Annotated in this window: 93 protein-coding genes, 1 tRNA gene and 1 riboswitch (1 of these 95 only partly in view); of the genes, 53 read left to right on the forward strand and 41 right to left on the reverse strand. The window is 35.3% G+C overall.

Going from position 1 to position 99,491, the window contains the following annotated elements:
* Positions 1 to 774 carry the 5' portion of a TonB-dependent receptor plug domain-containing protein gene (locus C1T31_RS11585; RefSeq protein ID WP_103052671.1) on the reverse strand. It extends 1,155 nt beyond the left edge of the window, so the window shows 774 of its 1,929 coding nt (coding positions 1-774); the start codon lies at positions 772 to 774; the stop codon falls past the left edge of the window.
* A gap of 64 nt (positions 775 to 838) precedes the next feature.
* Positions 839 to 1,116, reverse strand: a riboswitch (cobalamin riboswitch).
* Positions 1,117 to 1,184: 68 nt separating this feature from the next.
* Between C1T31_RS11585 and C1T31_RS11590 the strand changes: the two genes are divergently transcribed.
* The 7 genes from C1T31_RS11590 to C1T31_RS11620 all read left to right on the forward strand — a co-directional run bounded on the left by C1T31_RS11590 (position 1,185) and on the right by C1T31_RS11620 (position 8,322).
* Positions 1,185 to 2,321: an ABC transporter substrate-binding protein gene (locus C1T31_RS11590; protein ID WP_103052760.1), complete on the forward strand. Its 1,137-nt coding sequence runs from the start codon at positions 1,185 to 1,187 to the stop codon at positions 2,319 to 2,321.
* Positions 2,322 to 3,350, forward strand: a complete 1,029-nt coding sequence (locus C1T31_RS11595) for a FecCD family ABC transporter permease (RefSeq protein ID WP_103052672.1) — start codon at positions 2,322 to 2,324, stop codon at positions 3,348 to 3,350. It begins immediately after the preceding gene.
* Positions 3,350 to 4,147, forward strand: coding sequence for an ABC transporter ATP-binding protein (locus C1T31_RS11600; RefSeq protein ID WP_103052673.1), 798 nt, complete (start codon positions 3,350 to 3,352; stop codon positions 4,145 to 4,147). Before C1T31_RS11595 ends, C1T31_RS11600 begins: the two co-directional genes overlap by 1 nt.
* A 106-nt stretch (positions 4,148 to 4,253) precedes the next feature.
* Positions 4,254 to 5,981 carry a tetratricopeptide repeat protein gene (locus tag C1T31_RS11605; protein WP_103052674.1) on the forward strand — a complete coding sequence of 576 codons (1,728 nt, stop codon included), beginning with the start codon at positions 4,254 to 4,256 and terminating at the stop codon, positions 5,979 to 5,981.
* A 78-nt stretch (positions 5,982 to 6,059) separates the two neighbouring features.
* The gene (rmuC, locus tag C1T31_RS11610) at positions 6,060 to 7,388 is read left to right on the forward strand and encodes a DNA recombination protein RmuC (protein ID WP_103052675.1); all 1,329 of its coding nucleotides are present in this window, start codon (positions 6,060 to 6,062) and stop codon (positions 7,386 to 7,388) included.
* 12 nt (positions 7,389 to 7,400) lie between these two features.
* A complete protein-coding gene (locus C1T31_RS11615; protein ID WP_103052676.1) occupies positions 7,401 to 7,772 on the forward strand; it encodes a 6-phosphogluconate dehydrogenase in 372 nt (123 codons plus the stop codon).
* A complete protein-coding gene (locus C1T31_RS11620; protein WP_103052677.1) occupies positions 7,765 to 8,322 on the forward strand; it encodes an acyl-CoA thioesterase in 558 nt (185 codons plus the stop codon). Before C1T31_RS11615 ends, C1T31_RS11620 begins: the two co-directional genes overlap by 8 nt.
* A 56-nt stretch (positions 8,323 to 8,378) precedes the next feature.
* On the opposite strand, the gene C1T31_RS11625 is transcribed toward C1T31_RS11620, so the two are convergent.
* The 3 genes from C1T31_RS11625 to rpmH all read right to left on the reverse strand — a co-directional run bounded on the left by C1T31_RS11625 (position 8,379) and on the right by rpmH (position 12,417).
* Positions 8,379 to 9,239, reverse strand: coding sequence for a T9SS type A sorting domain-containing protein (locus C1T31_RS11625; RefSeq protein ID WP_103052678.1), 861 nt, complete (start codon positions 9,237 to 9,239; stop codon positions 8,379 to 8,381).
* 66 nt (positions 9,240 to 9,305) lie between these two features.
* On the reverse strand, positions 9,306 to 12,158 hold the full coding sequence (carB, locus tag C1T31_RS11630) for a carbamoyl-phosphate synthase large subunit (protein ID WP_103052679.1): 2,853 nt from the start codon (positions 12,156 to 12,158) through the stop codon (positions 9,306 to 9,308).
* 97 nt (positions 12,159 to 12,255) lie between these two features.
* Positions 12,256 to 12,417, reverse strand: coding sequence for a 50S ribosomal protein L34 (gene rpmH, locus C1T31_RS11635; protein WP_103052680.1), 162 nt, complete (start codon positions 12,415 to 12,417; stop codon positions 12,256 to 12,258).
* Between the two features lie 229 nt (positions 12,418 to 12,646).
* Between rpmH and C1T31_RS11640 the strand changes: the two genes are divergently transcribed.
* Positions 12,647 to 13,225 (forward strand): hypothetical protein, encoded by a 579-nt coding sequence (locus tag C1T31_RS11640; RefSeq protein ID WP_103052681.1) that lies wholly within the window; start codon positions 12,647 to 12,649, stop codon positions 13,223 to 13,225.
* 1 nt (position 13,226) lies between these two features.
* Here the strand turns inward: C1T31_RS11640 and cls are convergent, their stop codons facing one another.
* Genes cls through C1T31_RS11655 form a run of 3 tightly spaced genes read right to left on the reverse strand, consistent with a single transcriptional unit; the run spans position 13,227 to position 16,326 of the window.
* Positions 13,227 to 14,681, reverse strand: a complete 1,455-nt coding sequence (gene cls, locus C1T31_RS11645; protein ID WP_103052682.1) for a cardiolipin synthase — start codon at positions 14,679 to 14,681, stop codon at positions 13,227 to 13,229.
* Positions 14,681 to 15,610 carry a lytic transglycosylase domain-containing protein gene (locus tag C1T31_RS11650; protein WP_103052683.1) on the reverse strand — a complete coding sequence of 310 codons (930 nt, stop codon included), beginning with the start codon at positions 15,608 to 15,610 and terminating at the stop codon, positions 14,681 to 14,683. The genes cls and C1T31_RS11650 overlap by 1 nt, the downstream gene beginning before the upstream one ends.
* 41 nt (positions 15,611 to 15,651) lie before the next feature.
* The gene (locus tag C1T31_RS11655; protein ID WP_103052684.1) at positions 15,652 to 16,326 is read right to left on the reverse strand and encodes an alpha/beta hydrolase family protein; all 675 of its coding nucleotides are present in this window, start codon (positions 16,324 to 16,326) and stop codon (positions 15,652 to 15,654) included.
* 114 nt (positions 16,327 to 16,440) lie between these two features.
* On the opposite strand from C1T31_RS11655, the gene C1T31_RS11660 reads away from it, so the two are divergent.
* Positions 16,441 to 16,737, forward strand: a complete 297-nt coding sequence (locus C1T31_RS11660; protein WP_103052685.1) for an N-acetyltransferase — start codon at positions 16,441 to 16,443, stop codon at positions 16,735 to 16,737.
* A gap of 62 nt (positions 16,738 to 16,799) precedes the next feature.
* On the opposite strand, the gene C1T31_RS11665 is transcribed toward C1T31_RS11660, so the two are convergent.
* Positions 16,800 to 17,189: a hypothetical protein gene (locus C1T31_RS11665; protein ID WP_123912673.1), complete on the reverse strand. Its 390-nt coding sequence runs from the start codon at positions 17,187 to 17,189 to the stop codon at positions 16,800 to 16,802.
* Between the two features lie 105 nt (positions 17,190 to 17,294).
* Positions 17,295 to 18,632, reverse strand: a complete 1,338-nt coding sequence (gene mtaB, locus C1T31_RS11670; RefSeq protein WP_103052687.1) for a tRNA (N(6)-L-threonylcarbamoyladenosine(37)-C(2))-methylthiotransferase MtaB — start codon at positions 18,630 to 18,632, stop codon at positions 17,295 to 17,297.
* Between the two features lie 44 nt (positions 18,633 to 18,676).
* Between mtaB and C1T31_RS11675 the strand changes: the two genes are divergently transcribed.
* A complete protein-coding gene (locus tag C1T31_RS11675; RefSeq protein ID WP_103052688.1) occupies positions 18,677 to 20,302 on the forward strand; it encodes an ABC transporter substrate-binding protein in 1,626 nt (541 codons plus the stop codon).
* Here the strand turns inward: C1T31_RS11675 and C1T31_RS11680 are convergent.
* Positions 20,299 to 21,474 (reverse strand): GlmU family protein, encoded by a 1,176-nt coding sequence (locus tag C1T31_RS11680; RefSeq protein WP_103052689.1) that lies wholly within the window; start codon positions 21,472 to 21,474, stop codon positions 20,299 to 20,301. The genes C1T31_RS11675 and C1T31_RS11680 overlap by 4 nt on opposite strands.
* A 75-nt stretch (positions 21,475 to 21,549) precedes the next feature.
* Positions 21,550 to 21,801 carry a type B 50S ribosomal protein L31 gene (locus C1T31_RS11685; protein WP_103052690.1) on the reverse strand — a complete coding sequence of 84 codons (252 nt, stop codon included), beginning with the start codon at positions 21,799 to 21,801 and terminating at the stop codon, positions 21,550 to 21,552.
* A 160-nt stretch (positions 21,802 to 21,961) separates the two neighbouring features.
* Between C1T31_RS11685 and C1T31_RS11690 the strand changes: the two genes are divergently transcribed.
* From C1T31_RS11690 to C1T31_RS11705, 4 genes are all read left to right on the forward strand, one after another.
* Positions 21,962 to 22,474, forward strand: coding sequence for a DUF4199 domain-containing protein (locus C1T31_RS11690; protein WP_103052691.1), 513 nt, complete (start codon positions 21,962 to 21,964; stop codon positions 22,472 to 22,474).
* Between the two features lie 56 nt (positions 22,475 to 22,530).
* Positions 22,531 to 23,481: a glycosyltransferase family 2 protein gene (locus C1T31_RS11695; protein ID WP_103052692.1), complete on the forward strand. Its 951-nt coding sequence runs from the start codon at positions 22,531 to 22,533 to the stop codon at positions 23,479 to 23,481.
* A 74-nt stretch (positions 23,482 to 23,555) separates the two neighbouring features.
* Positions 23,556 to 25,283: a phospho-sugar mutase gene (locus C1T31_RS11700; RefSeq protein ID WP_103052693.1), complete on the forward strand. Its 1,728-nt coding sequence runs from the start codon at positions 23,556 to 23,558 to the stop codon at positions 25,281 to 25,283.
* Entirely contained in the window at positions 25,284 to 27,113 is a 1,830-nt protein-coding gene (locus C1T31_RS11705) for an ABC transporter ATP-binding protein (RefSeq protein WP_103052694.1), read from the forward strand. It begins immediately after the preceding gene.
* A 287-nt stretch (positions 27,114 to 27,400) separates the two neighbouring features.
* Here C1T31_RS11705 and C1T31_RS11710 read toward each other — a convergent pair whose 3' ends face one another.
* Positions 27,401 to 27,865 carry a hypothetical protein gene (locus C1T31_RS11710; protein ID WP_103052695.1) on the reverse strand — a complete coding sequence of 155 codons (465 nt, stop codon included), beginning with the start codon at positions 27,863 to 27,865 and terminating at the stop codon, positions 27,401 to 27,403.
* A gap of 250 nt (positions 27,866 to 28,115) precedes the next feature.
* Between C1T31_RS11710 and C1T31_RS11715 the strand changes: the two genes are divergently transcribed.
* The 3 genes from C1T31_RS11715 to C1T31_RS11725 are packed head-to-tail and all read left to right on the forward strand — an operon-like array spanning position 28,116 to position 29,642.
* On the forward strand, positions 28,116 to 28,664 hold the full coding sequence (locus C1T31_RS11715; protein WP_103052696.1) for an RNA polymerase sigma factor: 549 nt from the start codon (positions 28,116 to 28,118) through the stop codon (positions 28,662 to 28,664).
* Between the two features lie 17 nt (positions 28,665 to 28,681).
* Entirely contained in the window at positions 28,682 to 29,182 is a 501-nt protein-coding gene (locus tag C1T31_RS11720) for a hypothetical protein (protein WP_103052697.1), read from the forward strand.
* Positions 29,183 to 29,192: 10 nt separating this feature from the next.
* A complete protein-coding gene (locus tag C1T31_RS11725) occupies positions 29,193 to 29,642 on the forward strand; it encodes a sensor of ECF-type sigma factor (protein WP_103052698.1) in 450 nt (149 codons plus the stop codon).
* 28 nt (positions 29,643 to 29,670) lie between these two features.
* On the opposite strand, the gene C1T31_RS11730 is transcribed toward C1T31_RS11725, so the two are convergent.
* Entirely contained in the window at positions 29,671 to 30,720 is a 1,050-nt protein-coding gene (locus tag C1T31_RS11730) for a WD40/YVTN/BNR-like repeat-containing protein (RefSeq protein WP_103052699.1), read from the reverse strand.
* 146 nt (positions 30,721 to 30,866) lie between these two features.
* Between C1T31_RS11730 and C1T31_RS11735 the strand changes: the two genes are divergently transcribed.
* The 3 genes from C1T31_RS11735 to purL all read left to right on the forward strand — a co-directional run bounded on the left by C1T31_RS11735 (position 30,867) and on the right by purL (position 37,747).
* A complete protein-coding gene (locus C1T31_RS11735; RefSeq protein ID WP_103052700.1) occupies positions 30,867 to 32,081 on the forward strand; it encodes an RsmB/NOP family class I SAM-dependent RNA methyltransferase in 1,215 nt (404 codons plus the stop codon).
* Complete coding sequence (locus C1T31_RS11740; RefSeq protein ID WP_103052701.1) at positions 32,081 to 33,919, forward strand: endonuclease; 1,839 nt, start codon at positions 32,081 to 32,083, stop codon at positions 33,917 to 33,919. The genes C1T31_RS11735 and C1T31_RS11740 overlap by 1 nt, the downstream gene beginning before the upstream one ends.
* A 144-nt stretch (positions 33,920 to 34,063) precedes the next feature.
* Complete coding sequence (gene purL / locus C1T31_RS11745; protein WP_103052761.1) at positions 34,064 to 37,747, forward strand: phosphoribosylformylglycinamidine synthase; 3,684 nt, start codon at positions 34,064 to 34,066, stop codon at positions 37,745 to 37,747.
* A 170-nt stretch (positions 37,748 to 37,917) separates the two neighbouring features.
* Here purL and C1T31_RS11750 read toward each other — a convergent pair.
* Positions 37,918 to 37,992 (reverse strand) — tRNA-Pro (locus tag C1T31_RS11750).
* Between the two features lie 210 nt (positions 37,993 to 38,202).
* Between C1T31_RS11750 and C1T31_RS11755 the strand changes: the two genes are divergently transcribed.
* From C1T31_RS11755 to C1T31_RS11800, 10 genes are all read left to right on the forward strand, one after another.
* Positions 38,203 to 39,969 carry an AMP-dependent synthetase/ligase gene (locus C1T31_RS11755; protein ID WP_103052702.1) on the forward strand — a complete coding sequence of 589 codons (1,767 nt, stop codon included), beginning with the start codon at positions 38,203 to 38,205 and terminating at the stop codon, positions 39,967 to 39,969.
* Between the two features lie 101 nt (positions 39,970 to 40,070).
* On the forward strand, positions 40,071 to 40,463 hold the full coding sequence (locus C1T31_RS11760; RefSeq protein WP_103052703.1) for a hypothetical protein: 393 nt from the start codon (positions 40,071 to 40,073) through the stop codon (positions 40,461 to 40,463).
* Between the two features lie 135 nt (positions 40,464 to 40,598).
* On the forward strand, positions 40,599 to 41,054 hold the full coding sequence (locus tag C1T31_RS11765) for a MarR family winged helix-turn-helix transcriptional regulator (protein ID WP_103052762.1): 456 nt from the start codon (positions 40,599 to 40,601) through the stop codon (positions 41,052 to 41,054).
* 1 nt (position 41,055) lies between these two features.
* Positions 41,056 to 43,464: a 3-hydroxyacyl-CoA dehydrogenase/enoyl-CoA hydratase family protein gene (locus C1T31_RS11770; RefSeq protein WP_103052704.1), complete on the forward strand. Its 2,409-nt coding sequence runs from the start codon at positions 41,056 to 41,058 to the stop codon at positions 43,462 to 43,464.
* Positions 43,465 to 43,467: 3 nt separating this feature from the next.
* A complete protein-coding gene (locus tag C1T31_RS11775; protein WP_103052705.1) occupies positions 43,468 to 44,658 on the forward strand; it encodes an acetyl-CoA C-acyltransferase in 1,191 nt (396 codons plus the stop codon).
* Between the two features lie 96 nt (positions 44,659 to 44,754).
* Positions 44,755 to 46,563: an acyl-CoA dehydrogenase family protein gene (locus C1T31_RS11780; protein WP_103052706.1), complete on the forward strand. Its 1,809-nt coding sequence runs from the start codon at positions 44,755 to 44,757 to the stop codon at positions 46,561 to 46,563.
* Between the two features lie 93 nt (positions 46,564 to 46,656).
* Positions 46,657 to 48,294, forward strand: coding sequence for a M1 family metallopeptidase (locus C1T31_RS11785; RefSeq protein ID WP_103052707.1), 1,638 nt, complete (start codon positions 46,657 to 46,659; stop codon positions 48,292 to 48,294).
* Positions 48,295 to 48,298: 4 nt separating this feature from the next.
* The gene (locus C1T31_RS11790; RefSeq protein ID WP_103052763.1) at positions 48,299 to 48,865 is read left to right on the forward strand and encodes a YdeI/OmpD-associated family protein; all 567 of its coding nucleotides are present in this window, start codon (positions 48,299 to 48,301) and stop codon (positions 48,863 to 48,865) included.
* 44 nt (positions 48,866 to 48,909) lie between these two features.
* Positions 48,910 to 52,152, forward strand: coding sequence for a VPS10 domain-containing protein (locus tag C1T31_RS11795; RefSeq protein WP_103052708.1), 3,243 nt, complete (start codon positions 48,910 to 48,912; stop codon positions 52,150 to 52,152).
* 28 nt (positions 52,153 to 52,180) lie between these two features.
* On the forward strand, positions 52,181 to 54,127 hold the full coding sequence (locus C1T31_RS11800) for a S9 family peptidase (protein ID WP_103052709.1): 1,947 nt from the start codon (positions 52,181 to 52,183) through the stop codon (positions 54,125 to 54,127).
* A gap of 33 nt (positions 54,128 to 54,160) precedes the next feature.
* On the opposite strand, the gene C1T31_RS11805 is transcribed toward C1T31_RS11800, so the two are convergent.
* Positions 54,161 to 54,838: a Crp/Fnr family transcriptional regulator gene (locus C1T31_RS11805; protein ID WP_103052710.1), complete on the reverse strand. Its 678-nt coding sequence runs from the start codon at positions 54,836 to 54,838 to the stop codon at positions 54,161 to 54,163.
* Positions 54,839 to 54,942: 104 nt separating this feature from the next.
* Here C1T31_RS11805 and C1T31_RS11810 point away from each other — a divergent pair, with 104 nt between their 5' ends.
* The 12 genes from C1T31_RS11810 (at position 54,943) to C1T31_RS11865 (ending at position 66,559) form a co-directional block, all read left to right on the forward strand.
* Complete coding sequence (locus tag C1T31_RS11810; RefSeq protein ID WP_103052711.1) at positions 54,943 to 57,312, forward strand: heavy metal translocating P-type ATPase; 2,370 nt, start codon at positions 54,943 to 54,945, stop codon at positions 57,310 to 57,312.
* A gap of 82 nt (positions 57,313 to 57,394) precedes the next feature.
* Positions 57,395 to 57,586, forward strand: a complete 192-nt coding sequence (gene ccoS, locus C1T31_RS11815; protein WP_103052712.1) for a cbb3-type cytochrome oxidase assembly protein CcoS — start codon at positions 57,395 to 57,397, stop codon at positions 57,584 to 57,586.
* Between the two features lie 5 nt (positions 57,587 to 57,591).
* Complete coding sequence (gene ccoN, locus C1T31_RS11820; RefSeq protein WP_103052713.1) at positions 57,592 to 59,778, forward strand: cytochrome-c oxidase, cbb3-type subunit I; 2,187 nt, start codon at positions 57,592 to 57,594, stop codon at positions 59,776 to 59,778.
* A 4-nt stretch (positions 59,779 to 59,782) separates the two neighbouring features.
* Positions 59,783 to 59,974, forward strand: a complete 192-nt coding sequence (locus C1T31_RS14190) for a CcoQ/FixQ family Cbb3-type cytochrome c oxidase assembly chaperone (protein ID WP_103052714.1) — start codon at positions 59,783 to 59,785, stop codon at positions 59,972 to 59,974.
* Positions 59,971 to 60,921: a cbb3-type cytochrome c oxidase N-terminal domain-containing protein gene (locus C1T31_RS11830; RefSeq protein WP_103052715.1), complete on the forward strand. Its 951-nt coding sequence runs from the start codon at positions 59,971 to 59,973 to the stop codon at positions 60,919 to 60,921. The genes C1T31_RS14190 and C1T31_RS11830 overlap by 4 nt, the downstream gene beginning before the upstream one ends.
* Positions 60,922 to 60,944: 23 nt before the next feature.
* On the forward strand, positions 60,945 to 62,369 hold the full coding sequence (ccoG, locus tag C1T31_RS11835; protein WP_103052716.1) for a cytochrome c oxidase accessory protein CcoG: 1,425 nt from the start codon (positions 60,945 to 60,947) through the stop codon (positions 62,367 to 62,369).
* 10 nt (positions 62,370 to 62,379) lie between these two features.
* Positions 62,380 to 62,826, forward strand: coding sequence for a FixH family protein (locus C1T31_RS11840; RefSeq protein WP_103052717.1), 447 nt, complete (start codon positions 62,380 to 62,382; stop codon positions 62,824 to 62,826).
* Positions 62,827 to 63,528: a sulfite exporter TauE/SafE family protein gene (locus C1T31_RS11845; protein ID WP_103052718.1), complete on the forward strand. Its 702-nt coding sequence runs from the start codon at positions 62,827 to 62,829 to the stop codon at positions 63,526 to 63,528. It abuts the gene before it with no gap.
* Positions 63,529 to 63,596: 68 nt separating this feature from the next.
* Positions 63,597 to 64,031 (forward strand): RrF2 family transcriptional regulator, encoded by a 435-nt coding sequence (locus C1T31_RS11850; protein ID WP_103052719.1) that lies wholly within the window; start codon positions 63,597 to 63,599, stop codon positions 64,029 to 64,031.
* Between the two features lie 49 nt (positions 64,032 to 64,080).
* Complete coding sequence (gene ric, locus C1T31_RS11855; RefSeq protein WP_103052720.1) at positions 64,081 to 64,812, forward strand: iron-sulfur cluster repair di-iron protein; 732 nt, start codon at positions 64,081 to 64,083, stop codon at positions 64,810 to 64,812.
* A gap of 99 nt (positions 64,813 to 64,911) precedes the next feature.
* The gene (locus tag C1T31_RS11860) at positions 64,912 to 66,108 is read left to right on the forward strand and encodes a hypothetical protein (RefSeq protein ID WP_103052721.1); all 1,197 of its coding nucleotides are present in this window, start codon (positions 64,912 to 64,914) and stop codon (positions 66,106 to 66,108) included.
* Complete coding sequence (locus tag C1T31_RS11865) at positions 66,092 to 66,559, forward strand: hemerythrin domain-containing protein (protein ID WP_103052722.1); 468 nt, start codon at positions 66,092 to 66,094, stop codon at positions 66,557 to 66,559. The genes C1T31_RS11860 and C1T31_RS11865 overlap by 17 nt, the downstream gene beginning before the upstream one ends.
* 7 nt (positions 66,560 to 66,566) lie before the next feature.
* Here C1T31_RS11865 and C1T31_RS11870 read toward each other — a convergent pair whose 3' ends face one another.
* The 24 genes from C1T31_RS11870 to hemN all read right to left on the reverse strand — a co-directional run bounded on the left by C1T31_RS11870 (position 66,567) and on the right by hemN (position 89,965).
* Positions 66,567 to 66,803 (reverse strand): hypothetical protein, encoded by a 237-nt coding sequence (locus C1T31_RS11870; RefSeq protein ID WP_103052723.1) that lies wholly within the window; start codon positions 66,801 to 66,803, stop codon positions 66,567 to 66,569.
* 1 nt (position 66,804) lies between these two features.
* Entirely contained in the window at positions 66,805 to 67,386 is a 582-nt protein-coding gene (locus C1T31_RS11875) for a cytochrome c oxidase subunit 3 (protein ID WP_103052724.1), read from the reverse strand.
* Between the two features lie 61 nt (positions 67,387 to 67,447).
* Positions 67,448 to 68,713: an alginate export family protein gene (locus tag C1T31_RS11880; RefSeq protein ID WP_103052725.1), complete on the reverse strand. Its 1,266-nt coding sequence runs from the start codon at positions 68,711 to 68,713 to the stop codon at positions 67,448 to 67,450.
* Between the two features lie 30 nt (positions 68,714 to 68,743).
* Positions 68,744 to 70,519, reverse strand: a complete 1,776-nt coding sequence (locus tag C1T31_RS11885) for a nitric oxide reductase activation protein NorD (protein WP_103052726.1) — start codon at positions 70,517 to 70,519, stop codon at positions 68,744 to 68,746.
* Between the two features lie 74 nt (positions 70,520 to 70,593).
* Positions 70,594 to 71,367: a CbbQ/NirQ/NorQ/GpvN family protein gene (locus C1T31_RS11890; protein ID WP_103052727.1), complete on the reverse strand. Its 774-nt coding sequence runs from the start codon at positions 71,365 to 71,367 to the stop codon at positions 70,594 to 70,596.
* A gap of 86 nt (positions 71,368 to 71,453) precedes the next feature.
* Positions 71,454 to 72,791, reverse strand: a complete 1,338-nt coding sequence (locus C1T31_RS11895) for a cbb3-type cytochrome c oxidase subunit I (protein ID WP_103052728.1) — start codon at positions 72,789 to 72,791, stop codon at positions 71,454 to 71,456.
* Between the two features lie 8 nt (positions 72,792 to 72,799).
* Positions 72,800 to 73,243 carry a c-type cytochrome gene (locus C1T31_RS11900; protein WP_103052729.1) on the reverse strand — a complete coding sequence of 148 codons (444 nt, stop codon included), beginning with the start codon at positions 73,241 to 73,243 and terminating at the stop codon, positions 72,800 to 72,802.
* 24 nt (positions 73,244 to 73,267) lie between these two features.
* Entirely contained in the window at positions 73,268 to 73,981 is a 714-nt protein-coding gene (locus C1T31_RS11905) for an SCO family protein (RefSeq protein ID WP_165780106.1), read from the reverse strand.
* 2 nt (positions 73,982 to 73,983) lie between these two features.
* Entirely contained in the window at positions 73,984 to 74,733 is a 750-nt protein-coding gene (locus C1T31_RS11910) for a formylglycine-generating enzyme family protein (RefSeq protein ID WP_243398941.1), read from the reverse strand.
* Between the two features lie 46 nt (positions 74,734 to 74,779).
* Positions 74,780 to 76,228 (reverse strand): copper-containing nitrite reductase, encoded by a 1,449-nt coding sequence (gene nirK, locus C1T31_RS11915; RefSeq protein ID WP_103052731.1) that lies wholly within the window; start codon positions 76,226 to 76,228, stop codon positions 74,780 to 74,782.
* A gap of 238 nt (positions 76,229 to 76,466) precedes the next feature.
* Positions 76,467 to 78,464 carry a TonB-copper family protein gene (locus C1T31_RS11920; RefSeq protein WP_103052765.1) on the reverse strand — a complete coding sequence of 666 codons (1,998 nt, stop codon included), beginning with the start codon at positions 78,462 to 78,464 and terminating at the stop codon, positions 76,467 to 76,469.
* 88 nt (positions 78,465 to 78,552) lie between these two features.
* Entirely contained in the window at positions 78,553 to 79,404 is an 852-nt protein-coding gene (locus tag C1T31_RS11925; RefSeq protein WP_103052732.1) for a hypothetical protein, read from the reverse strand.
* A gap of 167 nt (positions 79,405 to 79,571) precedes the next feature.
* Positions 79,572 to 79,967, reverse strand: coding sequence for a hypothetical protein (locus C1T31_RS11930; RefSeq protein ID WP_103052733.1), 396 nt, complete (start codon positions 79,965 to 79,967; stop codon positions 79,572 to 79,574).
* Between the two features lie 54 nt (positions 79,968 to 80,021).
* Entirely contained in the window at positions 80,022 to 80,468 is a 447-nt protein-coding gene (locus C1T31_RS11935; protein ID WP_103052734.1) for a hypothetical protein, read from the reverse strand.
* 2 nt (positions 80,469 to 80,470) lie between these two features.
* The gene (locus C1T31_RS11940) at positions 80,471 to 81,253 is read right to left on the reverse strand and encodes an ABC transporter permease (protein WP_103052735.1); all 783 of its coding nucleotides are present in this window, start codon (positions 81,251 to 81,253) and stop codon (positions 80,471 to 80,473) included.
* A complete protein-coding gene (locus C1T31_RS11945) occupies positions 81,246 to 81,953 on the reverse strand; it encodes an ABC transporter ATP-binding protein (protein WP_103052736.1) in 708 nt (235 codons plus the stop codon). The genes C1T31_RS11940 and C1T31_RS11945 overlap by 8 nt, the downstream gene beginning before the upstream one ends.
* Positions 81,947 to 83,182: a nitrous oxide reductase family maturation protein NosD gene (locus C1T31_RS11950; protein WP_103052737.1), complete on the reverse strand. Its 1,236-nt coding sequence runs from the start codon at positions 83,180 to 83,182 to the stop codon at positions 81,947 to 81,949. The genes C1T31_RS11945 and C1T31_RS11950 overlap by 7 nt, the downstream gene beginning before the upstream one ends.
* A gap of 2 nt (positions 83,183 to 83,184) precedes the next feature.
* A complete protein-coding gene (locus C1T31_RS11955; RefSeq protein WP_103052738.1) occupies positions 83,185 to 83,622 on the reverse strand; it encodes a nitrous oxide reductase accessory protein NosL in 438 nt (145 codons plus the stop codon).
* A 38-nt stretch (positions 83,623 to 83,660) separates the two neighbouring features.
* Entirely contained in the window at positions 83,661 to 84,260 is a 600-nt protein-coding gene (locus tag C1T31_RS11960; protein ID WP_165780107.1) for a hypothetical protein, read from the reverse strand.
* Positions 84,261 to 84,395: 135 nt separating this feature from the next.
* Entirely contained in the window at positions 84,396 to 86,366 is a 1,971-nt protein-coding gene (nosZ, locus tag C1T31_RS11965; protein ID WP_103052739.1) for a Sec-dependent nitrous-oxide reductase, read from the reverse strand.
* Between the two features lie 35 nt (positions 86,367 to 86,401).
* The gene (locus tag C1T31_RS11970; RefSeq protein WP_103052740.1) at positions 86,402 to 86,980 is read right to left on the reverse strand and encodes a fasciclin domain-containing protein; all 579 of its coding nucleotides are present in this window, start codon (positions 86,978 to 86,980) and stop codon (positions 86,402 to 86,404) included.
* 7 nt (positions 86,981 to 86,987) lie between these two features.
* Entirely contained in the window at positions 86,988 to 87,491 is a 504-nt protein-coding gene (locus C1T31_RS11975; RefSeq protein ID WP_103052741.1) for a c-type cytochrome, read from the reverse strand.
* A gap of 167 nt (positions 87,492 to 87,658) precedes the next feature.
* Positions 87,659 to 88,492, reverse strand: a complete 834-nt coding sequence (locus C1T31_RS11980; protein WP_103052742.1) for a universal stress protein — start codon at positions 88,490 to 88,492, stop codon at positions 87,659 to 87,661.
* Between the two features lie 108 nt (positions 88,493 to 88,600).
* Positions 88,601 to 89,965: an oxygen-independent coproporphyrinogen III oxidase gene (gene hemN, locus C1T31_RS11985; protein ID WP_207764282.1), complete on the reverse strand. Its 1,365-nt coding sequence runs from the start codon at positions 89,963 to 89,965 to the stop codon at positions 88,601 to 88,603.
* Positions 89,966 to 90,097: 132 nt separating this feature from the next.
* Between hemN and C1T31_RS11990 the strand changes: the two genes are divergently transcribed.
* The 10 genes from C1T31_RS11990 (at position 90,098) to C1T31_RS12035 (ending at position 95,995) form a co-directional block, all read left to right on the forward strand.
* Positions 90,098 to 90,697, forward strand: a complete 600-nt coding sequence (locus tag C1T31_RS11990; protein ID WP_103052767.1) for a superoxide dismutase family protein — start codon at positions 90,098 to 90,100, stop codon at positions 90,695 to 90,697.
* A gap of 92 nt (positions 90,698 to 90,789) precedes the next feature.
* Positions 90,790 to 91,323, forward strand: a complete 534-nt coding sequence (locus C1T31_RS11995; RefSeq protein WP_103052744.1) for an RNA polymerase sigma factor — start codon at positions 90,790 to 90,792, stop codon at positions 91,321 to 91,323.
* On the forward strand, positions 91,324 to 92,154 hold the full coding sequence (locus C1T31_RS12000) for an anti-sigma factor (RefSeq protein WP_103052745.1): 831 nt from the start codon (positions 91,324 to 91,326) through the stop codon (positions 92,152 to 92,154).
* Between the two features lie 118 nt (positions 92,155 to 92,272).
* Positions 92,273 to 92,752 (forward strand): hypothetical protein, encoded by a 480-nt coding sequence (locus C1T31_RS12005; protein ID WP_103052746.1) that lies wholly within the window; start codon positions 92,273 to 92,275, stop codon positions 92,750 to 92,752.
* A gap of 47 nt (positions 92,753 to 92,799) precedes the next feature.
* Positions 92,800 to 93,075, forward strand: a complete 276-nt coding sequence (locus tag C1T31_RS12010) for a hypothetical protein (protein WP_103052747.1) — start codon at positions 92,800 to 92,802, stop codon at positions 93,073 to 93,075.
* Between the two features lie 114 nt (positions 93,076 to 93,189).
* Positions 93,190 to 93,612, forward strand: coding sequence for a hypothetical protein (locus C1T31_RS12015; RefSeq protein ID WP_123912674.1), 423 nt, complete (start codon positions 93,190 to 93,192; stop codon positions 93,610 to 93,612).
* A gap of 178 nt (positions 93,613 to 93,790) precedes the next feature.
* On the forward strand, positions 93,791 to 94,375 hold the full coding sequence (locus tag C1T31_RS12020; RefSeq protein ID WP_103052749.1) for a hypothetical protein: 585 nt from the start codon (positions 93,791 to 93,793) through the stop codon (positions 94,373 to 94,375).
* A gap of 134 nt (positions 94,376 to 94,509) precedes the next feature.
* The gene (locus C1T31_RS12025) at positions 94,510 to 94,851 is read left to right on the forward strand and encodes a hypothetical protein (protein WP_103052750.1); all 342 of its coding nucleotides are present in this window, start codon (positions 94,510 to 94,512) and stop codon (positions 94,849 to 94,851) included.
* 112 nt (positions 94,852 to 94,963) lie between these two features.
* Positions 94,964 to 95,455, forward strand: coding sequence for a nuclear transport factor 2 family protein (locus C1T31_RS12030; protein WP_103052751.1), 492 nt, complete (start codon positions 94,964 to 94,966; stop codon positions 95,453 to 95,455).
* Between the two features lie 276 nt (positions 95,456 to 95,731).
* Entirely contained in the window at positions 95,732 to 95,995 is a 264-nt protein-coding gene (locus C1T31_RS12035) for a helix-turn-helix domain-containing protein (RefSeq protein ID WP_165780108.1), read from the forward strand.
* Positions 95,996 to 96,383: 388 nt separating this feature from the next.
* Here C1T31_RS12035 and C1T31_RS12045 read toward each other — a convergent pair whose 3' ends face one another.
* Both C1T31_RS12045 and C1T31_RS12050 read right to left on the reverse strand, forming a co-directional pair.
* Positions 96,384 to 96,677 (reverse strand): GIY-YIG nuclease family protein, encoded by a 294-nt coding sequence (locus C1T31_RS12045; RefSeq protein WP_317047296.1) that lies wholly within the window; start codon positions 96,675 to 96,677, stop codon positions 96,384 to 96,386.
* Between the two features lie 520 nt (positions 96,678 to 97,197).
* Complete coding sequence (locus C1T31_RS12050) at positions 97,198 to 97,953, reverse strand: DUF6266 family protein (protein WP_123912675.1); 756 nt, start codon at positions 97,951 to 97,953, stop codon at positions 97,198 to 97,200.
* A gap of 193 nt (positions 97,954 to 98,146) precedes the next feature.
* On the opposite strand from C1T31_RS12050, the gene xerA reads away from it, so the two are divergent.
* Complete coding sequence (gene xerA / locus C1T31_RS12055; RefSeq protein ID WP_103052756.1) at positions 98,147 to 99,337, forward strand: site-specific tyrosine recombinase/integron integrase; 1,191 nt, start codon at positions 98,147 to 98,149, stop codon at positions 99,335 to 99,337.
* The last annotated feature ends 154 nt before the right edge of the window (positions 99,338 to 99,491 follow it).

A 99,491-nucleotide genomic window follows, 5' to 3' on the forward strand; every position in this document is an offset into this window, starting at 1 on the left:
CCGATCAAAACTGGCATAAGCATGCATTTTAAATTGATTTAAAAATTGGTAACCTAATTTCAGATTACCATTGATAGCATTATAGGCATCAGATTCGATTCCCGCTTCCAAAGCCGATAAACCATCAGTAAACTGATTACCAAAGCTTGCTAAATAATTAAAGTTACCAAGTGTTCCATTTACTGAAATACTATTTCTAAAATCCTCTATAGCATAATCACTGTCATTTTGGGATTGGTTAGTTCCAAATACACTTTTAAAATCAGCCGAAATGGCACTTTTTGAAGCTTCTTTTAACTTAATGTTGATAACTGCTGTTGCTGCTCCAGAACCATACAAAGTACTCGACGCACCTTTTAATATCTCAATACTTTCTACTTGGTCTGGATTCAGTAAACGTAAATCATAATCATTGGCAATTTGTGAAGGATCTGTCAACGCAACACCATCAATTAATATCAAAACTTGTCTATTCCTCCCTCCTCGGATGTAATAATTTAAGTTTTGACCCGCATTACTTTTACTTCCATTAATCTCAATTCCAGCTGTTGTGTTGATAATCTCAGCTATGGTTTTTCCTTGTAAGTGTTGAAGGTCTTCATGTGATATTTTGGTAATTACCTTACCAGAATTTTCACGCTTAAGATTAAATTTTGAGTCGGTAATCACGACTTCATCCAATTGTTCTACTTGCGTAGAATCTGTTAGTTGTTGCGCAAATCCAAAAATTGATGTAGCACAAAACACACCAAAAAACAGTGTTTTTTTGTTCATTTTAAAATTAATTGTTCGAGAAAGTATGGTAATTCATACTCAAACTTTTATCCCGAAAGTTCGACTTGTTTTTTTGAATTTGGCAGGTCTCCTGACTTGCGTCTTTGTGTTGGTCTTCCCATTACGATATAGTGTAACAGTGACATTTGAAGTGTAACACAAAGCTTGGTAGCTTACAGTTGCGGGAACAGTTCCAGAATGAAGAATCTTGATTAACGATTTTAATTTTTGAAGTTTTAATTCCCAAATCTATTTTGTTATTCGTTAATCATCCATCTTTTCACTGGATTCCCTTTTAATCGAGATTGACAACAACCTCAAACCAAAATTCGGTGCGAATGTAAACATTCTAATATATGTTTTAGCAATAAAATGAAATAATATTATTTTTGAATGAAATTCGAGATATTTTGAAAAAACTGTTTAGTTTGTTGATTCTCATACTTCTTTTTAATTGTAAAGAAGACAAGGGCACAACTCGAGAATTACCACCTTTGAGCTATACCTCTGAAAATGCCAGAGGTTTTGACATTCAGACTAATGAGAACTATGCCATTTTAAGTATCAAAAACCCCTGGCCAAAAGCGGATAAGACGTTTAGGTATGCTTTAATTCCAAGAGAAAACCTAGCAACTATAACTCTAAATAAAGATGAGTTTGATGGTATCATTTCAACACCTGTAAAAAAAATAGTTGTGACTTCCACAACACACATCCCTGCATTAGAACTATTGAACGTTGAAAAAACCCTGGTAGGTTTTCCTGGTACCAACTATGTGTCCTCTAAAAAAACGCGTGCTTTAATAGATTCTGGAAACATCAGAGAACTAGGTAAAAACGATGGTATCAACACCGAAGTTCTACTAGAGTTGCAGCCAGAAGTGGTGGTTGGATTCGGTATAGATGGTAATAATAAAACTTTTGAAACCATCAAAAAATCTGGAATACCTATCCTATACAATGGTGATTGGGTGGAAGAAACTCCTTTGGCCAAAGCAGAATGGATTAAATTTTTTGGAGTATTATTCAATAAATCCCAAAAAGCTGACTCTATTTACAATAACATTAAAAAAGATTATTTTGATGCTAAACAATTGGCTTCAAAAGTTAAAAAATCCCCAACAGTTTTAAGTGGCGCTTTACATAAAGACGTTTGGTATTTACCTAGTGGTACTAGTCCAGAGGCGCAACTTCTAAAAGACGCTAATGTCAATTACCTTTGGAAGGATGTGACAGGTGAAGGGAGTTTAGCCTTAAATTTTGAAGCCGTATTTAGTAAAGCAAAACAAGCTGATATTTGGTTAAGTCCTTCATATTACAATTCATTGAAAGCCCTCAAAGATGCTAATGAACATTATATCGAATTCAGTGCTTTTAAGAATAAGCATGTTTATTCATTTGTAAACACGGCAGGACCAACTGGTGGTGTTACCTACTATGAAGAAGGTACTTCAAGACCCGATTTAGTTTTAAAGGACATTATAAAAATATGTCATCCAGAATTATTACCCGAATACAAAACCCACTTTTTTAAACCGCTACAATAATTGCCTAATCATACTACATACAAATTTCCATTTACGATTTTAGTCGTAACACTATTTATATGCTTTTTAGGTAACATTAGCTTAGGTTCAGTATCAATTCCACTGTCATCAGTTTTCAAAAGTTTATTTGCATCAATAGATAATGAATCCTGGCATTACATTATTCACAATTATAGATTACCAAAAGCATTTACTGCGCTTCTGGTAGGTTCCGGTTTAGGAATTTCAGGATTATTGATGCAAACCCTTTTTAGAAATCCATTGGCAGGCCCTTTTGTTTTAGGTATCAGCTCTGGAGCGAGTTTAGGTGTTGCCATTGTCATTCTGGGTGCAGGTATTTTTGGTGGAAGTCTTGCAGCGCTTTTGGTTTCAAAATGGAGTGTGGTCATAGCTGCGAGTTTTGGAAGTTTTTTGGTGTTACTGTCCGTAATGACCGTTTCGTTAAAAGTAAGAGACACTATGGCAATTCTGATCATTGGATTGATGTTTGGTAGTATCACAGCGGCTGTAGTAAGTGTATTATCCTATTTTAGTTCAGCTGAACAATTACAACAATATATTTTTTGGGGTTTTGGAAGTCTTGGAAATCTGTCCTGGAATGAGTTGCTCATTTTCTTTAGTATTTATCTTGTAGGATTAATAATGAGTATTCTCTCAATAAAAGCACTGAATACACTTTTGTTAGGTGAAAATTATGCCAAAAGCCTCGGTTTGAACATAAATCAAAGCCGCATTATTATTATCATTGCAACAAGTTTATTGGCAGGAACCATAACCGCGTTTGCTGGACCCATAGCTTTTATTGGCTTGGCTATCCCTCATATGGTTCGACAAATTTTCACAACCGCTAACCATAAAATTTTGTTGCCTGCCGTTTTTTTATTTGGAGCTATAGTCATGCTTATATGTGATAGTATTGCCCAATTACCAATGAGTGACTACACACTACCCATCAATGCGATAACATCATTGCTTGGTGCTCCAGTTGTTATATGGTTATTAGTCCGTAAACGTAAAATGTTGTTTTAATGAATCATAACAATAGTCAAAATAACATCCTTAAAACCGAAAATCTTGTAATTGGTTATGCTTCAAAAAAGCATCAAATTGTTGTTGCATCCAATATTGATTTGGAATTACATCAAGGTGAGTTGGTTGGATTAGTTGGGGCTAATGGTATTGGTAAATCTACCTTATTAAGAACACTAACAAAAGTACAAGAGCCGCTAAATGGTTCCATATTTATTAATGACAAATCGCTTGCCCAAATTAGTGCTTTAGAACTTTCAAAAATTTTAAGTTTGGTATTGACCGAACCACCAGCTTCTAAAAATCTAACCGTTTTGGAACTGGTTGCTTTGGGAAGGCAACCTTATACCAACTGGATTGGTAGTCTTGCTCCTGAAGATATTTCAATCATTGAAAGTGCCCTTATTCAAACAAATATTCAACAACTAAAAAACAAAAAGTGTTTTGAATTAAGCGATGGGCAATTACAAAAAGCCATGATTTCTAGGGCACTAGCACAAGATACCAGCATCATTGTACTTGATGAGCCTACAACACATTTGGACATGTATCATAAGGCTTACATATTAAAACTCTTAAAGACTTTAGCCAAAGAAACCAATAAAACCATTTTATTTTCTTCTCATGAAATAGAATTAGCCATTCAGTTATGTGATAGAATGATTGTTATGACAGATTCACAGGTGATTTCAGATGATCCCTGTAATTTGATATCACAAGGAATTTTCAATCAACTGTTTCCAGAGGATATGATTGCATTTGATGACAAAACAGGCAGTTTTCGCGTCAACAAATAATTTTTAATCTAAATTTAATTCACTAAATTTAGAGTCTTCGTAATCAAGCCTTTAAACTACATTTTGAATTAAGTATCTACTACTATTAACCATTAATTCAAATGTCATGAAAAATAAATCCGCACTCATTGTTCTTTTGTCCATCGCCATTTGCGGTCTCCTGTTGATTAACTTCAATAAAAAAAATCAAACGTATCCGACTGAAAAAGTAGGCTTAAACTTCATTAAATGTACCCCTGCTAAATTTCTTTTGACTGATGTTGACACCACAAAGCAAATTTCTCCCCTATTTGAAAATTTAGGAAATCATACGTATCAAGTGACTACTGACAATAAACTTGCACAGCGTTTCTTTAACCAAGGATTACGATTAACCTATGCATTTAATCATGCAGAAGCCCATCGATCTTTTATGGAAGCAGCTCGATTAGATTCAAAACTGGCTATGGCATTTTGGGGACAAGCTTATACATTAGGACCTAACATCAATGACCCGCTGCCTGATGATGAACGAAAAAACAAATACAATGAAGCCATTGCCAAAGCTATTCAATTGGCGCCAATGGCCTCTAAAAAAGAACAAGCTTTAATTCATGCTTTGTCTTATAGATATTCGACTGAATTAGATAAGGACGTTTCTGAATTAAACCAAAATTATATGGTAGAAATGGAAAAAGTGATGAAGCAATTTCCAGATGATTCCGACATTTTGACACTGTATGCTGCCTCTGTAATGAATACTGTGCCATGGAATTATTGGGACAACGATGGCAATCCTTCACCAAATATTCCAGAGGCTAAACTAGCTTTAGAGAAAGCTATCGAGATAAATCCCAATAGTCCAGGAGCCCATCATTATTATATCCATATGGTAGAACTACCAAAACCAGATTTGGCCGTTCCCAGTGCTGAAAAATTGAGTACTCTCATGCCTGCAGCGGGTCATTTAGTGCACATGCCCTCACATATTTACATTCGGGTTGGTCGCTATAAAGACGCTGTTTTAGCCAATCAACAAGCTATTCTGGCCGATGAAGACTATATCTCGCAATGCTATTCACAAGGCATGTATCCGTTGGGATACTATCCACATAATATTCATTTTTTATGGTCAGCTTCCAGTTTATTGGGCAATAGTGAAATAGCTATTGATGCGGCAAAAAAAACAGCCGAAAAGGTGCCTGTGGGTGAAATGGAAGAATTACATTTTTTACAAAATTTTGCAGCAACACCTTTATTGGCTTACACCAGATTTGGAAAATGGAACGATATTTTAACCTACCCCAAACCAAATGATAGTATCAAACATTTAAAACTGATATGGCACTATTCACGTGGTATCGCTTTTACTCGAAAGAATAATGCCAAAGAAGCCAAAGAAGAATTGGAAGCCATCAATCAACTCGTCAAAGATCCTAGCATGGAAAATATTGTCGCTACAGGATTTGACAACGGAACCACGATTGCAAAATTGGCTTATGAAGTGGTTGCTGGGGAAATTGCTTCTTTAGAAGGCCATTTAGAATTGGCAATAAAGCATCTAGAAAAAGCTGTTGAAATGGAAGACAACCTGGTCTATAATGAACCATCTGCATGGCATATTCCACCTAGACAAAATTTAGGGGCCATTCTTTTGAAAGCAAAAAAATATGGTGAAGCAGAATCCATTTATTTAGAAGATTTAAAAAAATTAAGACAGAATGGTTGGTCATTAATGGGATTGTATGAGAGTCTGATTGCCCAAAATAAGGAGGACGAAGCTTTAGCCATTATGCAGGAATTCAATAAAGCATGGGCTGATGCGGATATTGATATAAAAACATCAGCACTCTAAAAATTATTTATTTTATGCAACTACATTTCTTTTTATCCTCAAGGTAAAAAATTATCTTTGGGTAAACTTGCATTGTAAATGAACGACAACATTATTCTTATCCTTGCCATTTTAATTTCTGGTGGTATTGGGGCTTTTATTGGCCTAACCATTGCCAAACTTAAAAGCCAAGGAAAAAACAGTACGCTAGAAGAACGTCAAAACCAACTATCCAATACTATTGTTGAGCTAAAAGACAATCTGAATAAAATTGAAATGGAGCGTGAGGACATTCGCAAGCAGAAAGAATTTCTGAATTCTGAACTGATACGAAAGAATACAGAGTTTGAAAATTTACAACAACAAAACCTGAAACGCGACGAAGAATTAGCAAAACAGCAAGAGCAATTACGTAAGGATTTTGAGTTGATGGCCAGTAAGATTCTAGAGGAAAAAAGCGAAAAGTTCACCCTTCAGAATAAAGAAAATATCAAACAAATATTAAATCCTTTACAGGAAAAAATTCAAACCTTTGAAAAGAAAGTTGAGGACTCCCAAAAAGAAAGCATTAGCATGCATTCAGCTTTAAAAGAGCAGTTACTGGGACTTAAAGATCTCAACCAGCAAATGACCAAAGAAGCCAACAACCTCACCAAAGCCCTTAAAGGTGATAGTAAAATGCAAGGTAATTGGGGTGAATTGGTTTTAGAGCGTGTTCTTGAAAAATCAGGATTGGAAAAAGACCGCGAATATTTTGTACAACAAAATTTTAATCGCGAAGATGGTTCTCGTGTCATGCCAGATGTGGTCTTGCATTTACCCGATGGCAAACGTATGATTATTGACAGCAAAGTCTCACTAACAGATTATGAACGTTATGCCAATGCTGAAGACGAGGAAAAAGCACAACACTTGAAAGCCCATGTTAACTCTATTAATAAACACGTTAGTCAGCTATCAGATAAAAAGTATGAGGATTTGTATGATATGGAATCTCCGGATTTTGTGCTCATGTTCATTCCTATCGAACCTGCTTTTGCCATTGCTTTAAATGAAGACAATACACTTTATAACAAAGCCTTTGAAAAAAACATTGTTATTGTAACGCCTTCTACCCTTTTGGCAACATTGCGCACAGTTGACACGATGTGGAGCAACGAAAAACAACAACGAAATGCGCTAGAAATTGCCAAACAAGCTGGCGCACTTTATGATAAATTTGAAGGGTTAGTCAGTGATTTAACAGGTGTCGGCAAAAAAATTGATGCTGCTAAAAGTGATTATTCAGCTGCCATGAACAAATTAGTTGAAGGCAAGGGCAACATTATTAGTCGCGTAGAAAAATTGAAAAAAATGGGAGCCAAAGCTAAAAAGGCGCTGCCAGAACCTATTTTAAAACGGGCAGATATAGATGAGGATGATGAATAATACATTACGATTATGAAAAAATTCTTTTTAAAATTCTTGGGTATATTGTTAGTCCTTTTTGTTGCCTATTTATGCTTCTTATACTTTGCATCATATAGTGAAGGTGTCCGCGCTGGACGATTAGTGAAATTTAGTCATAAAGGCGTAATTTTTAAAACTTGGGAAGGTGAAATAAGTCAAGGTGTTTCAGATGCTCAAGTTTTTATTTTTTCAGTAGAGAGTAGTGAAAAACAAGTTATTGACGATCTAACCCGCTTACAAGGTAAATTTGTTAAACTGCATTATTTTGAACGTTTTGGTAAATTATTTTGGCTTGGAGATACTAAATATTTTGTGACTAAAGTAGAAGAAGACAATTCCATTAACCAGTATCTAAATGATTAACCAATATAAAACAGTTGATGCCTCTCGCATATCCATTTCCGAACTCATGCAACCCTCTCATTCCAATTTTGGTGGGAAAATTCATGGAGGTTACATCCTAAACCTGATGGATCAAATTGCATTTGCCTGTGCATCCAAACATTCTGAAACTTACTGCGTAACAGCATCGGTAGATACCGTAGATTTCCTTCAACCCATTGAAATTGGCGAATTAGTGACGATGAAAGCATCTGTTAACTATGTTGGAAAAACCTCTATGGTCGTTGGTATCCGTGTAGAATCAGAAGATATTAGAACTGGAAAAGTGAAGCATTGCAATTCGTCTTATTTTACAATGGTTGCCAAAGACGATTCAGGAAATCCTATCCCAGTGCCTGGTTTGATTTTAAACGACAAGACTGAAGTGAAGCGCTTTTTAAAAGCCATAAAGCGTAAAGAAACTAAAAAACATCGCCAAGAGGAATTCAACAGCGAAACATTTTCTTTAGAAAATTATATTGAAGACCTTAAACAGTACAATGTTAAAATTGACTTACCTGAAAATTTTTAATGACAAAAAAACCATCTTTCAAAGATGGTTTTTTTATGATTTTATTCTAGATATGTTTACTGCTTTACAAACCGTTTTGTAAGCGTTTTGTTATCAGACAAAACACGAACCAAATAAACACCTTTTTGCCATTGAGATGTATTAACAGTTACGTTAGGATTGGAAATTGCTCTACTGTATATCTTAGATCCTAGTATATTGTATACTTCTATTCGAGAATTAGTTCCAATTGTTTTTATATGTAAATTAAGGTTCGTAGTGCTAGGATTTGGATATATATTAAAGTCATTGATTTGAGTTATATCTACCCTGCTTAGTGTGGTTGAAGCTGTGATGTTGTCAACTCGTAAAGTAGCGGCTATAGCTTGGCCTCTCCAATTATCAATATTTTCATCAGTAACACTAATTATACGCATAGTAAAAACACTAGACAAAACTTCTGAAACAGTATTAGCTCCTTGAACAATGGTAAAATCACTCAATCCTAGAGGAAGCGCGATGCTATTCCAACCTGAACCTGCTGTAACCACAACAGGTACTGTAGAAATCATACGTGTTCCACCAGGACCTTGAAACGCCAGTCTTAAATGTAAATCATTGGTCAGTACTTCCACATCAAATTGCACCTCAACAACCCCTTCAGAAATAAAGTCTCCTGACCATTGATTGTTAGAATTAAAAATGGCCATACGGCTACCAATACCACTGGCTCCATTAGATGTATATTCCAAAAAATTATCATCCACACCATCTGGACCACCAGTACTCACATTGATAGGTGAACTCGAGCCTGTTGCTCCAATTATCCAATTCTGTACAGTACCATCTTCAAAATCATCTACTTGTCCAGAGGATACTTGTGAAAAGCAAACAATTGAAGTAAAAATAAAGGATAAGCAAAGTAATGTTTTCTTCATAACTACTATTTTGAAGCTAAAATAAACAATTTTATAAAATGATGTTTAAAAAATACTCTCACATCATTATTTACTCAAGTACATTTTGCGTCTTGAGTAAAGGTTGTAAAACTCATCATCTTTTAAACTATCAATAAATAGAATACTTTCTCCGGTACTCTTCATTTCAGGACCTAATTTTTTATTCACATTAGGAAACTTATTGAATGAAAACACAGGTTGTTTTATGGCAAAACCTTCCAGTTGCGGATTGAATTCAAAGTCCGATATTTTATTTTCACCCAACATAACTTTAGTTGCATAATTAACGTATGGTTCTCCATAAGCCTTTGCTATAAATGGAACTGTTCTTGAAGCTCTAGGATTCGCTTCAATAATGTAAACTTTATCGTCTTTTATGGCGAATTGGATGTTAATCAACCCAACAGTATTTAGCGCTAAGGCTATTTTTTTTGTATGGTCTTTTATTTGTTGTAACACAAATTCTCCCAAATTAAACGGTGGCAAGGTTGCATTACTATCACCTGAATGAATACCACAAGGCTCAATGTGTTCCATAATACCTATGATGTAAACATTTTCACCATCACAAATGGCATCGGCTTCTGCTTCTATGGCGCCATCTAGATAATGATCCAACAGTAATTTGTTATCTGGCATACCTCGAAGTAGGTCTACAACATGTTCTTCAAGTTCTTTTTTATTGATTACAATCTTCATACCCTGACCTCCCAATACATAGGATGGTCTAACCAAAATAGGGAAATCCAAGCGATCTGCTACAGCCAATGCTTCATCAGCAGAAGTAGCCACATCAAACTCTGGATATGGAATATTATTATCTTTCAATAATTTAGAAAAACTACCTCTGTCTTCGGCTAAGTCTAAAGATTGGAAAGTTGTTCCTAAAATTTTAACACCATAACGATCTAACTTTTCAGCCAGTTTTAAAGCCGTTTGGCCACCTAACTGTACAATGACTCCTTTCGGTTTTTCATGTTGAATAATATCATAGATGTGTTCCCAAAAAACAGGCTCAAAATATAGTTTATCTGCTATATCAAAATCAGTTGAAACAGTTTCTGGATTACAATTTATCATTATGGTTTCATAACCACACTCGGCAGCCGCCAAAACACCGTGGACACAGCAATAGTCGAACTCGATTCCCTGTCCAATTCTATTAGGCCCAGATCCTAAAACAATTATTTTCTTTTTATCTGTCACGACGCTCTCGTTAGCAGATTGCTTGTTTCCATTGGCATCCTCTACTTCATTTTCGAAAGTTGAATAGTAATAAGGTGTTTGTGCTGTAAACTCTGCCGCACAAGTATCTACCAATTTATAAACACGCTTTATTTTAAATTCTTCACGTTTGGTATATACCTGGCTTTCCAAACATTTTAACATATGGGCTATTTGTCTATCACCATATCCTTTTTGCTTGGCTTCCAACAATAATTCCCTGTCGATGTTATCAATGGTGTATTTTGATATCTCTCTTTCAATATGATGTAATTCTTCATACTGCTTCAAGAACCACATATCGATTTTCGTAATTTCATGAATTCTACTTAATGGAATACCCATTTGAATGGCATCGTAAATCACAAAAACCCTGTCCCAGCTGGCGTTGGTAAGTTTTTCAATTATTTGATCATAATTCTTGTAGCCTTTTCCATCTGCTCCCAAACCATTTCGCTTTATTTCCAATGACTGCGTTGCTTTGTGCAAGGCCTCCTGAAATGAGCGCCCAATAGCCATTACCTCTCCTACAGCTTTCATTTGCAGACCTAGCGTTCTGTCAGAACCTTCAAATTTATCGAAGTTCCATCTTGGAATTTTGACAACCACATAATCAATTGTTGGTTCGAATAAAGCCGAAGTAGATCCTGTAATTTGGTTGGTCAATTCATCTAACGTATATCCAATGGCCAATTTGGTTGCTACTTTGGCAATAGGATAACCAGTTGCTTTACTCGCTAGTGCTGAAGACCTCGATACTCTTGGGTTAATTTCAATAGCAATAATCTCTTCTTTTTCATCTGGACTTACTGCAAATTGCACGTTACATCCACCTTCAAAGTCACCAATACTACGCATCATGTGAATAGCCATATCACGCATACGTTGAAACGTTCTATCCGATAATGTCATGGCAGGCGCAATAGTTATGGAATCACCCGTGTGAATACCCATTGGGTCCATATTTTCAATGGTACAAATAATAACAACGTTATCATTTTTATCACGTAACAATTCCAATTCATACTCTTTCCAACCCATCATGGCCTTGTCAATCATGACTTCATGAATAGGAGAAATCTCCAATCCACGAGTCAACAATTCATCAAAGTCCTCTTCCTTATAAACTATGGATGCTCCAGCCCCTCCAAGGGTGTAAGAAGCGCGAATAACTAATGGAAATCCAAATTCTTGAGCAATTTCCTTTCCTTTTAAAAATGACGTTGCTGTTGCTTGAGGTGCCATGGGCACTCCTATTTTGAGCATTAGTTCTCTAAATTGCTCTCTATCTTCCGTAATATTTATGGCATCAATATCAACACCTATTAATTTCACACCAAAGTCTTCCCAAATACCTTTTTCATCGGCCTCAATAGCTAAATTCAAGGCAGTCTGACCTCCCATAGTTGGTAAAACAGCATCTATTTGAGGATGCTCCTGTAATATTTTAACTATCGATTTAGTTGTTAGCGGCAGTAAGTAAACATGATCAGCCATAGAGGGATCTGTCATAATTGTGGCCGGATTGGAATTGATTAGAATAGTCTCAATTCCATCTTCCCTTAAGGAGCGTAATGATTGGCTACCTGAATAATCAAATTCACAAGCTTGACCAATGATAATTGGACCAGAACCTATAATTAAAACCGATTTTATGTCTTTGTTTTTTGGCATGTTGAAAATTTTGTTTTGCAAAAATAGTTATCAATAGGGTATAAAAAAAGGCGCTACTCCTAAGTAACACCTTTTTAATATTAACAATTGTTAATCATTATTTCTTATGTCTTGGTTCAGAAGATACAGACAATTTCTTTCTTCCTTTAGCTCTTCTACGAGCAAGCACTTTTCTTCCATTAGCAGTAGCCATTCTTTCTCTAAAGCCATGCTTATTCTTTCTTTTTCTTTTTGATGGCTGAAATGTTCTTTTACTCATTGCTTATATCTTTAAAATCTTCTTATTTAATTTTTTAATTTTGAATAATTAAAAGGCTTACCCAAAACTGCGTGCAAATATACAAACCCTTTTTTATTTGACAAACCTTATTTTAAAAATATTTTTTCAATAAAATTTTAGTTTCTTTGCAGTCTAAACAGATTGAAATTAGAGCTTGTTAACGTTGTATTAACGGCTAAATTAATAAACCTCATAAAATATTATCAAAATGTATAATAAGATTATCAAATTAATTATTGCTTTCGGTATCATTGCTTTTGCGATTTACCAATTTACGGAAGGAAATATTGGTAATGGTATTATGTATCTACTGCTTTCAGGAATATTCATCTTCTTATATTTCAAAAATGAGTTTATTTTATTGGCATTTTTGAGACTTCGTAAACAAGATTTTGAGGGTGCCAAAAAATGGTTAAACAAAATAAAGAATCCAAGTTCAGCACTAGTAAAAAAGCAGGAAGGCTATTACAACTATTTACATGGCATTATGGTCTCTCAAGACAACATGAACGAGGCTGAAAAATATTTTAAAAAAGCTATTTCTCTTGGTCTATCTATGGATCATGATTTAGCCATGGCTAAATTAAATTTAGCTGGAATAGCTTTTTCCAAGAGAAGAAAGCAAGAAGCCCAGATACTATTGAAAGAAGCGGAAGCACTTGACAAAAGAAATATCTTGGCTGATCAGATAAAAATGTTCAAACAACAAATGAAAAAGGCGGCCATTCCAAAACAGCATTATGGCCAACCAACATCTGCGCGTCAAAATAGACGCAGTAGACGCTAAATTACAGTAACGGAGACCATAAGCGCGCATAAGCCTCTTTCACTTTTGTAAAAGTTGACCGTTCCTGCCAGTCCTTAAGGGTTAATTCCTCACTATTTTTTAAATCTTCTAAAAAGTGATTTTTGAGTTCTTCACTGGTTTTAGAATTATAGATAAGTGCATTGATTTCAAAATTGATATTGAAACTTCTATAGTCTAAATTTGCTGTTCCAATTGTTGAAAAAACATCATCAACCACAATGGTTTTGGCATGAATAAATCCTTTTTCATATCGATAAATTCTGACATCAGCTTCCAAAAGCATTTCCAAATAGGAATTGGTGGCATGTTTAGCAGTCCATGAATCTGAAATTTTTGGGATTAATAATCTCACGTCTATACCACTTTTTGCCGCTACTTGTAAAGCTGTGATTATTTGCTCATTGGGTATGAAATAGGGTGTTGTTATGTAAACATAATCATCTGCGGTATTGATAGCGACAAAAATAGCCTCCATAATATTTGCCCAATCGGTGTCTGGTCCACTAGCTGCAATCTGCACCGCTGTTTCCGTTTTTATCGTATTCTCCGGAAAAAGTTTTTGAGTGATTTTCAAATTAGAGTCAGATACAAAATCCCAAGTCATCAGAAAATGTACTTGAAGTGGTTTTACGGCTTCACCCACAATTCTGACATGTGTGTCCCTCCAAAAGGATTCACCATTTTTGTAATTAACATAATTATCAGAAACATTGATACCTCCAACGTAACCGATTTCACCGTCTATGACAACTATTTTTCTATGATTTCTATAATTTAATTTACCTGTAAATCTTGGAAATAAAACTGGCATAAAGGCATGAAATTCTACTCCTGCCTGTTTCATTTTCTTACGTGATTTAGAAGAAATTTTACTACCAACATCGTCAAAGCTCAACCTCACAGATACACCACTCTCTGCCTTCTTACATATAATATCAATTAATTTGCCACCGATATCATCATCTTTTATGATATAATATTCCAGATGAATATGGTGTTTCGCATTTTTTAAATCTTCAAAAAGATATTGGAACTTTTCTTTTCCATTCTTTAATATAGTAACCTCATTAAACCTGGTTATTGGTGTGTTTTCAGACTTGTAGAGTAATTTGACTAACTTGATCTTATCATCTAAAAAAGCATCTAGACGATCCATGTCTTTGCTTTTTAAATGAAACTCATCAGCTAGTTTTTTAACAATATTCTTATTTAGAATATTTTTTCTGTTAAAAATTTTACTCTTTCGATATTCTTGACCAAAAAAGTAATAAACCAATAAGCCAACAAACGGAAGCATCACCAAAACCAAGATATAAGTAATGGTTTTTGTAGGATTAATATTTTTAAACAATATAACTACAATGGCAAATAAAGCTAGTAGATAGTTTAAGCCAACCAATATTGACCAAATATGTGCTTTTAAAAATTCAATCATTAAGGATTTGCGGAATAATAACCCTCTTTTGGAATTTCAATAAAGTACTGCTTTCTTGATTTATTATTCAAATGTGGTTCACGTAACCAAGGGTTGTGTAGTTTCAATATTTTGTAATTGATATTGAATTTTTTTGCAAATGCTGTAAAATCGGTTACGGCAGTATCTACTTCAACCTTATAAGTAGGGACTTCAGTATACAGATCTTTGGATCTAAAATTAAAGCCATATTTGTTTGGGTGAGAAAGTATTTCCTTAAGTGCAACAATCCTAAACATATAACGTCCAGTTTCTTCTCCTAGCAATAAATCGTAATAATTTGCAACATTTTGCTCTTCCAAACGTCTGGCTATTCCGGACATACCAGCATTATAAGCAGCTGCAGCCAATGTCCAAGAACCTAATTTTTCTTTTGATTCCTTTAAATATTTGCAAGCAACCTCTGTGGCCATTTCCAAATGATAGCGTTCATCAACATTATCATTAACTTCCAAACCGAACTCCTGCCCTGTTGTTTTCATAATTTGCCATACACCCCTAGCACCAGCGGGAGAAACCGCATTGGTGAGGCCACTTTCAATGACCGCTAAATACTTAAAATCATCAGGCACACCATTCTTTTTTAAAATAGGTTCAATAACTGGAAAATATTTATTGGCTCTTTTAAACATTAATAAACCATTAGATTGCCAGTACGTATTGACCAATAACTCTCGATCCATACGCTCTAAAATATCAGGATTATTTAAAGGCATAGGCTCTCCCGCAAAATCCAAGTTTTCAGGTACCTGCAATGCATAGACATTATAATCGTTTATTAGTTTTTTTTCGAAATTTTCATCCGTTGGCGCATCTTGTAAAGCAAATATAAATAGACCTGCCAAAGCGATTAACCCAAATAAGGCCAATGAATTTTTAACAATTTTCATAAGAATTAGTTTTGTTTAAAGTTATAAAAAAAACAGACACGCTAAACGGCTTTACCCGTTAAAATTAAAGAAGGCAAATGCTCGTTAAACCATTTGAACTTATTAATGATCATGATATGGGTTCCACCTTTTAGTTTAATACAATCATTGATGTGATTACACGGAAAAACCATGTCCTTTTCACCATGAATATGTATTGTTCCCGGTATTGGTTTATCTTGATCCCAGCATACCATATTTTTTAAAGCCCAATCCAAATAACGCTTATCATTTACCGAAAGATATTTTTTATAAAGCTCAACACGTTTTTTGACATTAGAGCCAAAGGCGTATTTAGCAAATGTATCTATATGACTTGCCAAACTTGTAGGTGCAATAGCGTATGCTTTTAATTTACGTGCAATTTTCATACGCTTGGGAAGTTCATGTTTGGAACTCACACTTGAAATAATAATGAGTCGCCTTAATTTTAAATACTTACTCATTTCTTGAACCAAAACCCCTCCAAACGAAACCCCAATTAATGCGATATTTTCGTGTTTAATTTTTTTTGTCATTCGTAAGGCATAATCCTTTAAAGCTTCATCTGGCTCTGGGATAAACCATTCTAAAAAGTGCATTTTGAATTGATTTTCAGGAAGTTGAATGTTTTCAAAAATTTTGGGGCTTGCTGCCATCCCGGGCATAAAATACACATGTATTACATCTTGATTCATAGGGTTTTATAGAGGTATTATGTTTAAAAACACAATATTTTTTCGTAAATTTGCGTTACAAAGCTATACAAAATAGTCCTACTCGTTATAGTTCCATTGAATAAAAAAGATATTATGATAGAAGCACATGAACTCGTTGACAATGACTTTTTACGTCAGTTTGAATTAAAAATTGATAATGAGCTTGCGAAAGTTGAATACTCTCTACAAGAGCGCAAGATATTTTTAACCAAATTAATCATTCCTGAACCCATTTTTTCTGAAGAATTTCAAAACGAATTTATTAAGACTATTTTTGAGCACATTGAAGAGCGCAACTTAAGTGTCGTTCCTACAAGCCCTGAAATAGCTAAATTTATTAGACGTAATAGGCAGTATAAAAGTATGTTGCCTGTTGGTGTGAGAATATAAGATTAAGTAATTTAAATTGACAATCCGAAGTCCATATACTTCGGATTTTTTTTTACCAAAATTTAATAATAATCCAATGTCGTATTAGAGATTTTTGTATATGGCAGTTCATCCATATCATTTGAGATAAGAAGACCTTCCGCGTTTATTGAATAAATTCCAGTTACTTCATTTTCTTCGTAAACCGTTAAAACGCTTCCATCAAAATCCCATAAACAATCATGAATAGAAGATGCAACCCCTTCGTCGTCTGAAGTTCTAATTATTTTTAGGCCAGAACGATCATTTGCAAATACCAATCTATTTCCGACATTATCCATAAAACCTTCTTGCTCCCAAACACCCACGACTGAAGAAGTATAATCTAAAAGATTGTCATCTTGATCTGTAGAACATGATGTAACTGAAATAGTGAATATAGTAAGTAGTAATATTGAGAATAATTTATTCATAAGTAGGTGATTTTGAGGTAAAAGTAATCCTATAACTGTATGCTCAAATAAAAAAAAGACAAACAACCCTTAAAATCGTTAAAATACCAAAGAAGCCACAATAGTCTACTGTATTACAGCATGTTGTTCTTGAAAATCAAACCTTACAATACCATCTTCATCAATATTGGTCAATTCAACATGATGAATGGTATTCACCAATTCAGGATTCCAGGGTGTTTTAACCTTTACGTAGTTTTCTGTGAAACCGTGAATATAACCTTCTTTATTTTCGCTTTCAAACAGTACTTCTCTGGATGTTCCTATTTGGCTCTCATAAAATGCACGACGCTTCTTAACCGAAAGACCTCTTAACATTTTACTACGTTTTGAACGCACATTTTTGGGAACGACGTTGTTCATTTTAGACGCTTCGGTATTATCTCTTTCTGAATAGGTAAAAACATGGAGGTAAGAAATATCCAGTTCATTCAAAAAATTATAGGTTTCTAAAAAATGATCTTCCGTTTCACCAGGGAATCCAACAATAACATCTACACCAATACAGGCATTTGGAAGAACTTCCTTAATTTTCTCTACTCTATCCACATAGAGCTCACGCATATAGCGACGTTTCATTTTTTTGAGAATTTCATTACTTCCACTTTGTAACGGCACATGAAAATGTGGCACAAAACTATCGGATTGCGCTACAACCTCTATAGTTTCATTTTTAAGTAAGTTGGGCTCAATAGAGGAAATACGCAACCTTTCTATACCTTCAACCAGGTCCAATTCTTTGACCAAATCCAAAAAGGTGTGGTCATGACGTTTGTTTCCAAACTCACCTTTGCCATAATCACCAATATTCACTCCTGTCAATACAATTTCTTTAATATCTTTTGCAGCGATTTCCTTGGCATTTGCAATCACATTCTCGACGGTATCACTTCTAGAAATACCTCTGGCTAATGGAATAGTGCAATAGGTACATTTATAATCGCAACCGTCCTGAACTTTTAAAAAGGCCCTCGTCCTATCTCCAAACGAATAACTACCAACATAAAAATCGGCTTCCTGAATTTCACAGGAGTGCACCTCACCAAAGTCATTTTTAGTCAAGTCGTTTAAATAATCTGTAATCTTAAATTTTTCTGTAGCTCCCAAAACTAAATCAACTCCATTGACATCTGCCAATTCTTGAGGTTTTAATTGGGCGTAACAGCCGACAGCTACAACAAAAGCGTCGGGATTGTTTTTTTGGGCTTGTTTTACAATAGACTTGAAGCGCTTGTCAGCGTTTTCCGTTACCGAACAGGTATTAATAACATAAATATCAGCATAATCCGAAAAATCAACACGCTCAAAACCTTCATTCTTAAAAGACCTTGCAATGGTTGATGTTTCTGAAAAATTTAATTTACATCCTAAAGTGTAGAAACCAACTTTTTTTGTTGCTGCCATTCTTGTACTTTTACCAAGTTGCAAATTTACAACTAAATAACAGAATGATAAAACCCATCTTGGTATTCTTAAATAATTCACGCATTTGGACTATAATTGGATGTTTAGTAATGATGTCTTGCAGCAATCAATCGGATATCTATTCAGATAAGTTAGTTTTTAGGTACAATGAGCATAAGAATATTGGCTCTTTAGATCCTGCTTTCTCAAAAGACTTGGCCGATATTTGGGCTACTAACCAACTTTTTAATGGTTTGGTTGAAATGGATGATTCTCTCAATGTACAACCAGCTATTGCAAAAAGTTGGCAAATATCTGATGATGCCCTAACTCATACCTTTACGCTTCGAAATGATGTCAAATTTCATAAACATGCCTTATTTGGCAATGATTCCACAAGAACGGTCACATCTCATGATTTTTACTATAGTTTCAATAGATTAAAAGATGAGAAAGTAGCCTCTCCAGGAAGCTGGGTACTGAACAAAGTTGATAGATTTTACCCAATTAATGACACCATCTTTGAAATTAAATTAAAACAACCATTTCCAGCATTTTTGGGTCTGTTGACAATGAAGTACTGTTCGGTTGTTCCTAAAGAAATTGTTGAACACTATGGCAATGATTTCAGGTCTCATCCGATAGGCACCGGACCTTTCCAATTTAAACGATGGGAAGAAAACCTCAAACTGGTATTCAGAAAAAACCCAAATTATTTTGAAGTTGATGAAAATGGTATTCAACTCCCTTATTTAGAAGCCATTGCGATAACCTTCTTACCAGACAAACAAAGTGAATTCTTGCAATTTGCACAAGGAAATATTGACTATGTTTCGGGTTTGGATGCGTCTTATAAAGATGAAATTTTAACAACCGAAGGAACACTTCGAGACTTCTATGCTGCTGATGTCAATATGATTCGTGGACCCTATTTGAATACAGAATACCTTGCTTTTTATATGGATTCACATGTTTCCGAAATACAATCCAGTTTAATCCGTCAAGCCGTAAATTATGGCTTCGACAGAAAAAAAATGATGGTTTATTTGCGAAACGGTATAGGTATTCCAGCTCATGGTGGTTTCATTCCAAAAGGACTTCCAGGATACGACAATAGTATTGGTTTTGATTATCAACCTGATAAAGCCAAACAATTGGTTCAGCAATATATTGATGAAACAGGTAATACAAACCCTAAAATTACCATAACAACAACCAGCAATTATTTAAGTTTTTGCGAGTATATTCAACGAGAAATTCAGAAAACTGGATTGATAGTCGATGTGGATGTCATTCCTGCTTCAAGTCTTAAGGATGCCAAAGCAAATGGAAAATTAGATTTGTTTAGAGCCAGTTGGGTAGCTGACTATCCTGACGCAGAAAACTATTTATCGTTGTATTACAGCAAGAACTTTGCGCCTTACGGTCCCAATTATACACATTTTAAAAATGAGCAATTTGACCTTTGGTATGAACAGGCTTTTATTGAAACAGATATAAAAGAACGCCAAAAATTATACACAAAAATGGACTCGCTTGTTATGAGTCACGCGCCTGTAATTCCCATGTTTTATGATGAAGTGGTTCGTTTTACCAGAAAAAATGTTAAAGGTCTAGGTATTAATCCGATTAATCTTTTGGAGTTAAAACACGTTAGTAAGACTGACTAATCTCTTCTAAATTTTTTGGTTTCTTCAAAGACATGCTCAAGTATAGCAGCATCCTGATCGGTAAATTCAATGTTTCTTCGGGACATAACCACTTTGGCAACCTCAAAGGCTTTTTTGGTTAAATAGGTGGTGAATCCGCTATTTCCTCCCCAAGAAAAGCTAGGCACAAAATTTCTTGGAAAACCACTTCCAAAGATATTGGCACTCACACCCACTACAGTTCCTGTGTTGAACATAGTATTTATACCGCACTTACTATGATCTCCCATCATAAGGCCACAAAATTGCAACCCTGTTCTAGCAAAACTTTCGGTATCATAGTTCCATAGGCGAACCTCGGCATAGTTATTTTTTAAATTTGAATTATTAGTATCTGCTCCCAAATTACACCATTCGCCCAAAACAGAATTCCCTAAAAATCCATCGTGCCCTTTATTGGAATATCCAAAAATCACTGAATTATTGACTTCACCTCCCACTTTACTAAAAGGGCCTACAGTTGTTGGTCCGTAAATTTTAGCTGCCAATTTTACGGTAGCACCTTCACATAATGCAAATGGCCCTCTTATCATGGAGCCCTCCATTATTTCGGCATTCTTACCTATATAAATGGGACCATTTTCAGCATTCAGAGAGCAAAGTGGCAATTTAGCACCTTCCTCAATAAAGATATCTTTTCGGTTAAATGCAACGGTCATCTCCGGAATGGGCTGTGATTGCCTCCCTTTTGTGATGAGTTCAAAATCCTCTTCGATGGCAGCACCATTTTTACTAAAAATATCCCAAGTATTTTCAATTCTCAAAACGTCATCAATATACTCTATAGCTTCAAATGTTTCTAAATCGATATTTTCCTGATTTTCTTTGGTATAAAAAGCCACCACATCTTCATCTTTAAATACAGCTTGATTTTCCTCGAGCCCTTTGATGATTTCAACCAACTCCTTATTCGGCAGAAAGGATGCATTAATCATAATATTGCTTTCCATTTCCACCATTGGATACTTTTCAGCCAAATAATCTTCAGTAATGGTCGTAGTGGTATATTCCAAATAACTCTCCCATTTTTCACGAATGGTTAAAATACCAACTCGTATGTCAGCCACAGGTCTTGTATAAGTAAAAGGTAACAGATTATTTCTGGAAGGACCATCAAAAAGAATGTAGTTCATAAGGATGCTTTTGGTAAAAATAAAAAAAGCCTTTCAACAATTGAAAGGCTTTTGAGAATATATTTTTAAACTAAATTATTTTTTGAATTTAGCATATTTTGTTTTGAACTTATCAATACGTCCAGCAGTATCTACCAATTTAGATTTACCAGTGTAGTATGGGTGAGATGTTCTAGAGATTTCCATTTTTACTAATGGATACTCAACACCATCAACTTCAATAGTTTCATTAGTATTTGCAGTAGATTTTGTTAAAAACACATCATCATTTGACATGTCTTTAAATGCTACCATTCTATAATTTTCTGGATGTATATCTTTTTTCATCGCTTTACGCTTTAATATCTTAACTTTTTTCGAGGTGCAAATTTAAGCAATTTTAGTAAAATCACAATACTTTTTTGCTTTTTTTATTAATTAAAAAAATCTGTAACGTTTTGGTATATTTGTTTACTAACCAACTGTAAATTAATTAAACTAACAAACAATGGAAAATAACACAACTTCAATTAAACCTTTTGCCTATAATTACGGCCTATACCTAGGCGCTTTATCTATTATCATGCTCGTAATCATGTATATTTTTGAAATAGACAAAAGTTGGCCTTTAAGCATTACTAGTATTGCTTTAACAATCACTATTTACGTAATAGCATTAAGAGCCTTTAAAAATGCTAATAATGGTCAATTAAAATTAGGTCAGGCCATGAAATTAGGTTTAGCTATGGCCGTAATTGGTGGACTTGTTTCAGCTATTTATTCCTACGTGCATTACTCTATGATTTATCCCGAATTTATTGAAAATATTAGAGATGAATCGGTTAAACAAATGCTAGAGCGTAGTCCTGATATGACTAATGAACAGATTGAACAAGCTTCCAAAATAAATAATATGTTCACTTCACCATTCGCTATGAGTACATTCTCATTAATTGGTAGTTTATTTTTTGGAATTATTATTTCTTTAATCGCTGGATTAATAATGAAAAGTGATGATTAATTTTCCAATTAATTTTACATTTGTTTTTTATACCTAGTTTAGACAAGTAAAATTAAATGAATATATCAGTAGTCATACCACTACTTAACGAAAAGGACTCATTACAAGAATTACATGATTGGATTGCAAAGGTTATGCAATCCAATCATTTTTCATATGAAATCCTTTTTATTGATGATGGCAGTACTGATGACTCATGGGAAACCATTACCCAACTTTCTAAAAAAAACCCAAACGTTAAGGGTATTCGATTTTTAGCCAATTTTGGCAAGTCACAGGCACTTCATGCGGGTTTTGAAAAGGCACAAGGTGATGTAGTCATCACTATGGACGCAGACCTTCAGGACAATCCAGAGGAAATTCCAGAATTATTGGAAATGATTGTCAAAGAGAACTATGATATGGTTTCTGGATGGAAGAAAAAGCGCTACGATTCTGTGTTGACCAAAAACATGCCCTCTAAACTCTTTAATTGGGCTGCCCGAAAAACCTCTGGAGTTAAACTCAATGATTTCAATTGTGGTTTAAAAGCCTACCGATTAAATGTTGTGAAAAACATAGATGTTAATGGCGAAATGCACCGTTATATTCCAGTTTTAGCAAAAAATGCAGGGTTTTCAAAAATTGGCGAAAAGGTTGTTAAGCATCAAGCGCGTAAATATGGTGAAACCAAGTTTGGAATGGATCGCTTTATTCATGGTTTTCTGGATCTGATTACTATTTGGTTTTTATCCCGCTTCGGAAAAAGACCGATGCATTTGTTTGGCGCGTTGGGTGTTTTAATGTTTGCCATTGGGTTTATGTTTGCTCTTTATTTGGGTATTGATAAATTATATCTCAATAGAACAGGAAGGCTGATTACTGAAAGGCCTCAATTTTATTTAGCCTTGGCTACCATGATAATTGGCACCCAGTTTTTTGTTGCTGGATTTCTTGGAGAAATTATGCTCCGTACCAAACAGGACAAAAAACGGTATTTGGTCAAGGAATCCATTAATTTGGAATGAATTACCAATAAATCCCTCTATTGCCCCTAACATTTTTCTGAATTACGTATTTTTGCGTTCAATTTAAATGCATCATGATATACATTGAACCTGAATTATTAGAACGTGTAAACACGTGGTTAACACCAGCTTTTGATACAGATACACAAGACTACATAAAAAACTTAATTGCCGATAACCCAAAAGAATTAAAGGAATCATTTTATAAAGATTTAGAGTTTGGTACTGGCGGTATGCGCGGTATTATGGGTATTGGCACCAACCGAATCAATAAATATACATTAGGGAAAAACACACAGGGATTAAGTAACTATCTTCATAAAGTATTTCCAGATGAAAATATAAAAGTGGCTATTGCCTATGACTGCCGCCATAATAGTAAATCACTTGCAAAAGTTGTAGCCGATGTATTTTCAGCTAACAATATTGAAGTGTTTTTGTTTGAGGATTTAAGAACGACTCCTGAATTATCATTTACTGTCAAGCACTTAGATTGTCATTGTGGAATAGTTCTAACTGCTTCCCACAATCCACCTGAATATAACGGCTATAAGGTCTATTGGCAAGATGGTGGGCAATTGGTGCCACCACAGGATGCTGCCATTATATCGGAAATTCAATCTTTAGATTATTCAGAAATTAAATTTGAAGCTAACGAGAAATTAATCCATTTAATTGGTAAAGATGTTGATGACGCCTTTATTAATGCGTCTGTAAAAAATGGCAGTTTCACTTCACAAGAGGCAAAAGATAATCTAAAAATTGTTTTCACTTCACTCCATGGAACATCCATCACAACCATACCGGAAACCCTAAACCGTGCTGGTTATAAACAGGTTTACATTGTAGAGGAACAGCGCGAGCCAAATGGTGATTTCCCCACAGCAAAGTCTCCAAACCCAGAAGAACCTGAAGCACTTAAAATGGCTTTAAATTTAGCTAATAAAATAAATGCTGATATTGTTATCGGAACCGATCCAGACAGTGATCGATTAGGAGTAGCCGTAAGAAACAACAACAACGAGTTGGTTTTACTAAATGGAAATCAAACCATGGTTGTCATGACAGACTTCTTACTGCAACAATGGCAGAAAAATGGTAAGTTAGATGGTAATGAATTTATTGGCTCGACTATTGTATCTACACCCATGATGCAAGAACTGGCTGATTCCTATAAGGTTGAATGCAAAATAGGCCTAACTGGTTTTAAATGGATTGCCAAAATGATAAAAGATTTTCCAAATCAGGATTTTGTTGGTGGCGGAGAGGAAAGTTTTGGTTTTATGGTTGGTGATTTTGTACGTGATAAAGACGCTGTAACCGCTACTCTTTTGGCATGTGAAATTGCTACTCAAGCTAAAGCAAATGACAGTTCTTTTTATCAGGAATTATTGAAATTATACGTCAAACATGGTTTATATAAAGAGCGCTTAATTTCTATAACCAAAAAAGGGATTGAAGGCGCAAATGAAATTAAACAGATGATGATTGATGCCAGAAAATCGCCATTTGCTGAAATAAATGGATCAAAAGTCATTAGACTGGAAGATTATCAAAGTTCTGTTTCAAAAAATATGGTTACAGGTGAAGAATCCCAAATAATGATCCCTAAATCAAATGTTTTGATTTATTACACCGAAGACGGCAGTAAAATAGCATTAAGACCTAGTGGTACAGAGCCAAAAATTAAGTTTTACATTAGTACCAATACGGCTTTAAAAAACGTATCGGATTTTACAGATGTAGAACAAACATTAGAAACCAAGATAGACGCTATCATTAAAGATATGAAGCTCAACTAAATGAAAAAAATAATACATCAATTATTACCTTTTATAAAGAGATTTAAAGGACACGTTTTTTTAAATATCTTTTTCAATTTACTCTATGCGCTTTTCAGTTCATTGGCATTTGTTTCATTAATACCTATGCTAAATGTTTTGTTTGATAAAACAACCATAGTAAAAGAAGCACCTGTTTGGACAGGCATCAGTGGAATTAAAGATTACAGCCAAAATCTCTTGAATTATAAAGTCAGTGGATTTTTGGAAAATGGCAATGCTCAAATGGCATTGGTCATTGTAATTGCTATTGTAATCTCAACATTTATCCTTAAGAATCTTTTTGGGTATTTTGCCATGCAACACGTTATGTATCTAAAAAATGGCGTATTAACCGCTTTAAGAAAGGATATGTACGAAAAAATAATTCAGCTTCCGTTAGGCTTTTATTCCAAGAGGCAAAAAGGTGACGTCATGGCACGAATTTTAGGTGATATCAATGAAATGCAAAATTCATTTTTTATTGTTCTTGAACTCGTTGTAAGAGAGCCTTTAACTATTATATTCTCCCTAATTCTGATGTTTACTATTAGTTGGGAGTTATCACTCTTTGTTTTATGTTTTATTCCATTGGCAGGATTCATGATTTCGAGAATTGGAAAGAGCTTAAAGAGTACTTCTTTAAAAGCACAACAAGAATCTGGCAAACTGATTTCAATTGTTGAAGAATCATTAACAGGCTTAAAGATTGTAAAAAGCTATAATGCTGAATCGATCTTCAGAAACAAATTCACAAGATCAGCTGATAATATTTTAAAGCTCTCCAATAAAATAGGGTTAAAAAACAATCTTGCTGGCCCTGTAAGTGAAGTATTGGGAATTGCCACCATTGCTGTTTTATTGTGGTATGGTGGAAAGTTAGTTTTAATTGACAAAGTTATTGAAGGCACTACCTTTATTGCTTTTATGGGACTTGCTTATGCCATTCTAACGCCTGCAAAAGCTATCAGTAAAGCTTCCTATCGCGTGAAGAACGGTATGGCTGCGGCCGACAGGGTTTTTGAGATTCTTCATGAGGAAAACAATCTAAAAGATTCACCAAATGCAAAAGACCTGGACACATTCCATGATAAGATTTCGGTTGAAAACATTTCGTTTAAATATGAAAATGATTTAGTGTTAAAGAATTTCTCCATTCAAGTTCCAAAAGGTAAAACCATAGCACTGGTTGGACAATCTGGTAGTGGCAAAAGTACCATTGCAAACTTGGTCACGAGATTTTACGACGTTAACGAAGGTCAGATTAAAATTGATGGCATAAATATTAAAGACATTACCAAAAAGTCGTTGAGAGATTTAATGGGTTTAGTAACTCAAGATTCTATCTTGTTCAATGACTCAATAAAAAACAATATCCTTTTAGGAAAACCAGATGCTTCTACCGAAGAGATTATTGATGCTCTAAAAATAGCCAATGCGTGGGAATTTGTTAAAGAATTACCAGAAGGTATTGAAACCAATGTTGGTGATGCTGGAAATAATTTTTCAGGTGGTCAAAAACAACGTTTAAGTATCGCTCGAGCTGTACTAAAAAATCCACCTATTATGATTTTGGATGAAGCTACTTCTGCCCTTGACACAGAAAGTGAGAGGCTTGTTCAAGTAGCATTGGAAAATATGATGAAAAATAGAACATCTATTGTTATTGCTCACAGGCTATCTACCATTCAAAATGCTGATGAAATTGTTGTTATGCAAAGAGGTGAAATTGTAGAACAAGGAACCCATAATGAATTACTTGCTAAAAATGGCACTTACAAAAGGCTTGTTGATATGCAAAGTTTCGATTAAAACTTTCAAAATAAAAAGGGCTGAAAATAATTCAGCCCTTTTTTAGCTATTGTTAGACTTGGGGACGACTAACAAACATAAGTAGGTTTGTTGATGTAAACATAAAACAAAAAAACTAACAAACCAAGAAAAAAATGCGTTTTATCGATTTTTTTTGCTTTTAATCGATATATTAATTTTTAAATAACTGTTATACAATCAGTTATAATAACACTCTAATTTTCTAAAAATTGGCCTTTTTATTCAAAATAGGCATATTAAATTGATAAAAAGGAAAAAATTAAGACTTAAAAAAGTCCGAAGAAATAGGTCCAATTGGCACCATCACTCAAAACAATAATGCTTTTCTTATAGTCATTACCTGGTGCATATTCGTACAAGTAAACAGCAGTTGCTCCATTAGTAGTTGATCCTGAAGAGAATAATAGACCTCCTGAAGTTGAAATTTTAGCAGTAACGGTATCTTGAATATTCCGAATAATATAGACTCTTCCTGGAAACATTGTTGCATCTGGAAGCCTAAATTCATCATCTGTTGCTTGAGGACTTACAGAAATATAAACGCCATCGTCTATATCCACATAAGTTCCTGTACCACCATTTCCATCACCTGTTAAATTAACAACCTTAACAGAAAAGTTTCCATTAATATCCAAGGTACTCAAAGGCGTTGTTGTACCAATGCCAACCTGCGAGAAACTAATTAAAAAAATGAGTGAGAAGGCAAAACTAAATAATACCTTTTTGACCATAAATCTGTCTCCATGATTTTTACCACGGATAAGTTTAAAAATAGTTGTTACACACGATGAAATGCAAAAATTATCTTTAAAACGACAATAAATTAGACTAAAAACAACTACAACGTTGTAGTATTTTAATGGATTTATCTAACTTGTAATAGGTTAAAATACTTTTATCACTATTCTTCTCCTTATTTATTTTTTTTGAACTATATTAAACTTTATAGCGTTTTATCAGTCTAAACTTAAAATTGTTTTTTTGGAAGAAGCCCAACTACTTACGGATCTAAAATCAAAGGACAAACAAGAGTTTGCTTTTAACGAGTTGGTATCGCTCTATAAAGAGCGATTGTATTGGCATATCCGTAATATTGTTAAATCGCATGACGATGCTGATGATGTTCTCCAAAACACCTTTATCAAGGTCTATAGAAATATTGATTCATTTAAAGGAGACAGCAAACTGTATTCTTGGATGTATCGCATAGCAACCAATGAAGCCTTGACTTTTATTAAGAAACGTGCAAAGCAATTACAAATAAGCAACGAAGAATTTCAAGATTTAGCAATTGAAAATTTAAAATCAGACGTTTACTTTGAAGGTGATGCTATTCAAATAAAGTTGCAAAGAGCTATAGCTACATTACCTGAAAAACAGCAATTGGTTTTTAACATGAAATATTTTCAGGATATAAAGTATAAAGACATGTCTGAAATATTAGAAACCAGTGAAGGTGCCTTGAAAGCCTCCTATCACATTGCTATAAAAAAAATTGAAAGTTATTTATTAAACCAAACGTCGATTTGAGAGTCTAATGATTACAAATGAAAAACTTAAACAAACATAACATATCAGATACGGGATTTAAAACACCTGACGGATATTTCAATTCATTTGAAGAGAAATTACTTTTAGAATTGAAACTCAAGGAGAAGGTCAATACTCCTGGATTTAAAGTACCCGAGAATTACTTTACCGATTTTAAGGTGTCAACTTCAATTGATAATAAACCTAAATCAGAACCTAAAGTAATTTCGTTATTCAGAAATCAAAAATGGTTAGTAGCTGCAAGCATCGCTGCTATTTTTATAGTATTGGTTAGTATGCCAACAGGACAAAACAGCTCGTTGGACTTTGCATCATTGGATAGTGACAGTATTGAAAGTTATCTTTTAACCAATGATTTTGACTCTGCTGAATTGAATAACCTCATCACAAATCCATCAGATTTTGAGACGATTATACTAGAGGAAACCTTGAATGATGTACCTTTAGAAGACTATTTGTACAATAATATGGAATTGGAAGATTTAAATTTAGAATAAACAACATAACATGAAACAACTTTTACTCATATTAATTTCTCTGGCGTTTGGCGTAAATACATTTGCCCAAGATCGTATGGACAGAAACGATAAAATCAAAGCTTTAAAGGTTGCCTACATTACAGACGAGCTTGATCTTACAAAGGCTGAAGCCGAAAAATTTTGGCCTATATACAATACTTTTGAAGAACAAATGCATGATTTACGTAAACAATCATTTGAAGATAGAAAGCAACTCGATTTTGACAATTTAACCGAGGCTCAAGCGCAAGAATTGATTCAAAAGTTTAAACTTTCGAATTCCAAGAAAAACGAATTGTACAATAAATATGTCAGTGATTTGCAAAAAGTCATTTCATCCAAAAAAATTGTCATGCTAAAAAAAGTGGAAGACGATTTTAAACGTAAAATGTTTGAAGAATTCAAAAAAAGACGTCACGAAAAAAAAGACAGACCCTAAATGTAAGAAAGAGCCAGTGGCTCTTTTTTTATTCCCTAAAAGTTAATTTAGCAATCCTACCAGCTCCAGCAGCATAAGCCACACTGTCGTTTAAAAACCGAATGGTATAAAAGCCCTCATCGCTCAAGTGCTTCCAGGTGTTTCCAGAATCATGACTGTAATCAATGCCTTTAAAACCTATAGCTACAAGCTCCTTTCCATTTCCATTAGGAATATATTGCACACAACTTCTATAACCTGGACTTTTATTTTCGGCTACCAATTGCCATGTTTTACCACCATCTTGCGTTCTCGTTTTATTAGCCGAACTATCCGCTGGTTTGGTATAATCCCCTCCTATAGCAAAGCCATTCAACTCATCATAAAAATCTAGTGAATATATGCCTTCGGTATCTTTTTCTTTAACTATTGGGGTATCTATAACGTCCCATGTTTTGCCTTTATCATCAGAATAATATATACGCCCTACTGTTGTACCAACCCAAGTTTTATTGCCAACAATCGCAATATTAGTGTCACTGGCCGCAAAGGCTCCCTCTCCTTCTGCTGCAAGTGGTAATTGGTCACACGGTAACTTGCTCCAAGTATTCCCACCATCTCTTGTAATTATGACACTTAAGCAACCATCTATGGCATCCCCAACAGCAATACCTTCATCATCATTCCAAAATTCCATGGAGTCATAGAAAACTTTAGGATGGTTTTCTTGATAAACTAATTTTGTTGTATCTGAAGTTATTCCGTATAATAATGCTGGATTCCCAATACTTAAAGCAAATGTTGCTCGAGAAGTTGCAGCAAGTGAACGAAAATTAGGAATGATGCTATCATATTTGACATCGTAATATCCAACGGCTAATTTGGCAGTATCATTCTTTATCGCATAAATTATTAATCCATTTGACGAAGCTATCGAATAATTAGGTGGATCATCCAATTCCAAAGCCCTTACATTCAACAAAGAATCCTGTAATAAAACCTCAATGTCTACTTTAGAAAAATCTTGAGGTTGTTTTTTAGGTTCTTTTTTACAAGATAAAAAGCAAAGAGTAATTAAAAGTGCCAAAAGAATCCGCATAATTTCAAAATTTCCCTAAAAATAGAAAACTTCTCCATACAAATGACCGTTTGATAACAACTCAAGGAAACAAAACTCAAATAATCATCTAAACGATTCTACAAATCAACATATTAAACCTATCTTTGCACGCTATTCAAAACGATATGAGATTACATCGAAATTTATGCTTCGCAACGGTTGATGGTTTAATAAAAATCTTCAATGAAGGCGAGTATGCCGATAAGGTTATTCAACAACTACTCAAGCGTGACAAGCGTTGGGGAAGCCGTGACCGTGCATTTGTTGCCGAAACCACCTATGATATCGTAAGATGGAAACGTCTCTATGCCAAAATAGCCGAAGTTAAAGAACCGTTTAGCCGTGATGATATTTGGCGCATGTTTGCGGTTTGGGCAACCTTAAAAGGAATCAAATTACCCGACTGGAAGTATTTTGAAAATACCCCAACACGAAAAATCAAAGGCCGTTTTGATGAGCTGTCTAAAATTAGAAAGTACCGAGAATCCATACCGGATTGGATTGACAATTTGGGAGAAAAAGAACTAGGCAAAGACATCTGGACCAAAGAAATACATGCCCTAAATGAACAAGCCGATGTCATTTTAAGAATCAACACCCTAAAAACAACTAAAGAAAAACTTCAGGCTGAATTATTTGATTTAGATATTGAAACCGAATTTATCAAAAATTATCCAAATGCCTTAAAATTAAAAGAACGCGCCAATGTTTTTCAAACGGAAGCTTTCAAAAACGGACTATTTGAAGTACAAGACGCGTCTTCTCAATTGGTTGCTGATTTTCTGGATGTGAAACCAGGTATGCGTGTAGTAGATACCTGTGCTGGCGCTGGTGGTAAAGCCTTACATTTAGCAGCTTTAATGGAAAATAAGGGACAAGTGATTGCCATGGATATTTACACCAACAAACTCAAGGAACTCAAACGCAGGGCTAAACGTAATGGTGCTCATAATATAGAAACCAGACATATTGATTCTTCAAAAGTTATCAAAAAACTCTATGGTAATGCTGATCGGGTTTTAATTGATGCTCCTTGTTCCGGGTTGGGTGTTTTAAGACGTAATCCAGACGCCAAATGGAAATTAGAAGAATCCTATCTTGAAAAAATAAAAGAAAACCAACAGGATATTTTACAACAATACTCCAAAATTGTAAAAGACGGCGGACAGTTGGTTTATGCTACCTGTTCCATCTTACCTTCTGAAAATCAAGAACAAGTTGATAAATTTTTAACATCAGAACACGGAAAAGATTTTACCTTTGTCAAAGACATTAAAATATTGGCCCATAAATCTGGATACGATGGATTTTATATGGCCTTAATGGAAAGAAAATCATAATGAAACAATTTTACACAGTACTTTTTACACTATTCACGCTAGCAAGCTTTGCTCAAATTCCTTCAGGCTATTATGACTATGCCACAGGAACTGGTTACGAATTAAAAACACAACTCAAAAAAATAATTGATAATGTAGATGATCCAGAAATCAACAATACAGTTGAGGTCGAACATATGGATCAAGGATACGATGCCATTGATACATTCTTTGCTACATACGATCTGGACGACTATTACGAAACAGCCAGCAATACCATTCTAGATATTTATTCAGAAAACCCTGATGGAAACGATCCTTACAATTTTAGTCCAGTGACAGATGAATGCGGAGAATACAGTGCCGAAGGCGACTGCTACAACAAGGAGCACATTATTCCGCAGTCGGTTTTTAGTTCCAATTCACCTATGCGTGGTGATGCCCATCAATTATTACCATCAGATGGTCGTGTTAATGGATTTAGGAGTAATGCGCCTTATGGTCGTGTGGACGATAGTCAATTAAGTAGTCAAAGTGGTATTACCAATCCAACTCAAAATGGTTCCAAATTGGGCAATAACTTAAACAGTGGCTATTCAGCTGGTTATACTAATGAGGTTTTTGAACCTATTGATGAATTTAAAGGTGATGTGGCACGTATCTATTTTTACTTTGTGACACGTTATGAAGATCAAGTAAGCGCTTGGTCCACTTATGACATGTTTGATGGAAGTAGTGATAAGGCTATAGCCGATCCGTTTTTAACAATATTGAGAACTTGGCATGAAATGGACCCGGTTTCTCAAAAGGAAATTGATAGAAACAATAATATTTTTTACAATCACCAATCCAATCGGAATCCGTTTGTAGATCATCCAGAATGGGTGGCATTAGTCTGGGACACCGATCCTGACACCGAAAATCCAACTGCTCCAACTAATTTAGTAGCCTCAAATCCTACTGGTAATTCTATTGATTTGGATTGGAATGCATCTACTGATAATATTGGCGTGGTAGGTTATAACTATTACATTGATGATGTTTATTCGGCAACTGTTCTGAACACAACTACCTCTAATACGGTTTTAGGTTTATCACCAAATACCAATTATTGTTTCAAAATAACAGCTATCGATGCTGCTGGAAATGAATCAGGGTTTAGTAATGAAGCTTGCGAAACGACTTTAGAAAACACCAACCTTCTTTGTATTGATGAAAGTTTTGAAAACATGCCAGCTAATTCAAGTTCATATTCATTTAGAACATGGACTGGTGATCAGGGTATTACATGGGATGCTACTGACGCCAGAACAGATCAAACACTAAACGGAAGCCGAGCCATAACGATTAGAAATGGAGAATTAATCCTAAATGACTCAAATTTTCCAATAGAAGAATTAACAGTCACAACACAACGTGTTTTCTCTGGAGATTCTGGCACCTTTGATCTAGTGATTAATGGAAGTGTCATTGGGACTATTCCTTACGGTGATTCTCCTGTAACCACAACAATACCATGTAATATTAATAATGTTGTTGATTTATCAATAAACAATAATAGCAACCCATCAAACCGTGTTATGTTTGATGATTTAAATTGGTCTTGCTTTTTATTAAGTAACGAAGAATTTACTCAAAATACATTTACCTTATATCCTAACCCTGTTTCAGGAAATCATATTACAGTCAATGCAACGGAATCATTGGATTATGAAATCTATGATTTACTAGGAAAGTTAACTTTAAAAGGGACGTCTCAAAATGGTGAAATTCATGTTGGAAAGCTCACAAAAGGTGTTTACTTGATAAAGCTTCAAAAAGGCAATAAAACGATTACCAAAAAACTAATCAAACAATAATTAAAAAAGCGACTGAAATCAGTCGCTTTTTTGTTGGTTAATAAGAACGTGAATAACTAAATTTTTTCATCCAGATTAATAGATACTATTACGATGAAAAAAAGTAAATTTGCACTTTCAAAACACAACTATAACAAAAACATAATGATTCATTTCTTTGGAAACCAAAACAGCAAGGTATTTGCTGTTCAAGCAACAAAAGAATTATCAACCGACACCATTACAAAACTAGTATGGGTTTTTGGCAACCAACCTAAAATAGAACAAGCATCATTGGATGCTTTTTTTGTTGGTCCACGCGCTGCCATGATCACACCTTGGAGTACCAATGCTGTTGAGATTACCCAAAACATGGGGATTGAGGGTATTGTTCGTATTGAAGAATTTAAAGCTGTTGCTGAAGATTTCAAGGGTTATGACCCCATGATTTCTCAAAAATATAAAGGTCTGAATCAAGATAGTTTCACCATTAACATTCAGCCTGAAGCCATCAGAAATATTAAAGACATTGCCTCTTACAATGCTCAAGAAGGATTGGCCTTAAATGATGAAGAAGTTGACTATTTAAACAACCTTTCCAAAAAATTGGGCAGACCACTTACAGACTCTGAAGTCTATGGGTTCGCACAAATAAACTCTGAGCATTGTCGCCACAAAATATTCAACGGTACGTTTGTTATTGATGGTGAGGAAAAACCGATGTCACTTTTCAAGATGATTAGAGAGACCTCAAACAAAAATCCTAACGATATTGTCTCGGCTTATAAAGATAACGTGGCTTTTATAAAAGGCCCTAAAGTGGAACAATTTGCACCCAAACGTGCCGATGTTCCTGACTATTACCAAACCAAAGATTTTGAATCGGTTATTTCCTTAAAAGCTGAAACTCACAACTTCCCGACTACGGTTGAACCTTTTAACGGTGCTGCTACTGGCTCTGGTGGTGAAATCCGTGACCGTCTGGCTGGTGGTAAAGGTTCTATTCCTTTAGCAGGAACGGCTGTTTATATGACCTCGTACTCGCGTTTAGAAGAAAACCGCCCTTGGGAACAAGCCATGAAAGAGCGCGATTGGCTCTACCAAACACCAATGGATATTTTAATCAAAGCATCCAATGGCGCATCGGATTTTGGTAACAAATTCGGACAACCACTTATTGCTGGTTCAGTATTAACCTTTGAGCATGAAGAGGAAGCCCGCAAACTCGGTTTTGACAAAGTCATCATGCTTGCAGGAGGTATTGGTTATGGTAAGGCAAACCAAGCTTTAAAAGATACACCTCAAACAGGTGATAAAGTAGTCATTCTAGGTGGGGAAAACTACCGTATTGGAATGGGTGGTGCAGCGGTTTCCAGTGCCGATACTGGAGAATTCTCAACAGGTATTGAATTGAATGCCGTTCAACGTTCCAATCCAGAAATGCAGAAACGGGCAGCCAATGCTGTTCGTGGTATGGTAGAAAGCGACGAAAACTATATTGTTTCCATTCACGATCATGGAGCTGGTGGTCATTTAAACTGTTTAAGCGAGTTGGTTGAAGATACTGGTGGACATATTGATTTAGATAAATTACCAGTTGGAGACCCAACACTTTCTGACAAAGAAATTATCGGTAACGAGTCGCAAGAACGTATGGGGTTGGTAATTGCTGAAAAGCATTTAGAAACCCTTCAAAAAATTGCCGATAGAGAGCGTTCTCCAATGTACACGGTTGGTAATGTAACCGGTGACCACCGCTTTACATTTGAATCTAAAACCAAGGGCAACAAACCTATGGATTTAGCCATGGAAGATATGTTTGGAAGCTCACCAAAAACAATAATGACAGACAACACGGTTACACGAAATTATACCGATTTAGCTTACAATAAAGATAAGTTTTACGATTATCTAGACCAATTATTACAACTGGAAGCGGTTGCTTGCAAAGACTGGCTTACCAATAAAGTAGACAGATGTGTTGGCGGTAAGGTAGCGAAACAACAATGTGTTGGCCCATTACAAATCCCGTTAAACAACGTAGGCGTAATGGCATTGGATTTTAAAGGCAAGGAAGGTATTGCAACCTCAATTGGCCACTCACCTATATCCGGATTAATAGATCCGGTTGCAGGTAGTCGTAATTCTATAACAGAAGCCTTAACCAACATCATTTGGGCGCCTTTAAAAGACGGTTTAAAAAACGTATCGCTTTCTGCCAACTGGATGTGGCCTTGTAGAAACGAAGGCGAAGACGCCCGTTTGTACGAAGCGGTGCAAGCCGTGTCAGAGTTTGCTATTGCTTTAGGTATCAATGTACCTACAGGAAAGGATTCGCTTTCTATGAAGCAGAAATATCCTAACGAAGAAGTGATTGCCCCTGGAACCGTGATTATTTCGGCTGGTGCTAACTGTACGGATATTACCAAAGTAGTTGAACCTGTATTGCAACGCAATGGTGGCGCTATTTACTATATCAACTTGTCTCAAGACAACTTTAAACTGGGTGGTAGTTCCTTTGGGCAAGTGGTGAATAAAATTGGAAATGAAGCACCTACCGTAAAAAGTGCCGACTATGTAAAAACGGTGTTCAATACCATTCAACAGTTGATTGTTGACGAACAAATTGTCGCAGGGCACGATGTGGCCTCTGGTGGCTTGATTACCACGCTTCTTGAAATGTGTTTTGCCGATAACAATTTAGGAGCTGAACTAGACATCACGGCTTTAGCTGAAAATGATTCCTTTAAAGTCCTGTTTGCCGAAAATGCCGGTTTGGTTATTCAAGCTGCTGATGGGTCTATTGAAACAGTTTTAGCTGAAGCCAATATCGAGTTTTTCAACATAGGAAAAGTAACCGAAAGTGATGTGTTAAGCATCATTAACGGTACTGATGTCTTTACCATGACTGTGTCACGCTTACGTGATATGTGGTACAAAACCTCATTCCTACTCGACCAAAAACAAACAGCAAACGGGTTGGCAAAAGACCGTTTTGACAACTATAAAAACCAACCCCTTCAATATAAATTCCCCGCACATTTTACAGGACTTCTCGACTCCGCTCGAAGTGACAAGAGCGTGTCAGGTCGAGCGCAGTCGAGACCTAAAGCCGCTATTTTAAGAGAAAAAGGCAGCAACTCCGAACGCGAAATGGCAAACGCCATGTACTTGGCTGGTTTTGATGTGAAAGACGTCCACATGACTGATTTAATTTCGGGGCGTGAAACCTTGGAAGACATTCAATTCTTGGGTGCTGTTGGTGGATTCTCAAACTCCGATGTGTTAGGCTCTGCCAAAGGTTGGGCAGGCGCCATTAAATACAACGAAAAAGCCAATGAAGTCATTAAAAACTTCTTTGCCAGAGAAGACACGCTGTCTGTGGGTATTTGTAACGGTTGCCAATTGTGGATGGAGTTAGATTTAATAAACCCAGACCATGAGCAGCATGGTAAAATGACTTATAACGACTCCCATAAACACGAAAGTGCCTTTACGTCTGTAAAAGTTCAAGAGAACAATTCGGTGATGTTAGCATCATTAGCAGGCAGCACCTTAGGCGTTTGGATTTCACATGGTGAAGGCAAATTCAGTTTACCCTATGCCGAAGACAAGTATCACATTGTGGCTAAATATGGTTACGAAGGCTATCCGCACAACCCAAATGGCTCCGATTTTAACACCGCCATGATGTGTGATAAAACAGGTCGCCATTTAGTAACCATGCCGCATATAGAGCGCTCCACCTTCCAATGGAACTGGGCAAACTACCCTAAAGGCAGAAAAGACGAAGTCTCTCCTTGGTTGGAAGCCTTTGTAAATGCCAGAAAATGGATTGAGAATAGATAATAAAAAAGGAGCTTAAACATAAGCTCCTTTTTTCGTTGGGATGACAGGATTTAGAGAATCCCTTAACATCGCTTATGTTGCAAAATAAAGCAGTGCTTTATTTTTAATATAAAGCTTAAAGTTCTTTTAAGAAAGCAAGCTTTCTTAAAAGAACTCTCTGCTTTATCTTGTCGGGATGACAGGATTTGAACCTGCGACCACACGGCCCCCAGCCGTGTACGCTAACCGGACTGCGCCACATCCCGAATTAATTATTATTGTACCTTCTACTGCGACCATTCCGCCTCTAGCGGAATACGCTAACCGGACGGAGCCTGTCTCGAGCATTGCCGAGAGGCCACATCCCGATTTTAAGACCACAAAAATACAAATGCTTTTTTTTATAGCAATATGCTTCTTAAAAAATCAAGTATATTTATTATTTTGCAACGATACTAATTTTTTATCAATAATTCATGGCCAATATTAAAAGACTATTTGATTTTCCTTACCATCAATTGGAAACTTATAATCTAGAAAAAGCATTTACAACTAAATATAACGGAGAGTGGCAATCCATATCTACTCAAGAATATATTGATCAAGCTAATATGATTAGTCGTGGATTATTGCGTTTGGGTGTCAAACCCAATGACAAGATTGCTGTAATTTCTTCCAATAATAGAACCGAATGGAATATTGTTGATATTGGTATTTTACAAATTGGAGCCCAGAATGTGCCAATCTATCCCACCATTTCCAAAGAGGATTATGAATATATTTTAAAGCATTCAGAAGCCACCTATTGTTTTGTATCGGATAGCGATATTTTAGAAAAAATAAATGCTGTAAAAAACAATACACAACTAAAAACCATTTATACGTTTAATGAAATTGATGGTGAATCCCATTGGACAGATGTATTAAAACTTGGTGAAGACAATTCCAATCAAGATGAAGTGGAAAAGCTTAAAAATGCAGTCAAGCCAGATCATTTGGCAACTTTAATATATACTTCTGGCACAACTGGCACACCAAAAGGCGTTATGCTCTCTCACAAAAATATTGTATCCAATGTTTTGGACAGCGAAAAACGGGTTCCTTTTGATTATGGAAAATCAAAAGCCTTGAGTTTTTTACCGGTCTGTCATGTCTTTGAACGTATGATTTTGTATCTATACCAATTTTGTGGTGTTGAAATTCACTTTGCAGAATCCATAGAGGCCATGAGTGACAATTTAAAGGAAGTAAAACCTAATGTTATGACGGCAGTGCCAAGACTTTATGAAAAAGTTTTTGACAAAATAGTTGCTAAAGGCACAGAACTAACAGGACTTAAAAAAGCATTGTTTTTTTGGGCAATAGAGCTTGGTTTAAAATATGAGCCTTACGGTGTCAATGGTTGGTGGTATGAACAACAATTAAAATTGGCTAGAAAACTCATTTTTAGTAAATGGCAAGAGGGACTGGGTGGAAATTTGGAGTTAATGGTTTCAGGGAGTGCTGCTTTACAACCCAGATTAACCAGGGTTTTTGCCGCTGCAGGTATGCCAATAATGGAAGGATACGGACTTACGGAAACCTCTCCTGTCATATCGGTAAACGACCAAAGAAATCATGGATTTAAAATTGGTACCGTAGGCCGATTGATTGACAATGTTGAAGTGAAAATTGCCGACGATGGTGAAATATTGGTTAAAGGCCCGAATGTGATGCAAGGCTATTACAAAGACCCTGAAAGAACAGCAGAAGTTATGACAGGTGACTACTTTCATACGGGAGATATCGGTGAAATTGACAAAGACGGATTCCTAAAAATTACCGATAGAAAAAAAGAAATTTTTAAAACCTCTGGTGGAAAATATGTGGCTCCTGCCCTATTGGAAAACGAATTTAAACAGTCGCGGTTTATTGAACAGATTATGGTCATTGGTGAAGGCGAAAAAATGCCAGCAGCCCTCATTCAAATAAATTATGAATTTGTTCAAGAATGGGCTAAACGTCACAAAATAGATTACTCCAAAGAATCCATTATAGACAACCAGCAGTTAAAAGACAGAATTCAGGAAGAAATTGATACCGCAAATCAAAAATTTGGACATTGGGAACGAATTAAGAGATTTGAAATCACACCTGATATTTGGTCCATTGAAGGTGGTCACCTGACTCCTACCATGAAGATGAAACGAAAAGTCATCAAAGAAAAATATCTTAATCTCATTGAGAAAATTTACCGGTCATAAGTTAACACTTAGTATTTCAGTTAATAACTATCCTCCTCTTAATAAGTTTGTTAGCCACTAATATTCTATTTTTAGAATACTAACTAATACTTTTTAATAATATGAATACAAAAACTTTTATTGTAGGTGGTTTAGTGGGTGGTATTGTTGACTGGCTTTTAGGCTGGTTATTTTACGGAATTATTTTTTCTGATAAATTCCCACAACCAGACGAAACAACTAATGCCATGTTATTCATTACATGTGGATGCTTTGCTTTTGGTTTCTTTATGTCGTTTATTTTTAACAAATGGGCAGAAATAGCGACGTTAAGTGCAGGATTAAAAGCTGGTGCAATTATTGGCTTATTTATGGGATTGATGGAAGGGTTTTTTAGTCTTGCCGATCAATCAACTCCAAACTATGAATTGTTTGGAATTGTAATATTCATATCAATTGTTATGTCTGCTGTAGTCGGTGCAGCCATAGGAATTGTAAATGGCAAAATGAATTAAAACACTTTTTTTTATCGTTTTATTAGCGCTTCAATTATGAAGCGCTTTTTTTGTTTTAAGCTTAATATTTTTTTTGTAATTTATTATGCATGCATAATAAATTTTCTTATATTTGAAATTCAAAATGTCACTTTCATGAAAGATAAAACTATAGATTATGTGTTTAGGACTACTTGGCTAGCTATTAACAAAATGTATAATGAAGAAGCTGCGCAGTTTGGAACAACTATGGCTACTGGGTTTGCCCTATTGAGCATTGATCCGGAAAAAGGCACGCCATCAACATCTTTAGGACCCAAAATGGGGATGGAAGCTACCAGTCTTTCAAGAACCTTGAAAACCATGGAAGAGAAAGGCTTAATAGAACGTAAACCCAATCCGGAAGACGGACGCGGTGTCATTATTCATTTAACAGAATTTGGGCGTGAAAAACGAGCCTATTCAAGGGAAAAAGTATTGACATTCAACGATGCTATTCGTAAGAATATATCTCAAGAGAAACTGGATAATTTTTATGAAGTAGTTGAGCTTATAAATAACATGATTTCAAACAAAAAAATATATAACCAAAAAGAACATATACTTAAGTAATATGAGTAAACGTAGAATAAATAAAGTAGCTGTTATTGGTTCAGGAATAATGGGAAGCGGTATCGCTTGTCATTTTGCCAATATTGGTGTGGATGTGCTCCTTCTTGACATTGTTCCAAGAGAACTTAACGAGATTGAGAAAGCTAAAGGCATGACATTGGAAGACAAAGCGGTGCGTAATCGAATTGTAAATAGCTCCCTTCAGTCTGCCTTAAAATCGAAGCCATCGCCAATCTATCATCAAAATTTTGCCAATAGAATTACAACAGGAAACCTAGATGACGATTTATCCAAAATTAAAGATGTCGATTGGGTTATTGAGGTAGTAGTTGAGCGTTTGGATATCAAAAAACAGGTTTTTGAAAACATTGAAAAGTTTAGGACGCCTGGTACACTGATCACATCAAATACTTCAGGTATTCCAATCCATTTTATGAGTGAAGGTCGCAGTGAAGATTTTCAAAAGCATTTCTGTGGAACACACTTTTTTAATCCGGCTCGTTACTTAAAATTATTTGAAATTATTCCAGGACCCAAAACCTCTCAAGATGTTTTGGATTTCCTAAACAATTACGGTGAACAATTTCTGGGAAAAACATCGGTAGTTGCCAAAGACACCCCAGCTTTTATTGGAAATAGAATCGGAATCTTTGGAATTCAGTCCCTGTTTCATCAAGTAAAGGAATTAGGGTTAACTATTGAGGAGGTCGATAAATTAACGGGTCCTGTAATTGGACGCCCAAAATCGGCAACCTTCAGAACAGTTGACGTTGTTGGACTGGATACATTGGTTCACGTTGCCAATGGCATCTATGATAACTGCCCAAACGATGAAGCGCATGAGCTATTTAAACTGCCGGACTTTATCAATACCATGATGGAAAACAAATGGCTGGGAAGTAAAACAGGGCAAGGTTTCTATAAAAAAGTAAAAGACGACAAAGGTAATAGTGATATTTTGTCATTGGATTTAGATACATTAGAATATCGATCTAAAAAAAGAGCGCAGTTTGCGACTCTTGAAATGACAAAAACTGTCGATAAAGTCATTGAACGCTTCCCTATTCTGGTGTCTGGAAAAGACAAAGCGGGCGAATTCTATCGTAAGAACTTTGCCGCTATGTTTGCTTATGTTTCCAACAGAATTCCAGAAATCTCTGATGATTTATATAAAATAGACGATGCCATGAAAGCTGGCTTTGGATGGGAACATGGACCATTTCAAATATGGGACGCTGTTGGTGTTGAAAAAGGATTGGAGCTCATTAAAGCTGAGGGGCATCAAGTAGCCGATTGGGTAAATGAAATGCTTGCCTCTGGTAGTAAATCATTTTATTCAGTAAAAGATGGCGCAACGTACTTTTACGATATTCCTTCTAAAACCCAAAGTAAAATACCTGGACAGGATGCCTTTATTATATTAGATAACATCAGAAAATCGAACGAAGTATTCAAAAATTCAGGTGTTGTTATTGAAGACTTGGGTGATGGTATTTTGAATTGTGAATTCCAGTCAAAGATGAATACCATAGGTGGTGATGTGCTTGCTGGATTAAACAAAGCGGTTGATCTTGCCGAAAAAGATTTTGAAGGTTTGGTTATTGGAAATCAGGCTGCAAACTTCTCTGTTGGTGCCAATATAGGCATGATTTTTATGATGGCCGCCGAACAAGAATACGATGAACTCAACATGGCCATCAAATATTTTCAGGATACCATGATGCGTATGCGCTACTCGTCCATCCCAACTGTATCCGCGCCACATGGCATGGCTCTTGGTGGTGGTTGCGAGCTCTCAATGCACGCCGATAAAGTTGTTGCAGCAGCTGAAACTTATATTGGATTGGTGGAATTTGGAGTAGGTGTCATTCCCGGCGGTGGTGGTTCTAAAGAAATGGCTTTAAGAGCTCAAGACACATTCCGAAAAGGAGATGTTGAATTAAACGTGTTGCAAGAATATTTTCTAACCATCGGAATGGCGAAAGTTTCGACTTCTGCCTATGAAGCTTTTGATTTAGGAATTCTTCAAAAAGGCAAAGACGTTATTGTTGTCAATAAAGACAGACAAATTGCAACAGCCAAAGCACATGCAAGGTTAATGGCTGATGCTGGTTATACAAAGCCTGTAAAGAGAAACGATGTAAAAGTTTTAGGAAAACAAGCTTTAGGAATGTTTTTAGTTGGAACGGATTCTATGGAAGTCGCAAACTACATCAGTGAGCACGATCATAAAATTGCTAATAAACTAGCTTATGTCATGGCTGGTGGTGATTTATCAGAACCCACCTTGGTATCAGAGCAGTATTTACTGGATTTAGAACGTGAAGCATTTCTTTCATTATGTACTGAAAGAAAAACATTAGAGCGCATACAACATATGTTAAAAACAGGTAAACCTTTAAGAAACTAAAAAATGAAACAAGCATATATAGTAAAAGCATATAGAACAGCTGTAGGTAAAGCTCCAAAAGGTGTGTTCCGTTTTAAAAGAACTGATGAGTTAGCTGCGGAAACCATTCAATATATGATGAAAGAACTTCCCAATTTAGACAAAAAACGTATTGATGATGTTATTGTGGGAAATGCTATGCCCGAAGGATCACAAGGTCTTAACATGGCAAGATTCATCTCCTTAATTGGTTTGGACAGTATTGATGTTCCAGGCGTGACGGTCAATCGTTTTTGCGCATCTGGAATAGAAACCATTGGTGTGGCAACTGCAAAAATTCAAGCTGGTATGGCAGATTGTATTATTGCAGGTGGTGCCGAAAGTATGAGTGCGGTTCCCATGACCGGCTTTAAACCTGAATTAAATTATGATACTGTAAAAGCTGGGCATCCTGATTATTATTGGGGTATGGGAAATACTGCTGAAGCCGTTGCCAATCAGTTTAAAGTATCACGTGAAGATCAAGATGAATTTGCCTATAACTCCCATATGAAAGCTCTGAAGGCTCAAGCCGAAGACCGTTTTCAAGATCAAATAGTACCTATTGAAGTAGAGCAAACCTATATTGATGAAAATGGTAAAAAAGTTACCAAATCTTATACAGTTACGAAGGATGAAGGTCCACGAAAAGGGACTAACATAGAAGCTTTATCCAAGCTTCGCCCAGTTTTTGCCCAAGGTGGAAGTGTCACAGCAGGAAATTCATCTCAAATGAGTGATGGTGCAGCATTTGTCATGATAATGAGTGAAGATATGGTAAAAGAACTCAATCTTGAACCCATTGCACGTTTAGTAAACTATGCAGCCGCTGGTGTGGAACCACGAATTATGGGAATTGGCCCTGTAAAAGCCATTCCAAAAGCCTTAAAACAAGCAGGTTTAAAACAAGCTGACTTGGAGTTAATAGAACTGAATGAAGCTTTTGCATCACAATCAATAGCAGTTATCAGGGAACTTGGTTTGAATCATGACATTATTAATGTTAATGGTGGCGCCATTGCTCTCGGACACCCACTAGGTTGTACTGGAGCCAAGCTGTCTGTTCAACTATTTGATGAAATGCGTAAGCGCAATATGCAAGGGAAATATGGTGCAGTGACCATGTGTGTTGGAACGGGTCAAGGAGCGTGTGGAATTTTCGAATTTTTAAACTAATTAGAACAAAGATGTGAGCATTAAGTACAAAGGAAAACCACAACAAAATTTCTTCACAACTTAATACTTGATACAAAATACTTAATACTAAAAAAAATGGAAGCAACAGAAAAAGACATATTAAGAGGTGGGCAGTTTCTGGTAAAGGAAACTAACTGCGAAGATGTGTTTACTCCTGAAGATTTTTCAGAAGAACAAAACATGATGAAGGAAGCGGTTATGGAATTTAATGACCGTGAAATAATTCCTAATAAGAACAGATTTGAAGCTAAAGATTACGCCTTAACTGAAGAATGCATGCGCAAGGCAGGTGAGCTTGGATTTTTGGGTGTAGCTGTTCCAGAAGCCTATGGTGGATTGGGAATGGGATTTGTATCGACGGTATTGACCTGTGACTATATTTCCAGCGGAACTGGTTCTTTTAGTACAGCCTTTGGTGCACATACTGGAATTGGAACTATGCCAATCACACTGTACGGTACTGAAGAACAAAAACAAAAATACGTACCAAAATTGGCTACTGGAGAATGGTTTGGTTCCTATTGTTTAACGGAACCAGGTGCTGGCAGTGATGCCAATTCTGGTAAAACAACTGCCGAGCTATCTGCCGATGGAAAAACATACAAAATCAACGGACAAAAAATGTGGATTTCCAATGCTGGATTTTGCCGCTTAATGATTGTTTTCGCGCGTATTGAAGATGATAAAAATATTACTGGCTTTATCGTGGAATATGATCCTGAAAATCCAAATGGTATTACTTTAGGTGAAGAAGAACATAAGCTTGGTATCCATGCCTCTTCAACAAGACAAGTATTCTTCAATGACACAGTTGTTCCTGTAGAAAATATGTTGGCTGGTCGTGGCGAAGGTTTTAAAATTGCCATGAATGCCCTTAATGTTGGGCGAATTAAATTGGCTGCTGCTTGTTTGGATTCACAAAGACGTATTACAACTACAGCTGTTGAATATGCCAATGAACGCAAACAATTCAAAACTAGAATATCTGATTTTGGAGCTATAAAGAAGAAATTGGCTGAAATGTCAGCTAGTGCTTATGCTGGTGAGTCTGCAACTTATCGTGCATCAAAAAATATTGAAGATCGCATAGCCTTAAGAGAAGCTGCTGGAAATTCACATCAAGAAGCTGAATTAAAAGGTGTTGAAGAATACGCGATTGAATGTTCTATACTAAAAGTGGCTGTTTCTGAAGATGTTCAAAATTGCGCTGATGAAGGCATTCAAATATTTGGTGGTATGGGATTCTCAAAAGAAACGCCAATGGAAGCTGCTTGGAGAGATGCCAGAATTGCCAGAATTTATGAAGGAACCAATGAAATAAACCGTATGCTATCTGTAGGTATGCTTGTTAAAAAAGCTATGAAAGGCCATGTGGATTTATTAGGTCCTGCCCAAGCAGTTCAAGAGGAGTTAATGGGTATTCCATCGTTTGAAACACCTGATTATTCTGAATTGTTTTCAGAAGAAAAAGAAATGATTAAAAAGTTAAAGAAAACCTTTTTAATGGTTGCTGGTGGTGCTGTTCAAAAATTTGGTCCAGATTTAGAAGGACACCAACAATTATTGGTAGCCGCTGCAGATATTCTTATTGAAATCTATATGGCTGAATCTGCTATTTTAAGAACAGAAAAGAATGCGAAACGATTTGGAGAGAAAGAACAATCCGTTCAAATTGCTATGGCAAAATTATATTTATACAATGCTGTAAATATTGTAGAAGACAAAGGAAAAGAAAGTATTATTTCTTTTGCCGAAGGTGATGAACAACGTATGATGCTTATGGGTCTTAAGCGTTTTACAAAATATCAGAATTATCCGGATATCGTAGACTTAAGAAACGAAATAGCCGAAAAAGTAAAAGCTGAAAATAAGTACTGCTTTTAATTGTAGTTAAGTTTAGTTAGGAGTGAAAAGCCGTTTCAGTTATTGGAACGGCTTTCCTTTTTTTAGTATTTTAGTATTCTTTAAAAATTAAACATGAAGCATTTCAATTTATTATTCGTTCTTGTTTTTATCTCAATTAATAGTTTCGGTCAAGGCCTACTTCAAGAAAAAAAGAACTTCACCCGTCAAGATACTTTAAGAGGAACCATTACACCTGAACGGGAATGGTGGGATTTAACGTATTATCACCTCTATATTGAAGTAAAGCCAGATGAAAAATATATTGAAGGAAAGAATACCATAAACTATAAAGTTTTAAAGCCCTACTCTACCATTCAAATTGATTTACAAGAGCCTTTAGTTATAACAAAGGCCACTCAAAATGGTAAAATGCTCAATGTGACACGTGATGGAAATGCTCATTTTATTGCTCTCATTGATAAACAAATACCGAATACTGTAAATACTTTAGAAGTTCACTATAAAGGAAACCCTAAAGAAGCCGAAAATGCGCCTTGGGATGGTGGTTTTTCATGGAAAAAAGACAACAATGAGAATCATTTCGTGGCTACTTCCTGTCAAGGTTTAGGTGCTAGTGTTTGGTGGCCAAATAAAGACCACATGTACGACGAAGTTGACAGCATGCTTATAACTGTTACCAACCCAAAAGGCTTAAGCAATATTTCCAATGGCCGTTTGAGGTCTGTTAAAGAGAATAATAACGGAACCGTTACCTCAAGCTGGTTTGTAAGCAATCCTATCAATAATTATGGCGTTAATGTCAATATAGGGGATTATGTTCATTTCTCTGAAGTTTATCAAGGCGAAAAAGGCCCATTGGATTTAGATTATTACGTATTGAGCTATAACCTAGATAAGGCTAAAGAGCATTTTAAAGATGCTCCAAAAATGATGAAAGCCTTTGAGCATTGGTTTGGACCCTATCCTTTTTATGAAGATGGCTTTAAATTGGTTGAAGTTCCTTATTTAGGTATGGAGCATCAAAGCTCGGTCACCTATGGCAATCAATACAAAAAAGGATATTTAGGCACTGATTTGTCAGGAACAGGTTGGGGATTAAAATTCGATTTTTTAATTATTCACGAAGCAGGACACGAATGGTTTGCCAACAACATCACGTATAAAGATATTGCTGACATGTGGATTCATGAAGGCTTTACCGCTTATTCTGAAAACTTATTTTTAGATTATTATTATGGTAAGGAAGCTTCATCTGAATATGTTATTGGAACCCGAAAAATGATACTGAATGACAGGCCAATGATAGGTCACTATAATGTAAATAAAGAAGGTTCCGGAGATATGTATTACAAAGGCGCGAACATGTTACATACACTTCGACAACTTATTGAAGATGATGAAAAATGGCGACAAATTTTAAGAGGCTTAAACAGCACTTTTTATCATCAAACGGTAACAACGGAGCAGATTGAAAATTACATCAGTCAACAAACAGGTATCGATTTAACGGAATTTTTCAATCAATATTTAAGAACGACTATGATTCCAACTTTAGAATATGAAATTAAAGATGGAAATCTCAAATACCGTTGGACAAACATTGTTGAAAAGTTCGATATGCCCATTGAAGTGACTATTGATGATAAAAAACAATGGCTTTTCCCAAATGCTGAATGGAAAACCATATCCATAAATTCAGACAGCATTTCAATTGATAAAGACTTTTACGTCTTCAGTAAAAAACTGTAATTTGTTGGATTACCCAGAATTATATTTCAAATCGGATTACGAATGGCGCGAGTGGCTTCATAAAAACCATGATAAACATTCAGGAGCGTATCTTATTTTTTATAAAGTTGCACATGAGAATGATAGCATGCGTTGGGAAGAAGCTGTAAAAGTAGCTTTATGCTACGGTTGGATAGATTCTACTGTAAAAAGCTTGGGCAATGGGAAACGCAGACAATATTTTACACCTCGAAACCCCAAAAGCGTATGGAGTGCCTTAAACAAAAAGTACATTAAAGAATTAATGGCCAATAACTTGATGCACGAAAGTGGTTTTAAAACAATTGAAATTGCCAAAGAAAATGGTAGTTGGTCAGCATTGGACGATGTAGAAAATGGCATTATCCCAGAAGATCTTCAAGAAGCATTTGACAAAAATTCAAAAGCTTTTGAAAATTATCAAAACTTTGCGCCTTCATACAGAAAAAGTTATTTGTACTGGATTAATCAAGCCAAACGCCCTGAAACCCGTAAAAAACGCATTTCAGAAATAATTTCCTACTGTGTTAAAAATATGAAAACAAGAAATTAACCATTTCTTTTTCATTAATTTTAAAGTTTAACAAACCAAACCGAATGAAAAAAATAGTATCCCTTGTCATGCTTTTAAGCATGGCCTTTGTATTTCCGCAACAAGAGTTCTCATTAGATTTAGTCAAAAACATGAAACCACGAAATATAGGCCCAGGCGGTATGTCTGGTCGTGTTACAGCTATTGATGTGGTTCATAACAATCCTGATGTCATGTATGTAGGTACTGCTTCTGGCGGATTATGGAAATCGACATCAGGAGGCATTAAATGGGAACCTATTTTTGATAAAGAAGTAACTGCCTCCATTGGTTCAGTAGCTATTCAACAATCCAACCCGAGTGTAATCTGGGTGGGAACTGGAGAAGGAAACCCTAGAAATAGTCTCAATGGTGGCTATGGTATTTATAAATCTCTTGATGGTGGGAAAAACTGGCAACTCATGGGTCTTGAAAAAACTAGGCATATTCACCGGGTTGTTATAGACCCAACCAACCCAAATATTGTCTATGCTGGTGCTATCGGATCGCCTTGGGGTGAACATCCTGAACGTGGTGTTTTTAAAACAACCGATGGTGGTAAAACATGGAAGAAAATACTATTTACCAATAACAAAACTGGTGCTGCCGATCTAATAATGGACCCAACCAATCCCAATAAACTTATCGCTGCCATGTGGGAACACAAGCGGGATCCTTGGTTTTTTAATTCCGGTGGTGAAGGTTCTGGATTACATATTACCCATAATGGTGGCGAAACCTGGAAAAAAGTAACTTCTGACGATGGCTTCCCAGAAGGAAATTTGGGACGTATTGGTGTGGCTATAGCTGCCAATAAGCCCAACATAATATACGCTTTGGTGGAAGCCAAAAAAAATGCACTTTATAAAAGTGAGGATGGTGGCTTTAAATGGCGAAAAATCAATGACAAAAATGATATTGGCAACAGACCATTTTACTATTCCGAAATTTATGTAGACCCACAAAACGAAAACCGTGTGTATTCGGTTTTTACCTATGTTAACGTTAGTGAGGATGGCGGGAAAAACTTTAACCAATTAATGCCTGCCTATGGTGTGAATAATGGTGTACATCCAGACCATCACGCTTGGTGGATTCACCCAAACGATGGTAGCTTTATGATTGACGGAAACGATGGTGGTATGAACATCACACATGATGGTGGTAAAACTTGGCGCTTTATTGGTAATTTACCAGTAGCTCAATTTTATCATATTAATGTAGATAATGAATTTCCATATAATGTTTACGGTGGCATGCAGGACAATGGTTCTTGGCGCGGACCAGCTTATGTTTGGCGTGCTCAAGGTATCCGAAACTCCTATTGGCAAGAAATCAGTTTTGGCGATGGATTTGACGTAATTCCTGATAAGGACAATGCTAGATATGGTTGGACCATGAGTCAACAAGGTTACGTTATGCGTTATGATTGGGAAACAGGAAATAACTTTATGGTTAGACCAACACCTCCTGACGAGGATACGCTTTTACGCTTTAATTGGAATTCTGCCATAAACTTAGATCCTTTTAATAATAACACGGTATATTTTGGAAGTCAGTTTGTGCATAAATCTACTGATAAAGGCGAGACTTGGGACGTTATTTCAGAAGACTTAACTACCAATGACCCTGAAAAACAAAAACAATCTGAAAGTGGTGGATTGACTATGGATGCTACTGGTGCTGAAAACCATTGTACCATTTTGGTAATTGAACCATCTCCTGTTGAAAAAGACATGCTGTGGGTTGGAACAGACGATGGTCGTGTTCACATAACCCAAAATGGTGGCGAAACATGGACTGATGTTTCCAAAAATATTAAAGGCCTACCTATTGGCAGTTGGATCCCACAAATTAAAGCAAGTAACAAAAATAAAGGTGAAGCCCTATTAATAGCCAATGATTACAGACGATTTAATTATACTCCTTATGCATACCGAACCAAAGATTATGGCAAAACTTGGTCACGTATTGTAGATGAAAATGATGTAGAGAGTTATACTCTTGCAATTGTTGAAGATATTGAAGAACCAAATCTGCTTTTTTTAGGTACTGATGATGGCTTATACATCTCTTTAGATGCTGGAGCTAATTGGACAAAATGGACAGAAGGTTTTCCTACCGTTTCTGTAAAAGATTTAGTAATTCAACCTAGAGAGCATGATTTAGTTATTGGAACATTTGGACGTGCTGCTTGGGTTTTAGATGATATTAGACCATTACGCGCTATGGCTAAAGATAAATCGGTTGTTAATTCAAAATTAGAATTATTTGAGCCTCCAACCGCTTATCAAGCAGCATATCAACAACCAACAGGAAGTCGTTTTGGAGCCGATGCCATGTATCATGGTGACAATAGAGGTTATGGTGCTACGCTCTCCTACTTCATTACTGTCAATGAAAAGAAAACTGATGATGATGAGAAAAATGAAAATACAGATGTTGAGAATGATGACGAAGTTGAAGTTGATGATAACAATAGCGACAATAAAAAAGAGGAAAATGTTATCAAATGGGATTCCATTACTATGCAATTTTATGATGGTGATCGTTTGATGCGTACCTTAAAACGAAAAACACCTGAAGAATCAGGCTTACACAAATGGACTTGGTATATGGATGAAGCTGGTGTTTCTAGACCTTCACGTAGCATTAGGGAATCTAAAAATGAGCCTAGTGGTGTAAGTGTTAAACCAGGACGTTATAAGGTAGTTATGACCTATGGTGACCAAACATCTGAAGAATTTATTACGGTTAAATCAGACCCTAGAATTGAAGTCTCTCAAAAAAATATTGATGAAGTATATAATGCAGGAAAGCAATTAGAAGCTATGCAACAAGAAATTGCTGATGCTGTTAGGCAATTGGTTGAAAGTAAAAAAATTGCTGAAAAATATCAATCAGACTTAAAGAAGTTAGATAAAGAAAAATATGAGGGTAATATTAAATCATCAAAAGAAATTATTAAAAAAATTGATGAATTAATTGACATATATCTTGGAAAAGAAGATAAAAGACAAGGTATTACAAGAAGCAGGGAAATGACTGTTAATAATAGATTAGGCGCTGCAAGAAGTTATGTTAATTCTAGTCAAAATGGATTAACAAGGACAGAAACTCAATTAATAGATTTTGCAAAAAATGCCATTAATGACGCTTTTGAAAAGACTAATGAATTTTTCAATAACGATTGGAAAAATTATCAATCCAATATGGAGGAATTAGAATTAAATCCATTTAAAAAAACAAAGACCTTTAAAATCGATTAAATAAACCTACATAACTAAAATACTAAAAATGAAAAAAATAGTTGTATTGTTTATGATTGGTGCGTTTTTATCATGTAAAAATGAGCCTAAAGAATCAGTTGCTAAAAAAGCACCTGAAATAACGCAGTATACCATAGAACAGTTTATGGATAATGAGGCTGTAGGAAATGGTAGTTTTGCACCTGATAATTCAAAATTATTGGTGCATAGCAACCGATCTGGAATTTATAATTTATATGAAATACCAGTTAAAGGTGGTGAATTTAAGCCGCTAACACAATCGGATAGCTCTTCAATTTTTGCCATTTCTTACTTCCCCAATGATGAACGCATTTTGTTTTCATCAGATGGAAATGGAGATGAGTTAGACCATATTTATTTGAGAGACCCTAACGGAAATATTACAGATTTAACACCGTTTGATGGTGCAAAATCTAATTTTTATGGCTGGTCTGACGATAAAACTAAATTCTATTACGGTTCTAATAAAAGGGATTCGAGGTATTTTGATGTTTATGAAATGAATATTGAGGACTTTTCATCTGAACTATTTTATCAAAATAACGACGGGCTTAATCTTAATAGCATATCAAATAATGAAAAACATATCGCATTATCAAAATCTTTAAACACCAATGATAGTGATTTGTTTATAGTAAACAGAGAGACCAATAAAAAAGTAAAAGTCAATGAGAATTTAAGTGGAAATTCTGCCCAAGGTTTTTCTATTGATAATAATACATTTTATTATACTACGGATGATGGTGCTGAATTTGCATACCTAATGGCCTATAATCTGGAAACTGGTGAAAAAACCAAAGTTTTAGAAAAAAACTGGGATATTTGGGGTTCAAGCTTTACTGAAAGGGGTAAGTACATGACCGTTTTTGTAAATGAAGATGGAAAAAATACTATCGAGGTTTTGGATGCCAGCACTATGAACCCTATAGAATTACCTGATTTTGAAGATAAAAGTATAACCAGCGTTAGCTTTTCTGAAGATGAAAATTGGATGCGTATGTATGTAGGAGGTTCTAACGCGCCATCAGACTTATACACTTACAATTTTGAAACCAAAGAACAGCACAAACTGACCAATGTTCTTAATAAAGAGATTAACCCAGATGATTTGGTAACTGCAAAAGTTATTAGATTCAAATCGTTTGATGGTGTAGAAATACCAGCTATTTACTACCTACCGCATCAAGCCTCTGAAACCAATAAAGTACCAGCTATGGTTTGGGTGCATGGCGGTCCAGGAGGACAGTCTCGTCAAAACTTTAGTTCCTTGATACAGTATATGGTGAATCATGGATATGCTGTTTTAGCCGTCAATAATCGCGGTAGTAGCGGTTATGGAAAAACGTTTTATAAGATGGATGATTTAAACCATGGTGAGAAAGATTTACAAGATTGTGTTGAAGGCAAAAACTGGCTGGCAACACAACCTGAAATTGATGGTGATAAAATTGGAATTATAGGGGGTTCTTATGGTGGTTATATGACCATGGCCGCCTTAACTTACACACCTGAAGAGTTTGATGTAGGCGTGAACATATTTGGTGTTACCAATTGGTTGCGTACTTTAAAAAGTATTCCGCCTTACTGGGAGTCGTTCAGAGAATCACTTTATCTAGAGCTAGGAGACCCTTATTCGGCTGATTCTGTTAGGCTAAAACGCATATCGCCTTTATTTCATACTGATAAGGTTACCAAACCCTTAATTGTTCTACAAGGTTCGCAAGACCCTAGAGTATTGCAAGTGGAATCTGATGAAATAGTTGAAGGTGTTAGAGCAAATGGCGTTCCAGTTAAATATGTTTTATTTGAAGATGAAGGGCACGGCTTTGTTAAAAAGGAAAATCAAATTGAAGCTTATAGTAGTATTCTGAAATTTTTAGATACTTACCTCAAAGAGGTTAACAAACCTGTTGATGGTGAAATACCAGATACTGAAATCGAAGCTGAAAAATAAACTAAAAACGCTCTCAAAAATTGAGAGCGTTTTTTATTCTATACGTTCAAGACCCTTTAAGTCTTCTATCTTTATTTGCTTACCAGAAGTAGATATCAAGCCTTCTTTTTTTAGTTGGGATAATATTCTAATAGCCGACTCTGTAGCTGTTCCAACTATATTGGCATAGTCTTCTCGGGATAAAATTACATCTAAAAACCCTTCGTCGTTATTTCCAAAATGGTTGTAAACATAAATTAAAGTTTCGGCTAAACGTTGTTTTACAGACTTTTGAGCCATATTAACAATAATGTCGTCACTCTCTTTTAAATCTTTAGCCATTTGTTGCAAGACATCAAATGAAAACTTTGAGTTTTGTTGTAAATCATTCATGATTTCATGTTTGGGTATAAAACAAACTTCCATATCATTTAAAGCTACAGCACTCAAATTAGCCGACTCTTCGCCAACTAAAGAACGCTGACCTAATAAATCACCTTTTACAACCAATTTTACTATTTGGTCTTTACCATTGGCACTTAATTTTGACAATTTGCAAATACCATCCTTTACGCAAAAAATGCCATTGATGTTTTCGCCTTCCTCAAAAATAATTTCGCCTTTTTTAATGGTTTTTGTCGTTTTACAACCTGAAATTCTAATTAATTCCTCTTTAGTTAAAGATTTTAATGAATTAAACTGACGTATAATACATTGTTCGCATTTGCCCATACCCAATAAAATGTTTTGTAAAGTTAGTTAAAACATGACAAATATCATATATTGTTTACACATGTTTTGTGACTTTTGTTACAGGTATAAAATGAGCAATTCTTATGGACAAGGCTACTTGTTTCCACTGTGGCGACATATGTAATTCAGAACGAATAACTTATAACGACAAACTGTTTTGTTGTAATGGTTGCAAAACTGTTTATGAAATTTTTTCTGAAAACGATTTAACGTGTTATTACGACTTTCAAAATGCTCCAGGTGCAGTTCCAAAAGAAATTGAAGGCAAATACGATTTTCTATCTCAAGAAAATATTATAGAAAAGCTAACCGAATTTAATGAAGGAAAAATTCAAGTTGCCACATTATATATTCCACATATTCACTGTAGCTCTTGTATTTGGATTCTTGAGAACTTGTCTAAATTAAATGCAAATATTACTGCTTCTCAAGTAAATTTTGACAAAAAAAATGTTAGGGTTACGTATAATTCCGAAGCCTTAACTTTAAAAGATGTTGTATTGCTTTTAAGCTCCATTGGGTATGAACCATACATTTCGCTCGACGATTTTAAAACTGGAAAGGAACATATAAATCGTTCGTTAATTTATAAGTTAGGTATTGCTGGATTCGCTTTTGGCAATGTTATGTTTTTGTCATTTCCTGAATATTTTGAAGTTGGCGAATTCTGGTTGGAAAAATATAAACACTTATTTAGGTGGATTATGTTTGCTTTCTCTCTACCTGTTGTTTTTTATGCTGGACAAGACTATTTTATTTCGGCTTATAAAGGGCTTCGATCTAAACTGTTAAATATAGATGTGCCAATTGCTTTAGGCATTGCAGTACTGTTTATTAGAAGTACTGTTGAAATTATTTTTGATTTAGGCTCCGGTTTTTTCGATAGTCTAACAGGCTTGGTGTTTTTTTTATTATTAGGAAAATTTTTCCAACAGAAAACCTATTCCTTTTTATCATTCGAACGCGATTATAAATCCTATTTCCCTATTGCTATTACCAAAATTTCTGAAGGCAAGGAAACACCTATTCAGGTCTATGATATAGAAAAAGGAGATAGATTACTTATAAGAAATGAAGAACTCATCCCTGTAGATGGCATTTTAATTAACGGTAAAGCTAGAATTGACTATAGTTTTGTGACTGGAGAATCTGAAACTATATCCAAAACTTCTGGAGATAAGCTTTTCGCTGGTGGTAAACAAACCTCTGGTGTTATAGAGATGGAAGCTTTAAAATCTGTTGAGCAAAGTTACTTAACCCAGTTATGGAGTAATGATGTTTTTAGTAAAAATAAAGAAGAGGGCTTTACAACCTTAACCAATGCCATTAGCAAGCGTTTTACTATAGCGGTACTTGGCATAGCTATTTTAGCCACAAGCTATTGGTTGGTGGTAGATTCCTCAAAAGCTATGAACGTATTTACAGCTGTTTTAATAATAGCTTGTCCATGTGCTATTGCCCTATCAGCGCCATTTACATTTGGTAACTTATTACGAATTTTTGGAAAGCTAAAGTTTTATGTAAAAAACGCGTCGGTTATTGAACAGTTGTCACACATTAATACCATTATTTTCGATAAAACCGGAACAATAACTTCAAATAGAAAAAGTACAGCAACTTACGAAGGTGATTCGCTTTCTAATTCTGAAGAGATTTTATTAAAAAACACCCTTCGTGGATCTAATCATCCTTTAAGCCGTAAATTATATGATATTTTAGATAGTAACAATATCATTTCATTAAATCACTTTGAAGAACATTTAGGGCAAGGTATAGAAGCATCCCATGAACAGGATTATATAAAAATTGGTTCAGCTAGTTTTGTTGGGGCTACAGAAACCCAATTGCTCAACACAACAGTTCATATTAGCACCAATAATAAATACAAGGGAAAATTCACATTCTATAACAGTTATAGAAAAGGGATTTCAAAACTGTTTAATAAACTTAAAAAACACTACGATTTAGTAATACTTTCTGGAGATAATGAAGGAGAATTAGAAAACCTAAAAAAGTTACTCCCATCTAAAACCAAATTAATTTTTAACCAAAAACCAGAGGACAAGTTAGAATACATAAAATATCATCAAACCGAAGGCGCTAAAGTTCTTATGGTTGGTGACGGTTTAAATGACGCAGGAGCACTAGCTCAAAGTAATGTAGGAATTGCTATTTCAGAAAATGTCAACGTATTTTCTCCTGCCTGTGATGCTATTTTAGATGCTACAAAATTCAATAAACTATATCAGTTTATTAAAGCTTCCAAATCTGCGATTAAAATTATAAAATGGAGTTTTATACTATCATTTATTTATAACATAATAGGATTATACTTTGCAGTAACAGGACAATTAGCACCAGTAATTGCAGCTATATTAATGCCTTTAAGTTCTATTAGCATTGTAGTTTTTACAACTATTGCAACAAATTTAATAGGTAGAAAATTAGAATGATTACAAATAATGTGAAACATGATTTTTATCATATTTTTAAGTAACTTTTAACAATATTTTTGACATGTAACTTCAAATAGGTATGAGTGTTATATACATTTTATTGAGTATCAGCATTATAGTTGCTGTAATTTTTTTTATAGCTTTTATTTATGCTGTAAAAAATGGGCAGTATGACGATAGTTATACGCCTTCTGTACGAATGTTATTTGATGATGAACTTGTCAAAGAACAACCTAAAAAAACCATCATTAAACCAAAAAAAACTAATTAATTATTATGGAAGTACAACAGTTTTATTACGATAACAAAATCGTTAAAAAATTCCTCTATGCCACCATTGTATTTGGTGTTGTAGGAATGGTTGTGGGTTTGTTACTCGCATTTATGTTTCTATTCCCCAACCTTACCGATGGCATTTCGTGGTTAAGTTTTGGTCGTTTAAGACCTTTACACACTAATGCTGTTATTTTCGCTTTTGTTGGTAATGCCATGTTTGCCGGTATTTATTACTCTCTTCAGCGTTTATTAAAAACAAGAATGGCCAGCGACCTTTTAAGTAATATAAATTTTTGGGGTTGGCAATTAATTATTGTTGCTGCAGCTATTTCATTACCGTTAGGTTATACAACCTCAAAAGAATATGCCGAGTTAGAATGGCCAATAGATATTGCCATTGCTTTGGTTTGGGTTGTTTTTGGTGTAAATATGATATGGACTATCTTAAAAAGAAGACAGCGTCATTTATATGTAGCTGTATGGTTTTACTTGGCAACCTTTGTAACTGTAGCTGTACTTCATATTTTTAACAGTTTTGAATTGCCTGTAAGTGCTATGAAAAGTTATTCGGTTTATGCCGGAGTCCAAGATGCACTAGTACAATGGTGGTATGGGCACAATGCGGTTGCATTTTTCTTAACTACGCCATTTTTAGGGCTTATGTATTATTATGTACCTAAAGCAGCCAATAGACCTGTTTATTCTTATAGATTATCTATTGTACACTTTTGGTCCTTAATATTTATCTATATATGGGCTGGACCTCACCACTTACTATATACGGCTTTACCTGAATGGGCTCAAAACTTAGGAGTTGCCTTTTCAGTTATGTTGATTATGCCTTCTTGGGGAGGCATGATAAATGGACTATTAACCTTGCGTGGTGCTTGGGATAAAGTACGTACGGATCCTGTTTTAAAATTTATGGTTGTTGCCATTACAGGTTATGGTATGGCTACTTTTGAAGGCCCAATGCTATCATTAAAAAATGTGAATGCCATTGGCCACTTCACCGATTGGATTATTGCTCACGTACACGTTGGTGCATTAGCATGGAATGGTTTTATGGCCTTTGGTATTATATACTACCTCATTCCAAGGTTAATGAAAACAAAGTTATATTCTGTTGGTTTAGCTAATTTCCATTTCTGGATTGGAACGCTAGGAATCATAATTTATGCATTGCCTATGTACGTCGCTGGTTTTACTCAAGCAAGTATGTGGAAACAATTTAATCCGGATGGCACTTTAGTGTATGGTAACTTTTTGGAAACTGTTTCTGAAATTATACCTATGTATTGGATGCGTGCAATAGGTGGAACATTATACATTACGGGCTTATTGGTATTGGTTTATAATATAGTATTAACCGTTAAAAATGGTTCAAAAGTAGAAGATGAATTAGCCGAAGCACCAGCCTTACAAAGAGTAGCCAAAGGTCGTGTTGCTGGAGAAGGTTGGCACACTTGGTTAGAGCGTAAACCAATAAAATTAACTATTTACGCAACCGTTGCTATATTAATTGGTGGTATTGTACAGATTATTCCAACTATTATGGTAAAATCTAATATCCCAACAATCAGTAGTGTACAACCGTACACACCATTGGAGCTAGAAGGACGTGATATTTATATTCGAGAAGGATGTGTGGGATGTCATTCACAAATGATTCGTCCTTTTAGAAGTGAGGTTGAACGTTATGGCGAATATTCGAAAGCTGGTGAATATGTTTATGACCATCCATTCCTTTGGGGAAGTAAACGTACAGGACCAGATTTACACCGTGTTGGTGGGAAATATTCAGATAACTGGCATCTTAACCATATGTATGACCCACAAAGTACATCTTCCGGTTCTATAATGCCTGCCTATCAATGGCTTATTAGAAATGAATTAGATAAGTCGCAAACTGAAGCTAAAATGGAAGTTATGGTAACATTAGGCGTTCCTTACACAGAAGAGGATATCGCCAACGCTCAACAACATATGTTGGAGCAAGGTACTCAAATTGAAAAAAATCTGTATTCCGATCCTGACTTTGCTGAAACCTATGAAGCTGACAAGGAAGCCGGTGGTGCCGATTTTATAGAAATGCGAAATCGAGAAATTGTAGCGCTTATTGCCTACTTACAACGATTAGGGACAGACATAAAAGTTAACGATTTAGAAACAACCACACAAAACTAAAATTATGCTAAAATTTGTAAAAAATCATATGGATAGCATTGCAGGTATAGAAATATATCCTATAATCTCACTGCTTATCTTTTTCATATTTTTTGTAGTCTTATTTTGGTGGGTTTTAACAGCAAAAAAGGACTATATCAAAACCGTAAGTAACATACCTTTAGATAACGATAACCAAAACCAGACAGAACTATGAGACAATTAATTCCTTCATGGATAAGAGTCCCGTTAGTATTTTTTATAATATTCGGACTCGTAGAATATTTTATTGAATCGGGAGATCAACCTGCATTCATGGAACAGCCAGTAATCTTGCTTTTTTTAGTCTTGGTTTTAATAATACTCATTGCTGTAGAAGCCATTGTAAGTTCAATGGACAACATTTTATATCAAAGTTTAGATGCTGAAGCTAAAGCACGTTACGATGCCCGACAACACGAAACTCCAAGATTTATTGTTTGGATTCAAAAAACCTATAAAAAACTATTAGGCCAAAAACCTGTTGAAGAGGAGCACGAAATTATATTAGACCATAATTATGATGGTATTAGAGAGCTAGACAATAGCCTTCCGCCATGGTGGTTATACGGGTTTTATGCAACTATTATTTTTGCTGCTGTCTATTTAGTAAGATTCCACATTTTTAATGGAGAGAATCAATATCAGGAGCTTGAAGCAGAATATGCTCAAGCCAAAATTGAAATAGAAGAATACAAAAAAACAGCGAAAGATTTAGTAGATATTAATACGGTAACTGTTTTAACTGATGCTGCAGATTTAAAAGCTGGTCAAGCCATTTTTGAAGAAAACTGTGTAGCCTGTCACATGGCTGATGGCGGAGGTGGTATTGGGCCTAACCTTACTGATGAGTATTGGATTTTAGGTGGTGGCATTAAAAATGTATTCCAAACCGTATCTGAAGGTGGTAGAAATGGTAAGGGTATGATTGCCTGGAAACAAAGTTTAAAACCGTCTGAAATTGCGCAGGTAGCAAGTTATGTGTTGCAATTTCAAGGAACAACACCTGCCAAACCTAAAGATGCTGAAGGCGAGATATGGGTAGATGAAAATGCGCCTGCTGAAGACATTCCAACTGAAGCTATGAAAGTCAAAACAGATTCTATTATAACCATAGAAAATTAATAAAATTTAGAAAAAATAAAGCCGTGGAAGCTCCAGAAAACGAATCGTTTAGAGATTCGATAGGTACCATTGACGAAGAAGGAAAACGCGCGTGGGTTTATCCTAAAAAACCTAGTGGCAAGTATTATGACAAACGTAAAATAGTTAGTTACATACTATTGGCTTTTCTGTTCGCAGCACCTTTTATCAAAATTAATGGCAACCAATTTTTAATGTTCAATGTATTGGAACGTCGTTTCAATATTTTTGGATTTCCGTTCTGGCCGCAAGATTTTCATCTATTCGTTATCTCCATGATAATTGGCGTGGTGTTCATTACGCTTTTTACTGTTGGATTTGGTAGAATATTCTGCGGTTGGATTTGCCCGCAAACCATTTTTATGGAAATGGTTTTTAGACGCATTGAATATTGGATTGATGGTGATAGAAACAAACAGCGCAAATTAGATAGACAAAAGTGGGATGCTGAAAAAATCAGAAAACGCTTGTTAAAGTGGTTTATCTTTTTGGTCATTTCATTTTTAATAGCCAATATCTTTTTAGCTTATTTAATTGGAAGCGATAAGCTTCTTAAATACATAACTGATGGCCCTACAGAGCATTTGGGAACTTTATTTCCATTAATAATATTTACCGCTGTTTTCTATTTTGTTTTCGCCTGGTTTAGAGAGCAGGTTTGCATTATTGCTTGTCCATATGGACGCTTACAAGGTGTGCTGTTAGACACAAAATCAATTGTAGTAGCATACGATTATAAACGCGGTGAAGGTGAAAATGGTCGTAAAAAGTTTAGAAAAAATGAAAATCGTGAAGCTTTGGGACATGGTGATTGTATTGATTGCTTACAATGTGTTCATGTATGCCCTACAGGAATAGATATTAGAAATGGTACACAATTGGAATGTGTAAACTGTACGGCTTGTATTGACGAATGTGATCATATAATGGAAAGCATCAATCTTCCTAAAGGCTTAATACGTTATGCCAGTGAGCACGAAATAAAAACAAAAGAAAAGTTTAAGCTAACCGCTAGAATGAAAGGCTACATAGCTGTTCTGGTTATATTAATAGGTGTTTTAATTGGCATGCTGCTTATTAGAAATGATGTTGAAGCTCGTGTATTACGGTTACCAGGTCAACTTTATGAACACAAAGAAGGTAACATTATAAGTAATGTATTTACATATAAATTGGTAAATAAAACGGTTCATGAAATTGACAGTGTTCACTTTAAATTACGCAAATTTAACGGTGAAATAAAAGTTGTATCCAACACTAACAATATTGTGATACCTAAAGAAGGCCTATCTGAAGGCACATTATTTATTGAAATAGATAAAAAAGAATTAACAGGAGATAAAAACAAACTTATGATTGAAGTTTATAGTGGCGACGAGTTAATAGAAACTACAACGGTAAACTTTTTAGGTCCAAGAAGTTATAATTAAAACAACTATTATGAAATTTAATTGGGGAACTGGTATTGTAATTGCATTTGTAGGGTTTATTTCCTTTATCATGTATTTTGTTATTAATATGAATACCAATAAGGATTTGGATCATGATTTAGTAACTGAAGACTACTACAAACAAGAACTGGAATTCCAAAATGATATTGATAAAGAAAAAAACGCTAAAGCTTTAGCAGAAAATATTAATTGGAAAAAAACTGAAGACGGTATAATTATAGTATTTCCGGAATCCCTAGAGGTTAATAGCATAACTGGAAAAGTGTTCCTATACAGACCATCTAATAAACAATTTGACTTTGAAACGGACATTTCATTGTCAAGCCACAATTTGCTCATACCTGACAAGCGTTTATTGGATGGTCGTTGGAACATTAAAGTTGATTGGCAATATAACGGAAAATCATATCTCTACAAAAAAGAAATTGTGTATTAAATGCTTTGGTCCGCTATCATATTCGGTTTATTGGGCAGCTTTCACTGTGTTGGCATGTGTGGACCCATTGCCTTTATGTTACCAGTAGACCGAAGTAATTCATTTAAAAAAACAGCACAAATTTTAGCCTATCATATTGGACGCTTATTTGCTTATGCTCTAATCGGGCTTGTTTTTGGTTTAGTTGGTAAAAGTCTTTATTTGTTTGGTATCCAACAACAACTATCCATTTTTATAGGTATCCTAATGATTATTGTCGTAATTATCCCTGCTCATGTATTTAATAAATACAACTTTTCAAAACCTATTTTTAAACTTATTTCCAAAGTAAAGTCTGGATTAGGAAAAGCATTAAAAAGAAAATCAGCAGATACCTTTTTAACCATTGGCTTTTTAAATGGTTTTCTACCTTGTGGATTGGTTTACATGGCTGTATTTGCTTCCCTTGCTATGCAAAATGCTTCACATGGCGCTTTGTATATGGTGCTTTTTGGTTTGGGAACCATACCATTAATGACTGCTGCCATTTATTTGGGGAAATTTTTAAATGCGACCATCAAACATCGTATTCAAAAAGCAATACCTATTTTCGTAATCGTTATTGGATTGTTGTTTATTGTTAGAGGATTAGGATTGGGTATACCTTACCTCTCTCCTGCTCCAATTGTTGAAACCGCTAATGGGCTTATAGAGTGTCATTAAATATTTTATTTAAGATAATTTTGTCCGATTTGTTTTTTTGGTTTAAATTTGTATTATATAACTAAAGTATGTTTTCAAAAGCTTGCGAATACGGTATTAAAGCATCTATTTTTATAGCTATAAGCTCTTCTGAAGGAAAGCGCGTTACACCCAAGCAAATAGCAGAAGAGATTAACTCACCACAAGCCTTTACTGCGAAAATTTTACAGGCACTTGTTAAGCATAATGTTATTAACTCTGTTAAAGGTGCTTATGGTGGTTTTGAAATTGAAAAAAACGATATATCAAAGATTAAACTGGCTCAAATAGTAAATGCTATTGATGGAGATAAAATTTATAGAGGTTGTGGCTTAGGCTTAGAAATATGTGATGAAAACCATCCTTGTCCTGTTCACGACAAATTTAAAAGTGTTCGGACTGATTTACAAAACATGCTTGAAAGTACAACATTGGAAGAGCTAGCAATCAACATAAAATCTGGCGCATCATTTTTAAAAGTTTAAAAAAAATTTAATATTAAATAGGATATATTTATCCGATATAAAAAACAATATGGAAACATTAGAAAGAAACGTTGAAAAACATATAGGAGACTACGTCGCTGCGGATTATAGAACTGCAGCGGTATTTTCAAAATACAAAATAGACTTTTGTTGTAATGGTGGAAGAACCATAGATGAAGCTTGCCAAAAAAAAGGTATAAACAGTAACCAATTATTAGATGAGCTTAATAGTGTTTTAAATAATAAAGGTGACCAAGCTATTGATTACAAATCGTGGCCATTAGATTTATTGATAGATTACATTGAAAAAAAGCATCACCGTTACGTTGAAGAAAAAATTCCTGTATTAAAACAGTTTTTAGATAAACTGTGTAGAGTACATGGCGAGAGACATCCCGAACTGCTTAAAATTAACGAATTATTTACTGCATCGGCAGGAGAATTGGCAGCCCACATGAAAAAAGAAGAACTTATTTTATTTCCTTTTATTAAAAAAATGGTTCAAGCTCAATTAAGGAATAGTGTTATTGAAACTCCTCATTTTGGTACGGTCGATAATCCAATTGCAATGATGAAGCATGAACATGATAATGAAGGTGAACGCTTTAGACAGATTGCTGATTTAACAGACAATTATAATCCACCAAGTGATGCCTGCAATACCTATCGTGTAACATTTGCCATGCTTGACGAGTTTGAAAAAGATTTGCATTTACATATTCATTTAGAAAATAATATACTGTTTCCACAAGCCATAAAGTTAGAACAGTTGTTTGGTTAATAATGTAATAATTATTTGTTTGGTTAAATTCCAGAAAGTTGTCCTCAAAGGCTTTCTGGAATTTTTTTAAATGTGTATTTTCATCTTTTTAATTTATTAATGCACAAAAAACTTATTCTTGTTTGTTTAATTAATTTCTTGATTGCTGCCCTAATGGGTTTGTTATTAAGATATTCTTTCGTTAACGATGTACCCTTTAACTATCGTTTTTTAACGCACGCACATTCCCATGTAGCTATGTTAGGTTGGGTTTATTTAATGCTTTACACCTATTATGTACATTATCTTATTCCAGATAAAAAAACCATTTACAACCGACTGTTTTGGGTTACAGAGATTGCTGTAATTGGAATGATGATAAGCTTCCCCTTTCAAGGTTATGCAGCAATATCCATCAGCTTTTCGACACTTCATATAATGTGCAGTTATTATTTTGTTTTTGTAATCTGGAAACATCTTAAAACGGATTCTAGAGTAACAAAACTTTTGGTTAGAGCTTCTCTCCTATTTATGCTTGTTTCTACTTTAGGTGTTTGGTGTTTAGGTCCGGCCGTTGCTACGCTTGGTCAAACCAGTGCATTTTACCAAATTGCCATTCAGTTCTTTTTACATTTTCAATTTAATGGTTGGTTTTTAATTGGTGTTATAACCATTCTCTTTTTTCTATTGAATATTGAATATTCTCAATTATTTAAATACTTTTTTTATACATTAATTTCTTCAACCATTTTAACGTTAGCCTTGCCCATTCAATGGTTTGCTCCTCACAACAGTTTATTGTGGATAAATAGTGTTGGTGTAATCTTACAAATTATATCACTAGTTCTGTTCTTTAAACTTATTAAACAGAAATTAGTCCGCTTTTTAAAAAAACAAAGCAACCTAGTTAGAAACTTTTTGGTATTTGCTGTTTTGTGCTTGGTATTAAAAAACATGTTTCAACTCACATCCCTTTTTCCTGAATTTGCACAAATAGTTTACGAAAATCGAAATTTTGTAATTGGGTTTATTCATTTAAACATGTTAGGCGTTATATCTGGTTTTCTATTTGCTTTTATTTTTCAAAACTTCAAGTTAAAGGCTTCCAAATTGTTAATTTTAGGAGTTTACACTTTTATATGTGGTTTTTTACTAACAGAATTGTTAATAGCACTTCAAGGGTATTATTTTTATGAAGGAAAAGGTATAATTGACCAATATTATTTAATGTTATTTCTATTCAGTATATTATTGCCAATAGGCATTACAGTTTTTACCATTACTTTAAGTAAAGAAACGTATGAAATCTCCAAATAAACCTTTAAAACGCCATACAGCCTTACAGCCGTTAAGCAAGGAGCATCACCATGGACTCTTGTTGTGCTGGAAAATTAGAACAGGTTTTAGTAAAAAGATAACTCCAGAACGCATTTGGGCTTACGCCAATTGGTTCTACAAAACACATTTAATTCCTCATTTTAAGATAGAGGAAGAATATATTTTTACAATACTTAATAGTGACAACAAACTTGTTATTGAAGCAATTGAACAACATCGGGAACTACAAATGCTTTTTACTGAATCTGATAAAAATACCCAAACGCTTTCGACAATTGAATTATTATTGGAAAAACACATCCGTTTTGAAGAACGTGTACTTTTTCCTAAAATTCAAAACGTAGCTACTGAAAAACAATTTGAAACTATTGAAGCGCTTCATAACGATGAAAAATTTATAGACAAGGAAGACGATGTGTTCTGGAAATAACCTAAAGCTAATAGCGAATAACCAAAATGATTGCTAAAATGATAAAAACAAATGCAGCAACAATGAATCGCCAAAACACATGAGCCTTAATTAACTCTATAAAATAGTAGCTAATTCCTAAAAATTTCAATCCCGCAAGCGCTAGTATTATTATGGCTGAATAACTTAATGTTTGTTGTGCAAATAATGCTGAAATAAGGGTAAGTAATATTAAAACTCCCAATGTAATTTTGGCACTTTTCATCTTAAAAAATTAAATAAATTACTGGGAATAAAAGCACCCAAATTAAATCGCACATATGCCAAAAGGCAGCGCTTGCTTCAATGTTTTCTATATTGGCTTCAGTACCCTTTTTACAAATACCAAAAAACACAAGCACCAAAATAACCATACCTACCAACACATGAATAACATGAAATAGTGTAATCATCCAATAAAACAAAAAAAACGTGTTATAGCCTATGGTGTAGCCAGCCTCAATCTTATCGTAATATTCAACACCTTTTAAACCAATAAACAGCAAACCGCCCAACAGCGTCAATTTTAAAAACAATGAAGCCTTTTTTAGATTATTAACTTTAAAATAATGTACCGCTTTTGCCATACAATAACCGCTTCCAATTAAAAACAGTGTGTTTATTGCACCAATAGTACTGTTTAAAAGTAGTCGAGAAGAATGAAAAACTTCAGGTTCTTCTTTGCTACTGTAAGCCATAGCAACCAAAGCCATACCAAAGGTAATGAGCTCTAAAAAAATAACAATCCAGATTAGGATGCCCCCTGGAGGATAAAAAATATTTTTATAATCTATTTTTGCGCTTTCCACCTAATTGAAGTTTTAAAAATTAAAGCCTAATTGAGTTATTTCAATTAGGCTTTTTTCAATATTATTGTTTTTCTGAAGGGTTAGAATATGTAAATAGTTTTGGTTTAAAAGTAATCATTACCCAAGCCCAATTATTGGTTGCATCTTTATCACCTCCTTTTAAAACTTCCATAGTCTCTGTTGCAAACATTTGAGAATAGCCTAAATTAAAACTAATATTGTTGGTGTATTTATACCCAAAAACAAAATCAATTTCAGTACCTAAAGCATTGTCCATGGTTTTTCCTGTACTATTTACAACATTTGCTGCAGAAGAAAAGAAATGAGGAATAAGCATTGCTGATAGCTTATCTTTTTTAAACTTGAATGTTGCATATATGTCTAATAGACCAACCGAATTAATATGGTTTCCTACATAAAAATAATCCATCCAACCATTAAACTTGTGGTTAGTTCCAAACCATGGCGTAAACGATTTTAATTTAGAATCTGTAGCATCCATGTCTGTACCAGATAGAATTTCTACACCTAAACCTACGGTAAAATGTTTAGCTAATCCATAGTAAACATTTGCGGCAGCATTGAAAGCACTTAAATCTGTTTTTGCAATTTTACCTGTTTGGAAATATAAAGATGCATCAACCTTGAGTTTGTTTTTAGTAAATGTTGCATGCGAACCAATTGTTTGATTATATTCAACTTCTTGTTTACCATTATTATCAAAAGCCAACCCATTATTTAAGAATAAAAAGCTTAAACCAACATCACCAAAATTTCCATGATACCATAAATATTGGAAATTCTTGTAGTTTGTTACATCATAATCAATTTCAAACAACGATTCGCTTTCGGAACTTAAAGCCAAACCTAAATCCAGTCTATGCTTTTCATTAGGTTTATAGGTTGTTAAAAAAGCATCATGACTCCTTGCTTGTTGTGCCCACTCCACATTACCAAAAATCCTATGGTCATCATAAATAATTTCTTGACGACCTAGTTTCATAGATAATTTTGGAGAAAAAAACATTTCAGCCCAAGCCTCATGAAGTGCAGTTCCGTTTTTATCTGCACTTGCCAAAGTTGAAACATCTCCCCAAACTCTTACATTTTGAACTGCTATATAAGCATTTAGTTTTTCGCTTCCATAACGAAAATTTAAACGTGTACGTTGCGAGACAAAGACAGCAGCATCAAGTGTGTCTACAGCTAAAGTTTTAAAACCATGTCTATATTCAAATCGTGGTCTTAATTCTGCTGTAACTTCAAAAGTTTGCGTAAATGTGAGATTAACTACCAACATCACTAATACAATTACTATTTTTTTCATTTTTTATGTTTTAAAATTGCTTTTTCTTTTTTAAGATTGATGCTTTATTCGCTCATAAAGTTTAACCAACGATTGCAACAACTCCACAGGGTTGGTTAAAATTTGATAATGGTTTTGTCCAAACATTTGCGGTAAATAATATTTGGCTTGTGCTTCAATAGCCAAAGCATATGAGTTTATTTGACGTTCATTAAGTTCTCGAAGTGCTTGTTTAACATCATTAATACCGTATTTGCCTTCGTATTTATCATAATCGTTTGGCTTTCCGTCTGATATTAAAATGACCCATTTGTTTTTGGTGTCACGTTTATCTAACAATGCTCCAGAATGTCTTAAAGCTGCACCAATACGTGTATAGCCACTAGGTTCGATACCGCCCACTTTATGTTTTGCTACATCCCAGTTTTCATCAAAACCCTTCAAAGTGATATAACTGGAATGGTTTCTAGTTTTAGAGTAAAAACAATCGATGGAAAAATCGATATTGAACTCATTTAAAATTTCTCCAAACAGAATGGATACTTGTTTTTCAACATCAATAACCCGATTCCCTGCAGCATAGCCATCACTGGATAAACTCACATCCAACAACAATAGAATGGATAGATCTTTTTCTTTTTTACGCTTGGATAGATAGATTTTTTCTAATGGGGTATGACCTGTATGTACATCAACAAACAAGTCGGTAACCGCATCAATATCCAACTCTTCACCTTGTGGTTGCCTGCGCTGTTGCTGGTATTTGTTATTAACGGTGGTCAACATTTTTCGCAAACCCATTAAAGTAGAGCGGTTGTCGTTTAATGTTTTTTTGTAAAACGAAGGGTCAGAAACAACAGGATTTTTAGGATATACTTTGCAGAAGTCTTCTTTATAACTTCGGTCTTTGTAATTCCATTCATCGTAAGTCACAAAGTAGCCATTGCTTTCGTTTTCTGCACTTTCGGCAATGGTGGTGTTTTCAATAAAATCAGCTTGATAGACGGAATGCGCTGTATCATCAACACGAACGGTATGTTTCATATTAACTTCATCGAGCGCGTTGGAGTGATCTTCTAAATCATCATCACCATCCATCTCCCTAAAATTCCCTCCAAATTCTTCGGCGGTTTCAACCTTTTCAAACTGATGCTGTAATACCGCATCTTCTAGTTGTTTTTGGTCTATTTGTACCGAAATTATTTCTTCAACAGCTTTAGATTTTATTAGTGTTTTGGGCTGTTCTTCATTTGCCTTTTTAACTTGATCTGTAAAGTTTTCTAGTTTTTCAACTGAATTGTCTTTGATGTCATTCCGCATCCATTTTCCATATATAAATGAAAAATCTGCTGGTTTTTTTTTCGTGGCTTTTTCGTTATAAAAAGACACAAATTTTTGGTGATAGGTTTCTGTAATGGGGAATTGTTCGAACAATTCTTTTAAAACGCCTTTTGAAGTGTCTTGTGCTTTTTGTTGCGATTCTAAAGTGTCGTGTTCGGTATTATCGTTCCAATTTAAATTTAAATTCTTTTGAACAGATAAGTATAAAACTCTAAATAAATAAAATGAAATATTGTCTTTTACCGATTGAAAATCGTAAAATTTAGTAGGCAGAAAAAAGTTGTTGTTTCTATAACCGCCCTCGCGTTCTGCTGCATAAATCTCGATGGCTTCACCAGTAATTGCGCGTGCAAAAATGGTTAACCTTGGTTTTATCTCATCTAAATTTACGGCGTGTTTAAGTTCTGCTTCTTTTCTCTTTTTACGTTTTTTAAAAAAGAAGGCAAACTTGGTAAATATGTACTCGTCTGGTTCGAACTCGAACATAGTCTTTAGTCTTCAGTTTGCGGTTTTCAGTATCAATTGGACTGCCAACTGAATACTGTGTACTGCCAATTAATTTATATCATTAAATCACTTAAATCTTTTAAGGCTTGAATGACTTCCAAATCATCGGTTAGGGGTTCCACAACAGCTACATGAACGGCCAAACGTTTTGGTAATCCTGTGTGAATTAAGTGTGCTGCATCTACCAATAATCTGGTTGAAACGGTTTCGGTTAAACCAAGCTCGGTGAGGTTTCTAATTTTTGTAGCAATATTTACCAGTCTTTTGGCGTCGTCTTTTGAAACATTTGTTTCTGAAACCAAAATTTCGGCTTCAATTTTTTCTTCTGGATAATCGAATGAAATTGCAACAAAACGCTGTCTTGTTGAAGGTTTTAATTCTTTAAATCCACGTTGATAACCAGGATTGAATGATGCTACCAACATAAAATCTTTATGGGCTTTTATAGTTTCACCCAACTTATCTATAAACAATTCACGTCTGTGATCGGTTAAAGAGTGAATAGCAACAATAACATCAGGACGAGCTTCGGCAATTTCATCGAGATATAAAATATGGCCTTCTTTTACAGCAGTGGTTAATGGGCCATCTAACCAAACGGTTTCGGCACCTTTAATAATAAATCTGCCTATTAAATCTGTTGATGAGGTTTCCTCGTGACATGAAATCGTTATAAGTTTGGTGTCTAATTTATGAGCCATATGCTCAATAAATCTGGATTTTCCTGTGCCTGTTGGTCCTTTTAATAAGAAGGGAATTTTACAATTATAGGCATGTTCAAATACCTGAACTTCTTTACCAATGGCATGATAATAAGGAATATTCATTTTGTTTTAGTGTTTAAAGAAAAACCCGCATTACGCATTGTAGTTTGTAATGCGGGCATTATTATTTTGAGTTAGTCACTCTGTATTTATGATGCTATTTCTAGAGCTTCATCTGTTGGTTTACCGTGTTTGTAAAAATCAATGAAGTATAAAATTATACCTGTCATGAACAATGTTGCACAAAGGATAAGTACAATAAAATGGATTTCAATTTCTTTTTGCACTTCCATAAATTCCATTTTAAACTTTCGCTCTAAATATACTTGAGCTACACCAGCTACACCAAAGGCCACCGTCATACCAATAATACCAATATTAGACAACCAATACGCAGCTCTACCGCGTGTACTTTCATATAGTTTTCTACCTGTTAAATTTGGTAAAGCATAACTTATAATGGCTAAAACAATCATAGCGTAAGCGCCCCAGAAAGCTAAATGACCGTGCATTGCCGTTACCAAAGTACCATGCGTATATATATTAGTTTGTGGCAGCGTGTGTGCGAAACCAAGTAATCCTGCTCCAATAAACGAAACTATAGCTGCGCCAAGTGTCCAGTATAATGCTAATTTGTTAGGGTGTTTCTTTTCGCCTTTTCGGTACATATTAACAGCAAATAATGCCATGGCCAAAAATGCTAAAGGCTCTAGTGCAGAGAATATACCTCCAACGATTAACCAAATTTTATTTACACCAATGTAATAGTAGTGGTGACCTGTACCTAAAACGCCTGATAGGAATGTTAAACCAACAATGACGTATAACCATTTTTCAATGACCTCTCTATCTACACCAGTTAGTTTTATTAATAAGAAGGATAAGATACCACCCATAATTAATTCCCAAACACCTTCTACCCATAGATGAACTACCCACCATCTGAAGAAAGAATCTTTCACTTGACTATCAAACGGAAGCATACCTGGTAAGTATAACAAGGCTGCAAATAGCAGACCCATAGAAAGCACGAGTGCGGTTGTTGTTTTGCGTTTGCCTTTAAATAAGGTTGCTAAAATAAGTCCTAAAAACAACAGTACATTTACAACTACTAAATAATCTAAAGGTCTTGGGATTTCTAAAAATTTACGACCTTCCCAATAGTTAAAGTGATAGCCTACAATGGCGATAACACCAACTAAAGCTAAACTTATTAATTGTACATAAGCGAGTTTTACGTTTACCAATTCGCGTTGCGCTTCTTCAGGAATAATATAATAGGCTGCACCCATAAAACCTGATAATAACCAAACTACTAATAAATTAGTATGTACTGCTCTTGCTGTATTAAACGGAATGAATTCATGTAATCCATCATAACCTGCATGAGCAAACCCCATAATAAAACCATATATGATTTGCAAACCAAACAATAACATGGATAGGGCAAAAAACCAATAGGCTACTTTTTGTGATTTATATTTCATAATTTCTTTTAGTTAGAGTTAGTTTTATCTTTTGCTAATGGAGATACCACGGTATCAAATCCGTTTAAATCTATTTCTCCTATCCATTCAAAAAAGGCTATTAAATCCGCAGCTTCTTCAGCGGTAAATCCATAAGCTACCATTTTTCTTCCATTAGGAGCCCAATCCACTGGTGTTGTTAAAACGGCTTTAATATAGCCTTCTCCTCTACGTTCAATTACTTTAGTTAATTCAGGAGCATAATAGGCTCCTTCTCCCATTATTGTATGGCAACCCATACAATTATTTTCTTCCCAAAGGGTTTTTCCTCGAACTACGGCTTCAGTGATATTTTCGTCATTAGATTGATCTTGAGCCTTACTAAAAGAAAAAATAGTAAGACCAATAAATATGATAAAGGTCACTGCAGTACCACCAAGGAAAAAGGCACGTGCTTGTTTTTTTGATAACATATTATTTAGTTTTTGATTAGTATTCTATTTATTTGTTAATTCAAGAATGGCTTGAACAGTTTCATTATTATCAACTCCTAAACCTTCTTGTTGATGCACTAATTCTCCTTGTGGATTAAATACACTAATGATGTTTGAATGTGAAAAGTCTATAGGAGATATTTGTTTATATTTTACAGCTAATACATTTGCAAATTCTCGAACACCACTTTCAGTACCTTGTAAGAAAGTCCAATGCTCATCATCCATTAAATTTTCTTCGGCAAATGCTTTCAATCGTTCTGGTGTATCATTTTTAGGGTCTATACTTACCAATACAAATTGTAAATCTTTTAGATTTTCTTTAGGTACTTGTGCTTCAATGTTTCGCATATCGGCAACCAAACGCGGACAAGCTGCTTTACAGGTTGTGTAAATCATAACCATAACCAAGGTTTTTCCTTTTAAATCTTCAAGTTGAATGGCTCCTCCTTCTTCTGTTTTCCAATTATTTGTTAAATTGAAAATAGATTCATCTGAAATTTCTTGATTATTCAAAACTTTATCAGGTTCTTGGTCAATAGCTTTTAAGTCCATTTTACATACTGGACAACTTTCCGCATCAGTATAGGTTTTATTGCCTTCACATTGCATCGGACATTGATAAACAACCATATCAGTATTAGACTTATCATTCTTACATGATATAGTCACAGTTAATGTCAAAAAAAGTGCTATTAGTAATTTAAATTTCTTCATTGTTATTCACTTATATCTTTTACACAACGAAAACCAAGATTTTTCATGGAGTATTTTGCTTTTAGACTACCCCGAATAGCGTAACGCATAAAAGCAGCGTAATTCATTAGATCTGTAGCTCCTATAGCAGCACTACCACAAAATAAATTAGTATCTGTATCAACATCCTTTCTAGACTCTCCGGAAACTAAAACTGAATTAAAATCTGACGTCCATTCCCAAACCAAACCATGTAAATCATACACATTCCAATAATTTTTAAATGTGCTACCTATTTCATTATTAAAGGTTTTTGGTTTTTCATACCAACTTAAAATGTACTCATTATAACTTGCTTTAGTTCTTGCATCTGCAATATCTTGATCTGCCATGGCTACATATTCCCATTCATCTACTGTAGGTAATCGCTTTCCTAAACATTTGCAATAATCATTTGCAACAAACCATGATACATTTGTAACAGGTGCATTAAGAGATTGACCACTGCTTAATTCTGTATCAGATTTCCAATTAATCAAGTAATTATTATCAGCGAACAAGCGCTTTACTTTAGATCGTTGCCATTTGGGGTATTTCTTTACAAATTGCAGAAATTCTTTATTTGTAACTGGATAAACATCCATTTCAAAATCTGAAATGGTTACTTGCATAGAATCCCTACCATATAAAGGTGTATAAACGCTCCCTTTTATTGGAACCATTTCAGACTGACAAAAAGCTGTTGTCAGGTATGAGGTGAACAGAACGCTCATTATCAGTCTTAAAATAGTTTTCATGGGTATCTGCTATTAATTATTATTAGTGACCACTCTTAACTTGCTCTACTTGAGCTTTTGTTACATTGGTTTTGTTATTATCCCAAGAATTATATATATAGGTCATAACATCTGCAACCTCATCTGCACTTAATGATTGTCTTGTCATAACACTATTGTAAACTTCTCCATTTACAGTAATCTCTCCAGTTTTACCATTTAACACAATACCAATAGCACGATTAACATCGGCATTCAGGTAATCTGATTTTGCCAAAGGAGGAAAGGCCTTTGGAATACCTTGACCTTCTGCTTGATGACAAGCAAAACATGTATTCATATATATTTGCTTACCTGATTCCATTTTTTCTTCTAAAGTCTTATCAGTAGAAGCTGTTTCTGTTTTGACTTTACCATCATCTGGCATGGTTTGAATGCCTCCTCCTTCTGGTAAATAAATACCTTCTTGTTTCGTTCCTGAATAGATAGTTTTAGCTTCATCTCCAGTAACCTTAAGCATACCCAAAGCTCCTTTATTAAAAGCTCTAAAGATGGAGTGGTCTACCAAGATGAATGTTCCAGGAACATCTACTCTAAATTCTACAATAGCTGCTCCACCAGCTGGTACTAATGTAGTTTGCACATCATGATTCATCTTCATTCCACCTTCCATATAAACATTGTCAAAAATTTCACCAATCACGTGAAAAGATGATACTAAATTAGGTCCTCCGTTACCAACAAATAATCTAACCGTTTCTCCTACATTAGCTGTAATAGCATTGTCACCTGTTAAAGAACCCACACTACCATTAAACACTACATAGTCAGCATCTTCATCAACAGCTTTTTGCATGTCAAATTGTTGTAGTCCAGGTTCTCCATTTTCACCTTTAGTGTAAAAATCACCTTGCATAACATAGTATTCTTTATCCACAGGTGGTAAGCCACCTTCTGGCTCAACCAAAATCAAACCATACATACCATTAGCAATGTGCATTCCAACTGGAGCAGTTGCACAGTGATAAACATATAATCCAGGGTTAAGTGTTTTAAAACTAAAAGTTTTTTCATGTCCTGGTGCTACAAATGAAGATGTTGCTCCTCCTCCAGGTCCAGTAACGGCATGTAGGTCAATGTTATGAGGTAATTTATTATCTGGGTGGTTAGATAACGTGAATTCAACCTCATCACCCACTCTAGTTCTAATAAAACTTCCTGGTACAGAACCACCGAAAGTCCAATAAACATAAGTTGTCCCATCAGTCATAGTTCCTTCTTTTTCAAGAATTTCCATGTCAACAATAAGTTTTTTGGCTTTACGCCTACCAATAGGTCTTGGCACATTTGGGGGAGCTGTCAATTCCGCTGTCATCTCCTGACTAACAGAAATTTCGGCACTATTTTGTTTTTTTTCCTCTTTATCAGAGCAAGAATTTAGCATGAAGACCAATATTACAAGAATACCCGCAAAAATTTTATTTTTTTTCATAATAGTTTAATTAGCATTATTTTAAATAGGATAAATATGTCTTATTTTGAATTATTCAAAAATACTTTACAAAAACTTAACCTAATATGATATAAATCATATTTTGAAAGCTTTATTTATAAAACATAAAAAAGTGCTTGTTTTATTGAACTACAACAAGTACTTCAAAACTTAAAATTAAAGCAGTTGTTTGGTAAAAATTCCAGAAAGTTGTCCTCAAAGGCTTTCTGGAATTTTCTTATCTAATTATAAACGAAGCATTGATATAGAAATTTCGGCCTTGTCTAGGTATGTTGTTCCAGTCGGCATAGGTTGAATAGAAACTGTCCAGAATATTCTCAACGCCATATTTAAACACCAACTTATTGTTTTTTAAATTTACAACATTGCCTAAATTAAGGTTTAAAACACCATAAGCTGGCGTTTCGTCTTCACCATAAAAACTACTAAAACGACTTTGGTTTGCATTACCCTCCAACTGTAAGGCTGCATTGAATTTTGATGTTGCATAAGCCACTTCGGCTACATAAGAAAATGGTTTAATAATTGGTAATGGTTCGTTATTACTGCCCTGTCCGTAATTATACCCAACTGTACCATTTACCGAGAACTTTTCGGTAAAATTATATGACGTGTTTAAATACACATCAAAAATAGATGCATGATCTAATCCAGTATAAACCTTTACACCTGAAGCACCAATGGTCATGGCACTTAAGGTTGTGTCAATTTCTCCTATTATATAATCCATAATATAGAAATATGAACTTTCAATACCAATCTTAAAATCATATATGCTATAATTGGCTTTAATATTGGCTTGAAAAGATTTTTCATTGGACAAATACGGGTTTCCTATATAGTCAAAGTTATCAAAGCTATTGAACAAGAAAAATCCGTAACCTTCACTTACCGATGGTGCGCGCTCACCATAACCAACACCAAACGAAATATCGTAGTTAGGCTTTTTATAGAGATAATCTGCAGCAAACCCCATTAAAAATCTATTCTTTGAATCGGTTAAGTCCGGATAAAAAATTTGCAAACTTTCCAAACCTACTTCATTACCAATAGTATTGTTTTGGACACCTAACCTTACATTGGCTGATACCGTGGCATTTTCCGAAATGGCATAAGCATCTTTAGCATACATACCCGAATATAGTGTTCTAATATCTGGCCACGTGTACATAAACATTAATGGTTGATTGGAATCATTAGGATACATGGTCATTTCGGCTAATGAACGGTTATAGAATCCATTTAAATTGAACAATAAGCTGTGTTTATTAGCTTCAATTTTCACTTTACTGTAAAAACCATAGGTATCACTCCATCCAGGCATATCCATACGAATAGGCACATCAGGACGTTGTGAATCATCCATAATATGTGTAATGGTATTAAAGTAAAGTTTTGACTCCCAGGATTTTATAAATGCAGAATCATTTTCAAAGCTATGCGTTACCGATGTAATTAAAGCCTCGGCAAGCGATACATCCATGGGTAATGCAGGATAGCCAACGTCTGTAGCCTTATCATAAATAACATTGGCATCTAATTGATGGTTTTCAGATAGTTTATAGCTGCCTTGCAATGAGATATTGTATTTTTGAAATTGCGAATACAAAACCTCTTGGTTATTACCAGCACCGTAATTATCTGATTTTCTAAAAATACCATCGGCATTCAAATAAAACCTACTTCCAGAATACTCAACATCCAATCCAGCTGTTCTGTAATTTCCATTGGTTTCATACCCTAAATCAACACTGGATTTTAAACCAAAGTCATAGTATTTTGATTCTGGCAACTGGAGGTCTACAGCACCACCAACACAATGGCCATTTTCAGTGCCTTCCTGCCCAGAAGCAATGGTTACCCTTTTAAGGTTTGATACATCAACATACGATGTAATAGGGTCCATTTTATCAGTACATGCACCGAATATCTGCATCCCATCTATGGTAACGTTTAAACGTTCGCTTGTCATGTTACTCAATGTGGGTTCCCATGCATAATTGCCACGTTTAACCATAGTAATACGATTAGACTTTTCTAAATAATCGTCTATACTTGACAATGTTTTTTCTTGGCGATAATTACTTAATTTTCGTTGTGATATTAAGATAACCTCATCCAACTGGGTTGTATCCTTTTCCATTGAGGGCAAGGTATCTTGCCCAAATGAAAGCGTGCTATATATAAGGCCCCAAATTATAAAGAGCTTTTTCATATCTATAGTGTTTAATGACATTCTTAATATTGAATGAATGCCAATTTAGAAGAAGCCTCGATGCTGGGCATCGAGGTTCAGTTTGAAATTAAAATTCTAGTTCTAGGTACAAGCTACTTTGCTCGTTAGTATCGGTAACATCTTCACCCTTTAAAACCTCATCATCTGTGTTCATTAGTTTTAAATTCAACACCCAATACCCTGTCATAGTTAGTGATAAATTAGCATGGTACATAGTGTCTGCTGTGTTAAATGTTAAGTTGGTATTGTTTGGAGAACTATGGTTACCCATACCTGGCATACGTGGGTCTAGAGTCAGCATATAGTTTTCAACTACTGGAAAAGACATCATATTTTCCATTTTATAAACTCCAACAACTAAATCGTTGTTACCAATAATAGGGGTTTTTGGTTCAACAAGTGCCACGATGTAACGGCTATCATCACTGCCCATAAAGCTAGACACATTTTGATTGTCATTTTGCATTACGGCAATAGTTTCAGAAACCATATAATCCATACCATCAATAGTATATTCAAGCATTAATGACCATCCAGAGCCGTCAGTATTTGTCATTTGATAAACTATGGCTCCTTGGTAAATGGTATTCTTACCAGTCACTTTTTCAGGGTTGGTTTTAGGGCATGAGTGTTGCATAGTAGGCATTTGCATCATAGGCATCCATGTTATGCTTGCATCTTCAACATATTCGTTGTTCGACCTATTTTTAATACGTAAGCTTATATTATTATAACCAGTGTAGAACAAACCCGATTGATTGTACAATTCAATAGTATGTGTGTCGTTTGAAAGTTCTTGAATAAGTTGTAATCCATCAACTTCACTTGTTGGTGGTGTGTAATCATCATTTTCATCTGAAGAACAAGCAACAGTAGCAAGTGCTAAAAATAGGATAGGTAAAATATATTTAAGTTTCATTTTAATTTGTTTTAAAGCATACCAATAGCTAGTAGCTTACAAATAGCTACAAGCATTGATACATAATTTTTGGACTCGTTTTTTAAAAATTTTAATATAAAAACCTTGTCCAACCATCAATATCTGGTTAGAAAAGAATAAAAACGTCATGTTTTTAATAAAAGAAACTAAACCACGTTTGGAGGTGGTGTATCAATTGAGAGATATGTTTCAGTAATGATTGGTGTTTGATAAAACACCTTGTTTTTGTTTATATGAAAAGAAATAAATTGGGCTTCAACAGCATTAACATCTGACACAAAATATACATCTAAAACAACACGCTTGCTTTCTTGAACTGGTGCTTTACCATTGGTTCCAGATTCATTTTGAGCTAACTGCTTTTTTAAATGACATTTACCATTACAACCTTGTTGGTCATCTTTCTGAATACAAAGTGTTTTGGCTATGAAATCTTGATTAGCTAAATAATCACCCACAATAACCAACGTATTGATATTATGCGCCAGTAGAATAACTACTAAAACATACGCTGTTATTTTATGGGTTATACTTTTAATCATGGTACAAATTTAATTCATCTTTTTATGTTGAAACATGATATTGGTCACATTTTATTATAATTTGAAGTGTTCAAAATACGCCTGAATTAATGCCTGCAAATTTGTTAATGCCTCTGCTGCATCTGATACATTTTCAGTTTCACGAAGTATAGCAATTTCATCTAGCATGGGAACCAAAACAACATGCAATTGATCATGTGGCTCACCTGTCATAGTGCAGTTTTTAATAATGTAGCTTGTTTGCTTTGATAAGGAGTCACCCAAAGTTTTATAATTGGTGTTTTCCCTTTTTTTAAAGTCCGAAATTATAGCGTTCATTTTTGTGACACCTTCATGAGTTTCTGTATTCACTAACCATTTGTCACCTACATTTAATTTTAAACTTAAGGTGTCAACTATTGAAATATCGTCAACTGTATTATTAGCTTCAGTTTTCACTTCTTTTTTACAACTCACTAATGAGAGTAACACAATAACAACTATTAAATTTGATACTTTCATAATTAAAAATCTTTTCTTTTAGATTTAAACATAATGCGTAATACGGGTAGAACAACCCAAACTATGAGCATAATAAAGGATACTATGAGTCCGAAACTTGTTCCAAAAAATTGTTTGAATATAGCTCCCGTATAACCCAAAAGCGCTGAAATATCGAGCTTTAATAAGATTAATGTTCGAGACAAGTCAATAGGGTTAAGCATGGTACCCACCAAGGATAATTTATCTAAAGGGTAATCTTCAAAAAATATTAAGGTCATTAAGAAGATACCATCATAAATAATGGCCAAAAACAACCACAGCAAAATAGCATAACCAAAGCCTTTAATTTTATTCTCGTTAGACAAGGCAATATTGAATGCCAATGCTGTGAATATGAGGGTTAAAAATGTTCCGGTTATAAGTAGTAATGAAAAATCCCAAATGGCATTACTTTTAAATAAACCATAAAACACAAATGGAATACCTAATCCCAATATTAAACTCATGGTTAAAGACAAAGCAACACCCAGATACTGACCTAAAAAAATGGAAGATCGTTTAAGTGGCTGCGCTAAAAGCAATTCAGAAAACTCTTTGGAATTGTAATAATACATCACTCCGAAAATGGTTCCTATAAGTGGTACTAAAACAATGATAACATTCATTAAAGTAATGACTGCTTTAGACAAATCGTTATTAAGAAACAAGAGCACAACTCCCAATAGTAGATAAAACCCAAAATACACATAACTCCAACGGCTACGCATTAAATCGAAAAAACTATATTTTAAAATTTTAAGCATTGTTGTCTGATAATATAGACGCAATAGCATGTTCAAAATCTGGCTGATTGGTCTTGGTTTTTAATTCTGATATGGTACCCTTAAAATAGATTTTGCCTTCCAACAAAAACACAATTTCATCGGAAACCTCTTCTACAAAGCTCATAATATGTGATGTGATTAAAATGGTTTTTCCTTTTTTCTTTTCTGTTTGAATCAATTCCTTTAACCGAATTAATGAAATAGGGTCCAACCCTGTGGTAGGTTCGTCTAAAATTATGAGTGAACTATCAAACATAAAGGTTAATACTATGTTTACCTTTTGCTTCGTCCCACCAGAAAGGTTTCCCAATTTTTTATCTAAAAATGGTTCTAGCTTGAAAAGTTGAATAAGGTTTTGATCGTCGTTGGTGTGGTTTCGCAAATCCTTAATCATTTTGATAAGCTCTTTTACTTTTAAATTGCTTGGGAAGTTGGCAATTTGTGGCATATAATCAATATTATGCCTGTAGCTTGAATTCTTCTTAATATTCTCCCCTTGAACCGTAATAGTCCCTTTATTGGGAATAACCATACCAAGTACCGATTTGATTAAGGTAGTTTTTCCAGATCCATTTGGGCCAAGCACTGCAAAAATACCGCCACTTTTAATGTTTAAGTCAACACCTTTAAGCACTTCATTCTTACCAAACTTTTTATGTAGATTTTCTATACTTACCATGTTATACGCTTTGTTTGTGGGTTGTTGTCCATAAGATTGTCTGGTGTAAATACCGGAGATACTTTTTCTGAAAAATCTATGATATCAATAAATAAACTACGCAAAAGAATTATGGTTTCTGGTGTACGGTTTACTATATACGAAAACAGTTTTACAGGTCTATAAGGCACGTCGCCTATGCCATCCTTATCCAAATCATACCCTGTGTAATTACTCCAATAATTTCTATCAAAAATATTGTCATTAACCTTGCTATTATATGAGATATCGAAAGAGTTGTATAAAAAATTATTTTCTATAAAACGATTAGCATAACATGCGCCTCTCACCTTTATAGCCCAACCATTATTGGCAAAATTGTTGTTCTTATAAGTAATGCGGTTAGAGCCCTCCAAATTAATACCTATTGTATTCTCTTCGAACGTATTCCCTATAATTTCAGCATCGTTTATTTCTTTTAACAGCAAACCATAAGATGCTGTTCCCCAATTTTCCCTAAACTGGTTATTTAGCATCTTTATTTTCTTGGAAAACATAACAGCCACTCCTGCTCCATTATCTTCAAAGGTATTGTCTTGATAGATATCATCATTAGAAAACATGAAATGCAATCCATACCGTAAATTTTCTGCACTAACATTGTTTTTAATAACACAATTATCTGAAAATTCTAGATAAATACCATCACGAACATGTTCAACAAAATTGTGCTCTATATCTACATAATGGCTATACCACAATTGGATACCATTTCCAGAATTATACTCTTCTACAGCATCACCAATTATTTTGTTATGATATACCTTACCATAACTGGACTTTTCTAGATAAATACCAAAAAACAGTTTCTCTAAAACTAGGTTTTGTATTACAAAGTGTTTGCTTTTTTTAACACGAATAGCTGCATAATCTTCAGTGTAACTTGTTCCCACATTAATTATAAACAACCCATCTACTGTAACACTATCAGAAATTATAGTAATGACTTCACCTTTTAATTCGCCATCAATAACCGGATAGTTTTCACCAACCAAAGTCAAAGGTTTATCTATTTTTATATTATGCTCTTTATAAATACCTTTTTTCACCATTACGGTATCAAAAGGTTTTGCCAAAGATATGGCATGGGTTAAAGAGGTAACATCACAGCTATTACATACATTAATTGTTTGCGCACCCAAAGAAGTTACCACAAATATGGCAGCTATAAATAAGAGTTTTAGCTTCATGATTAGTCTTTAAAATGCGTTAATAATTCTTGCCAAGTGTAAAGTGTTCCCTCTTTTTCAGATTGAACTTTTTTTGCTTCTTCCCTATTTTTAAAAGCCGATAGAAAAGCTCCCATAGGGCTTGGTACATTTTTACTAATTAAAAATGTGGCTTGTGTAACATCAATTAATGCTTCAGGTTCAGAATAGTTATTTGATAAGTACAATTCAATTTCAGAAGTATCAAACTCATCTAAGAAATTTATCATACATTCAGTAGCATCGAATTTATACACTTTTCCTTTTTGGGTTACAATTTCTGCAGCATGCAGCTTATCTACAATAGTCATCTTACAAAAATGACAACCGTCATTACCATAATCAATTGGCTTTGGTGACACATTGCAGCTCACCAAGAGTACAAAAATAGTAAGTGCCAGATAGTGTTTTAGTGTTTGCATTTTTTAGTGTTTTAGTGTTTTTGTTTTTTTAAAGCTTTCTATACATCTGAATATTTTTTATGGTTTTTCTTTCCTATAAGGTAAGCTATCAACGATGTTCCTATTCCCAAGGCCAAAAAGTAGGCGCCTAAACGCGGGTAAGAATGTGCTCTAAAATTTAATATATCTTTTGTACCAAATAATGGTGGTTGAAAGCCCATTTGTGAACCATCTGGATTAGTAAACTTCATGATGGCTCTTGGATCTAGATTATGCCCATAATCATGCTCCCAAAGGTAAAAATCATAAAGTCCAGCGCTACTTAATACAATCATGAGTATAAACCAATACAAAAACCACTTATAGTTACCTTTAAAGGCAATAATTAGTCCTATTACAGTAGTTATAAGAATCCCAGCCGGAAATATTTTAAATTCAGGAATAGCTTCAGGAATATATTTCATACCCACATAATGGTTCATAAGGTTTATATTCTTGATGTCGTGCGGATTAGCATCAGCAAAATCATTAATATAAATATACATCCCTAAAGGCGTAGGATATTGCGGTGCTTCTAATGTAATCTTCCAAAGCGGAAACAAAAAGAGTCCGAGTGGCAATATTGCGGCCAATAGCATGATTATATTTGGCTTTTTCATTGTAATAGGAATTAGTAGTTTAAAAAATCAGATGTCTCTTAATAATTAGTGTTTTAATAGAAAGGCGAGAGCGAAATAATAGCTCTCGCCTTTGATAGGAAAATAAACACTAAAACAAAATTCTCCTAATTTGTTTTATTCTATATCCTCACCAAGAGACCATTTTAACGGTGTATTTGCGTTTGCTGCAGATACACGAACATAGCCTTGCATTTCTTGGTGTAATGCCGAACAGAAATCTGTACAATAGAAAGGCCATACACCTTCCTGTTTTGGTTCCCAAAGGAAAGTTTCTGTTTGTCCTGGCATAATCAGTAATTCTGATGTATTGGCTCCAATCATACTTACACCATGCGGCACATCGTAATCCTGCTCTAAATTGGTAACATGGAAATATACCTTGTCTCCTACTTTAACACCTTCAATATTATCTGGTGAGAAGTGACTACGTATCATAGTCATGTAAACATGAACAATATTGCCATCTCTTACCACTTTAGTATCTGCTTCACTTTTAGTAGCATAAGGATGGTTATTTTCTTCAAGCGGGAATAATTTTTTAGAACGAGGCTTAATTAAATCGGCTGGGCAACCCGCAGCATAGTGAGGCTCGCCTATGGTTGGAAAATCTAATAATAATTCCATTTTTTCACCTGAAATATCATATAATTGAGCCGATTGTGTTACTTCTGGACCTGTTGGCAAATAACGGTCTTTAGTAATTTTATTCATGGCAACAACATATTTTCCCCAAGGTTTTTGAGAGTTACCACCAGGAATCATTAAGTGACCAACCGAATAGTAACATGGTTGTCTATCCAGCACTTCCCAAGTACCTAACTTCCATTTCACTACTTCTGATGAAATAAAGAATGTTGTATAGGCATTTCCTTTACCATCAAATTCAGTATGTAAAGGGCCCAATCCTGGTTGTTCTACCGAACCTGCCAATACATCTTCGAAATTTAGAATTGGAATACCATAAGCATCACCTGCGAATTTTTCTTTCTCAATGGCATCAAGCATTTTAGTAAATGAGTGTACTGTTAAATTTGCAGATAATTTACCGTTACCCACTATATATTCGCCAGTTGGATCAACATCACAACCATGAGGTGATTTAGGTGTCGGTAATAAAAATACTGCTCCTGGAACTTCAAGTGGATTTACCGTAAGGACTTCTTTTTTTAGGGTTGATGTTGCCATGTGAGTAGACTCATCATAAACGTTATGCGCATAATTAGCTGGCATCATGGTGCCTCCACCATTATTCACATATTCTTCAATTTTTTTCCAGTTAACAGCTGCGATAAAGTCTTTATCGTTTTGAGATGCATTAACCTCTAAAAGTGTACTAGCCTCTTCAGTATTATAAGTAGTAAAGAAGAACCAACCATGCGATTTTCCACGACCTGGATGCGATAAATCGTAATCAAAGCCTGGCATGATTAGCTGGAATTTAATATCCATATGGCCATGTTCTGGTTCAACAGATATAAAGGTTAATGACCCTTTAAAGTTTCCTTTATAATCTTTAATTGGCATATCACGTTGCGGAATTGGTACAGAAAAACGTGTACCAGCTACAACATACTCGGTATTTTCAGTCACAAAAGAAGAACTGTGGTTACCAGCACTGTTTGGTATTTCAATTATTTCTGTAGTCTCAAAAGTTGACAAATCTACTTTTGCTATACGAGGTGTATTATTACCATTTATAAATACCCAACGACCATCTATTTCTCCTGCCGTTTGCGAAATATCTGGGTGGTGCGCATCATCCCAAGGTACAAAACCATGAGAGGTTTCCAACATGGGTTTAGTTTCTTCATTATAACCCCACGCTTTTTCTGCATCTTGTGAGAAAACAGGAATAACCTTAAATAAACGCCCTGACGGTAAGCCATAAACAGATAACTGTCCACTAAATCCACCGGAAATAAAGGCGTAAAATTCATCGTGTTCTCCTGGAGCCACGTATACTTTTTCGGCTACATTACTGGCAAGTGCACCAGATTTACTATTTGACTGATTACTGTTATTACAGCCTGTAAGAACTACAAGTCCTGTTATAAATGCTGCAACTGATTTGATAATATGTTTCATGGTTATTTATTAAATTGAATTAGTGATTTTTATTTTTAGTCTTCTGTAGGTGGTAATAATACTTTATCGATTACGTGAACAATACCATTTCCAGCAGGAATACTAGCAATAATATTTGCTCCGCCTATAACTGGTTTTCCATCTACCACCTCAACTTGTACGCTTTGGTTGTTGGCTTGTCCTAATTTTGGTAGCTTGGTAAGGATTGTTGTACTTAAATTGCCTGGAGTAACATGATACTTTAAAATGTTTGCCAAAGTATTTTTGTTTTCAGATTTTAAAAGATTATCTATTGTGCCTTCAGGTAACGCAGCAAAAGCAGCATCAGTAGGCGCAAAAACAGTAAGAGGCCCAACGTTAACTAAAGCGTTCTCTACTTGTGCAGCCTGAACAGCAGCTACCAGTGTCTTGTGATCAGGCGAACCAATTGCTATTTGAAGACAATTTGGTGTTCCCTCGTCGTCTTGTATAAATGCTTGACCAGATCGCTCTGTTACCTTCTCTTCAGTATTTTCTACTGGAGTGGTGCTTTGGGTTTCTTGGTTCTCATTTTTACATGCAAAAAATAGACAGATGCATGCCAAAACAAGACCTATTCGTTTTATTGTATCCATAATTAAATTATTTTAGTGTTCTAAAGTATTCCAAAACAGCACGTGCCTCTTCTTCTGTTAAGTTTTGGTTGGCCATAGGCGACCCATTAAATTCAATAAGCAGTTCCTTAGCCAATGGGTCATTTTTAACCATCTCTTCTGGATTCAAAATCATATTCATTATCCACTCTGGTGATCTACGCTCCAATATACCTGTTGGTGCGGGTCCAATAAATTTTTTATTAGGTCTATGGCAAGCGGTACACATTTTTTTGAATACCTCTTCCCCATGTGCTGCCATAGTTTGATCTATGTCTGCAGTCAATTCAATAGCCTTAATAGGACCTACTCCCTTACTTGTAAGATCAACCCGTTGAGAGGCTGGTGTTTTATCTTCCTTTTTAGTTGTAGCTTCAACAGGCTCTGTTTTTTTACTATAAGAAAATTTTTCTTTTTTCTTTTCTTCTTTGCCGCCACAGCTAATAACTAACATGGCGAACAATAGGGTCATTAATTTTAGTGTTGTTTTCATGATAATGTATTTAATAGCTCAAAAATAGAGACCATTTCATACTTAAAATATGATAATTATCATATTTCGGACATTTTTATCCTATTAATATTTAATAACATAAAAAGGCGTTGAACTTCAGATTCAACGCCTTTTACATATTAAACTCAAACTAAACTTATGGATGTTTAAATTTTAAAAGTCATAACGGGTAAGGTAGCATGGTTGGCCAAATCCTCTGAAATACTGCCTTCAAAGAAATGTGCCAGTCCTTTTCTACCGTGTGTAGCGATAGCTATTAAGTCTGCTCCTACCTTATTAGAAAAGCTTGTAATACCCTTTTCTACGGTATAGTCATTAACATAAGCTACATTGCTTAAGCCTTCTAAATCGCCATCGGCTTTCTTTAAGAAGCCACTGACTTTAGCTTCAATTTCTGGCGTACTCTTGAAGCTTTCACTTGGCAAGTTTACATAGATTAAATGCATTTTAGCCTTCAAGCTATCACACATGCGCTTGGCGTTTAAATAGGCTGCTACAGCATCTTCTGAAAAGTCACAAGCAAATACCACATTGTCAAACTCGGTGAGTATTGGATTGTGCTTGATGACCAATACAGGTATTTCAGCATAGCGCACTACCTTTTCGGTATTGGAGCCTACAAAAAACTCTTTAAGACCACTGGATCCGTGAGAGCCCATCACAATTAAATCAGCCTGTTGTTCTTTGGCCACTTCATTCACCTCACTAAACACTTTAAAGTGCTTCACAATGGGTGTTACGGTTAGTCCATCTAAATAATCCTTTTCCAAAAACTCATTGAAGCGCTTTTCGGCCAGTTTTAAATAGAAAATAGTTTCTTGTTGCATTTCACTATCGCCTTTGGTCAATATGGCTTCGGACATTTCCAACATGTGTAGGGCCAATATTTCAGCGTTGTTCTTTTTAGCTAGCATAGCAGCTGTTTCCAACGCGTAATCTGAATATTCAGAAAAATCTATAGGGACTATAATTTTTTTCATGATTCTTATTTTTGGTTAAACAAATTCTATTTTAATATTACTATAAGTTACGATTTATTTTAGTCAAAACCCACCTTTTCAGGGAGTTTAATCTTTAATTAACACCACTTAAACAGTCATTGAAAACAACTGTGTTTTGGGCTGTTGGCGCTGTAAACGCCTATCAAATGCCATACACACATTACGCACAAATGGTTGTCCTTTTTCGGTGACCTGAATAGCCTTTGAATGAATGGCGATCAAGCCGTCCGTTTCCATTTCTTGGAGCTTGATCAACACATCGGGCAATTCATCAAAGCACAAAGCATCATCTTGCCACGAGGTTTCAAAATGACACATTAAATTCAAAATATGGGTTCTAACCACCACATCTTCTTGGGTCAAAATATGACCTCTGTAAACCGGAATCTCATTCTCATCCAACAACTGGTAATAAGACGATAAGTCTTTCACATTTTGAGCAAAACCGTACCAACTGTCACTAATAGCCGATACACCCAACCCAATCATCATTTGGGTTTTTGAGGCTGTATAGCCCATAAAATTCCGATGCAATGTCTGACGTTGCATAGCTTGATAGAGAGAATCGGTTGACAATGCAAAATGGTCCATACCTATTTCATGATAACCCATTTCAGATAGTAACTGTTTACCCAATTCATACTGTTGGCGCTTTACGGTTGCGGTTGGCAAATCAGAATCATGAAAACCACGTTGCCCATTCCCCTTAATCCACGGTACGTGGGCATAACTGTAAAAGGCAATACGGTCTGGTTGCAACAACTTCGTTTTTTCTATGGTTTCCTGCACATGCGCTACGGTTTGGAATGGTAGCCCAAAAATAATATCATGACCTACGGATGTATAGCCAACCTCACGCGCTGTGTTGGTAACGGTTTGGACATTTTCAAAAGGCTGAATCCGATGAATAGCCATTTGCACCCGAAGGTTATAATCCTGAACGCCAAAACTCACACGTCTAAATCCTAGATCATATAAGGTTTGTAAATGTTCGCGAGTCGTGTTATTGGGATGCCCTTCAAAACTAAATTCATACTGGCTAGCCAGTGTGCTTTTTTCCAGAATACCCGTAATTAACGTTTGTAAGTTTTCAGGTGAAAAAAATGTGGGTGTACCACCACCCAAGTGTAATTCCTTAATATGAGGTTTGCCCTCGAACAGCTCACAGTATAAAGCCCATTCCTTTAAAACATAATTAATGTAGGGTTCCTCAACCTCATGGCGCTTGGTAATGCGCTTGTTGCACCCACAAAAGGTACACAGGCTCTCACAAAACGGTAAATGAATGTAGATGCTCAAACCTTCATGAGCATTGCTTTCTGTAAATGAGGTTTGCACATTGTCCTGCCACGCAAGGGCCGAAAACGTATCGGCTTCCCAATAGGGTACTGTGGGATAACTGGTATAGCGTGGTCCCGCAATATTATATTTATGTATCAATTTGCTAGTCATACCTATTAACTATATTCAAAAGTATGGTTAAGGGATTAAACAGAATATGATAATTGTCATATTTGCGCTTCAGGTTTTCCTATGTCTTAAATTATGTGTAATTTTATGGTAACTAAAATTGAAATTAAACACATGAAAAAAATAAGCCTATTGGCAATCATGGTACTTTTTGTAAGCGTGATGGCCTGCAAAAAAGACAAAAAAGAAAACACAGAAACCGAAACGACTGAAACTACGGAAATGGCAGAACCTGCTGTGGTGGAAACCAAAACGGAAGAAGTTAAAAAAATAAAAGTAGCCTTAAACCCTAAAAGTGGCAGCAATGTGAGTGGTAACGCTGTTTTTAGAGAAGAGAATGGCACTGTGCAATTTACCGCTATCATGTCTGGATTGGAACCAGGCAATCATGCTATTCATTTACATGAAACAGCCGATTGTTCATCTGATGATGGCACCTCGACTGGTGGCCATTGGAACCCTACAGCGCAACCGCATGGTAAATGGGGTGACGAAGCCGGTTACCACAAAGGTGATATTGGCAACTTTTATGCCGATGAGAATGGCAACGGAACCGCTACTCTTTCTACCGATGAGTGGTGTATTGGCTGCGGCGACCCTGCCAAAGACATTATAGGTAAAGCCATTATTGTACACCAAGGTGTAGACGATTTTACCTCACAACCTTCAGGTGCAGCAGGAGCACGTATAAGCTGTGCTGGTGTTATTGAGTAATCGTATCTTATAAAATATAAACAGAAAGCTACCAACCGGTAGCTTTTTTTATTGGCTTTTATTGCCTATTTTGTATCCATAAAACACAGCCTATGCAATTAGACCTTTTGGTTTCAAGATTTCAGGAACGCGACGAAAAAGCCTTTGAAACCCTTTATGATATGTACAGTAACAGCATGCATGGGGTTATTTACAACATTGTCAGGGACCGCGATATTGCCGAAGAAGTCATGCAGGATGTGTTTATCAAAGCCTGGCATAATGCCGATAGTTATTCTGCCAAAAAAGGGCGTTTTTTCACCTGGCTCATTAATATTGCTCGCTATGCAGCCATAGATAAAACCCGTTCAAAAGCCTTTAAGAATTCTAAAAAAAACCTACAAGCCGAATTTTTCGTAGATATCCTTGAAAACCAAGACAACCTAAACAGCCAAACCGATGCCATTGGTATCCAAAAATTTGTAAAGAAACTAGCAAAAAAATGCATTGAAGTGATTGAGCTGTTGTACTTTAAAGGTTACACCCAAAAAGAAGCTTCTGAAACGTTAGACATGCCTGTGGGCACGATAAAAACACGCAATAGAAATTGTATTAAGGAATTACGCACCATGTTAGATGTAAACTAAATGACAAATCAAGAATACATAGAATCTGGAATATTGGAACTATACGTGGCTGGTTCACTCTCTGAAGCCGAAAACGAAGCGGTGTATAACCGCTTGTTGGAAAATCCCGATTTGTTAACCGAAGTGCTAAAGATTGAGGCTTCTGTGATAAGCCTAACGGCTGCCGTGAGCCCAAGGGATTCCAAATATCTGTTCCCAGCGGTTAAACAAGCCTTGGGGTTAGATGATACGGACCCCAAAGTCATACCCCTAGACCGTAAACCACGAAACCGTTGGTATACTTACACCGGTTGGGCCGCTTCGGTATTATTGGCTGGTGGCTTGATTTGGCTATTCAACCAAAAAAGTGCTTTAGAGTCTGAAATCCAAACGGTGGAAACCGAACTCAACCAACAGCTAATTGAAAACCAATTGCTAGAAGACCAAATTAGCAAAGCCCAAGTGAGCTTGGAAGAAGCCCAAAAACTATTATCTGTAATACGCGATAAGGATATGGTTACCGTGCCTTTGGCCGGACAAGCCGTGTATCCGGAAGCCTATGCCATGGTTTATTGGGATAAGGAGACTAACAACATTTACCTAGATGCCCAAGGCTTACCCGAGCCGCCACGTGGTAAGGTGTACCAGGTGTGGTCCTTAACCCTAAACCCATTGACGCCAACCAATTTAGGCACCATAGACAGTTTTACAACAGATGCTAATAAAATCTTTACCATTAGCAATGCCAATGCCTCCGAAGCCTTTGGTATTACCCTAGAGCCAGCTGGCGGTAGTGCAAGTCCGACCCTAGAACAATTGTATGCCTTGGGTGCGGTGCAGTCTGCCCCGTAAATTGATGATTCATGATGCATGACAATCTTAAATATAGGACAGTGGAAAATCTTGCGGACGATTCCACGCCGAAATCATAGCCAAACCGTTGTATACATGCTAAAAAATACCTGACTGAATGGATAAAACAGAAAACATTGGAGCTAAAGTTGCACTAATAAACGGAATGACATTCGGTTTGGGATTTTTGTTTATAATAACGTTTATTGGAATACTTTTTTCTGATGGATTACTCGGATTAATCGGAATTGGAGCATTGTTGTCCTATAACTACTTATTCATTTCCTTGGCTTTACTATATCTGACTTTGCCAATTGCTCTCTGGATTTTTGGAAAAAGAAATACCAAAAGTTTAAATCAAGGGAAAAGTATTATAAAAACTTCAGCGGAATTCTCATTTGGTGTGAATTTGATTATATGGATTGTGTTTTTGTTTTCTCAATTACTACTTGGTGGACTTGAAAATTATTTATATCTGAATTTAATAGTCATTGGAATTATAATCGTTTTAGGCTTTTTAACGACTTATACTTTCGGGTTTTATATTGTAAAACTTACAAAAGAAAAAATAAAAGCCAATGCACAACACCGGCTATAATTCAGCGTTTTGATAGCGCAAAACTGAAAAGTAAAATATATTCAGATTTGGAAAGAAATAAAATAAAATCAAAAAATAAAATTTTAGTAATATTTGTAGTAATATTCTATGGAGTTTTGGAAGTATTATCTGAAGGTATTTATTCAAAATCTGGAATTAGTATTTTAATGATTTTGGGAGGAATATTATTAACTATAATACCAAATACGGAGGAATCATTTTTAAATGGAACTCAAATATTTGGAATTCTTATCGCGATATTTGGAGGTGTTATTTTTTACAAAAAAGTAAAAGAAAAACTGAATAAAAAAAACGTTGAGTAACAATGTATAGTCGTATTTGCTTCGCCAACCGCTGTGCTCGTGTAACACAATGCAATCGAAGATTCAACGAAGTTAAACCATAGCCAAACTGGTGTGATTCAAAAAAAAAGCGAAATGAACATTCAAGAAGGATTTAAGATTGACGAACCCGATATTTTCATTCCATGGGATATTGATGAACAGACATTGGCTCAAAAACTGAATGTACACAACTTTAAGCGTGTAACTACAGGGTATTATACCATTTCATGCAAATCGTTAAATGGACTGAATTGTATTCTTGGATTTCACTTCGAGCCTCGAGAAAATGGAATTTTAAATGAATTGGAGTTTTTTAGAACGGACTACAGTGACCCAAAAAAATCATTTAACGACTTCCAATCTCATTTCGTGAATGAATTTGGAAATCCAACATCGGAATCTAACGGAACCGAGGGATTTAAAAATTATGTATGGAATTTCAAGACAGTTCAAATTGTCCATTATGTGTTCGATAGATTTGGACTAGAAGAACATATGAGAATTAAAAGAATATAAAAGCATGAAATTTCAACATTGGTATAATTCAGTGTTGCGATACTACAAAAACAAAAAGTAAAACCTATATTTAAACTGATTTCTCTGCGGAATAGTCCTCTCACCTGCGCAAAACTTTGGTGAGCCAAGACGGAGGATTCAACAAAGTCAAACCATAGCCAAACCGTTGCCGACAATATTGAAAAAACTACTTCAAATAATAATTTTAGTGTTAATCATTTCCTGTGATTCAAAAAAAAGCACACCTGATTTAGCTGATAAGGAATTTGAAGTTTGCATAGAATTAGAATACTCAAACCGAATTGAAATCGGACCCGCAGGTGGAAATTTAACTGTCAAAAAGAACATTCATAAACTATTGGAACAGGCTTTAGTTAAAAAAGGTTATTTGACTGATACAACCAAAAATGGATATCTAAACCTATTTAACCAAATTAAACAGAGTGACATTGATTCTGACTTTTTTGACCAATTCAAAATACAACTTGGATTTGACCCATTTCCCTTATTCCCTTTTATTGGGCAAGCGCAACTAAAATGCTATGACCAAGTTGTATTAAGAAAAGAGATGGTCTACAAAACAAGTTGGCAATATAATGTAATGGAATCCTTATGGGAAATTGAAAAATCTGGAGACTTAAATTTCAATGATGATAATTTAGCTAATGCTTTAATGAGTATTCCTGAAGATAAATTTGAACTTTTGATATACCGAAAATTGTTTCTTGATGTTATATATATTTATCATAACTTTAATAAATAAAAATACTGTAGGCAACACCAGCTATTGTTCCGTGCTTCTGACTTTGCCTTGCCAGTCACTGTGCTCGTGTCACGCAACGCAATCGAAGATTCAACAAAGTTAAACCATAGCCAAAATGTTGGCAGAAATTAAAAATGAACGAATCACACATACAAGATAGAATTTGGAGAATTGTAGATGGAGTGCCATTAAAATTAAGCAATGTGACAATTAAGACAACCGATTCGAATAAACTACTTGTGACAGGTTGGACGAACACTGTTCATTATGAAAACATTAAAAAAGATTCTGTATTAAGAGAATTGGAAGAGTTAAAAGCGACATTCAATGACCTGACCGAAAGATTTGTAGACTTGAAGACAATAATTGCAAAGAATAATTTAGTAGTAGAATTTCATATGGCATATGATGACGCAGGAAAAGTTGGAATTGAACTTTGCTCTGAACTTAATGGAAAACTAAATTGGTATTTATAGAAAAAATAAAATACTATTTACAACACCAGCTATAAGTTCATTGCTTCTGACTTTAATTCGCCAGGTGCTGTACTCATTTAGCAAACAAACCACCCATAAAAACGTAAACAACATGGTACTACAAAAACTTCAATTTATTTTTTTTACCGCCATACTGCTCAATAGTGCATTAGGGTATTCTCAAGAAACCTATCCAGATATTTTAAACAGGGCTTATGTGCCAGTTAATCAAGAACTCTATGACACGATTGTAGCCCTAGATAAAAAACTATTTGATGCCTACAATTCTTGTGATATGGCCACGCAAGAAGCCCTCTATTCAGAAGATTTGGAGTTTTATCACGATCAAGGCGGTTTAGTGACTTCAAAACAGCAAGTTTTAACCGCACTGGAAAACAATATTTGCGGGAAGGTAACCAGAACATTAATTGAAGGTAGTATTGAGGTTTATCCTATAAAAGACTTTGGAGCTGTTGAAATAGGATACCATACGTTCAATAATAAAAATACACCCGAAAATAAATCAAAAGCTAGTAGATTTATTGTGGTTTGGAAACAAACCAATGACCATTGGACGGTTTCAAGAGTTATCAGTCTTCATTAAAATAATTATTTAGATCCTGAAATTGTCATTGCGAGCTTTTCGACTGTCGCTCAAGACAGGCTAAAGCGAAGCAATCTCACAACCGAAAGGTTCATTGTACAGATTACTTCGTCGTTTGTACCTCACTCCTCGTAATGACGGAAAGTGTCTTTGGATGAAGTCGTCATTAAGACCAATACCTTATCAACAACCACTTGTTAAAAACTTGTTTTTTAAGGGTTTACAGCTTAAACCATTAGGCTTTAATTTTAAGATAACAACTTAAATTTTATGCCTATGGGAAACAAACCAAACCCAGAGCGTCCACAGTCAGCAACCTTGATTATGGATGCCCAGATGATTGCCAATGAAGCATGGTACACCACTGGTGATATCATGCAACTCTTCAAAATTAGCCGCAGTAGCGTGTATAGGCTTCGCATGAGCAAGCAGCTACCCTCCTGTCAATTGGGCGGAACTATTGTGTTCCCCAAAAGCCTCATTAACAAAGTGCTTTTGGACAAAGCCTTAAGCCAGGCCAAAGGTTTTTTTGAAGAGTGAATGGCGAGCCGTCTGTATGGTTTTCTCCCAATAACTCATGTTAATAGCAAAAGGTCTTTACGGTTGCGTAAAGACCTTTTTTTAATATCGGTCATTGCGAGGGAGGCACTACCCAAGCAATCGTTGATTCCACCTAACGACTATGAGATTGCCTCCCACTTCGTGCCTCGTGGTCGTAATGACGTTCTTCTATTGTTACCAACAAAGAAAAATAAAAACGCTAGCGTCATTGCGAGGGAGGCACGACCGAAGCAATCCGTTGGTTCAACCTATCGACTATGAGATTGCTTCGCTTTAGCCTGTCTTGAGCGACAGTCGAAAGGCTCGCAATGACGCTATATTTTCATTTCAGCACTCCTCGCAATGACGTTTACATAGCAATGGTAAACTAATCAAAATAAAACAACCAGCCATCCGAAAGGTCATTCCATTGAGGATTATCTGCTTCAATTAATCTCATTTTTCGAGTTCTATTTCCTGCCTTTATTTGCTTTTCCCTTGCAATAGCCTGATTGATATCGGTAAAGGTTTCGTAGTAAACCAGTTTGTCACAATTATATTTTGAAGCAAATCCCTTATAAGCTTTTGTTTTATGCTGATAAATTCGTTTTAATAAGTCACTGGTCACACCAACATAAATAACAGTGTTATTTTTATTTGCCAAAAAATATACATAAGACATTTTCATAAGAAATAAGATACAATTTTTTCGTCATTGCGAGGGAGGCACGACCGAAGTAATCCGTTGGTTCAACCTATCGACTATGAGATTGCTTCGTCGTTCGTTCCTCTCTCCTCGCAATGACGTTCTTAATACGTTACAAATAAAGAAAAATAAAAACCCTTGCGTCATTGCGAGGGAGGCACGACCGAAGCAATCCGTTGGTTCAACCTATCGATTATGAGATTGCCTGCCTGTCGGCAGACAGGCTTCCCACTTCGTTCCTCGTGGTCGCAATGACGTTCTTAATACGTTACAAATAAAGAAAAATAAAAACCCTAGCGTCATTGCGAGGGAGGCACGACCGAAGCAATCCGTTGGTTCAGCCTATCGACTGTGAGATTGCCTGCCTGTCGGCAGACAGGCTTCCCACTTCGTGCCTCTCTCCTCGCAATGACGTGTTTAGCCTGTACGGAATACCCACAAAAAAAAGGCCCTTGCACAACAGCAAAGACCTTTTTTAAACTATCTAGTCTTGGGATTACAACACCGTAACCGCACCCAAATAGGTGCTTGTGGCCGCCAGTTTACCGGTTTCGGTTACAAAGCTAGCCCATACCTGTACCTCCTGCCCGGCCATAAAGCCGGGTAAGGTTAATTGCACGGCGGTTTCCTCGCGGGTGCCCACAAACTCAAAAATTTGATACAGTTGGGTTGCGGGTGCAAACACCACGGCTACCAATTGGTCTAAAGGGCTGGCATTACCCTGCCCGCTATTGTCTGCCCAACCTAGGTCTAATACCTGGTTGGCAGCAGCAGCCAGCGTGGGTGTTTCCATGCCGCGCAAATCGCCTTTACTAATGAGCACCTTGGTAAAGTCTATTTCAAAACCACCGGGAATAGCCGTTAGGGCCTCGGTTAAATGGTAGGCTGTTGCCAGGTTGTAAGGCGATTTAACACCTTGCTTTTTGCCAAAGTACTTGCTTAACAACCCACGCAGGGGTGTTAAGAAGGTAACCACGGTTTTAAAACGCTCGCGTTGTAGTAGTTGGTCTTCGGTAGGTTTGTAGTCGCCACGCTGTGGTAAACTACGCATGATATTTTGACCTCTCCAACGGGCGCCAACTACGTTGCCCACTTTACCGGAGAATCCGCCTAAAATACCTTTTTCAAAAGTTGCCATAAGCATAAAATTTGGGGTTAAACATGCAGCCAAAGTAGGTGCTAATGGTTTAAGTACCAAGACCGTGACACATATTGACACACATTGACACATATTGACACACATTGACACCATTTGACACAAATTCATGATTTTTAGGGGGTTTTGTTCGAGTGTTGTTCGAGGATTGTTCGAGAATGGGCTTTAAAAATGCAGTTTTTAGGGAGGATTCTCGAAGGATTGTGGAAGAAGCTTATCAAAAATTGAGGATTAACGGGTCTTCGGGCTATTGTTTATAGCTATTTTATTTGTTATATTTCAATAAAAAATGAGCCAGTTACCTATAATAACCCTATCTCGTGCCCAGCATAGGCAGGCTAATCAAATTCTTATAGGATTTAAGCATGACTGGGTATTGATGGATGTGGTCAAGCATTTGCCCAATGCCAAGTGGAGCAAAACTCTAAAAAGTTGGTATATTGCAAACAACCCAGAAAACCTAAAGCTTATTTTTTCGGTTTTTAAAGGTCATGCTATCATAAACAGCTCCCAACTGTTTAATACCCCTAAAACTAAAGTTGGGTCTTCAAAACCAAAGGGAAAAAGAACACTTACCCAAAGTAATAGGGATTTACTAAATGGTTTTTATAGGTTTTTGAAGGGAAAACGGTATAGCAAAAGCACTGTAGATACTTATAGTTTTTTTGTAGCCGATTTTATTGAGTTTCATAACGCTAAAAACATCAATACATTAACCATAAAAGAGGTTCGTGCTTTTATTGAAACTGTATTTATAAAACGACATTATTCTATTAGTAGTCAACGTCAATTTATTAGTGCCGTTAAACAGTTTATTATTTATTATCCCGATACCCAGATTAGCAATTTGCAATTAACCCGACCAAAAAAATCCAAAACATTGCCATTAGTGTTATCACAAAATGAAATCATTGATTTAATTAGGTGCACCCAAAATTTGAAGCATCGTGCTATAATAGCCCTCATATATTCTTGTGGCCTTCGTATTAGTGAGTTAATAAATTTAAAACTGACCGATATTAATATTGACAGGAAACAACTTGCCATAAAAAATGGAAAAGGTCGTAAAGACCGCTATGTGAGTTTGGCCGAAAGTTTTATTCCGTTGCTATCAAATTACTACCATACTTACAAACCTAAAGTATATTTTGTTGAAGGGCAAAGTGGTGGCAAATACAGTGCAGAAAGCATTAGACAGTTTTTAAAGCGTTGCTGTAAAGCTGCTGAAATACACAAGCCCGTGACACCACATACATTGCGGCACAGTTACGCCACGCATTTATTAGAAAATGGTGTGGATTTGCGTTACATACAGGAGCTATTGGGACATGCCAAGCCAGAAACCACCATGATTTACACCCATGTGAGCCGCAAGGACTTGTTGCAAATAACCAACCCGCTGGACAGTGCCTTAAAACAAATGGGCAAAACCGATAAAACCAATATAAATGTTCTCTTATCCCGAAATTTAAACCGATAAATACATATATTTGTTGGTATATAACCAGTTACCCACAAGCTGAAAAACCAACCACACAAAAGCAAAGAGTGCTATCGCACACATTGCTTTTTTCCCACCTCTGACTAATAATGCTAATTATAGTCTGTTGTTTAAGCTGAATACTAAAGTTAGC

It is taken from the genome of Hanstruepera neustonica (genome assembly GCF_002895005.1).
GTDB classification, from domain to species: Bacteria; Bacteroidota; Bacteroidia; order Flavobacteriales; family Flavobacteriaceae; genus Hanstruepera; species Hanstruepera neustonica.

Excerpts from the sequence above, each read along its gene's own strand:
- C1T31_RS11600 (WP_103052673.1), top strand. The coding sequence starts at position 3,350 with ATGAATCATAACAATAGTCAAAATAACATCCTTAAAACCGAAAATCTT.
- C1T31_RS11605 (WP_103052674.1), top strand. The coding sequence starts at position 4,254 with ATGAAAAATAAATCCGCACTCATTGTTCTTTTGTCCATCGCCATTTGC.
- rmuC (WP_103052675.1), top strand. The coding sequence starts at position 6,060 with ATGAACGACAACATTATTCTTATCCTTGCCATTTTAATTTCTGGTGGT.
- C1T31_RS11615 (WP_103052676.1), top strand. The coding sequence starts at position 7,401 with ATGAAAAAATTCTTTTTAAAATTCTTGGGTATATTGTTAGTCCTTTTT.
- C1T31_RS11620 (WP_103052677.1), top strand. The coding sequence starts at position 7,765 with ATGATTAACCAATATAAAACAGTTGATGCCTCTCGCATATCCATTTCC.
- C1T31_RS11625 (WP_103052678.1), bottom strand. The coding sequence starts at position 9,239 with ATGAAGAAAACATTACTTTGCTTATCCTTTATTTTTACTTCAATTGTT.
- carB (WP_103052679.1), bottom strand. The coding sequence starts at position 12,158 with ATGCCAAAAAACAAAGACATAAAATCGGTTTTAATTATAGGTTCTGGT.
- rpmH (WP_103052680.1), bottom strand. The coding sequence starts at position 12,417 with ATGAGTAAAAGAACATTTCAGCCATCAAAAAGAAAAAGAAAGAATAAG.
- C1T31_RS11640 (WP_103052681.1), top strand. The coding sequence starts at position 12,647 with ATGTATAATAAGATTATCAAATTAATTATTGCTTTCGGTATCATTGCT.
- cls (WP_103052682.1), bottom strand. The coding sequence starts at position 14,681 with ATGATTGAATTTTTAAAAGCACATATTTGGTCAATATTGGTTGGCTTA.
- C1T31_RS11650 (WP_103052683.1), bottom strand. The coding sequence starts at position 15,610 with ATGAAAATTGTTAAAAATTCATTGGCCTTATTTGGGTTAATCGCTTTG.
- C1T31_RS11655 (WP_103052684.1), bottom strand. The coding sequence starts at position 16,326 with ATGAATCAAGATGTAATACATGTGTATTTTATGCCCGGGATGGCAGCA.
- C1T31_RS11660 (WP_103052685.1), top strand. The coding sequence starts at position 16,441 with ATGATAGAAGCACATGAACTCGTTGACAATGACTTTTTACGTCAGTTT.
- C1T31_RS11665 (WP_123912673.1), bottom strand. The coding sequence starts at position 17,189 with ATGAATAAATTATTCTCAATATTACTACTTACTATATTCACTATTTCA.
- mtaB (WP_103052687.1), bottom strand. The coding sequence starts at position 18,632 with ATGGCAGCAACAAAAAAAGTTGGTTTCTACACTTTAGGATGTAAATTA.
- C1T31_RS11675 (WP_103052688.1), top strand. The coding sequence starts at position 18,677 with ATGATAAAACCCATCTTGGTATTCTTAAATAATTCACGCATTTGGACT.
- C1T31_RS11680 (WP_103052689.1), bottom strand. The coding sequence starts at position 21,474 with ATGAACTACATTCTTTTTGATGGTCCTTCCAGAAATAATCTGTTACCT.
- C1T31_RS11685 (WP_103052690.1), bottom strand. The coding sequence starts at position 21,801 with ATGAAAAAAGATATACATCCAGAAAATTATAGAATGGTAGCATTTAAA.
- C1T31_RS11690 (WP_103052691.1), top strand. The coding sequence starts at position 21,962 with ATGGAAAATAACACAACTTCAATTAAACCTTTTGCCTATAATTACGGC.
- C1T31_RS11695 (WP_103052692.1), top strand. The coding sequence starts at position 22,531 with ATGAATATATCAGTAGTCATACCACTACTTAACGAAAAGGACTCATTA.
- C1T31_RS11700 (WP_103052693.1), top strand. The coding sequence starts at position 23,556 with ATGATATACATTGAACCTGAATTATTAGAACGTGTAAACACGTGGTTA.
- C1T31_RS11705 (WP_103052694.1), top strand. The coding sequence starts at position 25,284 with ATGAAAAAAATAATACATCAATTATTACCTTTTATAAAGAGATTTAAA.
- C1T31_RS11710 (WP_103052695.1), bottom strand. The coding sequence starts at position 27,865 with ATGGTCAAAAAGGTATTATTTAGTTTTGCCTTCTCACTCATTTTTTTA.
- C1T31_RS11720 (WP_103052697.1), top strand. The coding sequence starts at position 28,682 with ATGAAAAACTTAAACAAACATAACATATCAGATACGGGATTTAAAACA.
- C1T31_RS11725 (WP_103052698.1), top strand. The coding sequence starts at position 29,193 with ATGAAACAACTTTTACTCATATTAATTTCTCTGGCGTTTGGCGTAAAT.
- C1T31_RS11730 (WP_103052699.1), bottom strand. The coding sequence starts at position 30,720 with ATGCGGATTCTTTTGGCACTTTTAATTACTCTTTGCTTTTTATCTTGT.
- C1T31_RS11735 (WP_103052700.1), top strand. The coding sequence starts at position 30,867 with ATGAGATTACATCGAAATTTATGCTTCGCAACGGTTGATGGTTTAATA.
- C1T31_RS11740 (WP_103052701.1), top strand. The coding sequence starts at position 32,081 with ATGAAACAATTTTACACAGTACTTTTTACACTATTCACGCTAGCAAGC.
- purL (WP_103052761.1), top strand. The coding sequence starts at position 34,064 with ATGATTCATTTCTTTGGAAACCAAAACAGCAAGGTATTTGCTGTTCAA.
- C1T31_RS11755 (WP_103052702.1), top strand. The coding sequence starts at position 38,203 with ATGGCCAATATTAAAAGACTATTTGATTTTCCTTACCATCAATTGGAA.
- C1T31_RS11760 (WP_103052703.1), top strand. The coding sequence starts at position 40,071 with ATGAATACAAAAACTTTTATTGTAGGTGGTTTAGTGGGTGGTATTGTT.
- C1T31_RS11765 (WP_103052762.1), top strand. The coding sequence starts at position 40,599 with ATGAAAGATAAAACTATAGATTATGTGTTTAGGACTACTTGGCTAGCT.
- C1T31_RS11770 (WP_103052704.1), top strand. The coding sequence starts at position 41,056 with ATGAGTAAACGTAGAATAAATAAAGTAGCTGTTATTGGTTCAGGAATA.
- C1T31_RS11775 (WP_103052705.1), top strand. The coding sequence starts at position 43,468 with ATGAAACAAGCATATATAGTAAAAGCATATAGAACAGCTGTAGGTAAA.
- C1T31_RS11780 (WP_103052706.1), top strand. The coding sequence starts at position 44,755 with ATGGAAGCAACAGAAAAAGACATATTAAGAGGTGGGCAGTTTCTGGTA.
- C1T31_RS11785 (WP_103052707.1), top strand. The coding sequence starts at position 46,657 with ATGAAGCATTTCAATTTATTATTCGTTCTTGTTTTTATCTCAATTAAT.
- C1T31_RS11795 (WP_103052708.1), top strand. The coding sequence starts at position 48,910 with ATGAAAAAAATAGTATCCCTTGTCATGCTTTTAAGCATGGCCTTTGTA.
- C1T31_RS11800 (WP_103052709.1), top strand. The coding sequence starts at position 52,181 with ATGAAAAAAATAGTTGTATTGTTTATGATTGGTGCGTTTTTATCATGT.
- C1T31_RS11805 (WP_103052710.1), bottom strand. The coding sequence starts at position 54,838 with ATGGGCAAATGCGAACAATGTATTATACGTCAGTTTAATTCATTAAAA.
- C1T31_RS11810 (WP_103052711.1), top strand. The coding sequence starts at position 54,943 with ATGGACAAGGCTACTTGTTTCCACTGTGGCGACATATGTAATTCAGAA.
- ccoS (WP_103052712.1), top strand. The coding sequence starts at position 57,395 with ATGAGTGTTATATACATTTTATTGAGTATCAGCATTATAGTTGCTGTA.
- ccoN (WP_103052713.1), top strand. The coding sequence starts at position 57,592 with ATGGAAGTACAACAGTTTTATTACGATAACAAAATCGTTAAAAAATTC.
- C1T31_RS14190 (WP_103052714.1), top strand. The coding sequence starts at position 59,783 with ATGCTAAAATTTGTAAAAAATCATATGGATAGCATTGCAGGTATAGAA.
- C1T31_RS11830 (WP_103052715.1), top strand. The coding sequence starts at position 59,971 with ATGAGACAATTAATTCCTTCATGGATAAGAGTCCCGTTAGTATTTTTT.
- C1T31_RS11840 (WP_103052717.1), top strand. The coding sequence starts at position 62,380 with ATGAAATTTAATTGGGGAACTGGTATTGTAATTGCATTTGTAGGGTTT.
- C1T31_RS11845 (WP_103052718.1), top strand. The coding sequence starts at position 62,827 with ATGCTTTGGTCCGCTATCATATTCGGTTTATTGGGCAGCTTTCACTGT.
- C1T31_RS11850 (WP_103052719.1), top strand. The coding sequence starts at position 63,597 with ATGTTTTCAAAAGCTTGCGAATACGGTATTAAAGCATCTATTTTTATA.
- ric (WP_103052720.1), top strand. The coding sequence starts at position 64,081 with ATGGAAACATTAGAAAGAAACGTTGAAAAACATATAGGAGACTACGTC.
- C1T31_RS11860 (WP_103052721.1), top strand. The coding sequence starts at position 64,912 with ATGCACAAAAAACTTATTCTTGTTTGTTTAATTAATTTCTTGATTGCT.
- C1T31_RS11865 (WP_103052722.1), top strand. The coding sequence starts at position 66,092 with ATGAAATCTCCAAATAAACCTTTAAAACGCCATACAGCCTTACAGCCG.
- C1T31_RS11870 (WP_103052723.1), bottom strand. The coding sequence starts at position 66,803 with ATGAAAAGTGCCAAAATTACATTGGGAGTTTTAATATTACTTACCCTT.
- C1T31_RS11880 (WP_103052725.1), bottom strand. The coding sequence starts at position 68,713 with ATGAAAAAAATAGTAATTGTATTAGTGATGTTGGTAGTTAATCTCACA.
- C1T31_RS11885 (WP_103052726.1), bottom strand. The coding sequence starts at position 70,519 with ATGTTCGAGTTCGAACCAGACGAGTACATATTTACCAAGTTTGCCTTC.
- C1T31_RS11890 (WP_103052727.1), bottom strand. The coding sequence starts at position 71,367 with ATGAATATTCCTTATTATCATGCCATTGGTAAAGAAGTTCAGGTATTT.
- C1T31_RS11895 (WP_103052728.1), bottom strand. The coding sequence starts at position 72,791 with ATGAAATATAAATCACAAAAAGTAGCCTATTGGTTTTTTGCCCTATCC.
- C1T31_RS11900 (WP_103052729.1), bottom strand. The coding sequence starts at position 73,243 with ATGTTATCAAAAAAACAAGCACGTGCCTTTTTCCTTGGTGGTACTGCA.
- C1T31_RS11905 (WP_165780106.1), bottom strand. The coding sequence starts at position 73,981 with ATGAAGAAATTTAAATTACTAATAGCACTTTTTTTGACATTAACTGTG.
- C1T31_RS11910 (WP_243398941.1), bottom strand. The coding sequence starts at position 74,733 with ATGAGCGTTCTGTTCACCTCATACCTGACAACAGCTTTTTGTCAGTCT.
- nirK (WP_103052731.1), bottom strand. The coding sequence starts at position 76,228 with ATGAAAAAAAATAAAATTTTTGCGGGTATTCTTGTAATATTGGTCTTC.
- C1T31_RS11920 (WP_103052765.1), bottom strand. The coding sequence starts at position 78,464 with ATGAAAAAGCTCTTTATAATTTGGGGCCTTATATATAGCACGCTTTCA.
- C1T31_RS11925 (WP_103052732.1), bottom strand. The coding sequence starts at position 79,404 with ATGAAACTTAAATATATTTTACCTATCCTATTTTTAGCACTTGCTACT.
- C1T31_RS11930 (WP_103052733.1), bottom strand. The coding sequence starts at position 79,967 with ATGATTAAAAGTATAACCCATAAAATAACAGCGTATGTTTTAGTAGTT.
- C1T31_RS11935 (WP_103052734.1), bottom strand. The coding sequence starts at position 80,468 with ATGAAAGTATCAAATTTAATAGTTGTTATTGTGTTACTCTCATTAGTG.
- C1T31_RS11940 (WP_103052735.1), bottom strand. The coding sequence starts at position 81,253 with ATGCTTAAAATTTTAAAATATAGTTTTTTCGATTTAATGCGTAGCCGT.
- C1T31_RS11945 (WP_103052736.1), bottom strand. The coding sequence starts at position 81,953 with ATGGTAAGTATAGAAAATCTACATAAAAAGTTTGGTAAGAATGAAGTG.
- C1T31_RS11950 (WP_103052737.1), bottom strand. The coding sequence starts at position 83,182 with ATGAAGCTAAAACTCTTATTTATAGCTGCCATATTTGTGGTAACTTCT.
- C1T31_RS11955 (WP_103052738.1), bottom strand. The coding sequence starts at position 83,622 with ATGCAAACACTAAAACACTATCTGGCACTTACTATTTTTGTACTCTTG.
- C1T31_RS11960 (WP_165780107.1), bottom strand. The coding sequence starts at position 84,260 with ATGAAAAAGCCAAATATAATCATGCTATTGGCCGCAATATTGCCACTC.
- nosZ (WP_103052739.1), bottom strand. The coding sequence starts at position 86,366 with ATGAAACATATTATCAAATCAGTTGCAGCATTTATAACAGGACTTGTA.
- C1T31_RS11970 (WP_103052740.1), bottom strand. The coding sequence starts at position 86,980 with ATGGATACAATAAAACGAATAGGTCTTGTTTTGGCATGCATCTGTCTA.
- C1T31_RS11975 (WP_103052741.1), bottom strand. The coding sequence starts at position 87,491 with ATGAAAACAACACTAAAATTAATGACCCTATTGTTCGCCATGTTAGTT.
- C1T31_RS11980 (WP_103052742.1), bottom strand. The coding sequence starts at position 88,492 with ATGAAAAAAATTATAGTCCCTATAGATTTTTCTGAATATTCAGATTAC.
- hemN (WP_207764282.1), bottom strand. The coding sequence starts at position 89,965 with ATGACTAGCAAATTGATACATAAATATAATATTGCGGGACCACGCTAT.
- C1T31_RS11990 (WP_103052767.1), top strand. The coding sequence starts at position 90,098 with ATGAAAAAAATAAGCCTATTGGCAATCATGGTACTTTTTGTAAGCGTG.
- C1T31_RS11995 (WP_103052744.1), top strand. The coding sequence starts at position 90,790 with ATGCAATTAGACCTTTTGGTTTCAAGATTTCAGGAACGCGACGAAAAA.
- C1T31_RS12000 (WP_103052745.1), top strand. The coding sequence starts at position 91,324 with ATGACAAATCAAGAATACATAGAATCTGGAATATTGGAACTATACGTG.
- C1T31_RS12005 (WP_103052746.1), top strand. The coding sequence starts at position 92,273 with ATGGATAAAACAGAAAACATTGGAGCTAAAGTTGCACTAATAAACGGA.
- C1T31_RS12015 (WP_123912674.1), top strand. The coding sequence starts at position 93,190 with ATGAACATTCAAGAAGGATTTAAGATTGACGAACCCGATATTTTCATT.
- C1T31_RS12025 (WP_103052750.1), top strand. The coding sequence starts at position 94,510 with ATGAACGAATCACACATACAAGATAGAATTTGGAGAATTGTAGATGGA.
- C1T31_RS12030 (WP_103052751.1), top strand. The coding sequence starts at position 94,964 with ATGGTACTACAAAAACTTCAATTTATTTTTTTTACCGCCATACTGCTC.
- C1T31_RS12035 (WP_165780108.1), top strand. The coding sequence starts at position 95,732 with ATGGGAAACAAACCAAACCCAGAGCGTCCACAGTCAGCAACCTTGATT.
- C1T31_RS12045 (WP_317047296.1), bottom strand. The coding sequence starts at position 96,677 with ATGTCTTATGTATATTTTTTGGCAAATAAAAATAACACTGTTATTTAT.
- C1T31_RS12050 (WP_123912675.1), bottom strand. The coding sequence starts at position 97,953 with ATGGTGTCAATGTGTGTCAATATGTGTCAATGTGTGTCAATATGTGTC.
- xerA (WP_103052756.1), top strand. The coding sequence starts at position 98,147 with ATGAGCCAGTTACCTATAATAACCCTATCTCGTGCCCAGCATAGGCAG.